Source organism: Bradyrhizobium sp. U87765 SZCCT0048, from assembly GCF_018131225.1.
GTDB lineage: Bacteria > Pseudomonadota > Alphaproteobacteria > Rhizobiales > Xanthobacteraceae > Bradyrhizobium_A.
In genome coordinates this window covers 55,997-165,650 of the sequence record NZ_JAFCMM010000007.1, presented here as the reverse complement: position 1 = coordinate 165,650, position 109,654 = coordinate 55,997, and the positions used below count along the sequence as shown (strand labels likewise).

General features: G+C 66.8%; 119 protein-coding genes and 2 tRNA genes (1 of these 121 only partly in view). 50 read left to right on the top strand and 71 right to left on the bottom strand.

The window, feature by feature from the left end; genetic code table 11:
- The 3 genes from JQ639_RS33205 to JQ639_RS33195 all read right to left on the bottom strand — a co-directional run.
- Positions 1 to 234 carry the 5' end (the start) of a dipeptidase gene (locus JQ639_RS33205; RefSeq protein ID WP_249122885.1) on the bottom strand. 951 nt of this gene lie to the left of the window's left edge, so only the first 234 of its 1,185 coding nucleotides appear in the window; its start codon is at positions 232 to 234; its stop codon lies off the left edge, out of view.
- Positions 235 to 463: 229 nt separating this feature from the next.
- Positions 464 to 847, bottom strand: a complete 384-nt coding sequence (locus JQ639_RS33200) for a hypothetical protein (RefSeq protein ID WP_211964440.1) — start codon at positions 845 to 847, stop codon at positions 464 to 466.
- 189 nt (positions 848 to 1,036) lie between these two features.
- A tRNA-Thr gene (locus JQ639_RS33195) sits at positions 1,037 to 1,111 on the bottom strand.
- A 193-nt stretch (positions 1,112 to 1,304) separates the two neighbouring features.
- Between JQ639_RS33195 and JQ639_RS33190 the strand changes: the two genes are divergently transcribed.
- Positions 1,305 to 1,538 (top strand): hypothetical protein, encoded by a 234-nt coding sequence (locus tag JQ639_RS33190; protein WP_211965134.1) that lies wholly within the window; start codon positions 1,305 to 1,307, stop codon positions 1,536 to 1,538.
- Positions 1,539 to 1,666: 128 nt separating this feature from the next.
- Here the strand turns inward: JQ639_RS33190 and JQ639_RS33185 are convergent, their stop codons facing one another.
- Positions 1,667 to 1,885 carry a hypothetical protein gene (locus JQ639_RS33185; RefSeq protein ID WP_211964438.1) on the bottom strand — a complete coding sequence of 73 codons (219 nt, stop codon included), beginning with the start codon at positions 1,883 to 1,885 and terminating at the stop codon, positions 1,667 to 1,669.
- Positions 1,886 to 2,177: 292 nt separating this feature from the next.
- On the opposite strand from JQ639_RS33185, the gene JQ639_RS33180 reads away from it, so the two are divergent.
- On the top strand, positions 2,178 to 3,368 hold the full coding sequence (locus JQ639_RS33180) for a serine hydrolase domain-containing protein (RefSeq protein ID WP_211964436.1): 1,191 nt from the start codon (positions 2,178 to 2,180) through the stop codon (positions 3,366 to 3,368).
- Positions 3,369 to 3,412: 44 nt separating this feature from the next.
- On the opposite strand, the gene JQ639_RS33175 is transcribed toward JQ639_RS33180, so the two are convergent.
- The 3 genes from JQ639_RS33175 to JQ639_RS33165 all read right to left on the bottom strand — a co-directional run bounded on the left by JQ639_RS33175 (position 3,413) and on the right by JQ639_RS33165 (position 5,128).
- Positions 3,413 to 3,886 carry a TspO/MBR family protein gene (locus tag JQ639_RS33175; protein ID WP_211964434.1) on the bottom strand — a complete coding sequence of 158 codons (474 nt, stop codon included), beginning with the start codon at positions 3,884 to 3,886 and terminating at the stop codon, positions 3,413 to 3,415.
- Positions 3,887 to 4,180: 294 nt separating this feature from the next.
- Positions 4,181 to 4,591 carry a hypothetical protein gene (locus JQ639_RS33170; RefSeq protein WP_249122884.1) on the bottom strand — a complete coding sequence of 137 codons (411 nt, stop codon included), beginning with the start codon at positions 4,589 to 4,591 and terminating at the stop codon, positions 4,181 to 4,183.
- Positions 4,592 to 4,774: 183 nt separating this feature from the next.
- Positions 4,775 to 5,128, bottom strand: coding sequence for a His-rich protein BRANT (locus JQ639_RS33165; protein WP_249122883.1), 354 nt, complete (start codon positions 5,126 to 5,128; stop codon positions 4,775 to 4,777).
- Between the two features lie 280 nt (positions 5,129 to 5,408).
- On the opposite strand from JQ639_RS33165, the gene JQ639_RS33160 reads away from it, so the two are divergent.
- On the top strand, positions 5,409 to 6,011 hold the full coding sequence (locus tag JQ639_RS33160; RefSeq protein ID WP_211964432.1) for a tetratricopeptide repeat protein: 603 nt from the start codon (positions 5,409 to 5,411) through the stop codon (positions 6,009 to 6,011).
- Positions 6,012 to 6,047: 36 nt separating this feature from the next.
- On the opposite strand, the gene cutA is transcribed toward JQ639_RS33160, so the two are convergent.
- Positions 6,048 to 6,377, bottom strand: coding sequence for a divalent-cation tolerance protein CutA (cutA, locus tag JQ639_RS33155; protein WP_211964430.1), 330 nt, complete (start codon positions 6,375 to 6,377; stop codon positions 6,048 to 6,050).
- A gap of 66 nt (positions 6,378 to 6,443) precedes the next feature.
- Here cutA and JQ639_RS33150 point away from each other — a divergent pair, with 66 nt between their 5' ends.
- The 3 genes from JQ639_RS33150 (at position 6,444) to JQ639_RS33140 (ending at position 8,657) form a co-directional block, all read left to right on the top strand.
- Positions 6,444 to 7,223 carry an NAD kinase gene (locus JQ639_RS33150; protein ID WP_211964429.1) on the top strand — a complete coding sequence of 260 codons (780 nt, stop codon included), beginning with the start codon at positions 6,444 to 6,446 and terminating at the stop codon, positions 7,221 to 7,223.
- A 288-nt stretch (positions 7,224 to 7,511) separates the two neighbouring features.
- A complete protein-coding gene (locus JQ639_RS33145) occupies positions 7,512 to 8,057 on the top strand; it encodes a response regulator (protein WP_211964427.1) in 546 nt (181 codons plus the stop codon).
- Positions 8,058 to 8,078: 21 nt separating this feature from the next.
- A complete protein-coding gene (locus tag JQ639_RS33140; RefSeq protein WP_211964425.1) occupies positions 8,079 to 8,657 on the top strand; it encodes an Hpt domain-containing protein in 579 nt (192 codons plus the stop codon).
- 367 nt (positions 8,658 to 9,024) lie between these two features.
- On the opposite strand, the gene JQ639_RS33135 is transcribed toward JQ639_RS33140, so the two are convergent.
- The 4 genes from JQ639_RS33135 to folE form a co-directional block, all read right to left on the bottom strand.
- Entirely contained in the window at positions 9,025 to 10,236 is a 1,212-nt protein-coding gene (locus JQ639_RS33135) for a DUF2336 domain-containing protein (protein ID WP_211964424.1), read from the bottom strand.
- A gap of 143 nt (positions 10,237 to 10,379) precedes the next feature.
- Positions 10,380 to 11,399, bottom strand: a complete 1,020-nt coding sequence (locus JQ639_RS33130; RefSeq protein WP_211964423.1) for a lytic transglycosylase domain-containing protein — start codon at positions 11,397 to 11,399, stop codon at positions 10,380 to 10,382.
- Between the two features lie 135 nt (positions 11,400 to 11,534).
- Entirely contained in the window at positions 11,535 to 11,984 is a 450-nt protein-coding gene (hisI, locus tag JQ639_RS33125; protein ID WP_211964422.1) for a phosphoribosyl-AMP cyclohydrolase, read from the bottom strand.
- A 133-nt stretch (positions 11,985 to 12,117) separates the two neighbouring features.
- Complete coding sequence (folE, locus tag JQ639_RS33120; RefSeq protein ID WP_211964421.1) at positions 12,118 to 12,780, bottom strand: GTP cyclohydrolase I FolE; 663 nt, start codon at positions 12,778 to 12,780, stop codon at positions 12,118 to 12,120.
- 283 nt (positions 12,781 to 13,063) lie between these two features.
- Here folE and JQ639_RS33115 point away from each other — a divergent pair, with 283 nt between their 5' ends.
- Positions 13,064 to 13,507: an iron-sulfur cluster assembly scaffold protein gene (locus JQ639_RS33115; protein WP_211964419.1), complete on the top strand. Its 444-nt coding sequence runs from the start codon at positions 13,064 to 13,066 to the stop codon at positions 13,505 to 13,507.
- 59 nt (positions 13,508 to 13,566) lie between these two features.
- Here the strand turns inward: JQ639_RS33115 and JQ639_RS33110 are convergent, their stop codons facing one another.
- Positions 13,567 to 14,514: a COG3904 family protein gene (locus JQ639_RS33110; protein ID WP_371745015.1), complete on the bottom strand. Its 948-nt coding sequence runs from the start codon at positions 14,512 to 14,514 to the stop codon at positions 13,567 to 13,569.
- A 269-nt stretch (positions 14,515 to 14,783) separates the two neighbouring features.
- Between JQ639_RS33110 and yidD the strand changes: the two genes are divergently transcribed.
- Entirely contained in the window at positions 14,784 to 15,140 is a 357-nt protein-coding gene (yidD, locus tag JQ639_RS33105; protein WP_211964417.1) for a membrane protein insertion efficiency factor YidD, read from the top strand.
- A 31-nt stretch (positions 15,141 to 15,171) separates the two neighbouring features.
- Here yidD and JQ639_RS33100 read toward each other — a convergent pair whose 3' ends face one another.
- Together JQ639_RS33100 and JQ639_RS33095 are read right to left on the bottom strand one after the other, a co-directional pair.
- The gene (locus tag JQ639_RS33100) at positions 15,172 to 15,585 is read right to left on the bottom strand and encodes a DUF3574 domain-containing protein (protein ID WP_211964415.1); all 414 of its coding nucleotides are present in this window, start codon (positions 15,583 to 15,585) and stop codon (positions 15,172 to 15,174) included.
- A 10-nt stretch (positions 15,586 to 15,595) separates the two neighbouring features.
- Positions 15,596 to 16,753 (bottom strand): MFS transporter, encoded by a 1,158-nt coding sequence (locus JQ639_RS33095; RefSeq protein WP_211964413.1) that lies wholly within the window; start codon positions 16,751 to 16,753, stop codon positions 15,596 to 15,598.
- 182 nt (positions 16,754 to 16,935) lie between these two features.
- Between JQ639_RS33095 and thrS the strand changes: the two genes are divergently transcribed.
- Complete coding sequence (thrS, locus tag JQ639_RS33090; RefSeq protein ID WP_211964411.1) at positions 16,936 to 18,966, top strand: threonine--tRNA ligase; 2,031 nt, start codon at positions 16,936 to 16,938, stop codon at positions 18,964 to 18,966.
- A gap of 178 nt (positions 18,967 to 19,144) precedes the next feature.
- Positions 19,145 to 19,723 (top strand): nitroreductase family protein, encoded by a 579-nt coding sequence (locus JQ639_RS33085; protein WP_371745014.1) that lies wholly within the window; start codon positions 19,145 to 19,147, stop codon positions 19,721 to 19,723.
- Positions 19,724 to 19,896: 173 nt separating this feature from the next.
- Here JQ639_RS33085 and JQ639_RS33080 read toward each other — a convergent pair whose 3' ends face one another.
- From JQ639_RS33080 to JQ639_RS33060, 5 genes are all read right to left on the bottom strand, one after another.
- The gene (locus tag JQ639_RS33080; protein WP_211965099.1) at positions 19,897 to 22,326 is read right to left on the bottom strand and encodes a putative bifunctional diguanylate cyclase/phosphodiesterase; all 2,430 of its coding nucleotides are present in this window, start codon (positions 22,324 to 22,326) and stop codon (positions 19,897 to 19,899) included.
- Between the two features lie 360 nt (positions 22,327 to 22,686).
- On the bottom strand, positions 22,687 to 23,421 hold the full coding sequence (locus JQ639_RS33075; protein ID WP_349644667.1) for a siderophore-interacting protein: 735 nt from the start codon (positions 23,419 to 23,421) through the stop codon (positions 22,687 to 22,689).
- A 43-nt stretch (positions 23,422 to 23,464) separates the two neighbouring features.
- The gene (locus JQ639_RS33070; protein WP_211964407.1) at positions 23,465 to 24,157 is read right to left on the bottom strand and encodes an O-methyltransferase; all 693 of its coding nucleotides are present in this window, start codon (positions 24,155 to 24,157) and stop codon (positions 23,465 to 23,467) included.
- Between the two features lie 139 nt (positions 24,158 to 24,296).
- Positions 24,297 to 25,118 (bottom strand): AraC family transcriptional regulator, encoded by an 822-nt coding sequence (locus tag JQ639_RS33065; RefSeq protein WP_211964399.1) that lies wholly within the window; start codon positions 25,116 to 25,118, stop codon positions 24,297 to 24,299.
- Between the two features lie 133 nt (positions 25,119 to 25,251).
- Positions 25,252 to 26,313 carry an RgsD C-terminal domain-containing protein gene (locus tag JQ639_RS33060; RefSeq protein ID WP_211964397.1) on the bottom strand — a complete coding sequence of 354 codons (1,062 nt, stop codon included), beginning with the start codon at positions 26,311 to 26,313 and terminating at the stop codon, positions 25,252 to 25,254.
- 277 nt (positions 26,314 to 26,590) lie between these two features.
- Between JQ639_RS33060 and JQ639_RS33055 the strand changes: the two genes are divergently transcribed.
- On the top strand, positions 26,591 to 27,616 hold the full coding sequence (locus JQ639_RS33055) for a patatin-like phospholipase family protein (RefSeq protein ID WP_211964395.1): 1,026 nt from the start codon (positions 26,591 to 26,593) through the stop codon (positions 27,614 to 27,616).
- A 72-nt stretch (positions 27,617 to 27,688) separates the two neighbouring features.
- On the opposite strand, the gene JQ639_RS33050 is transcribed toward JQ639_RS33055, so the two are convergent.
- A complete protein-coding gene (locus JQ639_RS33050; RefSeq protein WP_211964393.1) occupies positions 27,689 to 28,117 on the bottom strand; it encodes a CBS domain-containing protein in 429 nt (142 codons plus the stop codon).
- 151 nt (positions 28,118 to 28,268) lie between these two features.
- Positions 28,269 to 29,063, bottom strand: a complete 795-nt coding sequence (locus tag JQ639_RS33045) for a rhomboid family intramembrane serine protease (protein ID WP_371745024.1) — start codon at positions 29,061 to 29,063, stop codon at positions 28,269 to 28,271.
- Positions 29,064 to 29,587: 524 nt separating this feature from the next.
- On the opposite strand from JQ639_RS33045, the gene JQ639_RS33040 reads away from it, so the two are divergent.
- A complete protein-coding gene (locus JQ639_RS33040; protein WP_211964391.1) occupies positions 29,588 to 30,136 on the top strand; it encodes a PAS domain-containing protein in 549 nt (182 codons plus the stop codon).
- A 142-nt stretch (positions 30,137 to 30,278) separates the two neighbouring features.
- Positions 30,279 to 30,503: a hypothetical protein gene (locus JQ639_RS33035; RefSeq protein WP_211964387.1), complete on the top strand. Its 225-nt coding sequence runs from the start codon at positions 30,279 to 30,281 to the stop codon at positions 30,501 to 30,503.
- A gap of 107 nt (positions 30,504 to 30,610) precedes the next feature.
- Here JQ639_RS33035 and JQ639_RS33030 read toward each other — a convergent pair whose 3' ends face one another.
- On the bottom strand, positions 30,611 to 31,609 hold the full coding sequence (locus JQ639_RS33030) for an MBL fold metallo-hydrolase (RefSeq protein ID WP_349644666.1): 999 nt from the start codon (positions 31,607 to 31,609) through the stop codon (positions 30,611 to 30,613).
- 239 nt (positions 31,610 to 31,848) lie between these two features.
- On the opposite strand from JQ639_RS33030, the gene JQ639_RS33025 reads away from it, so the two are divergent.
- Both JQ639_RS33025 and JQ639_RS33020 read left to right on the top strand, forming a co-directional pair.
- Positions 31,849 to 32,463 carry a PilZ domain-containing protein gene (locus JQ639_RS33025; RefSeq protein WP_211964385.1) on the top strand — a complete coding sequence of 205 codons (615 nt, stop codon included), beginning with the start codon at positions 31,849 to 31,851 and terminating at the stop codon, positions 32,461 to 32,463.
- A 379-nt stretch (positions 32,464 to 32,842) separates the two neighbouring features.
- Positions 32,843 to 33,439, top strand: a complete 597-nt coding sequence (locus tag JQ639_RS33020; RefSeq protein ID WP_211965085.1) for a transglutaminase-like cysteine peptidase — start codon at positions 32,843 to 32,845, stop codon at positions 33,437 to 33,439.
- A gap of 121 nt (positions 33,440 to 33,560) precedes the next feature.
- Here the strand turns inward: JQ639_RS33020 and JQ639_RS33015 are convergent, their stop codons facing one another.
- The 4 genes from JQ639_RS33015 to JQ639_RS33000 form a co-directional block, all read right to left on the bottom strand.
- Positions 33,561 to 34,673, bottom strand: a complete 1,113-nt coding sequence (locus JQ639_RS33015; protein ID WP_211964383.1) for a COG3904 family protein — start codon at positions 34,671 to 34,673, stop codon at positions 33,561 to 33,563.
- 66 nt (positions 34,674 to 34,739) lie between these two features.
- Positions 34,740 to 35,162 (bottom strand): DOPA 4,5-dioxygenase family protein, encoded by a 423-nt coding sequence (locus JQ639_RS33010; protein WP_211964380.1) that lies wholly within the window; start codon positions 35,160 to 35,162, stop codon positions 34,740 to 34,742.
- 23 nt (positions 35,163 to 35,185) lie between these two features.
- Positions 35,186 to 35,716 carry a gamma carbonic anhydrase family protein gene (locus JQ639_RS33005; protein ID WP_211964379.1) on the bottom strand — a complete coding sequence of 177 codons (531 nt, stop codon included), beginning with the start codon at positions 35,714 to 35,716 and terminating at the stop codon, positions 35,186 to 35,188.
- A gap of 101 nt (positions 35,717 to 35,817) precedes the next feature.
- Positions 35,818 to 36,147, bottom strand: a complete 330-nt coding sequence (locus JQ639_RS33000; protein ID WP_211964377.1) for a DUF6949 family protein — start codon at positions 36,145 to 36,147, stop codon at positions 35,818 to 35,820.
- 216 nt (positions 36,148 to 36,363) lie between these two features.
- Here JQ639_RS33000 and JQ639_RS32995 point away from each other — a divergent pair, with 216 nt between their 5' ends.
- Positions 36,364 to 37,062, top strand: coding sequence for a hypothetical protein (locus tag JQ639_RS32995; RefSeq protein ID WP_211964375.1), 699 nt, complete (start codon positions 36,364 to 36,366; stop codon positions 37,060 to 37,062).
- A 96-nt stretch (positions 37,063 to 37,158) separates the two neighbouring features.
- Here JQ639_RS32995 and JQ639_RS32990 read toward each other — a convergent pair whose 3' ends face one another.
- The 4 genes from JQ639_RS32990 to JQ639_RS32975 form a co-directional block, all read right to left on the bottom strand.
- The gene (locus tag JQ639_RS32990) at positions 37,159 to 37,380 is read right to left on the bottom strand and encodes a DUF3126 family protein (protein ID WP_211964373.1); all 222 of its coding nucleotides are present in this window, start codon (positions 37,378 to 37,380) and stop codon (positions 37,159 to 37,161) included.
- Positions 37,381 to 37,592: 212 nt separating this feature from the next.
- Complete coding sequence (gene cysE / locus JQ639_RS32985) at positions 37,593 to 38,426, bottom strand: serine O-acetyltransferase (RefSeq protein ID WP_211964371.1); 834 nt, start codon at positions 38,424 to 38,426, stop codon at positions 37,593 to 37,595.
- Between the two features lie 225 nt (positions 38,427 to 38,651).
- Positions 38,652 to 39,404, bottom strand: a complete 753-nt coding sequence (locus JQ639_RS32980) for an alpha/beta fold hydrolase (RefSeq protein ID WP_211964369.1) — start codon at positions 39,402 to 39,404, stop codon at positions 38,652 to 38,654.
- Between the two features lie 47 nt (positions 39,405 to 39,451).
- Positions 39,452 to 40,567: a hypothetical protein gene (locus JQ639_RS32975; RefSeq protein ID WP_249122880.1), complete on the bottom strand. Its 1,116-nt coding sequence runs from the start codon at positions 40,565 to 40,567 to the stop codon at positions 39,452 to 39,454.
- A gap of 669 nt (positions 40,568 to 41,236) precedes the next feature.
- Between JQ639_RS32975 and JQ639_RS32970 the strand changes: the two genes are divergently transcribed.
- Together JQ639_RS32970 and JQ639_RS32965 are read left to right on the top strand one after the other, a co-directional pair.
- Complete coding sequence (locus JQ639_RS32970; RefSeq protein ID WP_211964367.1) at positions 41,237 to 41,482, top strand: zinc-finger domain-containing protein; 246 nt, start codon at positions 41,237 to 41,239, stop codon at positions 41,480 to 41,482.
- Positions 41,455 to 42,663 (top strand): FAD-dependent monooxygenase, encoded by a 1,209-nt coding sequence (locus tag JQ639_RS32965; RefSeq protein WP_349644665.1) that lies wholly within the window; start codon positions 41,455 to 41,457, stop codon positions 42,661 to 42,663. The genes JQ639_RS32970 and JQ639_RS32965 overlap by 28 nt, the downstream gene beginning before the upstream one ends.
- A gap of 15 nt (positions 42,664 to 42,678) precedes the next feature.
- Here the strand turns inward: JQ639_RS32965 and JQ639_RS32960 are convergent, their stop codons facing one another.
- On the bottom strand, positions 42,679 to 43,101 hold the full coding sequence (locus JQ639_RS32960; RefSeq protein ID WP_211964363.1) for a twin-arginine translocation pathway signal: 423 nt from the start codon (positions 43,099 to 43,101) through the stop codon (positions 42,679 to 42,681).
- Between the two features lie 574 nt (positions 43,102 to 43,675).
- Positions 43,676 to 44,572, bottom strand: a complete 897-nt coding sequence (locus JQ639_RS32955; RefSeq protein ID WP_211964362.1) for a LysR family transcriptional regulator — start codon at positions 44,570 to 44,572, stop codon at positions 43,676 to 43,678.
- A 107-nt stretch (positions 44,573 to 44,679) separates the two neighbouring features.
- Here JQ639_RS32955 and JQ639_RS32950 point away from each other — a divergent pair, with 107 nt between their 5' ends.
- Positions 44,680 to 45,669 carry an NAD-dependent epimerase/dehydratase family protein gene (locus tag JQ639_RS32950; protein ID WP_211964361.1) on the top strand — a complete coding sequence of 330 codons (990 nt, stop codon included), beginning with the start codon at positions 44,680 to 44,682 and terminating at the stop codon, positions 45,667 to 45,669.
- Positions 45,670 to 45,831: 162 nt separating this feature from the next.
- On the opposite strand, the gene JQ639_RS32945 is transcribed toward JQ639_RS32950, so the two are convergent.
- The 3 genes from JQ639_RS32945 to JQ639_RS32935 form a co-directional block, all read right to left on the bottom strand.
- Complete coding sequence (locus JQ639_RS32945) at positions 45,832 to 46,470, bottom strand: hypothetical protein (RefSeq protein ID WP_211964356.1); 639 nt, start codon at positions 46,468 to 46,470, stop codon at positions 45,832 to 45,834.
- Positions 46,446 to 47,258 (bottom strand): hypothetical protein, encoded by an 813-nt coding sequence (locus JQ639_RS32940; RefSeq protein ID WP_211964354.1) that lies wholly within the window; start codon positions 47,256 to 47,258, stop codon positions 46,446 to 46,448. Before JQ639_RS32940 ends, JQ639_RS32945 begins: the two co-directional genes overlap by 25 nt.
- A gap of 200 nt (positions 47,259 to 47,458) precedes the next feature.
- Positions 47,459 to 49,762, bottom strand: coding sequence for a TonB-dependent receptor (locus JQ639_RS32935; protein ID WP_211964352.1), 2,304 nt, complete (start codon positions 49,760 to 49,762; stop codon positions 47,459 to 47,461).
- A gap of 346 nt (positions 49,763 to 50,108) precedes the next feature.
- Between JQ639_RS32935 and JQ639_RS32930 the strand changes: the two genes are divergently transcribed.
- Positions 50,109 to 51,233: a hypothetical protein gene (locus JQ639_RS32930; RefSeq protein WP_211964350.1), complete on the top strand. Its 1,125-nt coding sequence runs from the start codon at positions 50,109 to 50,111 to the stop codon at positions 51,231 to 51,233.
- 24 nt (positions 51,234 to 51,257) lie between these two features.
- Here the strand turns inward: JQ639_RS32930 and JQ639_RS32925 are convergent.
- Positions 51,258 to 51,345 (bottom strand) — tRNA-Leu (locus tag JQ639_RS32925).
- A gap of 302 nt (positions 51,346 to 51,647) precedes the next feature.
- Here JQ639_RS32925 and JQ639_RS32920 point away from each other — a divergent pair.
- From JQ639_RS32920 to JQ639_RS32910, 4 genes are all read left to right on the top strand, one after another.
- Positions 51,648 to 51,833, top strand: a complete 186-nt coding sequence (locus JQ639_RS32920; RefSeq protein WP_211964348.1) for a type II toxin-antitoxin system HicA family toxin — start codon at positions 51,648 to 51,650, stop codon at positions 51,831 to 51,833.
- A 4-nt stretch (positions 51,834 to 51,837) separates the two neighbouring features.
- Positions 51,838 to 52,230: a type II toxin-antitoxin system HicB family antitoxin gene (locus JQ639_RS32915; RefSeq protein ID WP_211964346.1), complete on the top strand. Its 393-nt coding sequence runs from the start codon at positions 51,838 to 51,840 to the stop codon at positions 52,228 to 52,230.
- Complete coding sequence (locus JQ639_RS35745) at positions 52,176 to 52,358, top strand: DUF6429 family protein (protein WP_349644677.1); 183 nt, start codon at positions 52,176 to 52,178, stop codon at positions 52,356 to 52,358. The genes JQ639_RS32915 and JQ639_RS35745 overlap by 55 nt, the downstream gene beginning before the upstream one ends.
- A gap of 102 nt (positions 52,359 to 52,460) precedes the next feature.
- On the top strand, positions 52,461 to 53,138 hold the full coding sequence (locus JQ639_RS32910) for an isochorismatase family protein (protein WP_211964344.1): 678 nt from the start codon (positions 52,461 to 52,463) through the stop codon (positions 53,136 to 53,138).
- Between the two features lie 220 nt (positions 53,139 to 53,358).
- On the opposite strand, the gene JQ639_RS32905 is transcribed toward JQ639_RS32910, so the two are convergent.
- From JQ639_RS32905 to JQ639_RS32890, 4 genes are read right to left on the bottom strand one after another with little or no spacing between them, the layout of a single operon-like run.
- Positions 53,359 to 54,189 carry an ABC transporter permease gene (locus tag JQ639_RS32905; protein WP_211964342.1) on the bottom strand — a complete coding sequence of 277 codons (831 nt, stop codon included), beginning with the start codon at positions 54,187 to 54,189 and terminating at the stop codon, positions 53,359 to 53,361.
- Positions 54,182 to 54,955, bottom strand: coding sequence for an ABC transporter ATP-binding protein (locus JQ639_RS32900; protein ID WP_211964340.1), 774 nt, complete (start codon positions 54,953 to 54,955; stop codon positions 54,182 to 54,184). The genes JQ639_RS32905 and JQ639_RS32900 overlap by 8 nt, the downstream gene beginning before the upstream one ends.
- A 58-nt stretch (positions 54,956 to 55,013) precedes the next feature.
- Entirely contained in the window at positions 55,014 to 56,039 is a 1,026-nt protein-coding gene (locus JQ639_RS32895; RefSeq protein ID WP_211964338.1) for an ABC transporter substrate-binding protein, read from the bottom strand.
- A 21-nt stretch (positions 56,040 to 56,060) separates the two neighbouring features.
- Positions 56,061 to 57,425: an FAD-dependent oxidoreductase gene (locus JQ639_RS32890; RefSeq protein WP_211964336.1), complete on the bottom strand. Its 1,365-nt coding sequence runs from the start codon at positions 57,423 to 57,425 to the stop codon at positions 56,061 to 56,063.
- Between the two features lie 118 nt (positions 57,426 to 57,543).
- On the opposite strand from JQ639_RS32890, the gene JQ639_RS32885 reads away from it, so the two are divergent.
- The 3 genes from JQ639_RS32885 to JQ639_RS32875 all read left to right on the top strand — a co-directional run bounded on the left by JQ639_RS32885 (position 57,544) and on the right by JQ639_RS32875 (position 59,705).
- Positions 57,544 to 58,428, top strand: a complete 885-nt coding sequence (locus JQ639_RS32885) for a LysR family transcriptional regulator (protein ID WP_211964334.1) — start codon at positions 57,544 to 57,546, stop codon at positions 58,426 to 58,428.
- A 185-nt stretch (positions 58,429 to 58,613) separates the two neighbouring features.
- Positions 58,614 to 58,763: a hypothetical protein gene (locus JQ639_RS32880; RefSeq protein WP_211964332.1), complete on the top strand. Its 150-nt coding sequence runs from the start codon at positions 58,614 to 58,616 to the stop codon at positions 58,761 to 58,763.
- A 45-nt stretch (positions 58,764 to 58,808) separates the two neighbouring features.
- Positions 58,809 to 59,705: a crotonase/enoyl-CoA hydratase family protein gene (locus JQ639_RS32875; protein WP_211964330.1), complete on the top strand. Its 897-nt coding sequence runs from the start codon at positions 58,809 to 58,811 to the stop codon at positions 59,703 to 59,705.
- Positions 59,706 to 59,934: 229 nt separating this feature from the next.
- Here the strand turns inward: JQ639_RS32875 and JQ639_RS32870 are convergent, their stop codons facing one another.
- The 4 genes from JQ639_RS32870 to JQ639_RS32855 all read right to left on the bottom strand — a co-directional run bounded on the left by JQ639_RS32870 (position 59,935) and on the right by JQ639_RS32855 (position 64,875).
- Positions 59,935 to 61,176, bottom strand: coding sequence for a M48 family metallopeptidase (locus JQ639_RS32870; RefSeq protein WP_211964328.1), 1,242 nt, complete (start codon positions 61,174 to 61,176; stop codon positions 59,935 to 59,937).
- Positions 61,177 to 61,188: 12 nt separating this feature from the next.
- Positions 61,189 to 62,322 (bottom strand): DUF898 family protein, encoded by a 1,134-nt coding sequence (locus JQ639_RS32865; RefSeq protein WP_211964327.1) that lies wholly within the window; start codon positions 62,320 to 62,322, stop codon positions 61,189 to 61,191.
- 240 nt (positions 62,323 to 62,562) lie between these two features.
- A complete protein-coding gene (locus JQ639_RS32860; RefSeq protein WP_249123843.1) occupies positions 62,563 to 63,717 on the bottom strand; it encodes a DUF898 family protein in 1,155 nt (384 codons plus the stop codon).
- 171 nt (positions 63,718 to 63,888) lie between these two features.
- Positions 63,889 to 64,875 carry an NADPH:quinone oxidoreductase family protein gene (locus tag JQ639_RS32855; protein WP_211965080.1) on the bottom strand — a complete coding sequence of 329 codons (987 nt, stop codon included), beginning with the start codon at positions 64,873 to 64,875 and terminating at the stop codon, positions 63,889 to 63,891.
- A 122-nt stretch (positions 64,876 to 64,997) separates the two neighbouring features.
- On the opposite strand from JQ639_RS32855, the gene JQ639_RS32850 reads away from it, so the two are divergent.
- Positions 64,998 to 66,038: a methionine synthase gene (locus tag JQ639_RS32850; protein ID WP_211964325.1), complete on the top strand. Its 1,041-nt coding sequence runs from the start codon at positions 64,998 to 65,000 to the stop codon at positions 66,036 to 66,038.
- Positions 66,039 to 66,131: 93 nt separating this feature from the next.
- The gene (locus JQ639_RS32845; RefSeq protein WP_211964310.1) at positions 66,132 to 67,055 is read left to right on the top strand and encodes a YiiG family protein; all 924 of its coding nucleotides are present in this window, start codon (positions 66,132 to 66,134) and stop codon (positions 67,053 to 67,055) included.
- A gap of 244 nt (positions 67,056 to 67,299) precedes the next feature.
- Here JQ639_RS32845 and JQ639_RS32840 read toward each other — a convergent pair whose 3' ends face one another.
- The 3 genes from JQ639_RS32840 to JQ639_RS32830 all read right to left on the bottom strand — a co-directional run bounded on the left by JQ639_RS32840 (position 67,300) and on the right by JQ639_RS32830 (position 69,381).
- A complete protein-coding gene (locus JQ639_RS32840) occupies positions 67,300 to 67,926 on the bottom strand; it encodes a hypothetical protein (protein WP_211964304.1) in 627 nt (208 codons plus the stop codon).
- A gap of 170 nt (positions 67,927 to 68,096) precedes the next feature.
- Positions 68,097 to 68,615, bottom strand: coding sequence for a xanthine phosphoribosyltransferase (gene gpt, locus JQ639_RS32835; protein ID WP_211964302.1), 519 nt, complete (start codon positions 68,613 to 68,615; stop codon positions 68,097 to 68,099).
- A gap of 28 nt (positions 68,616 to 68,643) precedes the next feature.
- Positions 68,644 to 69,381: a competence/damage-inducible protein A gene (locus tag JQ639_RS32830; RefSeq protein WP_211964299.1), complete on the bottom strand. Its 738-nt coding sequence runs from the start codon at positions 69,379 to 69,381 to the stop codon at positions 68,644 to 68,646.
- A gap of 224 nt (positions 69,382 to 69,605) precedes the next feature.
- Between JQ639_RS32830 and JQ639_RS32825 the strand changes: the two genes are divergently transcribed.
- The 7 genes from JQ639_RS32825 (at position 69,606) to JQ639_RS32795 (ending at position 77,569) form a co-directional block, all read left to right on the top strand.
- Entirely contained in the window at positions 69,606 to 71,024 is a 1,419-nt protein-coding gene (locus JQ639_RS32825) for a circularly permuted type 2 ATP-grasp protein (protein ID WP_211964297.1), read from the top strand.
- 122 nt (positions 71,025 to 71,146) lie between these two features.
- Complete coding sequence (locus tag JQ639_RS32820; RefSeq protein WP_211964295.1) at positions 71,147 to 72,091, top strand: alpha-E domain-containing protein; 945 nt, start codon at positions 71,147 to 71,149, stop codon at positions 72,089 to 72,091.
- An 81-nt stretch (positions 72,092 to 72,172) separates the two neighbouring features.
- The gene (locus tag JQ639_RS32815; RefSeq protein WP_211964292.1) at positions 72,173 to 73,009 is read left to right on the top strand and encodes a transglutaminase family protein; all 837 of its coding nucleotides are present in this window, start codon (positions 72,173 to 72,175) and stop codon (positions 73,007 to 73,009) included.
- A 95-nt stretch (positions 73,010 to 73,104) separates the two neighbouring features.
- Positions 73,105 to 73,875 (top strand): proteasome-type protease, encoded by a 771-nt coding sequence (locus tag JQ639_RS32810; protein WP_211964287.1) that lies wholly within the window; start codon positions 73,105 to 73,107, stop codon positions 73,873 to 73,875.
- A gap of 4 nt (positions 73,876 to 73,879) precedes the next feature.
- Positions 73,880 to 74,626: an SDR family oxidoreductase gene (locus tag JQ639_RS32805; protein WP_211964280.1), complete on the top strand. Its 747-nt coding sequence runs from the start codon at positions 73,880 to 73,882 to the stop codon at positions 74,624 to 74,626.
- A gap of 133 nt (positions 74,627 to 74,759) precedes the next feature.
- Entirely contained in the window at positions 74,760 to 76,010 is a 1,251-nt protein-coding gene (locus tag JQ639_RS32800) for a NupC/NupG family nucleoside CNT transporter (RefSeq protein WP_211964279.1), read from the top strand.
- A 74-nt stretch (positions 76,011 to 76,084) separates the two neighbouring features.
- Positions 76,085 to 77,569: an NCS1 family nucleobase:cation symporter-1 gene (locus JQ639_RS32795; protein ID WP_211964278.1), complete on the top strand. Its 1,485-nt coding sequence runs from the start codon at positions 76,085 to 76,087 to the stop codon at positions 77,567 to 77,569.
- A 79-nt stretch (positions 77,570 to 77,648) separates the two neighbouring features.
- Here the strand turns inward: JQ639_RS32795 and JQ639_RS32790 are convergent, their stop codons facing one another.
- Together JQ639_RS32790 and JQ639_RS32785 are read right to left on the bottom strand one after the other, a co-directional pair.
- Positions 77,649 to 78,164 (bottom strand): cupin domain-containing protein, encoded by a 516-nt coding sequence (locus JQ639_RS32790; RefSeq protein ID WP_211965078.1) that lies wholly within the window; start codon positions 78,162 to 78,164, stop codon positions 77,649 to 77,651.
- Between the two features lie 268 nt (positions 78,165 to 78,432).
- Entirely contained in the window at positions 78,433 to 78,729 is a 297-nt protein-coding gene (locus JQ639_RS32785) for an usg protein (RefSeq protein ID WP_211964277.1), read from the bottom strand.
- Positions 78,730 to 79,062: 333 nt separating this feature from the next.
- Between JQ639_RS32785 and JQ639_RS32780 the strand changes: the two genes are divergently transcribed.
- On the top strand, positions 79,063 to 79,377 hold the full coding sequence (locus tag JQ639_RS32780) for a co-chaperone GroES (RefSeq protein ID WP_211964274.1): 315 nt from the start codon (positions 79,063 to 79,065) through the stop codon (positions 79,375 to 79,377).
- A 37-nt stretch (positions 79,378 to 79,414) separates the two neighbouring features.
- Positions 79,415 to 81,055: a chaperonin GroEL gene (groL, locus tag JQ639_RS32775; protein ID WP_211964273.1), complete on the top strand. Its 1,641-nt coding sequence runs from the start codon at positions 79,415 to 79,417 to the stop codon at positions 81,053 to 81,055.
- Between the two features lie 84 nt (positions 81,056 to 81,139).
- Here groL and JQ639_RS32770 read toward each other — a convergent pair whose 3' ends face one another.
- Positions 81,140 to 81,286, bottom strand: a complete 147-nt coding sequence (locus tag JQ639_RS32770) for a hypothetical protein (RefSeq protein WP_211964271.1) — start codon at positions 81,284 to 81,286, stop codon at positions 81,140 to 81,142.
- 345 nt (positions 81,287 to 81,631) lie between these two features.
- On the opposite strand from JQ639_RS32770, the gene JQ639_RS32765 reads away from it, so the two are divergent.
- Positions 81,632 to 81,961, top strand: a complete 330-nt coding sequence (locus tag JQ639_RS32765; RefSeq protein ID WP_211964269.1) for a hypothetical protein — start codon at positions 81,632 to 81,634, stop codon at positions 81,959 to 81,961.
- A 3-nt stretch (positions 81,962 to 81,964) separates the two neighbouring features.
- On the opposite strand, the gene JQ639_RS32760 is transcribed toward JQ639_RS32765, so the two are convergent.
- A complete protein-coding gene (locus JQ639_RS32760; protein WP_211964267.1) occupies positions 81,965 to 83,494 on the bottom strand; it encodes a glycosyltransferase family 39 protein in 1,530 nt (509 codons plus the stop codon).
- Positions 83,491 to 84,639: a glycosyltransferase family 2 protein gene (locus JQ639_RS32755; RefSeq protein WP_371745013.1), complete on the bottom strand. Its 1,149-nt coding sequence runs from the start codon at positions 84,637 to 84,639 to the stop codon at positions 83,491 to 83,493. The genes JQ639_RS32760 and JQ639_RS32755 overlap by 4 nt, the downstream gene beginning before the upstream one ends.
- A 311-nt stretch (positions 84,640 to 84,950) precedes the next feature.
- Between JQ639_RS32755 and JQ639_RS32750 the strand changes: the two genes are divergently transcribed.
- Together JQ639_RS32750 and JQ639_RS32745 are read left to right on the top strand one after the other, a co-directional pair.
- Entirely contained in the window at positions 84,951 to 85,757 is an 807-nt protein-coding gene (locus JQ639_RS32750; RefSeq protein ID WP_211964262.1) for a DUF72 domain-containing protein, read from the top strand.
- 17 nt (positions 85,758 to 85,774) lie between these two features.
- Entirely contained in the window at positions 85,775 to 86,239 is a 465-nt protein-coding gene (locus tag JQ639_RS32745; protein ID WP_211964261.1) for a DUF488 domain-containing protein, read from the top strand.
- A gap of 42 nt (positions 86,240 to 86,281) precedes the next feature.
- Here the strand turns inward: JQ639_RS32745 and JQ639_RS32740 are convergent, their stop codons facing one another.
- From JQ639_RS32740 to JQ639_RS32665, 16 genes are all read right to left on the bottom strand, one after another.
- Positions 86,282 to 86,869, bottom strand: coding sequence for a hypothetical protein (locus JQ639_RS32740; protein ID WP_211964259.1), 588 nt, complete (start codon positions 86,867 to 86,869; stop codon positions 86,282 to 86,284).
- 297 nt (positions 86,870 to 87,166) lie between these two features.
- On the bottom strand, positions 87,167 to 88,465 hold the full coding sequence (locus JQ639_RS32735) for an adenylate/guanylate cyclase domain-containing protein (RefSeq protein WP_211964258.1): 1,299 nt from the start codon (positions 88,463 to 88,465) through the stop codon (positions 87,167 to 87,169).
- Between the two features lie 24 nt (positions 88,466 to 88,489).
- Entirely contained in the window at positions 88,490 to 89,137 is a 648-nt protein-coding gene (locus JQ639_RS32730) for an RraA family protein (protein WP_211964256.1), read from the bottom strand.
- Between the two features lie 110 nt (positions 89,138 to 89,247).
- Positions 89,248 to 90,414, bottom strand: a complete 1,167-nt coding sequence (locus JQ639_RS32725; RefSeq protein WP_211964254.1) for an ABC transporter permease — start codon at positions 90,412 to 90,414, stop codon at positions 89,248 to 89,250.
- A complete protein-coding gene (locus JQ639_RS32720) occupies positions 90,411 to 91,361 on the bottom strand; it encodes an ABC transporter ATP-binding protein (protein WP_211964253.1) in 951 nt (316 codons plus the stop codon). The genes JQ639_RS32725 and JQ639_RS32720 overlap by 4 nt, the downstream gene beginning before the upstream one ends.
- A 7-nt stretch (positions 91,362 to 91,368) precedes the next feature.
- Positions 91,369 to 92,154, bottom strand: a complete 786-nt coding sequence (locus tag JQ639_RS32715; RefSeq protein WP_211964251.1) for an HlyD family secretion protein — start codon at positions 92,152 to 92,154, stop codon at positions 91,369 to 91,371.
- Entirely contained in the window at positions 92,151 to 92,834 is a 684-nt protein-coding gene (locus JQ639_RS32710) for a TetR/AcrR family transcriptional regulator (RefSeq protein ID WP_211964246.1), read from the bottom strand. Before JQ639_RS32710 ends, JQ639_RS32715 begins: the two co-directional genes overlap by 4 nt.
- A 389-nt stretch (positions 92,835 to 93,223) precedes the next feature.
- Entirely contained in the window at positions 93,224 to 93,610 is a 387-nt protein-coding gene (locus tag JQ639_RS32705; RefSeq protein ID WP_211965076.1) for a DUF4189 domain-containing protein, read from the bottom strand.
- 121 nt (positions 93,611 to 93,731) lie between these two features.
- Entirely contained in the window at positions 93,732 to 95,336 is a 1,605-nt protein-coding gene (locus tag JQ639_RS32700; RefSeq protein WP_211964244.1) for an NTP transferase domain-containing protein, read from the bottom strand.
- Positions 95,333 to 96,040 carry an XdhC family protein gene (locus JQ639_RS32695; protein WP_211964243.1) on the bottom strand — a complete coding sequence of 236 codons (708 nt, stop codon included), beginning with the start codon at positions 96,038 to 96,040 and terminating at the stop codon, positions 95,333 to 95,335. Before JQ639_RS32695 ends, JQ639_RS32700 begins: the two co-directional genes overlap by 4 nt.
- Positions 96,041 to 96,158: 118 nt before the next feature.
- Positions 96,159 to 96,482 carry an XdhC family protein gene (locus JQ639_RS32690; protein WP_211964241.1) on the bottom strand — a complete coding sequence of 108 codons (324 nt, stop codon included), beginning with the start codon at positions 96,480 to 96,482 and terminating at the stop codon, positions 96,159 to 96,161.
- A gap of 12 nt (positions 96,483 to 96,494) precedes the next feature.
- Positions 96,495 to 97,691 (bottom strand): vWA domain-containing protein, encoded by a 1,197-nt coding sequence (locus tag JQ639_RS32685; RefSeq protein WP_211964239.1) that lies wholly within the window; start codon positions 97,689 to 97,691, stop codon positions 96,495 to 96,497.
- Between the two features lie 20 nt (positions 97,692 to 97,711).
- Positions 97,712 to 98,626 carry an AAA family ATPase gene (locus JQ639_RS32680; RefSeq protein ID WP_211964237.1) on the bottom strand — a complete coding sequence of 305 codons (915 nt, stop codon included), beginning with the start codon at positions 98,624 to 98,626 and terminating at the stop codon, positions 97,712 to 97,714.
- A 42-nt stretch (positions 98,627 to 98,668) separates the two neighbouring features.
- Complete coding sequence (locus JQ639_RS32675; protein WP_211964235.1) at positions 98,669 to 99,472, bottom strand: FAD binding domain-containing protein; 804 nt, start codon at positions 99,470 to 99,472, stop codon at positions 98,669 to 98,671.
- A 62-nt stretch (positions 99,473 to 99,534) separates the two neighbouring features.
- Positions 99,535 to 100,014, bottom strand: a complete 480-nt coding sequence (locus JQ639_RS32670) for a (2Fe-2S)-binding protein (protein ID WP_211964233.1) — start codon at positions 100,012 to 100,014, stop codon at positions 99,535 to 99,537.
- A 200-nt stretch (positions 100,015 to 100,214) separates the two neighbouring features.
- Positions 100,215 to 100,667, bottom strand: a complete 453-nt coding sequence (locus JQ639_RS32665; RefSeq protein ID WP_211964231.1) for an SRPBCC family protein — start codon at positions 100,665 to 100,667, stop codon at positions 100,215 to 100,217.
- 175 nt (positions 100,668 to 100,842) lie between these two features.
- Here JQ639_RS32665 and JQ639_RS32660 point away from each other — a divergent pair, with 175 nt between their 5' ends.
- From JQ639_RS32660 to JQ639_RS32650, 3 genes are all read left to right on the top strand, one after another.
- Positions 100,843 to 102,195 carry a 3-carboxy-cis,cis-muconate cycloisomerase gene (locus JQ639_RS32660; RefSeq protein WP_211964230.1) on the top strand — a complete coding sequence of 451 codons (1,353 nt, stop codon included), beginning with the start codon at positions 100,843 to 100,845 and terminating at the stop codon, positions 102,193 to 102,195.
- 35 nt (positions 102,196 to 102,230) lie between these two features.
- Complete coding sequence (gene pcaD / locus JQ639_RS32655) at positions 102,231 to 103,013, top strand: 3-oxoadipate enol-lactonase (protein WP_211964229.1); 783 nt, start codon at positions 102,231 to 102,233, stop codon at positions 103,011 to 103,013.
- Positions 103,014 to 103,303: 290 nt separating this feature from the next.
- Entirely contained in the window at positions 103,304 to 103,696 is a 393-nt protein-coding gene (locus JQ639_RS32650; RefSeq protein ID WP_211964228.1) for a carboxymuconolactone decarboxylase family protein, read from the top strand.
- On the opposite strand, the gene JQ639_RS32645 is transcribed toward JQ639_RS32650, so the two are convergent.
- Positions 103,686 to 104,201, bottom strand: coding sequence for a hypothetical protein (locus tag JQ639_RS32645; protein ID WP_211964225.1), 516 nt, complete (start codon positions 104,199 to 104,201; stop codon positions 103,686 to 103,688). The genes JQ639_RS32650 and JQ639_RS32645 overlap by 11 nt on opposite strands.
- 253 nt (positions 104,202 to 104,454) lie before the next feature.
- Positions 104,455 to 104,613, bottom strand: a complete 159-nt coding sequence (locus JQ639_RS32640) for a hypothetical protein (protein ID WP_211964224.1) — start codon at positions 104,611 to 104,613, stop codon at positions 104,455 to 104,457.
- A 260-nt stretch (positions 104,614 to 104,873) separates the two neighbouring features.
- On the opposite strand from JQ639_RS32640, the gene JQ639_RS32635 reads away from it, so the two are divergent.
- The 6 genes from JQ639_RS32635 (at position 104,874) to JQ639_RS32610 (ending at position 109,617) form a co-directional block, all read left to right on the top strand.
- Entirely contained in the window at positions 104,874 to 105,788 is a 915-nt protein-coding gene (locus JQ639_RS32635) for an ABC transporter permease subunit (RefSeq protein WP_211964222.1), read from the top strand.
- Positions 105,788 to 107,122 carry a high-affinity branched-chain amino acid ABC transporter permease LivM gene (gene livM / locus JQ639_RS32630; RefSeq protein WP_211964214.1) on the top strand — a complete coding sequence of 445 codons (1,335 nt, stop codon included), beginning with the start codon at positions 105,788 to 105,790 and terminating at the stop codon, positions 107,120 to 107,122. Before JQ639_RS32635 ends, livM begins: the two co-directional genes overlap by 1 nt.
- Positions 107,119 to 107,952 (top strand): ABC transporter ATP-binding protein, encoded by an 834-nt coding sequence (locus JQ639_RS32625; protein WP_211964212.1) that lies wholly within the window; start codon positions 107,119 to 107,121, stop codon positions 107,950 to 107,952. Before livM ends, JQ639_RS32625 begins: the two co-directional genes overlap by 4 nt.
- A complete protein-coding gene (locus JQ639_RS32620) occupies positions 107,949 to 108,692 on the top strand; it encodes an ABC transporter ATP-binding protein (RefSeq protein ID WP_211964210.1) in 744 nt (247 codons plus the stop codon). The genes JQ639_RS32625 and JQ639_RS32620 overlap by 4 nt, the downstream gene beginning before the upstream one ends.
- 55 nt (positions 108,693 to 108,747) lie before the next feature.
- Positions 108,748 to 109,113 (top strand): DUF6867 family protein, encoded by a 366-nt coding sequence (locus JQ639_RS32615; RefSeq protein ID WP_211964208.1) that lies wholly within the window; start codon positions 108,748 to 108,750, stop codon positions 109,111 to 109,113.
- Between the two features lie 66 nt (positions 109,114 to 109,179).
- Entirely contained in the window at positions 109,180 to 109,617 is a 438-nt protein-coding gene (locus JQ639_RS32610) for a VOC family protein (RefSeq protein ID WP_211964206.1), read from the top strand.
- The last annotated feature ends 37 nt before the right edge of the window (positions 109,618 to 109,654 follow it).

Sequence of the window (109,654 nt, the reverse complement as noted above, 5' to 3'; positions counted from 1 at the left end):
CCTCTCCAGCAGATCGCGCTTCCACAACAGGCTGTCGGCATGCATGTCCGCGACATCGAGGGTCTGCTGCAGCTGCCGCGCCGCCGGCGTGATGTTGAGCGCCAGCGCAACCACCTTGTTCTGGGACTCCTCGATACGCCCGGGCGTGACCAGGAAAAATCTGACGGTCGCGGCCACGAGCGCGATCACGGCGAGCGCGCAACCGATTGCAATCCACTTACGAACGGACATCATTCAAACGCGACATCGGATCAGACGACCACGGCAAAAGCCGGCCCTGCACATCCGATGCTCCCTGCACTGAAAAATACAACGAACAACGCGATCAATACGGCGTCACTATGAGCGCAGCCGTGGCGTAGCGCCAGCAGACTTGGCGCGCTGATGCATGACATTTCGCGATGGTGTGACTGCGGGGACTCGCTCGCGCGAGCCTCGCAATGATTGCATTGCGCGTCGTCGTTCAGCGTGGTCGCAAGAATTCGGGTAACGGGCGATTGGGCGACAACCGCGGGCCTGGCGACCATCGACGTGCCAGATGGGCGTTGAACGCCTTCATCAACGGCTGGGGATCGACGGGGTTGATGAGAATGTAACGCACTCCCTTTCGGCAGGTGATTCTCACCACCTTCCCCCAGGCCAGCTTCCGCCGTACCGGAATGGGCGGCAGGACATCGAGGCCAAGCCTGTAGATGCGAATCTGCGACATTCGGTCGAGAATGAAACCTCCGACCTCAATGTTCTCGATGTTATCGAAAACGACAGTCCGCCAGATCATACCTACACGCCTGATCACCAGACGATCCCGCATCACAACAAAACGCGTGGTGCTTCCCAGCAGCAGCATCGCAGATGCCTGAACGAGCCCAATCCAGAAAAAAAAGCCCCATATGGACATTAGCGCCCCGGACAACGAAAGTTTCAGCGGCTTTCCTTGTCACGGGACACAATTGACCCCGCAAAGCCGCAGTCAGGAAATCGGCAACACCGGCAACGGTCTATGGCGCGTGTTCGGCAATTAAATATTTGATTTTGCTGGTGCCGGCTGAGGGGATTGAACCCCCGACCTTCGGTTTACAAAACCGCTGCTCTACCGCTGAGCTAAGCCGGCGCCGCGGCCCGAACTGCTAGCAGCGTCTCTGCCGAGGAACAAGAGCGGAGACAGTGAAATCCGGGCACGGCTCCGGCTTCATGCCATTGGCCAAGACGAATCCAGCCGCCGCCCGGCCAATTTCTAGAAGACTTCGTCTGCCGCTTCGCGGCAAGATAGGGGCCTAAAGTTGCCCCCTGGAAAGGAACCACCCATGGTCAGACCGACGCCGACGTCCCGCCTGCCGCTGGCCCTTGCGGTCCTCACCACCGCCGTGTTGTTCGCCGGCATGGCGCAGGCCGCCGGGACACCCGAACAGCGCCGCGCCTGCCGGGCGGACGCCATGCGCCTGTGCCGCGACTTCGTCCCCAATGTGTCCCGCATCACCGCCTGCATGGAGCGCAACAAGGCGAAGCTGAGCCCGGCGTGCCGCGCGCAGTTCAACTGAGCGCACCGTGACGGCAAGGTCCGGCCGCGCGCCGGACCGCAACGGCGCTCCCCAAAAAGCAAAGACTCCGGAAAATTCCGGAGCCTCTTCATCGACGTCATTCCTGCAGAGCGTGGAATCGCCGCGGCTCACGCCGCGGGTACGCGCCCCTCTTCCACCGCTTCGGAGATCAGTTCGCCGGCGTCGGTGACGCCTGCCGCCGCGCGCCTGACGATGCGCTCCGCCATCTTGGCCTTGGTCGCGGGCGTGCGATTCTCCTCGGAGATGCGCTTCACCGCTTCATCGAGCACGGCACGCAACGTCGCGACGAACTCCGAATCGAACTGATGTTGGGAACTTGAAGCCATGGATGCCCTCCTTATCGGTGGAGCGGGACAAGTGACCCAACAACGTGACCAATGTGAGTCCGGCAGATTAAATCCTGATGACCATTCGATGGGTTCTAAAATGGCGGCGCCGCATGTGTGATCGGGCGCACATTTCGCGCCATCACATCACTGCGATCACGGCATGCGCGTGCATCGCAACAGCGTGGCCGCGACATCACGACATCGTCGGAAAACAAACCGACATGCTTGCGCCGCATTCGCTGAATCACGGAAGATGAAAGCGATGAAGAACCTGCGAGAGGATGTGGATATGACGAGCGTACGTCTGATGGATGACTTTCCACCACCATCAGAACGTCTGGTCACGCTCGCCAACTGGCGTACGTTTCCCTACACGCAATGGAGCTTTCGCAACGTCCGGCAGTTGCTGCCGACGGCACCGATCGCGGCATCGGGCAACGCCACGCCACTGCCGGCCGACCCCCGCGATATCGGCGGCCTCGCCTTCGCCGCGCCGTCGGGCAGCGAGACCACGCTCGATGCCGCGCTGCGCCAGACCAGCACCGACGCGCTGCTGGTGATGCGGCGCGGCCAGTTGATGACCGAGTGGTACGCCAATGGCATGGACGCCGAGCGGCTGCACATCGTGTTCTCGGTGAGCAAGTCGATCTGCGGGTCGCTCGGCGGCATTCTGGTCGACCGCGGCATCATCGATCCGGACCGGCCGGTGATCGACATCGTACCCGAGCTCAAGAATGCATCGGCCTACGCGACCGCGACGCTGCGCCACGTGCTCGACATGACTGTCGGCATTTCCTTCGTCGAGGACTATCTCGACCCCGATGGCGACGTCGCACGCTATCGCCGCGCCATGGGCTGGGATCCGGTCCCGCCGGGGCAGCCGGTCACCGACCTGCGCAGCTTTCTCGCCGGACAGAAGGCCGACGGCAAGGCGCATGGCGAGGCTTTCCACTACGTCTCCACCAACACCGACGTGCTGGGATGGCTGTATGAGCGCGCCACCCGCCGCCCGCTCGCCGAACTGATCAGCGAGCATCTGTGGAAGCCGCTCGGCGCCGAGCGCGAGGCCTGTATCACTGTCGATGCCCATGGCGCGATGCGCGCCGCCGGCGGCATCTGCGCCGCGCCGCGCGATCTGCTGCGCTTTGCCGAGATGATGCACCGGCGCGGCGTCGCCGCCGGACGTCAGGTGGTGCCCGGCTGGTGGGTCGACGACATCAATACCAAAGGCGATCCGCAGGCATGGAATCGCGGCGACTTCGCGCCGATGTTTCCCGGCGGCCGCTACCGCAGCCAGTGGTACCAGCTCGACCATGCGCGCCGCACGCTGTGCGCCATCGGCATCCATGGCCAGTGGATCTACATCGATCCGCCGTCGGAGACGGTCATCGTACGCATGGCTTCGGAGGCAATCCCGCTCGATCCCGACAGCGCCGGGCTGTGGATGCGCGCCTTCGCTGCGATCGCACGCCTGCCCTGAAGCCGCCTGGCATTCGCGGTGCCCGCTTCACGCTCGGTTCGTGCTCAGTTCATGGCGACGATGCCGGCATTGAGCGCAGTGGCGTAGGACACCCAGACGAGATAGGGCAGCAGCAGCCACGCCGCCGCGCGGTCGACACGCGCGCTGGTGAAGATGGTGCCGATGATGGTCACGACCAGCGCGATGATGATCGCAAGGGCCGCGTGCAGATTGTGCCAGCCGAAGAACACCGGCGACCACAACGCGTTGAGCGCGAGCTGCACGAAGAAGAAAATCAGCGCCTCACGTCGCGCCGGCGACGGAATGGTGCGATCCCACAGCCGCCACAGCGACAGTGCCATCATCACATAGAGCACGGCCCAGGCAATCGGAAACAGATAGCGCGGCGGCGTCCAAGACGGCTTGGCGAGACCGATATACCAGCCCTCGATCTGCGGTTGTGTCACCCACCCGGCGAACGCACCAATGCCGGCACAGAGAACGAGACAGGCCAGCAGGCGCTCCAGCGATTTGAACATCAGGCGGAGATCCAGGAAATATCTTGAAACATCAGGCGCATCACCTCCGCGCGCGCAGCGGAATCCAACAAACTCGCATCGCCGCGATTTGTTCCAATTGATTGCAGCCTTTTTTGAGGCACCGCGCGCGATGCGTCACCTGGCCGCAAGTGCCCGTGGCGGCATGCCAGGGCGGCCGCGCGAACCAGGCCGGGGGAACGGGGACGCCTGCGATGAAAGCGCGAACGCGCTCCGGCTTTTCGGTCTGACGCGTTGTCTTCACACGAAGCGGCGCTCGCTTCGCTCGAAAACGCCTTAGCGCGTGAGCTTTTCCATCTCGGGAAACGGCGTGTAGCTCGCGCCGGCGCACAATTCGCGCGCCTTGTCGACCAGCCGCTCGAACTTGCCGTCGCGGTAGATCGCCGCGCGTTCGCCGCCCCCGGCGTCGCCACGCCCCATCGCGGTGTAGCGCACACAGGCGACATAACGCCGCTTGCCGCCGACGTCACGCTCGACGGGCTCGGCGACGACGGCGTCGCGTACGGCGCGCAGGTCGTTGATATAGGTACGCATGAAGGCGATGAGATCGCCGCGATAGTCGGTGGGATAGGGTTGTACCGCAAGGCCACTGTCCGCGATGTTGTAGCGCTCCTCGTTGCCGCCGAGGCCCGCGCATCCCGCCACTGCCAGACCGAGGCCGGCAGCGGCCACACTTCGCCAGATCATTCCCACCATGCCGTTCGCATCACCCAAGGAGTCGTTCGCGAGGGGCACAATAAGGGGTTTCGCCGGCGAGTTGAATCGGAAAACCCCGGAGCGTGGGCTCCGGGGTTTTCCTGCCCGGACGACATCGGCCGCGGACGGCGGGGCGGGCAACGTGCGACCGACGCAGTCCTGACCCGCGGAGCGTCAGCCCTTGATCTTGGCGCCGACCGGCTTGACCGACGAAACGCGCTTCAGTGCCGGCTTGGCATGCGCGATCTTGGCATGACCGACCTTGTGCACCTTCACCGCCGAGATGTGCTTGTGGGCCTTGTGGTGACGGACGTGGTGGCGGTGATGACGGCCCTTGTGCATGCTCGCCTTGGCATTCAGGACCTTGGCATTCAGCACCTTGGCGTCGGTGGTCTTGACGGTGGCCTTCGGCGCGACCTGCTCCGCCTTGATGACGGGCGCGGTGTCGGTCTTGGTGGTGCCGGCGGCCATGGCGGGCGCTGCGATGATCGAAGCGGCAATCAGGGCGGCGGAAATCGATTTGAACATGGTGGTCTCCTCTCGCTGGTGATCACTGCGGCAGGCCGGTCGGGCTCGATCGGCTGTGGTGATCGTCGGGTGTGACCTTAGGAGGACCGCGCTGAACTCATCCTGAGGCCGCCAGACAGCCTCCGTTCATCACCATGAAATGTTGGTCATGTTGGCGACCCGACCGTGGAACCCACCGCCGGAAAATCGCGTCCCGCCGCGGAATGTCCGCGGGCCAGGGGTGTTCACATTGGTGCAGCGGGGCCCTCAAGTCCCCGCCACCCTGCAGGAGACAGGCGCCATGACACGTGCGACCCCGACACTTGTGCCCCTTAAACTTGTGACCCCTCCCCTTGTGACTCGCATTCTGACGACGGCGACTTTCCTGGTCGCGCTGGTGGCGTCGCCGCTGCTGGCGAACGCCGCCGGAAACGAGACCCCCTCGTCGCCGCCGCCGTCGTCGGACAGCAAGTCCAACCCGCCGAAGAAATCCAAGAAGAGCGACAAGCAGTCGAGCATCGATTCCCCTGCGTTCCTGCAGGGCTACCGCACCGCCTATGCCACGATCTACGAGCACAACGACTACACAGCGGCGATCGCGCAGCTGAAGGCGCTCGGTCAGGACGACCGCGCCGACGTCGCCAATCTCATCGGCTATTCCTACCGCAAGCTCGGCGACTACCAGACCTCGCAGGCGTGGTACGAGCGCGCCCTCGCCGCCGACCCGACCCATGTCAAGACCTGGCAATATTACGGGCTGTGGCAGGTCGAACAGGGCCACCGCGACCAGGCCCGCGTCAATCTCGCCAAAATCGAGCAGCTGTGCGGCACCACCTGCCCTGAATATCGCTCGCTCGCCGACGCCATCGACGGCACCACGACGACCGCCCGCCTGGTCTACTGACGCCGGCCCGCAGCCGAACGGATCGCGCCGGCGCCCCTAACCGGGCGCCGGCAGCGTCGCGTCCATCAGCCAGTCGAAATAGCCGCGCTCGACGCTCTCCACCGGCAGCACCATGATCGCCGGCGTGGTGTAGGAATGGTGCTCGCGGACGGCGTCGCTGACCTGTCCGGCCAGCGTTTCACGGGTCTTGAAGATCGCCACGACCTCCTCCGCCCGCTCCACCTGCCCCTCCCAGCGATAGTGCGAGATCATGCCCGGCAGGATGTTGACGCAGGCTGCCAGCCGGCGGTCCACGATCACCCTGCCGACGGCTTCCGCCTCGACAAGGCTGGGGAACGTCGTATAGACCAGAACCGCGCGCGCCATCGACTAACTCCTTGAAACCATTGCCGCGGTCCACAGATCGAATTCAAGAGCTCGAGTTCAGGGAAGATGACCGTCTCCAAACAATACGGCCGGATCGCATTTGTTGCGAGCCCCAGCGAGGAAGCCCAGCAGGCCCTCGTCCAGCTCGAGACCATCTATGGCAACCATCCGCCGGATACCGCCGACGTCATTGTCGCGCTCGGCGGCGACGGCCTGATGCTGCAGACGCTGCATCGCTACATGCGCTCCGGCAAGCCGATCTACGGCATGCACCGCGGCACCGTCGGCTTCCTGATGAACGAGTTCAGCGTCGAGGGTCTGCGTGCCCGCCTCGAAGCCGCCAAGGTCACGGTGATCAACCCGCTGCTGATGCGCGCCACCGACGTCCACGGCCAGGTCCACATCCACCACGCCATCAACGAGGTCGCGCTGTTCCGCCAGACCCACCAGGCGGCGCGGCTGCGGATCCTGGTCGACGAGGCCGAGCGCATGCCCGAACTCGTCGCCGACGGCGTGCTGGTGGCGACGCCGGCCGGCTCGACCGCCTACAACCTCTCCGCCCAGGGACCGATCCTGCCGATCAACGCGGCCCTCCTGGCGCTGACGCCGATCAGCGCCTTCCGCCCCCGGCGCTGGCGCGGCGCACTCCTGCCCAACAGCGCGTTCGTCGTCATCGAGGTGCTGGAGAGCGACAAGCGGCCCGTCGCCGCGGTCGCCGACCACGACGAGGCCCGCGATGTCCTGCGGGTGGAAATTCTCACCGATCGCTCGATCGCCATTCGCATGCTGTTCGATCCCGGCCACAGCCTGGAAGAGCGCATCCTGCGCGAGCAGTTCAGCTACTGACGGACGCGGGCGGCTACACAACGCCAGCGACACCGCGCCGGCCACACCCACCGCGTCATTGCCGGGCTTGACCCGGCAATTCAGCTTTCTGAGTTGGATCACCGGGTCTCGACGCTTCGCGTCGGCCCGGTGATGACGCTGAAAATGCGGGGCGCTCCTTATCTCAGCTATTCGGCAGCCGTGGCATCGGCCCTGCGCCATCGCAACGTTTCATTAACGGCGCGGCACTTATAGTTAACGTCACGTGTATTTCCGTCCCGGGTGGCGGTTCCCGCCCCGAGCCGCGTCATGATTCGAATCGACTTCAACAAGCTGCGATTTCTGATCTGCGACGACAATCCGCACATGCGGCGCATCCTGCGCACGCTGCTGCATTCGTTCGGCGCGCGCGAAGTCTACGAGGCAGAAGACGGCGCCACCGCGCTCGAGATGTACAGCCACTCGGCGCCCGACATCGTGATCTGCGACTGGGCGATGCCGATCTTCGACGGCCTCGAACTGACCCAGATCATCCGTCAGCCCGACGCCATCGGCAATCCCTATGTGCCGATCATCATGCTGACGGGGCATTCGGAGAAGCGTCGCGTCATGGTGGCGCGGGACGCCGGCGTCACCGAATTCCTGGCGAAGCCGATCTCGGCGAAGGCGCTGTACCAGCGCATTCTCAGCGTTGTCGCCCATCCCCGTCCGTTCATCCGCACCAAGAACTATTTCGGCCCCGACCGCCGCCGCAACACCAACAGCGCCTATATCGGCCCCGAGCGCCGCAACGGCGGCAAGGCCGAGGTGATGCCGCAGCAGGCGCTGATCGACAAAGCGCGCATCACGAGCTGACGCCTCCGCGAGGGACCTGCCATGCCCGCCGACAAGCCCGCCTCCCTCAAGGTCGAGACCTTTCCCGACTACCAGGTCATCACCCAGCCCAATCCGCTGCGCGGCGCGATGCGCCGCGCCACCGAGGCCGATGCCGACGATCCGGTGGCGCGCGCCGAGCGCGCGCTGGAGGGGCTGTCGGGGGAATTCATCGACTGGATGGCGAGCGAATGCGACCGCCTCGCCCGGGCGCATGCCACCGTGCTGAAACAGGGCTTCACGCCCGCGGTGCGCGAGGAGTTCTTCCGCGCCGCGCACGACATCAAGGGCGACGCGGCGACCTTCGGCTATCCGCTGGCGGCGGCCGCCGCCGAAAGCCTGTGCCGGCTGATGGAGCATGCGCCTGATCTCGCCAAGGTGCCGCTCGACCTCGTCACCCATCATGTCACGTCGATCCAGGCGATGGTGCGCGAGCATGGCCGCATCGACCGCCTCGGCATGGCCGACGAGCTGAGCCGGCAGCTGCGCGGCCTCGCCGACAAGTTCCTGGTCGAGGCCAACCGCGACCGCCCCGAGCACCTCGAGGCGATCCTCGCGCCCAGCATCGTGCCGGGCCGCTGAGGCGCGGAGCTTCGAAGTCCAATCACGTCATCCGTCCCGTGAGGTGGCCCCAGGATGACGGGGAGAAAGTGTCACGCGATCTTTCGCGGCCTGCTTTGTGATCCGTCCCCCTGAGGTGGCCGCTTAGCGGCCCTCGAAGGGCGACGGCCCGGGCAGCAGCTCGGAGGCCGCTCATCCTTCGAGGCTCGCGGAGCCTGTCATCGGGCCGCGCTTCGCGCGGACCCGTTGGCTCGCACCTCAGGATGACGGAATTCGCTTCTGGCAGCGCCCTCAACCGGCGCAGCGCGCCGACGATCTCTCCGCAATGATAAAACCCGCGCCCTGATTGCTCCGGCGCGGGTGATGGCGTCACATCGCGATGGCCGCGTCAGGCGGCGATCAGCGCGTCGTCTTCGAACGGCTCGTAGGCGAGCGGCTTATGGTCAAGCGGCTCCGTCGCCGGGCTCGCGACCAGCTCATCGCAGAACAGGCGGGCTTCCTCGCGGGCCGATTCGGTGGAGAAGCGGCGCAGCAGGATCAGCAGCGGCTCGGTCGCCTCGGAGCTGTCGAGCTCGCAGCGCGTCAGCACGCGCTCGACCATGCGGCGGCGCAGCCGGACCATGCCCTCGATGCTGCCGACGAAGCCGACCTCGTGCAGCGCCTCGACCGCGGCGCGGAAAGCCCCGAAGGTGGAGGGCGGGAAGCCGGCGCGCGTCAGCAGCGCCGTCAGCCCCGCGCCGCCGCGGTCGTCGATCAGCGCCGTGACGCGGCTCTGCGGCAGGCCGGAGAGTTCGACCAGCGCGGCATCGAACAGCGCGAGATTGCCGGACAGCAGCGCGCGCAGGATCAGGCCGGCATTGAGCTGGCCGGTCGCCCGCAGATGGCCGACAAGGCCGCGCATGTCCTCGCCGCGCGAGCGCGCCGCGATGGTGACGGTCGAGCGCTCGGTGGCCTCCGCGGCCAGCCGCGTGGCGCGGTCGGCCGACAGCCAGTTGCGCGCGGTGACGAACTGCGCCAGCGTCTCCGACAGCTTGGCGACCAGCGCAAGCCGCGTTGCCGACGGCAAGTCGTCGCGAGCGAGCAGCGCTTCGCGCACCGCGGCGAGATGGCCATGGCGATCGGCGATGCGATGGAGCGAGAAGGTCGGCAGCGCCGCGTCGGCGTTCTCGATCAGCTCGAGGGTCGCTGCCGGCTGGCCGACCTCGGCGATGGCGGCACACAGCGACGCCGGCAGCGCGGCGCGGCGGGCGATCGCGCCCTGCACCTCGGCGCAGCCGGTGGCGACGAGATCAACGAGATCGGCATCGAGCAGCAGCGGGGAATGTTCGAGGATCGGCAGCGCCACCGTGGCCTGGTCGACCGACAGCGCCTGCACGATCGCCGGCGGCGCATCCGGACTGCGGGCGAAGATCTCCGCCATGGCACGGCGGACGAGCGGCGAGCCGTCATCCAGCAGCATCAACAAGGCGCCCTCGGCGGCGGCGCGGTCATCTTCCGAAAGGTCGGAGACCAGCCATGCGCGGGCCAGTGCCCGTGTCGCTTCCGCGCGCTCTCCGGGGAGAGCCGTCCTGACCCAACTGATGAACTGCCGAACGATCATGCTCTGCCGGCCTTACGCAACTTGACCAACACCGTCGTGGTGCCATTGACGCAAAATAAACCACGACGCTTAACAAAGCGTTCACCATAACCGACTGCGTTTATTGATGTTTTATTAACCGACCGGAATTCGTTGGAAAACGCTCAGCTGCTGAAGCGGCCGGCGCGGTCGCTAAACAGGTCGAGCGGCTGCGGCGCGTTCGCGGCCGCGCCCTGCCCCTGCCCTTGCCCCTGACCGGCGTCGACATTCGTGCCGGCGTTGTTGCCCCACAGCGCCTGCACCACCGTCGACACCGGCTCGGGGCGATCGCCGCCCTGATAGAGCGAACGGAAAGTCGGCCGCGGCATCGGCGGCTCCTGCGACGACGACGCAGCGCCGGTCGCCGCAGCGACATTCGTCGCGCCCTGCTGCGCCTGCGGAAAGCCGGACAGGAACAGCGCGTTGTCGGCCTGTGTGGTCGCAGCCGCCGTGCCTGCGGACGCACCGCCGCCGAGCGCGGCGAGCGCCGCCTGTGTCGACGGCGCATTGACCGCATTGGCGTAGCGCGTGGTCAGCACGGAGTAGACGTCGGCGACGCTGCGCGCGTTGCCGTTGCGATCGTAGAAGATCGGCCGGTTCGCAGCGGCGGCGCTCGGAAACATCTGCGTCGCGTCAGCGCCTGGCGAATCCTGCGCCGCGCTGATCAGCCTGGCGGCGCCGCCCGCTCCCATGAAATGGGCGATGTAGAGTTCGCCGTCGGTCGGGCGGCGGCCGAGCGTACCGGTGAGCTTGAAGCTGTTGGACTGGGTGAGCACGCCGGCCATCGCCGCATTCACCGCGGGATCGTCGCGCAGCTTGAGGATCTCGTTGCGTGTCGCCGGATCGCTGACCGAATAGGTGCCTGACGACGACTTGGTGATGGCGTCGGCATACTTGCCGTAGCCGAGCGAGGGGCCAGCCTCTTTCACCGTGCCGAGCCAGGTCTGCTCGATGAACTGGTAGAGCCCTTTCGCCGACGACGTCGCGGACGACGCGCCGGGGTCGAGGTTGGATTCCATCTTGGCGGCCGAGAGCAGGTATTCGAAGCTCGCACCTGTCGCGTCGGCGGCCTGCCGGATCGCGCTCGTGATCCGCGCCCGCACGGACTCGAAGCCCGCCGTGAGGCTGGTGGTGTCGATCGTCATGTCAGGAGCCCGCTCCCCCGGCACCCTCCGGCCTTCCCGGCCGTTTCGCACCATGCGCAAAACATGGTTAACGAAACGTTAATCGCCGCATCGAGGTACCGAACCCGGCACGATCGCACAGCGAACGACGCCGGCTCAGGTCGAGGACTTATAGACGTCCGCCGGATCGAACAGCCGCTCGGCCGAAACGAAGCTCAGCGCCGGCGCGCCGTCGGCGCCCTTGCCGACCGCACGGTAGAAGCAGGAATGACGGCCGGTGTGGCAGGCGGCGCCGCCGGCCTGCTCGACCCGGATCCAGACCGCGTCCTGATCGCAATCGACCCGCATCTCGACGACCCGCTGGACATGGCCGGAGCTCTCGCCCTTGCGCCACAATTTGCCGCGCGAGCGGCTGTAGTACCAGGCTTCGCCGCTGTCGACGGTGCGCCGCAGCGCCTCGTCGTTCATGAACGCGACCATCAGCACTTCACCGGTGGTCGCATCGGTGGTGACGCAGGTGACGAGGCCGGCGGCATCGAACTTCGGCCGCAGCGCGAGGCCTTCCTCGATCTCGTTGACGGTGCCTTGCGGTGACGGAGCGCTCACGGCGAAATCCTCATGGCACAGCCGGCGGTCCGCCGCGCGTGCAGGGAAAGAGAACGACAGGATGGCACGAAACGGCGCGGCGGACGACCGCCGGCGGCAAGATCGCTCGCAGAACCCGAGGGCAGCGCGGGAATCAGCGCTGGTTGCGCACGAGGCTCAGGAAGCGGCTCTGCTCGTCCGGATTGTTGCGGAACAGGCCGGTGAACCGCGTCGTGATGGTGCTGGCGCCTTCCTTGGCAATGCCGCGCACCGACATGCAGGTGTGCTCGGCTTCGACCAGCACGGCGACGCCGCGCGGCTTCAGCACGGTGTCGATCGCACCTGCGATCTGCGCGGTGAGATGCTCCTGAGTCTGCAGGCGATGGGCGAAGATGTCGACCAGCCGCGCCAGCTTGGAGAGCCCGATCACCCGCTCCACCGGCGTATAGGCGATGTGCGCCCGGCCGTAGAACGGCATCATGTGATGCTCGCAATGGGAATTGAAGTTGATGTCGCGCACCAGCACGAAGTCGTCGTAGCCGGCGGTCTCGCCGAAGGTACGGTTGAGCACCTCGGCCGGGCACAGGTGATAGCCCTGGAACAGCTCGTCATAGGCTTCGACGACACGGCGGGGCGTGTCGAGCAAGCCTTCGCGCGCGGGATTTTCGCCGATATAGGCGAGCAGCGTCTTGACCGCGGCCTCCGCCTCCTCGCGCGAGGGGCGCGGCAGATCGGCCCGGATGGCCGACCCCTGAAACTCCGACGCCGGAATTTCCGACGGCGGATTGGTGCGCAGCGGCTTGATGATCGCGTCCATTCAGCTCTCCGTTCGACCGGCCCTCGACGGGACCGGGGGTGTCACCGGGTCGCCGCAACGGCCTTTCGGCCACCGGACGCCACAAGTCCAAGTTGAAACAATTCAAAAGCCGGCGTCGGGCTGGCCCGCTGCCGTCGTCACCCATATCATCCCAAGCACCGGAAGAAATTCTCTTTTTCCGGCGGCTGGGGGAAGCGGACGGGTTTATTCCTGCGACCCGGTACATATATAGGATAGGCTATGGGGCCCGCCAAGGCCGGCCCCGCAGGGGTCTTATGCGGCCATGCTGAACGACGTCTATAATAAGAAGATCATCGAACTGGCGGGCAATATCCCGCGCCTCGGCCGCCTCGCAGCGCCGGACGCGAGCGCCACCGCCCACTCCAAGCTGTGCGGATCGACCGTCAAGGTCGACATCAAGATGGACGGGCCGGTGGTCACCGACTTTGCCCATGACGTGAAGGCCTGCGCACTCGGCCAGGCATCGTCGTCGATCATGGCGCGCCATGTGGTCGGGTCGAACGCCGACGAACTGCGCGAGCTGCGCGAGACCGTCCGCCGCATGCTGAAGGAGAACGGCGCGCCGCCGGACGGCAAGTGGGCCGATATCGCAGTGCTGGAACCGGTGCGCGATTACAAGGCGCGCCACGCCTCGACCCTGCTGACCTTCGACGCGGTGGTCGATGCCATCGGCCAGATCGAGGCCCGCGCCCCGGCCCACGACTGACCGGCATCGCCGGCGTTGATCATCATGGTATCGCCGTCGCGCGGTGACGCCTGTGGCGGTCAGCGCCGCGGCACCGCGACGCCCGTCGGAGCGCCCGCCTCGGCGGTCCTGGTCGACGGGCGGCCGGCAGGCGCGCCTGCACCATCGCCAGCACCCAGACCAGGTGCGGCGACGAAGCGGTCCTGAATCGGCTTGGCCCCGGCGGCGACGGAACGATCCCCCGCTGGCGCAAGACGCGCCATCGCCTGATCCGGGACGAGGCCGGTCTGCCGCAGTTCGTTCGCCGTGAGTTCGTGCAGCGGCTCCCATGGCGGCACGCCGAGCGCCAGCGCCAGCAGTTCGCCCGAGCCGCCCATCTCGAAGGTGAAGCTTGCAAGCCGGCCGATGTCGCGCTCGATGATCGAGACATCCTGCGCGGTGTAGCTCGCGGACCTGGCGTCTTCGGTGCGATCGCCCATCCAGATCTGGTGCACCCGGACATGTGCCTCGGCGGGCACATGCCGCACCGCGCCGGACAGCAGCAGGAACGCGCACATGGATTCGCAATAGGCCTCGGGGACGATGTTCGCCCGCGCGGTGTCTGCGCTGCGCATCTCGTTGACGATGCCGACGGTCGTGGCGACGCCGAGCGCGCGCCACTGCCGGCCGATCGCGATGGCGTCGAGCACCGATCCGCCGCTCGAATCGAGCACCATGGTGACGTCGCGCAGATCACGCCCTGCGGCGAAATCGGCAAAGGCCTGAGGCGTGTCGGCCGTGACGGTGCCGACGGCGGCGACGATCCCCTTGCAGCTTCCGCCGCAGGCGCGATCCGCGCCGTCGAGCGTGGCCCGGTCGTGCCAGACGAAGTGCATCGGCTGCTTGCGTTCCTCGAGCGTATCGCCGGCCGTCGCCGGAACTGCCAGCGCCCCGCCGAGCAGCACCATGACCGCGCCGAAGCGCCATCTCCTGCTGCCCGTCCAACGCCCGCCGCCGTCCAAGATCGGTTCCTTCCCGCCTAGTGTCATGCCGCCATCATCAAAAGCGTAGTCGCGGCCCGGATTCGCGTCCACGGAACTTTGGGTGCGGCGCAGCCAAAACCGTGCAATATTTCGGGAATATGACGCCCGTGCGCCGCAGCTCGGGTTCCTCGCCGCGGAACCGGGCAGATCGGCGCCACAGCTTTCACCATTCCGCCCAGGATTTCGCTCACCCCGTGCCGTCCGACGCTGCCGCCGGGAACGTTGCCAACAAACTCGCCAAAAAACCTGCCAGTAAACCTGCCAAGATCTTCGCCATGAACCGCGCGCCCCGATTGTCGCCCTCCTGCCCCCACTGCCTGCAGCGGGCGCAACGCCTGCCCCGCCAGGCGGGACGGCTGATGATCCTCGGCTACCGCTACACGCTGTCGCCGCTGATCGGGTTTCACTGCCGCCACCTGCCGACCTGTTCGGCCTATGGCGAGGAAGCGATCATGCGCTTCGGACTGTGGGCCGGCGGCTGGATGACACTGGCGCGGCTGCTGCGCTGCCAGCCATTCGGCACCTCCGGCATCGACAACGTGCCGATGATCGCGCCGCGCGGCGCGCGCTGGTTCCTGCCATGGCGCTACGCCCGCTGGCGCGGCGTCAACGATGGCGAGCAGGCCCGCTGAGGCGACGCCGGCCCCGGCTTCAGGCCGGGCGCTAGAAGGTCACACACGCCGAGCGCACCGTCGTCATCACCGACTGCTGGCGAAAGTCGCGCTTGTAGGCAGCGGCGATGGCGTCGAGTGCGGCGCGCTTGTCGGGATCGTCAGCGAATACGATCAGCACGATCTTGCTGGGCTCGCGCACCAGCGTGCCGCGCGCGCTGTCGCGCCACTGCCCGGTGGCATCGACGACGCTGAGCCCATCGGGAAAGCGCGGCGTGATCTCGCGCGCGGCGAAAGCCGCGAACGCCGCGTCACTGACGCCGAGACGGTCGCCGATGTTGCGACCGAACAGCATTTCCGCCGACACCATCGCTTGGCCCGGCGGCATGCAGGCCGGCGGCAGCGCCGCGCAGCCGGACAGCGCCAAGGCGGCAAAGGCGGCGCAGGCCGCCATCATCATCCGCATTCGTCACCTCTCACGCCACGGCGCGCGCCGGACGGGTGAGGAACGCAACCCCGATCGCCAGCAGCACGAACGTGATCCCCGCATAGCCGTGGGCGTGGAACAGCTGCTGCTCGAAGAACCTGCCCCCGATCGCCGACCCCGCCGCCTGTCCGACATACACCATCGAGGTGTTGAGCGCGACCGAGGCGCTGGCGAAGGCGGGCGCGGCGCCGACGAGGCGCGACTGCTGCATCGAGTTGATGGCGGCAAAGCCCAGGCCCCACAGCACGCTGGCGCCGAGCAACAGCGGCAGCGCCGCCGCGCCGACCCCGACCACCCACACCAGGCTGCCGCACAGCATGGCGCCGAGGAAGATCAGCGACGTCCAGAACGCTCCAATGCGGCCGACGATGCGCATCGCCACGAGATTGCCGACGAGGCCGCAGATGCCGAACAGGCTGAACGCAAGACCGACCGTCGCCGGGCTCGCCTCGGTGAGCCGCGCCAGCAGCGGCCCGAGATAGGTGAAGGTGCAGAACTGTCCGGTGATCTGCAGCGTGGTGATCAGCAGCAGCAGCAGGATGAGACGGTTGCGACCGATCATCGTCCAGGTGCGCAGCTCGACCGGCGCGCCGACGAGGCCGCGCGGCAGCGCCAGCACGATCAGCAGCGCCGCGATCGCCGCCATGATGCCGATGGCGAGCAGCGCCTCACGCCAGCCGAAATGCGCCGACATGTAGGTCACGAGCGGCAGGCCCGCGACGAGCGCGAGCGACCAGCCGAGGAAAACGTAGGCAATGCCGCTGGCGCGCTGCGCCTCGGGCACGATCATGCTGACGGTGCCGGCGGCGACGGGCGTGAACACCACGAGGAAGGCCAGCATGACAAGCCGCAGCGCCATCAGCGTGGCGTAGTCGGGCGCAGCGAGCACGGCGACATGGCACACCGCCACCCCGGCCATGCTGGTCGCCAGCAGGATGCGGCGGTCGAGACGGCTGGTGAGCCAGACCATCAGCGGCGAGCCGATGCACAGCAGCACCGCGCCGAAGGTGATGAGCAGGCCGGCCTGGGGAATCGATACGCCGAGCGCGCGGGCGAGATCGCCGAGCATGCCTGCCGGCGACATGACCGCGAGACCGGTGACGAAATTTCCCAGCATCAGGGCCGTGGGCGCCACAGACTTGTTCATGGGAGAACGATAGGCGAGTTCAATGCAGCTGCATATATCAGGATTTGCAACGGTGTTTTGCGCCTGCCGCCGGTGGCCCCCCCTCACCGCCCCGATGCCTTGCAACACCGGCACTGGCTGTTATACCCCTGTTTTCCGCTTACCTGCGTCCGTTCGCAGGAGTGAGCTTGAGGAGATGACATATGACGGAATCCAAGTTCGTTTTCGGCCTCGCCAACCTGCGCCCAGCAGAAGCCCAGACCGAGCCGGTCACTGTGACCTTCCCCGATGGCGCGCGGCGCCAGTTTCCCCGACACACCACCGGCCTTGACATCGCCAGGGGCATCTCGCCCTCGCTCGCCAAGCGCACCGTGGCAATGACCCTCGACGGCCAATTGACCGACCTCGCCGATCCGATCGAGCACGACGCGGCCATCGAGTTCGTCAACCGTGACGATCCCCGCGCGCTCGAGCTGATCCGGCACGACGCCGCCCACGTGCTCGCCGAGGCGGTGCAGGCGTTATGGCCGGGCACCCAGGTGACCATCGGCCCGGTGATCGAGAACGGATTCTATTACGACTTCTTCCGCAACGAGCCGTTCACCCCGGAAGACTTCGCCGCCATCGAGAAAAAGATGCGCGAGATCATCGCGCGCGACGCTCCCTTCACCAAGGAGATCTGGACGCGCGACGACACCAAGAAGGTGTTTCAGGACAAGGGCGAGCTGTTCAAGGTCGAGCTGGTCGACGCCATCCCCGAGGACCAGACCATCAAGATCTACAAGCAGGGCGAATGGTTCGACCTCTGCCGCGGTCCGCACATGACCTCGACGGGCAAGGTCGGCACCGCCTTCAAGCTGATGAAGGTGGCCGGCGCCTACTGGCGCGGCGATGCCAAGAACCCGATGCTGACCCGCATCTACGGCACCGCCTTCGCCAAGCAGGAACAGCTCGACGCCTACCTCAAGCAGCTCGAGGAAGCCGAGAAGCGCGACCACCGCAAGCTCGGCCGCGAACTCGACCTCTTCCACTTCCAGGAGGAAGGCCCCGGCGTCGTGTTCTGGCACGCCAAGGGCTGGAGCCTGTTCCAGTCGATCGTCGCCTACATGCGCCGCCGCCTCGCCGGCGACTACGACGAGGTCAACGCGCCTCAGATGCTCGACAAGTCGCTGTGGGAGACCTCGGGCCACTGGGACTGGTACCGCGAGAACATGTTCGCGGCGCAGTCGGCCGGCGAAGAGGCCGAGGACAAGCGCTGGTTCGCGATCAAGCCGATGAACTGCCCGGGTCACGTGCAGATCTTCAAGCATGGCCTCAAGAGCTACCGCGACCTGCCGCTGCGCCTCGCCGAATTCGGCGTGGTGCATCGCTATGAGCCATCGGGCGCGATGCATGGCCTGATGCGCGTGCGCGGCTTCACCCAGGACGACGCTCACGTGTTCTGCACCGAGCAGCAGCTCGCCGACGAGTGTCTCAAGATCAACGACCTGATCCTGTCGACCTATGACGACTTCGGCTTCGAGGGCGAGCTCACGGTCAAGCTGTCGACCCGTCCCGAGAAGCGCGTCGGCTCCGACGAGGCGTGGGATCACGCCGAGCGCGTCATGGCGACCGTGCTGAGCGAGATCCAGGCCCGCTCGGGCAACCGCATCAAGACCGCGATCAATCCGGGCGAAGGCGCGTTCTACGGGCCGAAGTTCGAGTACGTGCTGCGCGACGCCATCGGCCGCGACTGGCAGTGCGGCACCACGCAGGTCGACTTCAACCTGCCGGAGCGGTTCGGTGCGTTCTACATCGACGCCGACGGCGCCAAGAAGACGCCGGTGATGGTGCATCGCGCGATCTGCGGTTCGATGGAACGCTTCACCGGCATCCTGATCGAGCACTTCGCCGGTCACTTCCCGCTGTGGCTGGCGCCGACCCAGGCGATCGTCACCACGATCACCTCGGAAGGCGACGACTACGCCAGGCAGGTGCTGGCGGCGGTGCGCCGCGCGGGCCTGCGCGCCGACATCGACCTGCGCAACGAGAAGATCAACTACAAGGTGCGCGAGCACTCGCTGGCCAAGATCCCGGCGCTGCTGGTGGTCGGCAAGAAGGAAGCGGAGAACCGCACGGTGTCGATCCGCCGCCTCGGCAGCGACGGCCAGACGGTGGTGCCGCTCGACGAGGCGATCGCCGCGCTCGTCGACGAGGCGACGCCGCCCGACATCAAGCGCGCCCGCCTCGGCTGACACGCTCTTCGACAACCTCCGGCGGCCGCGTGCCGCCGGATCCATTTCAGGGGCCCGGAACCGGCCCGGAGCGCCCGCGCGGCTGCCCGACGAGAATCGCTTTAAAGGCCGCCGCGGCGTATCGCCGCTCACGGGGCCGCGTGGTATCAAGCCGCGATCCGACACCTGCATTCACGACATGAAGGGGACAAGCTTGTCCGACACGTTGCAGTTGCTGAAAACCCGCCGTTCCGCCAAGCCGCGCGAGATGAGCGGTCCCGGCCCCTCCCCGGCCGAGCTAGACACCATCCTGACCATCGGCGCACGCGTGCCGGACCACGGCAAGATCGCACCATGGCGCTTCATCGTGTTCGAGGGCGATGCGCGGCTGAAGGCCGGCGACGTCATCGCGCGTGTGTTCGCCGCGAAGAATCCCGACGCCTCCCGCGAGCAGATCGAGATCGAACGCCACCGCCTCGCCGAGGCGCCGCTGGTGATCGCCGTGATCTCCGCGCCCAGGGCGCATCCCAAGGTCCCGGCGTGGGAGCAGGAGCTGTCCGCCGGCGCCAGCGCCATGAACATCGTCACTGCCGCGAATGCGCTCGGCTACGTCGCCAACTGGCTGACCGGCTGGTTCTCGTTCGACCGCGACGTGCTGACCGCGCTCGGCCTGCGCGCCGACGAGAAGATGGCGGGCTTCATCCACATCGGCCGGATCGATCATCCCGTCGAGGACCGGCCGCGGCCGAACCTCGCTGAAATCGTCACGCGCTTTTGAGATTCATGTCCCCGGCGCGAACAGTCGCATCGCCGGGTGGCGGCAGATCCATCGCGCGATTCCCGCGCCGGCCTTGCCCCTCGTTCTGAGGAGCCCGCGCAGCGGGCGTCTCGAGCGATGAGGCCGGTTTGCCGCGCTCCTCCCCATGAGGAGATCAAATGCGCGCGCGCCTGTCACGCCGCCTGGGCGGCGTTCTTGCCGAAGCGCGCCAGCAATTCGCCGATCGACGACGCCGGCCGCGCCGGGCTGAACAGGAAGCCCTGCACCTCGGTGCAGCCTTCAGCACGCAGACGGTCGAGCTGCTCGCGCGTCTCGACCCCTTCCGCCGTCGTCGCGATGCTGAGGCTGCGCGCCAGCCCCGAGATCGCCCGCACGATGGCGATGCAGTCGGCGCGATCCGGCAGGTCGCGGATGAACGAGCGGTCGATCTTGATCTTGTCGAACGGGAAGCTGCGCAGGTAGCTCAGCGACGAGTAGCCCGTGCCGAAATCATCCATCGAGATGCGCACCCCGAGCCCGCGCAGCTGGTGCAGCGTCTGCAGGTTGGCGTCGGTTTCGGCGAGGAGTACCGACTCGGTGATCTCGAGCTCGAGGCGGTGCGCCGGCAGGCGCGAATGCGCCAGGGCCGCCACCACCGCCGCCACCAGGTTACGGCTCTTGAACTGCACCGGCGACAGGTTCACCGCCACCTTGATGTCGGTGGGCCACTGCGCCGCGTCGCTGCAGGCGGTGCGCAGCACCCATTCGCCGATCTGCACGATCAGGCCGATGTCTTCGGCGACCGGGATGAACTCCACCGGCGAGACCATGCCGCGCTCGGGATGGCGCCAGCGCAGCAACGCCTCGAACGAGGTGATGCGGTCGGCCGACAGGTTGACCAGCGGCTGGTAATGCAGCTCGAACTCCCCGCTCGCGAGCGCATGACGCAGGTCGGCTTCGAGCGCCCGCCGCGCCTGGGCCTGGCGATCCATTTCCGGTTCGAAGAAGTGATGGGCGCCGCCGCCGTCGGCCTTGGCGCGGTACAGCGCCATGTCGGCGGTGCGCAGCAGCGCCTCGGAGGTGTCGCCGTCGAGCGGCGCGATGGCGATGCCGATGCTGGCGCCGATGGTGATGTCGCGGCCGTCGATGTCGTAGGGCCGGCTGAGGTCGGCGATCAACTGGTTGGCGCGGTCGCCGGCTTCCGCAGGTCCGGAGATCTGGTCGAGGATCAGCGCGAACTCGTCGCCGCCGAGGCGGGCCGCGAGATCGCCGACGCCGAGCGCTCCCTTGAGGCGTTGCGCGACCTGTTGCAGCAGGCGGTCGCCGACCGGATGGCCAAAGGTGTCGTTGACGCCCTTGAACATGTCGAGGTCGAGGCATAGCACCGCGGCCTGGCGGTCGGCGCGGCTGCACTGCTCGACGGTGTGCTGCAGGCGCTGCTGCAGCATCACGCGGTTCGGCAGGTCCGTGAGCGCGTCATGATGCGCCATGTAGGAGATCTTGGCTTCGGCCTTGCGCCGCTCGGTGACGTCGATGATCGCCACCATGAAGGCGCTGCGGCCGCCGAAATTGACCCGGCGGCCATAGGTCAGCACCTCGATCTCGCTGCCGTCGGCGCGGAGATGGCGCCAGCTGCGGCGCGACTGGTAGCTGTCGTCGAGTTCGCGCAGCGTCTTGAGATGGATGTCGCGCTCGTCGGCCGGCCAGATGTCGCTGGTCTGCATGTGCAGGAACTGGTCGCGGCTGTAGCCGTAATGGGCGATGGCCGCATCGTTGACGCCGATGAAGGCGAACGTCTCGTCGTCGAACACCCACATCGGCATCGGGTTGCTTTCGAACAACAGGCGGAACGACTGTTCGCGACGCTTGAGATCGGTCACGTCGGTGACGGTCGCGGACAGCAGGTCGCCGATCGCGGCGACGCTGATGCGCAGATGCGTGCCTCGGGCGGTGGCGATTTCGAGCTGCTGCGGCTGGCTGCTCTCGATCACGGCGCTAAGCCGCCGCAGCACCTCGGGCGACGACAGGTCGTGCTCGCCCTCGCTGAGACGATGCCAGCGCAGCGTCTCGGCCGGCCGCTGCAGCAGGCGCGCAGCGCCTTCGTTGAGGTCGACGATCTGGAAATCGACCGTCGCCCGTCCGGCGTTGCGGCAGGCCGCGAGCGCGAGAAAGCCGTCGTCGGTGGCGCGGAAGATGGTGTCGACAAGGCTGTAACCGTCGCCACGCTCATGGACATACATCGAGATCAGCGGCGGGCCCCAGCGGCAGGCCATCGGCATGGCATAGATGTCGAAGGTGCGGACGATGCCGTTGGCGACATGATAGGCGGAGGTGGCGTATGGGCGCTGGCTGCCGAGCGCATTGGCGGCGACTTCCGACAGAACGCCGGCGTATTCAGGCGCGAGATCGGCGACGCGGGTGTCCCATGCGTCCTGTCCGAGCCACTGCCGCAATGCGCGGCCGGTGCGCATGATGGTCAGCGTGTCGCCGCTGCCTTGCAGCAGCGCCATGTGGTCGGCGAGCCGTCCCATGCTGCCGAGCACCACTTCCTCGTACGCGGGGAGCTGCTCGCCGGGACGCAGCGCGGCGAACCACTTGCGCCGCAGCGTCTCCATGTCGTTCATCGCTTCGCCGAGAACTTCGTCCTCGATCGTCTTCCTGACGGCACCCACGACTTCCCCTTCCCGCGCACGCAGCGAAAATCGCGGTTAATTCAACCTTGCCTGATTGACGAAGGGTAAAGAGTTCCCGGCAGTGTTTCATTATGACACTTTTAAGACGACCGATGGTTAGCATTGGGAAACCATTGGCGTCGCAATGCAATCTCGATCGCGAAACGACGCCATCAACATTGCGGAAAGATGCGTGAACAAGACGTTCGCATGCATCGGCGGATGCTCGGCAACGCCTGGCATTCGCACGCGACGATGATGCCGAGGCCGCCTCATGAGGCGCATCGAAGAGGCCTGGGGGGCGTTGGCGACCTAATCGAGTCCGGTCTTGCCCGGCGCCCAATAGGCTTTGGTCCTGATCCGCGTCGACCGGACGCCCGCGGCCTTCAGTGCCCGGCCGACGCGCTGGATCGACGGGGCCCTGCCCGTCAGCGCGACATCAGCGCCGCTCCCAATGCAGCGCAGCACCTCGTCTGCGGCCGCGACGAGATGGCCGTCGTCGGCGCGGCGTTCGATCAGCGTCGCCTGATCGATACCGATCGACGCCAGCACCGCGCGCGCCTCCGCGGCATCCGACACCTCGAACGTCTGAATGGCGCCGGCCGTCGGCGGGTCCTCGCGCAGCAGGGTTGCGAGGCCGAACGAGGTCTCGTCGCCGAACAGTGCGATTGGCGCAGCGAGCGCGGACAGGTCGAGCGAGCGGCGCGGGCCGAAGAACTGGCAGCGATCGCCTGCACGAAGGCTGCTCACCCATCGGCTGCCGAGACCGTCGCCATGGGCGAAGGCGAGCAACCGCGTCCGGCCGCGGCCGGCATCCCACATCACCGGCGTATAGGTTCGCGTGCTCAGGCCACCGCCGACCGACACCTGGATCTTCTGGCCCGCAGCCCACGTGACGTCCCGCAACGCCTCGCCCTCGATATCGACCAGGCGGAAGCGCGGCGACAGCGTCTCGACCGCGGCCACGCGCGCCGGTCGCATCAGCCATCGCACCAGCGCGCGCGTCACGGGCCCGTGCCGGGCCGCCTCATGAACGGGTTCGGTCACAACCCCGCTCCCCCGCGTCCATGAAGGGATCGCGCGCGGCCGATCATCGCGTCCGCACCGTGAGTTCGTTGCCGCGCCCAAGATCGAACGGCAGTGGCAGGGAGAGGTAGCCATTCTGCGGATTGCGCACATGGTCGAGATAGCCCGACGCCCGGGCAAACGCATTCTCTCCGACGATTAGCGCGCCGGGCCGCAGATGCGGCTCGAGCAGCTTCAGCACGGGAAGGTAGAGCGTGAAGGCGCCGTCGAGCATCACCATGTCGATGGTGCCGCCGACGCCGGCGGCGAGCGTGTCGCGGGCATCGCCGACACGCAGCTCGACGACATCGGCAAGCCCCGCCGCCGCGATGTTCGCCCGCGCACGCTCCGCCTTGCCGGGCTCGAGCTCGGTACCGGTCAGGCGGCCGCCGCCCATGTCGCGCAACGCCGCCGCCATGTAGATCGCCGAGACGCCCATGGACGAGCCGAATTCGACGATCCGCTGCGCCCGGCAGGCGCGCGCGCACATGTAGAGGAAGCGTCCGAACTGCGGCGAGACGTTGAGAAAGTTGTCGGCAAGGCCGGAATACACCTCCTGGAAGTCGCGCTTCTCGGCCGCGACGAACTCGTCGACCATGGCGTCGAGGCTTGCCGCCTTGCCCGCGCCGGATGGCGCCAGCGACGCGTCGGCTGCCTCCGCCTCCCGATGCAGGCGCGCGAGAATGTCCGCGACAAGGCCGCTGCTGAGTGAATCCACGTGTCCGGCTCCCTGAGATGATGTGTCGATGCGGACGCGACGATAAGACATCGCCGCCGCGATCACATTCCGTGGACAGGACAACGAATTGCGATATCTGGTCAGACGATGCCGCGAGGCCGGCGGCGCACGGCCGCGCTCATACGGCCGCGCCGCGCTCCGCCAGATAGCGTGCCGGCGGCTTGCCCAGCGCCTTGCGGAACATGGTGACGAACGCGCTGGCGCCTTCGTAGCCGAGATCGAGCGCGACGGCCTGCACCGACGCGCCGCCGGCGAGACGCTGCAAGGCGATGAGAATATGAAGCTGCTGGCGCCAGCGGCCGAAGCTCATGCCGGTCTCGCGCTGCAGCATGCGGGTCAGTGTGCGTGGCGCTATCGCCATGCGCTTGCCCCAGTCGGCGATGGTCGCGCGGTCGGAGGGCTCGGCCATCATCGCCGCGGCGATGTTGCGCAGCTTGGCGTTGGCCGGCATCGGAAAGTTCAGCATCTCGACCGACGCCCGCGCCAGCTGGTCGAGCAGCACCGTGGCGATGCGGCCGTCGGCGCCATCGATGTCGTACAGTACCGGGATCGTCGCGGCGTGCAGCAGCAGGCGCTCGAGCAGTGGCGAGACCGACAGCCCGCAGCATTGCCCGGGCAGTGTCGGCACCACTTCCGGCTCGATGAACACGCAGTAGACCTCGACATGTCCGGAGAAGGTCACGCTGTGCGGCCGATTGCCGGGAATCCACACGGCGCAGCGCGGCGGCACGATCCAGGCGCTGCGATCGGCCTCGCACCGGACGATGCCTCGCATGGTCAGGATGACCTCAGCCTTGCGATGGACGTGGAGGCCGAGCTCCATCCCCCGGGTCGAGATATCAGCGCCAAACGCAGTGATCGCCCGCGGCACGCCTTCGGGGTCGAAACCATCGGCGTCGTCGGGGCGAAGATCGTCTTCGTTAAGCCGGTAGAATGGCATGGTGGATGACGGCCGATCCAGGGGCAGCAGATGGACCGAACGATATCAGGGCGTGGTCGCGGCCTTCAATACGGCGGCATCGCTTGCGAAGGCGCCGACGGCCTTGATCGCGAACATTGGAATTCGAAAAGCTCTAGCGCGCGACGACCTCGACCTCGCCATCGACGCCGTTGACGACGTTGAACGAGCGCTCGAAAACCTTGCCCTCGTTCTTGGCGATGGCGCGGTACTCGCCCTCGGCGAGGATGACGCGCGGGAACGCGCCGATCGATTCCTTGACCACGTCGCCGCCCGGCGTGATCACCGACCACGAGGTGTTGGCCAGCGCCTCGCCGCCCTTCTCGCCGACGAGCTTGAGCGTGATCACCGCCGCGCGGTGGGTGACCGTGACGTCGGTGAGCTTGCCGGCCTGGATGCGGATGTCGGAGCGCACCACCGAGTTGGCGTCGCCATAGTTCGAAATGATGTAGTAGGTGCCTTCCGGCACCAGCAGCACCTCGCCGGCGGCGACGTTCTGCGCCAGCGGCGCACGGTCGCCGACCTCGAACTGGCTGCCCTTGTAGATGCTGAACGCGATCTGGTTCGGCGGGATCTTGCTGGAGCCGACCTTGCCCTCGATGCGCAGGCCGCCGGCCGGCAGGTCGAAGGTCTCGCGGGTGGTGTCCTGGCGGATGGTCACCGGGCGCACCGCGCTGACGAGGCCAAGGCCGACATGGACCACGTAGCTGCCCGGCGGCAGCACGATGTTGGGCGTCGGCGAGCGCTCCTCGCGCACCAGCTTGAAGGCTCCGGCCGCGTCGGGCTTGTCGGCATAGACCCGCCACACCAGACCGCTGTTCACCGTGGCGAGTTCCTTGCCGAACCGCGCCGACAGCGCCAGCACCGGCTGGCCGGGGGTCGCCACTGCGGCAGCGGCCGGTGGCGGCGCCAGCGGCGCGGCGGCTACGGGCGGTTGGGTGATCGGGCTCGGCAGCGCGGCCGGCCCCGCGGCGGCGCCGGACGGCGGCGCAAGGTTCATGGCTGGTCCGGCCGGCGATTCGGGAACCGCGCGGGGCGGGATCGGCGGCGGCCGGTCCGAAAACATCTGGGCCGACGCCCCATGGGGCGCCGCCAGAAGGCCCACCACCAGCAACAGCGACAGGGCGGCCGCAAACGGTCGCCCGGCGCGCCGGCAGTGGTGGCATTTCGGTATCATGACGTGGTTTTTCGACCGAAAACACGGCGAATTCAAGCCTGTGGCGGCCGAATTCATCGCTGGTTCACATGCCGGTGCGGCCCTGCGGTGCCGCCGGCGCCGCCTTGCATGCCCGCCCGGCGCATCGGCGGGTTGCCGTGCGCTCATGGCGAAAACGCCCCCCGGTTAAGGCGAAGGGCACAATTCCTGCCTATATGTGTTGCGAGTGCTGGGGCGGGACAGTGATTTGCGGGCCGGCGTCGGCCGCACCGCGAGAGATTCGCCTTGGGAGACTGCCGTGCTGGAGAGCTTGATTGGACGTAACCGGGACAAGGCGGGCCTCGGGCCGACGCGACGGCCCACCATCGGCCTTGCCCTCGGCGGCGGTGCCGCGCGCGGCTTTGCCCATATCGGCATCCTGCGAACCCTGATCGCCAACGGCATCCTGCCCGACATCGTGGTCGGCACCTCGATCGGCGCCGTGGTCGGCGGCAGCTACGCGGCCGGCCATCTCGACACGCTCGAGGACTGGGCGCGCAGCCTGCAACCCAAGAACATCTTCAGCTACCTCGATATCCGCCTCAACGGCTCCGGCCTGATTGGCGGCAACAAGCTCGCCGCGCAGCTCGAGGCCGCGATGGGGCGCACCCGCATCGACGAGCTGCCGCTGCGCTTCGCCGCCATCGCCACCGAAGTACAGACCGGCCACGAGATCTGGCTGACCCACGGCCGCGTGGTCGATGCCATGCGGGCATCGTACGCCCTGCCCGGGATCTTTTCGCCGGTGGCGATCGGCGACCGCTGGCTGATCGACGGCGCGCTGGTCAACCCGGTGCCGGTGTCGGCGGCGCGCGCGCTCGGCGCCGAAATCGTCATCGCCGCCAATGTCAGCACCGACGTGTTCGGCCACGGCACCATCATCTCCACCCATGGCGCGGCAGAAGAGACCACCGAGGACGAGACGATCGCGACGCCTCCCAGGCGCGGCATCGGCAAGTTCTTCTCGGCCGAGCGCACCGTGAAACGCGAGTTCTTCGGCAGCGGCGACCGCCCGGGCATCTCCACCGTGATGGTGGAGGCCTTCAACATCATGCAGGACCGCATCACCCGCGCCCGCCTCGCCGGCGATCCGCCGGACGTGCTGATCTCGCCGCGCGTCGGCAAGATCGGCTGGTTCGACTTCCATCGCGCCGACGAGACCATCGCCCACGGCGCGCGCGCCGCTGAACGCACCATCGAGTCGATCCAGGAAGCGATCGCGATCCTGTCGCCGACCTCCAGCAATACGCCGGGCATCGGCCAGAACCAGAACCTCGCGCCGTGACGTGGCGCGCGCCTGGCGCGCCGACGGCAATCGGGTCCTGCTGGACAGGCGGCCTTGATCAGGCTGCGGCGATCAGGCGGTCTTGATGTAGTCGTGCAGCGCCTGCTGTTCGCGCTCGTACTCCTCGACACGCGACTTCACGACGTCGCCGATCGAGACCAGGCCGATCAGCCGCTCGCCATCCATGACCGGCAGATGGCGGAACTTGCCCGCAGTCATGGTTTCCATGATATGGCCGACCGTGTCGGTTTCCTTGCAGGTGACGACCTTGCGCGTCATCACCGCGCTCACCGGCTCGTCGAGTACCGAGGCACCGCGCTCGCCGAGCACGCGAACGATATCGCGCTCGGACAGGATGCCTTCGAGGCGCTGGCCCTGCATCACCAGCACCGCGCCGATGCGGCGCTCCGACAGCAGCTTGATCGCCGCCGACAGCCTGGCGTCGGGATCGACGCCGAGCACGTGATGCCCCTTCGCATTGAGGATTGCCCGTACAATCATCGTCGCCTCCTGAGAAAAACAACCGCTTAGCCAGCGCCGCGGCTTTGTATTTTTTCAGTCGTCGACACCGCAGTGTCGAACCGGCTGCGATGATGATGGATGAAATCAGCGGGACTCGCAAGGCAGCGACGGCGGCGTCTGCGGCCGTCAGTCAGATGCGGCCATCCGGGAGATCGGCCGGAGGCGGCTCCGCCGGCGGCAGCGGACTTGGGTCCTCGCTGCGCCGCGACACGGGATCGAACAGCGAAAACAACAGCAGCCCGGCCAGAAAACCGCCGATATGCGCCTGCCAGGCGACGCTCTGCTCCGCGCTCCCCACCGCGATCGCGCCGATGCCGAACACGATATTGATGCCGAACCACACCGCGAGGAACGCGAGCACGCGCGGATTGCGCAGCGCCTGGAACAGCGACAGCGCCGGAACGCGCGCCGCGCGATCGGCATCGGCGGGGCGTGCGAACGACAGGAAGCTGCCATGGCCGAACGCGAACCGCATCGACGCCGCCATGGCGCCGGATACCGACGCGGATGCGCCGATCATCGGCACCACTTCATGCTGATGGGTCAGCAAATGCGCGAGCGAGCCGGCGACCGCCGTCACCGCGAGGAACAGGAAGAAGCGCGCTGCACCAAAGCGCCGGGCCAGAGCGCTGCCGAACGGCAGCATCCACAACGCATTGAAGATGATGTGGCTGGCGTCGGCGTGCAGCAGCGCATAAGTCAGGAATGTCCAGACGGCCGCCGCCTCGCCTCCGGGGAAACGCGGATCCGATAGCGCGAGGTCATAGCGCGCCGGCACGAAGCCGAACGCCCAGATCATCCATTCGCCGAGCTCGTAAGGCAGCATGATCCGGACGAGATGGATCACCGCGAGGAGCGCGAGCAGCGCCGTCATGGCGCCGGGAATGGTCAGGATCGGTTCGCGCGGAGACGACAACGGCTGCAGGTCCAGAGGCTTGGGTACCCTCCAGCGGTCGGCGACGCGGCGGGCGTTGCCTCCAGATAGGCGGCTTTGCCGGGCCGGCGCAAGCGCCCCCTTGCAATGCAGCAGGGCAAATTCCGGTGTGCCGTCAACCGCCGGGCGGCATCGCCCCACCCAAAAGCAAAAGGGAGGGCAAGAGCCCTCCCTTTTCCACGATCGCCGGGGTGCGATCTCAAGTGGTCTTGCCGCAGGATCCCCACCCCTCCCCGCGATGACCAGTCTGCTTGACGCCATCTGTTATCCGCCATGAGCAACCGGCCGTGGAGAACAACCGGCGCCGCGCTGGCGTGATCGGGATACTAGCGCGGTTCGGGAAAACCCCAACTCCATAGTTAATTTAACGTTAACGCCACAAAGGCGCCGCCGGCCCGCTCGGCGGCATGGACGCTGCAAAGTCTGTCCTGCACAAACGAACGACGCCCGAAAGTGACCGGTTCCGGAACACAAGTGTCCGTGCCGGCCCCTTTTCGGGCCAGGAATGCAGGCTGATGAAGCACCCTTCGAACCGGGCCTTTTTTGAATACTGGGACAGCAAGCGCGGCGACGCGCCGGCGCCCGACCGCAGCGAGTTCGATCCCGACGCGGTGCGCGAACTGCTGGGCGACATCTTCGTGCTGGCGTTCGAGGTCGCGGACGGGTTCCCGTTCCGCGTCGCGGGCACGCGCGTGTGCGCGCTGCTCGGCCGCGACGCCAAGGGCCACAGCTTCCCCGGCCTGTTCGCATCCGGCAGCCGGGCCGAGATCACCGATATCCTGACCATCGTCGGCGAGGAGAGCCAGCCTGCGATCGCCGGCATCACCGCACGGGCCGCCGACGGCACGCCGGCGCCGCTGGAGCTGCTGCTGCTGCCGTTCAGCGCCCGCAGCCACGCGCCGCTGAGCCTGACCGGCCTGCTCGCCCCGTTCGACAGCCCGGTCGGCCCGATGACCGATTTCACCCTGACGTCGTGGCGCTACCTCACGCCACGCCCCAAACCCCGCGCCGTCCGCCGCTGGTCGGCGGTGCGCGGCTTCATGGTGTACGAGGGCCTGCGCTGACGCATGACCGGACATCCGCGTTCGCGCAACGTTGGCTGACCGCGTATGATCTTGCCACCCCTTCCCCCTCGCCCTTTCATCGCAACGCCTTGCGTCCGCTCGCGAGCTGCGGAATGATCCGGCCGGGTCTGGGGAGATTCAAATGAAGCTTTTCGCTGGTTTGACCTTGGCTGCCTGCCTGTTCAGCGCCGCCGCTGCCGCCTTTGACGCGAACGGATCTGGCGCGATCTCCGATGGAGGTTGCGTCTGCAAGAGCAATTGCAACAAATTTGCCAGAGCGGGGCAGTACACGCCGCCGCAATTGGCTCAGTGCAAATCCTCTTGCGAGCAAAGGTTCTCGGGCTGCAACAAGGGCGCGCAGCGATAGGCGTCACTCTGCCGAACGGGCATTCGCCGTTCGAGCGAGAGCGACAGGATTTTTCGTTGCCCGCGCGATGCGTTGTCGCCGGCGAGGTCCGGTGCCTGCAGCTCGCGTCACTGCCCCGCCATCAGCGGCTTCAGCGCGGCGCCATCGGGCCCGAACGCCTCGACCTTGTCGCCGATCGCAAACGACATCAGGTCCGCACCGATCATGAACGGGCCCCTGTAGGTGCTCTCGGTGCGCGTGGTCAGCGCCTCCACCGGCACGTCCTGGATCGGCTTCACCCCGGCGAACACGATATGTGAATAGACGGCGAGCTTCGGGTTCGCGATCGAAAAGATCCGGCCCGCCTCCTCCGGCGAGGTGTGGTGGTCCGCGATGGCGCGGTACTCCGGCCGGGCCTGGATCAGCTCCGGCTCGATCACCGACACCTCGTGGATCAGCAGGTCCGCGCCCTTGGCGGCGTTGGCGACGCGCTCGTCGTACCTGGTGTCGCCGGACAGCACGACCTTGTGGCCGGCATATTCCACCATGTAGCCGTAGGCCGGGCGGATGTGCTCGCCGTGGTTGACCTCGAACGCCGTGACCTTGACGCCACCCTTGTCATAGACGGGGCCGGCGACGATGTCCGTGGCGTCGAAGGCGATGCCGGCGGCGGGGAAATGCTCGTCCTCGGTGCGGATGCGGATGTCCTCGGCGAACGCCCGGGTGAGATTTTCGGTCATCGCGACGGTGCCCCTGGGCCCGAACACCACCATCGGCGTCTTGCGCGAGCCCCATGGCGTGCCGATCCAGCCGGTCATCCACATGTCGGGCAGGCCGACGATATGGTCCGAATGCAGGTGGGTGATGAAGTGCGCGGTGACGGCGCCAAGCGGGATCTTCTTCTGGTAGAGGCGGATCGTCGAGCCGCGGCCGAGATCGAACACCAGCTTCTGGTCCCCTGCCTCGACCAGCGTGGACATGCTGAAGATGTCCGGCCGCGGGGTCGGCGTGCCGCTGCCCAGCAATGTCACGCGGATCGCGGGGGCATTGTCCGCCGCCTTGGCGGCCGTCCACGCCCCGGCGAGCATCGCCACGGCAGCAATCAGCTTCAGGGTCGTTCGGGCCACCGGCATCTCCTCGGTCTCTTTCTTGTGTCAGGCTCTATGGTGTCGGGTCGTCAGTCTGGCCCTGGCGGCGCACCGCCGCCAGTCCGCGCCCGCGAGACTAGGGATGGCCTTCCTGCCACGGGATCGGTCATTCGGTGGATGGCGGGAACCGGCTGCGGCCTTTCCGCCGCTAACGGGGTATTAACCCTGACAGCCGTAGGGTTTGCCCCTACCGACCCGCGGTTGAGTGGTACAAGCTTATGGTGTTGGCGCAGCGAAAATCGGCCTTGCCGGTCGCAGAAGAGCGACGGCGGTTTCAGCGCGTCAAGGTGCACCTGCTGGGACGGTACATGCTTCCCGACCGCCGCGAGTTTCCCTGCCAGGTGATCAACATGTCGCCCGGGGGTCTTGCGATGCTGGCGCCGGGCATCGGCAATGTTGGTGACCGCGTCATCGCCTATCTCGACCATGTCGGCCGCGTCGAGGGCAAGATCACCCGCATCATCGACAACGGCTTCGCCATGACGGTGAACGCGACGCCGCGCAAGCGCGACAAGATGGCTGCGCAGCTGACCTGGCTCGCCAACCGCCAGATCCTCAACCTGCCGGAGGATCGCCGCCACGACCGAATCGTGCCGCGCAACCCCACCGCCCGCATCCTGCTGGCCGACGGCCAGGAGATGCTGTGCCGCGTCATCGACATGTCGCTGTCGGGCGCTGCGATCTCGTCGCAGACGCGCCCGGAGATCGGCGCCAAGGTGACCATCGGGCGGGTGCAGGCCCAGGTGATCCGCCACCTCGAGGATGGCTTCGCGCTGGAGTTCGCTTTTCCGCAGCTGCCCGACACTCTCGAAGATAACGTCACCGCCAGGTAAACGCGGCAGCCGCCGTGACGACCGCCAAACCCCGCCCTTCGGCGGGGTTTTTCGTGTCCGCTCGCCGCGACGAGGTCGCGACAATGCCACCGGACACGGTTAATCGCGCCGCCGACCGAATGCGAAATCGCTGCGACGCCAGCTCGTTGCGCCTTAATGCATCAAATTTGAATCAAATGCCGATTGCTCGCATTTGAATCAATCTCGCATCAAAACAGCGGAAAATTCGCGCCAGTTTTGATGCGCATTCGCTTCGAATTGCGAGAAGCGATTTAGCGGCGCCGAAAATCGTCTGTGCGACACATGGTCCAACAAAAAAACGGGGGCCACAGTGTCGCGTAAAACAAAACAGGGCATCGGGCTGGCATGTGCCATCCTGATGGGGTTGACGGCACACGCCAGTGCAGGCGAGCGCCTGCAGCAAGCAAGTCTACCGCCGTCGTCGAACCTGCATGCATCGATCGGAGACACCACGCGTGCGCCGATCGGCTGGGTCGACTTCTGCGCCGATAATCCCAACGACTGCCGCAGCAGCGCAACGCAGCCGCGCGACATCGTGATGACGCAAACCGCATGGCGCGATCTGCTGCGCGTCAATCGCTGGGTGAACGAGAACATCAAGCCGATGACCGACCTCGATCACTGGGGCGTCGTCGAGAAGTGGTCCTATCCGACCGACGGCTACGGCGACTGCGAGGACTATGTCCTGCTCAAGCGCAAGATGCTGATCGACGCCGGATGGCCGCGCGAGGCACTGCTGATCACGGTGGTGCGCGACAAGAACGGCGATGGACACGCGGTGCTGACCGTGAAGTCGGACAAGGGCGAATTCATCCTCGACAACCAGAACGAGGAGGTCGTCGCCTGGACCGAGACCGGCTACCGCTTCGTCAAGCGCCAGAGCCAGAGCGACGCCAATGTGTGGGTATCGCTTGGAGACAACCGGCCCGCCGTCGCCACCGCGACTGCGCGCTGATCCGAAATCCACAAGCCACGAGACCCGCGGCCGGTCACATCCCCACCCCTCCCCGTCCCAGACCGGTTCGCGCGCGGCCAGCTCTCCCCCAAGAGCTGGCCGCACCCCTTTTGGGGGATGATCAGATGCAATTGCGGAAGGCGACGGACGTGGTCGAGGCAAGGCTCGTCAACGCCATGTAGGCCTGCAGGAAGCTGCGCGACGCCGACGGCGCGGTGTCGACGATGTCGATCGACAGCGTCTCCACGGTCTGCCGCCGCCAGTCGATGTCGGCCGGCAGCGCGACCCGCACCGCATAGCCCTTCGGCTTGATCTGCAGGCTCACGCCGTCCATCTTCACCTCCTTGCCGAACGCCGAGACGCCCGTCAGTGTGGCGAACAGCTGCTTGGCCTGGTCCGGCGGCGTGCCGTCCTCGCGCGTCACCAGAGCGAAGCGCTTGCTGCCGGCGTCGCAATACAGCGTCACCGTCGTCCGCTCGTCCGCCGATTTCGCGAAAGCAATGGCCCCCTTGCCGTAGGGCTCGAGCCGCCATCCCGACATCTTGTTCTCGTTCCAGGCGATCTTGAGATCGGTGAGTTCGGTGTCGGTCAAGATGCGAACGTCAGCCGCGCCGGCCGCAAGCGACACCAGGCGCGCATCGGCCCCCATGCGAATGCTGTAGTCGAGCACCGCCGCGAAACGCTGCAGGGACGCGGCCTCGCCCGACACAGGCGGTTTGTCGGACGGCATTACCGTGCCTGCGGTAGCGAAGGGCTGCACGCCGATGTCACCGGCCTTGGCGATACGCCCCGCCCCGCCGAGAAAAGCAAAGACGCACGCGCCGAAGCATTTGGCGCCCGGCAGATCCTCGTGTGGAAAGTTTTTCGAGGGATCGTCGAAGTTGACATTGGAGCGGCCGACGCTCACCTGGATGCGCGCCGCGCGCATCAACTCGCCGAGCTTCATTGCCGCGCCGATGTCGCCAACTGTCGAATTCAACGTCATCGACGGCTGCACACCGAGGTCGGAGTTCTTCTTCAGGAACGCGGCGAAATCGTCGGGCGTCTGCGCGGTGATGTCGCCATCCGCAGCGATCCATTCGCAACCGACGCAATTGCCGCCATTGCCGGCGACCGCAAAACGCATCGCCGCGGCATTCGCCGACGCCACCGTCAGCAGCACGGCTGCGCCTGCGGCAAGCCACATCAACGGCGCGCGCAACCACGCGTGCGCCCGATCTCCCATCCCTGTCATGAAAACGTCCCCGGCACTCTCTGGTGTTGAAATATGGACTTGCAGCAATCGTCGTTCTGAAATGGCCTACGCCGGCAGATGCGGCGTGGTGTTCGGCGCGAGCGGCTCTTCCGCCTCGTCGTGCTCCGGCAGCTTGTCGCCGTGGACGAGAAGCGGCTTGCCGATCCACAGGGGATCGACGAGATGATCGCGCCGCGGGTTGGTGGTGTTGGGATGGATCAGGATGCTGAGGCCGGCATGGTTGAGCATCAGCCACGGCACCAGCGTCGCGAACACGTCATTGGCGAACGCGACCTGGTACATCGCCTGATCATGCGGCCCGACCTTGACGTCATGCCAGTTACCGAGCCGCACCACGAAGCGTTCGCCGATCAGCGTGCGCAGCCGCTCGGCGGCCGCGCGCGAGGTGTTCGGATCGTAGTAGACATGGGCATGGTAGCTCGCGATCTCGGCGAGCGGCCGCGGCGCGGCTTGAGCTGATGACGTCATCGTCTCGTCTCCCTGTCCCCGCTTCAGCCGATCCGCTTGAGGCCGGCCTTGAAGCGCTTGCCGTTCTCGACATAGCGCGCCGCGCCGCCGAGCAGCGCCCTGGATTGCTCGGGGTCGAGGGTGCGGATCGCCTTCGCCGGCGCGCCGACGATCAGCGAGTGGTCGGGAAACACCTTGCCCTCGGTGACCACCGCGCCGGCACCAACCACGCAGCCCTTGCCGATGCGCGCGCCGTTCATGACGATCGCGCCCATGCCGATCAGCGCGCCGTCCTCGACGGTGCAGCCGTGCAGGATGACGTTGTGGCCAATGGTGCAGTTGCGGCCGATGGTCATCGGGAAGCCGGGGTCGGTATGGAAGGTGCAGTTGTCCTGGACGTTCGAGCCCTCGCCGATGTCGATCAGCTCGTTGTCGCCGCGCAGCACGCAGCCGAACCAGATGCTGGTATCGGCCGCGAGCCGGACGTTGCCGATCACCTCGGCGCTGTCGGCGATGAAGTAATGTCCGTCCGCAGGAAACTGGGGCGAGCGCCCGTCGAGTTCATAGATCGCCATACCGCGCCTTCGTTGAGAACAGCAGAAATTGACCGCGCGTCGTCCGCGTAGGCTTCAGACTGCCATGGAATACAAGGAGAAGGCGAGAGGCCTCGCGAGGGTCAGGCGAACATGCCCGCCATCTGCAGCACGCGCAGGAAGACGGTGCCGCACATCATGCTCCAGAAGCCGGCGAGAACGGTCGCCAGCATCACGAACTCGACGCGGCGGTTCTCGATGCGGCGGCCGCGCACGGTGTTGCGCATGATGATGAAGGGCGCAGCGAACACCAGGAAGGGCACGGCGGCGAAGGTGCTGGGGGCAACGCCCTGCGCCAGCAGGCCGAAGCCGGCGGGGCGGTCGGAAAGCACCTGGTAACCGCTGGTCAGGGCGCCGGCGAGCGCGAAGCCGATCAGGAGCGAGAACAGCGAATTGAACACGTCCGGCGACATCTGGCTTCCCCGTTATCCGCCTCGCACGCGGGCTGGACCGCCCGGCCCCTCTGCTTCGCAAAACCCGCCGGCCAGCGCCAGCTCATCCTTAAGAAAGGGTTAACGCGTCCGGCAGGAACCGCGGCGGCGGCATGGCTCGGGCCGCATGCCCGGCGCTATCGCGCGGGTGGCCGTGGCATACTCCCCCCGATTCGCCCCTCGATCGTTGCGGTTGTGATGACGTTGCTTTCAGTTCCCGGGCGCCGGCGCGGCGCGGGCCGTGGTCATGCCCTGCCGATGCTGGTGTCTGTCGCCATCGGCGGCGCGGCGATCGCGGCGGTGACCTATCTGCTGTGGCCGACCTGGACCTCGGGCGGCAGCGCGATCGATCCGTCGCGCCTGCCGATCAGCGTCGGCGGCACCATCTTCGACGTTCCGACCGACAGCGTGCGGATGAAGGTGCAGCGCCACACCGGACCGCAGGACCGCGTCGACCTCTCCTTCGCCTACCCCTCCCTCGCCCCGGGCGAGCAGCCGCGCCATGTCACCGCCGACACGGTCGAGAGTGCACCGCAGACCATCCAGGTGGTGTTCCTGTCGATCGCCGCACACAACGATGCGCTGGCGCCGGAGGAGCGCGAGCGCACCATCTATCCGCGCTACCTCGCCGCCGGCGCTGCGCGCGGCAGCGACGGCCTCAGCCTGCAGCCGTTCCGCGACAACTCGCCCTACGCCAACGAGGACCTCTATGTCGCCGCGACGCCCCGCCTCGTCGCGCGCTGCACCCGCGACGGCGAAACTCCGGGCATGTGCCTGAGCGAACGCCGCATCGGCGGCGCCGATCTCACCTTCCGCTTTCCGCGGAGCTGGCTCGACGACTGGCGCTCCGTGGCAACCGCGATGGACCGCCTGGTCACCCAGATCCACAAGGGCTGATCGCTCCCCTTGCAAAACAAACGCGCGCGGCCCGTGGGCGCGCGCGCGTGATGAAGGCAGACCCGCCGGAATGTCCGGCAGGCGCATGCGCCGGGTTCAGTCGGCGGCGTCTTCGAGATCGCTCTCGAGAATGGCGACCTGGAGCTGGAACGAACGATCATCGTCCTCGTCGTCGACGAACAGCACGCCGATGAACTCCTCGCCGATATAGACCTCGGCGGAATCGTCCTTCTTCGGCCGCGGCACCACGCGAATCTTGGGGTTGCCGAACAGACGCTTCAAATAGGCGTCGAGCTTCCTGACTTCCTTCACGTCCACGGGCATCTCCAACAGCTGAAAGGGATGCGCAGGGTTTAAGCCGAACCGCAGCCGACCGCCAGAGCCAAATCGTCCCGTTGTCCACGGCCGCGGCGAACGCTGCGCACTTGCAAACAGCAAATCGACACGCGCCGCCATGGTGGCGCGGAAACGACATGCGCGCGTCGCAAAGCAGACGCGCCGCCGTCAGAACCGGCCGTCAGATCCGGTCCTCAGATCGACGCGTCGAAGCCGGCGTTGAGCATCTGGTTCATGGTGCGCGACGGCTCGGAACAGCCAGCGGTGCCCACGACCTTGGCCGGCACGCCGGCAACCGTGACATTGTTGGGAACCGGCTTCACCACGACCGAGCCGGCGGCGATACGCGCGCAGTGGCCGACCTCGATGTTGCCGAGGATCTTGGCGCCGGCGCCGATCATCACGCCATAACGCACCTTGGGATGACGGTCCTCGTTCTCCTTGCCGGTGCCACCGAGGGTGACGCCATGCAGGATCGAGACATCGTCCTCGATCACCGCGGTCTCGCCGACGACCAGGCCGGTGGCATGATCGAGGAAGATGCCGCGGCCGATGCGCGCCGCCGGATTGATGTCGGTCTGGAACGCGGCCGAGGAGCGGCTCTGGACATAGTAGGCGAAATCCTTGCGCCCCTTGTTCAGCAGCCAGTGCGCCAGACGATGCGCCTGGATGGCATGGAAGCCCTTGAAGTACAGCAGCGGATCGATGAAGCGCGAGGTTGCCGGATCGCGGTCGAACACCGCGACGAGATCGGCGCGGAAGGCGTTGCCGAGATCGGGCTCGTCACGCAGCGCCTCGTCATAGGTCTGGCGGATGAGATCGCCTGACAGCGCGGCATGGTCGAGGCGCTCGGAAATGCGGTGCACCACCGCCTGCTCGAGACGCTCGTGATGCAGGATGTTGGCATAGATGAAGGTCGCGAGCTCGGGCTCGCGCCGGACGATATCTTCCGCCTCCGCGCGCACGCGTGTCCAGATCGGATCGACGGTGACAAGCGTCGGATGTGCGTCCAGCTGCGTTTTCGCCATTTTCATTTACCCGGAAGCCCTGTGGGAGAAGGAACCTATCACATAATCCGTCTCGGACAGACGACAATCCCGCAACTGTGGTTACGAGCATGCTGTTCCCGGGCCCACACCCGGGTTCCAGCCGGCGGACCATAACGACGGAAACCTTTCAGGAAATCATAGACTTCCGGATGATACGCAGCGCCACGCCTGCGCCAGCGTCATGTGGGCCATGCTGCGCCGCGCTCAGGGGCGCCGGGCGAGGAAATCGCGCACGCCGGCCTTGTAGACGCGATCGCCCACCGCGCGCATGTGATCGCGGTCCGGAATGTCCAGCACCTGCGCCTGGGTGATGACCTCGCCGAGGGCATGGGCGGAGCCGGCGACGTCATCGGTGGTGCCGACCGCGATCAGCGTCGGCACCGCAATCGCCGCCGCCTCCTCCCGCGACATCAGGCGACGTGAGCCGCGCAGGCACGCGGCGAGCGCGCGGCGATCGGACCGCGTCTGGTCGGCGAACGCACGGAAGGTGCGCCCCATCGGATCGGTGACATCGGCGAGATCGTCGGCCTCGAGCGCCTTCGCGACATTCTCGCCGGGACCGCCGCCGGCGATCAGGCCCATGCCGATGCCGCCGAGCACCGCCGAGCGCACGCGCTCCGGCACGCTGTAGGCGAGGTAGGCGGTGATGCGCCCGCCCATCGAGTAGCCCATGATGTCGGCACGCGCGATGCCGAGATGATCGAGCAGCGCGCGCGCGTCGGCGGCCATGGTGCCGATGTGATAGTCCTCGGCATCGTAGAGCTTGGTCGACTCGCCATGGCCACGGTTGTCGATGGCGATGACGCGGCGTCCGGCCTTGGTCAGCTCGGACGTCCACCCGGGATAGACCCAGTTGACGTTCTTGCTCGAGGCAAAGCCGTGAATGAGCAGGATCGGGTCCCCCTCGCCTTCGTCGAGATACGCGATTTCAACGTTGCCGTTGTGAAAGCTCGGCATCGAACCAATCCATTGTTGAGGGGAAGACGGCGACCGGCCTAGTCAATTTAGGCGGACGCGGCAAGGGCCGGAGGCGGCAGACCGGCCGGCGGGGAGAACATGGCAGCGGAGCCTGTCGTGGCGATGGCAGCCGCGCGACGCGCCCGGCGCGCCCTGGCGCGACGCAGCCACCACAACGTCGCCCGCTCGGTGCCCGACTTGATCGAGGCGACCATGCCGAACAGCATCATGACCGCACTGAACAGCCACAGCGCGAGATTGAACGCGCCGCTGGCGAGCAGCAGCGCGCCGCGCCCGAGCAGCTTGATGATCGCGCGGGTCTGGCTGCCCTTTTTTTCGGCAAGCCGCGCCGCACGCGCCATATCCCTGGGTCCGTCCGCAACGCGCAGCGCATCCAGCGCGCCATGCGTGCCGGCCTTCTCACCGATGCGGCCGACATCCTTGGCAACACGCAGCAACGATTCCGCCTTGTCGGCACGAAATGCCGCGCGCAGCGCCGCCGCGCTCTCGCCGGGACGGCTCACCGACGCGGTTTCGAGCGCCCGCTGCAGGCGCGGCGCATCCACCACCTCGCGCGCCGAACGCCCGGCCCAGCTGGCAAGGCCGGCGCCGAGCCGACCGGTCTTGCGGGCATCCTTGACGAGGGTCAGGCCGGCGCGCACCGGCGTCGCGCTGCCGACGGAGAGATACGTCGCCGCGGTCACCGCAAGGCCCGCGGCCGCAAGCCCGAGAATCAGGCGATCGGGCTCCTCGCCCACCGCAATGCGCTTGCCCTCACGCACCACATCGCGCACGTCGCCGAACACGAAGAGATCGCCGGCCACCGTGCCGGACAGACTGGCGAGATCGTTGGCCTCGCCGGTGACGAGACCGCTGGCGAAACGCCACGCGATGGCGCCTGTGGATTGCTCCGCCGCGACCGCATCGGCGACGCGCGTCGCGAGTTCATCCGGCACGGCGATGCGCCGGGCTTTCGCCAGGTCGACAAAACTCTGCGCCAGCTCGGCATCGTCGGCCGCGAGCGCCTCGTCGACCCGACGGACCACGGCCGCCGTATCCGGCAGCGCGGAAACCACGCCGATGTCGGCAAGCGCAACCGGATCGTCCTGGGCCCACAGCAGCGCTGCGGCGCCGCGCGCCTGTGGCCACAGCGCAGCCAGCATGGCCGCGCACATCACGCCGCCTGCAACGGCCGCCGTCACCGATGGGCGCGCAAACGGTCGTCCGGCGATCGTTCTTCCGGCGATTCGCATCTGCAGCTCTCTCCGCGTCCCCGCGCCGTTCATCTCAGGGGCTCCGACACCGCGCGCCGGCATGCCCCTGACTTAAGTCTAGTGCGCTCCACAAGCGCGCGCCTCCCGCCGCCTGCAACCGCCTCGCCCGGCGCTCCGCCATCGGCGCATGTATCCTGATTCCAATGCGGTTTTCGTCGCCTTGCCGCCGTCCTTGCGGCGACCGAGCGGTCAGGGAACATCATCCATTCGCTCCGCCTGGCCGACGAAAGGAGGGCTTCTCCAGAACGACAACATTGTGTCGAATTTCCATGGTGCAAGTCGCCGGGAAGCGCCGCCATGTCTGTCTCGCCAAGCAGCGTTCAATGTCCCGCGCCGCCCGGCGTGGACACCCTTCGGGCTTGCAGGACCGTGCGTCCTGCGCGGCCGTGGGAGAATTTCCGGATCATCGCACCACTGGTCTGGAAGTCGGGGAAATAGGTCAGTATGGTGCCGCGCGCCGCGTCGGCGCACCCGGCGAAACCGAGCAGTTTCGCGGGGTTCTCATCATCCCGCTCGATTGACTTTTTGACAGGCGCGGCCTGGACAGGTGGATAGGTTATGGCTGATCACGTCGTTCCTCACTTTCACAATGACGCCGGAGTGCCGGTCATTGAGATCGGTGCGAGGGAGTTCATGTGCGTGGGCGCCAATCCTCCGTTCGACCATCCGCACGTGTTTCTCGATCTCGGCAACGACAGCGAGATCATCTGCCCGTATTGCTCGACGCTGTATCGCTTCGCCGCCGATCTCGGTGCCGGCGAATCCCGTCCGCCGGAGTGCCGCCTGAAGGACAAGGCGGCCTGAGCATTCCCGTCATCGTCGCCGGCGCCGGCATCGGCGGGCTTACCGCCGCCCTCGCGCTGGCGTCGAAGGGATTTCGCGTCACCGTGCTGGAGCGCGCCGAGCGCCTCGCCGAGGTCGGCGCCGGCCTGCAGCTCTCGCCCAACGCCAGCCGCATCCTGATCGCGCTGGGGTTGCAGCACCATCTCGCCGGGCGCGTGATCACCCCCGGCGGAATCAGCGTCATGAGCGCCCGCGCTGGCCGCGAGATCGGCCGCATTCCGCTCGGCGCACCGGCGGCCCGGCGCTACGGCGCCCCCTACTGGATCGTCCATCGTGCCGACCTGCAGGCCGCCCTGCTCGCCCGCGTTCACGACACCCCTGCCATCACGCTGCGGCTCGGCGCCGCTTTCGCCGGCGTGCGCGACAGCACCGGTGGCGTCGTTGTCGATCACCATGACAACGGCGCGCTCCGCCAGGACGAAGGCGTCGCCCTGATCGGCGCGGACGGCGTGTGGTCCAGCGTGCGCGGCACCGTCGCGCCGGAGGCACAGGCGCGCTTCAGCGGCCGCATCGCCTGGCGCGGCACTGTCGAGACCGCGCACCTGCCGGCCGGCACCGGCCGCGACCGCGTGCAGCTCTGGCTCGGTCCCAACGCCCATCTCGTCGCCTACCCGATCTCCGGCGGCGAGCGCTTCAACGTGGTGGCGATCGCCAATGGCGACTGGCATGGCGAGGGCTGGGACGCCAACGCCGAGCGCAACGACATCGAGAACGAATTCCGCCTCGCGCGCTGGCCGGATGCCGCGCGCGCCCTGGTCGGCAGCGTCGAGAGCTGGCGGCGCTGGGCGCTGTTCGCGGTCGACGCGGACGGGCCGTGGACGCGCGGCCGCGTCGCGCTGCTCGGCGACGCCGCGCACGCCATGCTGCCGTTCGTGGCGCAGGGCGCGGGCATGGCGATCGAGGATGCAGCGGTGCTCGCGGCCTGTCTTGGCGACGGCGGCGACGTTGCCGCGGCACTGACGCGCTATGCGTCGCAGCGCCGGGCGCGGGTGGCGCGGGTGCAGCGCACCGCCTGGCAGACCGGCCGGATCTATCACCTGCGCGGGCTGATGGCGCAGGCGCGCGACGCCGCGATCGGCGTCATCGGCGGCGACCGCCTGCTGGCGCGGCAGGACTGGATCTATCGCTGGCAGGCCAACTAAGCGCGCTCGGCCATATCACTGATTGCCGGCGCGGCGCTTACCGAGCTTGTTGAGATCCCTGGCCGTCGCCGCCGCATCGGGCGCGTCCGGCGGCAGCGTCTCGCTGTCGCAGCGATGGCGCATCCAGACGTCGTCGGCGAGCTTGGCCTGCGCCTTGGTCGCCAGAAGGTCGTTGCCATAGGCGACTTCGGAAATCACCGGCCCGCCGGCGCCGGTCCTGGCCTTGGCCATCAGCATCTGCAGTTCGTCGATGCGTTTGGTGTTGGCCTGGCGCACGGCGCGGAGCTGGACGCAGCTGTAGAGATCGTACTTGGCCGGATCGACGAACGCGGTGGCGGCGTTGTCGGCGATGCTGGCGCAGCCGGCGGCAAAGGCGCAGGCGACCGCGACGGCGGCGATGCGGGCGAAGCGGTTAACGGTCGGCAGGCGGACGATCATGCGGCGGACTGTCTTGGCGGAGGCTCTGGGCAGGTGCGTAAAGCGCAGCCACGTGTCGGGAATGAGGCCGCAGCCTTCCCTTACACGGCTGTGCGACCGCCGCCAATGCCGCCCTTTGTCGCCGCGTTCCCGTGGCATTTCAAGGAGATGACAGCGGCTTCCGGTGAGCCCGGCGCATCCCTTCCGGTATCGTCGCAGGCGCGAATCGCGCGTATGCGGCGCCGGGAGTCCATCGGGAATCCGGCCCTCCCCACCCGGTCCCGAGTCGTGAATCGGAAGTAAACGAAGGCTGTGGACATGCGAAAATAAAGCTGCGGACTCCCCGGATGGAATCGCGCCATCCTCCCGGGCATGACGAAGATCCTTGCAACCGCAGTGACGGGCCTGCATCTGATCGTGCCGCTGGCGCTGACTGCCGCGGTGTCGTTCAACGCGTTCGTGATCTACGCCTGGCTGTAAGGCCGACAGCCGCGCACGGGCCGATTCCGCCTTCGCCATTCCTGCGCTCTTCGATCGTCCGCCATCCCTGTGCCTCGCTGCTTGCAGCGCTGACGCCGCCGCCTGGCGCCGCCGTTCACGGCTGCGATTGCGCCACATAGGCGGTGAGCTCCGCCGTGAGGTGATCCATCGCCAGGCGCAGGCGGTGGCTGGCGCGCAGATCCTCGTGCAGCACCAGCCAGACCTCCAGCGACATGCCGATCTCGCCGGCGAGCACCGACACCAGATTCGGATCACGCCGCGCGATGCCATGCTGGATGAAGCCGATGCCGAAGCCGGCACGTACCGCGGCGAGCTGCGCCAGATCGCTGTCGGTGCGCAGCGCGAAGTTGTCGCGCGTGATGCCGAGGCGCTCCTGCAGCTCGCGCAGGAACGGCGTCTCGCGATCGAAGCCGATGAGCGTGTGCGCGCTGAGCGCGGCCGCGCGCGTCGACGGCGCGCCGGCCGCGGCGATGTAGCTGCGATGGGCATAGAGGCCGAGGGCGACATTGCCGATCCGCCGCGCCACCAGCGCCTGCTGGCCGGGGCGCACCATGCGCACCGCGATGTCGGCCTCGCCGCGCAGCAGGTCCTCGACCCGGTTGGAGAGCGACAGCTCGATGCCGACCGCCGGATGGCGGCGGCGAAACGACGTCAGCATCGGCGGCAGCACCTCCGCGCCGACGATCTCGCTGGCGGTGATCCGCACGGTGCCTGCGGCATCCGAGGTGCCGCCCGACGCCGAACGCACCATGGCGCGCGAGGCCGCCGCCATCGCCTCGGCATGCGGGGCGATGTCCCTGGCCGCGTCGGTGGCCACGAGACCGCGCTGGGAGCGGATGAACAGCGCGGTGCCCAGCGCCTCCTCGAGCTCCGCGATCTGGCGGCCGAGGGTCGGCTGGGTCATGCCGAGAACCCGCGCAGCCCCCGACAGGCTGCCTTCCTGCAACACCGCGAGGAATGAACGGTAATGGCTCCAGCTGGGCTCTCTCATACATTTATGTATATCAAAACAAATTTATTAGGCAATTATCGAATATCGCCGAGGAGCGCATGGTCGCTTTCAGGATCGAACATCCGACAAGCACCTGGAGACACACCATGACCTCGCTCGACACCACCTCGGCTTCCCCCTCCCGCCCGCGCATCGCCCTTGTCATCGGCGCCACCGGCGGCATCGGCGGCGAGACCGCCGCGGCGCTGGTCCGCCACGGCTGGACCGTGCGCGGCCTCAGTCGGCGTCCGCAGCCCGCCCACCCCGACATCACCTGGGTGGTCGGCGATGCCATGGTCGCCGAGGACGTGCGCCGCGCCGCCGAAGGCGTGGCGCTGATCGTGCATGCCGCCAACCCGCCCGGCTATCGCGACTGGGACAGGGTGGTGCTGCCGATGATCGACAACACCATTGCCGCTGCGACCGCCGCCGGCGCGCGCATCGTGCTGCCGGGCACGATCTACAACTTCGGCCCCGACGCCTTCCCGTCGCTGCGCGAGCCCTCGCCGCAGCGACCCATGACGCGCAAGGGCGCGATCCGCGTCGCGCTGGAGCGGCGGCTCGCGGCCGCGGCGCAGGCCGGCACCGGCGTGCTGATCGTGCGCGCGGGCGACTATTTCGGCCCGAGCACGACCGACAACAGCATGTTCTCCGCGGCGATGATCCAGCGCGGCGCGCCGGTGCGCCGCATCCTCGAGGTCACCGCGCGCGGCACCAGCCACGCCTGGGCCTACCTGCCCGACGTCGCCGAAACCATCGCCATGCTGATGGACCGTGCGGAGACGCTGGCGCCCTTCGAGGTGTTTCACTTCGCCGGCTACCAGCTCGTCGCCGGCGAGATGGCGGCGTCGATCGCGCGTGCCGTCGGCGCGCCGCGGCCGCGGGTGTGGCCGTTCCCGTGGCCGCTGGTCGTGGCGCTGCAGCCGTTCGTCCGGCTGTTCCGAGAGATGTCCGAAATGCGCTATCTGTGGCGCACGTCGATCGCGCTCGACGACAGCAAGCTGCGCGGCGTTCTCGGCGCGGCGATGCCGCTGACGCCGCTCGATGAAGCGGTGCGCGCGTCGCTGAAGGGGCTGGGGTGTTTGCCGGCGCGGTGAAGGTCAACTACGCAACCAGCTGAATCCCGCAACTATGTAATGTCTTCGCCTTCCACGTGCGAAAGCTATCCATCCCATAACATCTGCCTGTGAGCCGTCATGGGTAATTGCCATCAACGCGCCTCTTCGCACCGAAGGCTCTTCCCAGCATCAACAGAGCAGTTAAGGAATATCCAATAGAGCCAAACTAATGCCAACCGACACAATGCAAAAAAATATACCGCTCCAAACCATTGTTCGGCGACTCTTCCACACGACAGCGACGCCACCCACGTTGTAGGCCGTATTTGCAAAAAGAATAATCGACACAATAGCCCCAGTGACTGCTGCCAACACTCTGTTTGCACCGACACCAGAAAAGCCAAGATGATAAGCCAGGTAGTCCAGAGGCAAGGTCCACTCAACAATCCACGCGAGCGCGACAAGACCACAACCCAGACTGATTGCGACAACAACAACGGAAACGAGTCTCCTCCAAATAACTATACGATTAGGAATTCCGGGATCCGCGAACAATGAGATCCCACCAATGAAAAGAACGTAGACAAGCAGAAGCGGGAATATGACTTGCGCTGCGGCCATATCTGTCGGCAGAGATCGCTCAAAACGAGACGCCAGTATCAAAAATATTGAAAAAGCCCCGGTCAAAATATTCGCTCCGCTGGGGAGCGGAGGCATATCCCAGAATGAAATACTGGTCTTAAAGACGGTCTGAAAATAAATGGAGGCATACTTCTGGATCGAATCCAACGCTCTGCCCAACCATGACATATTGATTAATCCAAGAATTTTAGCTGCCAATCCTGCGATTCAGGCAAGAAATTCGTACCGTGATTAACAATGCGAAGGTGCAAACCGCGCGCGTTGTTGGGAAATGAAGGAGTTACAGCCACACAGGTCATTTGAGGCTCGTAAACAAAATTCCTGATCCAAGATTTGACGAGAGTTCCATGAATTGTCGAATTCTCCACGGTGTCTGCCTTTGCGGAACCAACAAAAGACCACAGAGATGACAGCAAATCTGTGCTTTCCCTAGGAATCATGTCGTCGAACGCGAAGCTTCGCCGCAGCTCAGATGTAGCAAGTGTATCGGGATCCTGCTGATGAAAATGGAAGCGCAAACAAATATTGCTTGTGCTGTAGAGATGAAAATTATCGTATCCCTCAACTGAAACATTCGCGCATGCAGCACTGCTTTTTGCGAGTTGAACGGCCGTCCATCGATCGTTGTAGAGACCAACGAGAGACCTTCGGTTAGGTCTCGCCAATATCGTATAAACAAATTTCCAATTCAGGACGCTTTTTGCGCCTTCTTGACCAGGCAACGTGCGCGTGAAGTAAACTAGCTGGTCAACGTAGTGGGGCAGCGTGTCGTTTGGACTAACAGTCCTCCACTTCCTGTCGCCCCCTCGGTAAAGCAACTTGTCTTCGCTTACGAGACTCACAAACCCTTGCTTATAAAGCTCGCTGCACGCGGCCTTCTCTACCGCGCCCGCCAACACCCGCGAACCGCACAGCAAGGTCATGGCTCCAAAAGTCAGACCCAATATGATCGCTGAGCTGCATCGGAAAATCGTCACCGCAACCATGACGGCCGAGCTCCTTAAACGCTGCAGAGCACAATTTAAGAAATAGAAATTCGAAATTTTATGACATAAATGCTAGCAAGCACCAGCCGCCGGTGTCAATCGACGTACCAGCCACCTCACCTTTCGCGGAAACCGCACGAATAGCAGGCGCGTCGGAGAAAGGAGCCCGACGCGTCCCGCAGCGATTCACTGACCGGCGGTCAGAAGTCCACGGACATCGACAGCCACACCGTGCGCGCCATGCCGCTGATGACATAGCCGGTCGGGTTGGCGATCCAGTAGCGCTTGTCCATCAGGTTGGTGATGCTGGCGCGCAAGGTGGTCGGCCGGCCGGCAAACGTCGTGGCATAGCGCGCGCCGATGTCGAACGTGGTCCAGCTCGGCACCTGCTGCAGATTGTCGGCGCTGACATAGCTGCTGCTGGTATAGATCGCCCGCGCAGTCGCCGTCAGCCCTGGCAGGAACGGCGTATCCCATTCGACGCCGAGATTGCCCTGCAGCTCGGGCGCGCCGACGGCACGGTTGCCGTCGTTGACGTGGCCCGGTGTCCGGGTCAGCCGGGCGTCGAGGAAAGTGACGCCGCCGAGCACGCGCACGCCGGGCGCAACCTCGCCGAACGCGTTCAGCTCGATGCCGCGATGACGCTGCTCGCCGTCGACGCTGTAGATCTTGGTCACCGGGTCGAGAAGTCCACTCGGCACGGCGATCTGGAACGCGGCCAGCGTCGCGCCGAAGGTGCCGAGGTCGAGCTTGGCGCCGACCTCGACCTGCCTGGTCTGGTACGGCGCGAACACCTGGGTCGGGTTGGCCGCGAGCGAAGGCGGCGGTGACGCCGGCGTGAGCCCCTCGATATAGCTCCCGTAAAACGACAGCTGCTTGATCGGCCGCAGCACCAGTGCCACCGACGGCGAGGTCTTGCTCTGGTCGTAATGGTCGGTGGCGTCGCCCGTGGCCGACGAATAGCTGCTGGTGACCACCTGCTGCTGGCGCGCGCCGACGGTGAGCTGCACCATGCCGTCGATCATCGACAGCGTGTCGGCGACGCCGACGCTCTGCAGCCGCGTCATGTCGGCCCGTCCCGTCGGATAGAACGACACAGGCACGCCGGGGCTCGCCAGCAAGGTCGGGCGGTAGATGTTGGTGGCGTAATTGCCGTAGGTGGTCTGTCCCAGCCAATCCGTCAGTTGCATCGAGCTGCCGCTGACCACCACTTCATGACGAACCGGCCCGGTGTCGAAACGACTGCGCACGCCGGCTTCGCCCGACACGGTCTCCGATTTGCCGGTCTGGAATTTGGAGGTCGATTGCGCATCGCCCGCTGTGTTGAGAATGGTCGCCCCCGGCGCCTCCTGCTTGTCGAAGTTGAAGCGGTTGACGCCGATGGCGCCGAACAGCGTGAGGTTCGAGGTCAGGTCGTATTCGGCGCGCGTCAGTGCGGTGACGCTCTGCGCGTTCGAATAGTCGAACGGCTGCGCCAGATTGATTTTCGGATCGGGCGCGGCCGGCATGGCGATGCCCGGCACCGGGGTATAGCCACGCGCGGCCGCGCGCATCCAGTCGTTCTGGTAGATGATGTCCGCGGACACCCGCAGCCGCTCGCCACGGTAGTCGACGCCAAGGGAGGCCGAGCCATTACGGGCCGACTGGCGATCGATCGGGGTGTCGCCGCCCTCGATGGCGCCGTTGAAGCGCACGCCCAATTCCTTGTTGTCGCCGTAGCGGCGACCGATATCGATCGCGGTGCCGAACCGCGCATCGGACATGTAGCCCGCCGTCATGCGAGTCAGCGGATCGTCCGCCGCGCGCTTGGTGACGATGTTGACGCTGCCGCCGATGCTGCCCTGCGGCGCCATGCCGTTGAGGAAGGCGCCCGGCCCCTTCAGCAGCTCGATGCGCTCGATCGGCGCGGGATTGGTGCGGTAGTTGGGCACAAGACCATAGAGACCGTTCAGCGACGTCTCGCTGTTCTCCACCCGGAAGCCGCGGATGGTGAGCGCGTCATAACGGTTGCCGGCACCGATGGCGGCGCGCACCGACGGATCGGTGGTGGTCAGCACCTCGGCGACACTGGTCGCCTGCAGGTCGCGGATCGTCTTTTCGGTGTAGCTGGAGATGCTGTACGGCGTCGCCATGTAGTCCTTGTTGCCGAGCAATCCCACTTGCGCGCCGCGTGCGACCTGCCCGCCGGCAAAGCTCGCCGGCAGGCGCGCAGCTTCCGCTCCGACCGATGTGCTGGCCGGCACTGCAGCGTCGCGGCGCACGGCGGACCGCGACGCCGATGCGGCGGATGCCGTGGCAGGCTTGCGCCGCGGCGCCGCCGCCTGACGGCGTGGCTTCGACGAGTTCACGACCACCGCCGGCAGCGGCTGCTGCTTCGCGCCTGGCAATGCCTGTGCAGACGGGCCGGCCGGCGCCTGCTGCGCGGCGGCCGGCGTGACGATGGCGGATGTGGACAGCAATGCGAGTGAGAGTGCCGCAGCGCGCGGCAGGCAAAATTCGTTCAACGAAGCCCCCGGAGATTTTTCGATCCGCATCGTGATCGCAGCCAGTGCGAGACACGGATGGCAAAAATCGCTTAGGCAACGAGCAACGGTTTGACCAATAGAAGAGGTCTAAGAAGCGCGGGCCGACGCAGAGATGCACACATATGCGTCCGTCTGTCGCAGCAAGATTGGAGCTATTTTAATTCGGATCGCGCCTCGCGCGCGGCGTCGCCTGTGACGGCATCAGGACTGGAGAAAACGGGCGTCAGCGTCGTCATCGCGTGGCGTGCCTTGGACTGCCTCGTGTCAAGCATGGCCCATGGCGTCCGCATCTCCCGATGCCGGAGCCACCCGAGCGCGATGAACGATGACGAACGCAGGCGGTGACGGGATCGGCCCCGCCTTCGGCGTGCGTCGCGGCATTTGTGGAAAACGCCCCGTTCTGGAAGCCCAGGCGCTTGCTACAGCCCGGCGGCTGCTGGAGGATCGCGCCATACTTCACTTAATCTTTTTCGGGCGGGGCCATATGCGGTGGGGCATTATCATTGCGGCAGTCGCGCTGAGCGGCTGCTCGAACACGACGGAATTGGGGAATTCGTTTTCCCTCACGGTGACGGCTTTCAACAGCGGGATTGCATCGCAGGAGCAGCTCGAAGTCGACCTTCTCAAGGATGTCATCCGCAAATCGGAGCAGCTCGAATATATTTCCAAGGGCAGCTATTCATGCGGCGACCCGCGCGATCCGCAGATCATCGCTCTCGAGCGTCGAGCAAGAGCGAGCGCCCTCAAGGTTCGTGACAACGCCGTTCAGGCGCTCAGGGAAAAGAACGCCTACATCAATGCCGTACTGGGCTACGGCGAGACGATCGCCGCGTTCGTCAAGCAGCAGGCCGACAGGGACGAGCTTCTGCAGAAGTGGGCAACGACAATCGGCACGTTCAGCGGCCTCGTCGCCACGCCCGAAGCAAAGGCGTTCTCAGCCAGCGCCAATCTGATCATCGCCGACCTCAGGGTTATCGGCCAATACGCGACGCATGAGCAGATCAGGTCCTTTGCGGCCAGGATCGCGTCGCACCTGCGCGCCAATGTCGCGCACCTGAGGACGAAGCGCAGTCTGAGAGCCCTGACCGAGAACGAGGAGCGCGCCTACCAGCTGTGGAACGCCTGCGCGAGGGAGCGGCTCGACTTCATCCGCCAGTTCTTCCCTCCGACCTATGGCGCCGAGCGCAATCGCCCCTATCCTGCCGTAGCTCCGTCGCCCGCATGGGATTTCATGACCGCCTACGGCGCGTACATCAGCGAACGCGAGACGTTTCTTGGACGCAAGCCCGATTTCGCCGCCCTGCTGCAGGCCATCGTGGATGCCAACGACGCCATTGTCGAAGACAAGGTCGACCTCCTGACGGCTGCCAACGCCATGGGCGAAGCGGCAACGACGATCAAGAGTTCGGCCGACGGCATCAGAAAGGCGGCGGAATCGGTCGGGGGCTAGCGGCGTCGCAAATAAGAAAAAGGCTGGTGCGGGCGGCCGGACTCGAACCGGCACAGCGCTCACGCGCCGAGGGATTTTAAGTCCCTTGCGTCTACCATTTCGCCACGCCCGCGTGGGCTGATCTCTCTTGTGTTTTCGGCGCTCGGTCAACGGATGTTTTGCAACGCGTCACTCGCATGCTGCAAAGAACGACATTGATCAGGTGAGGAAATGCCGGAGCAGATCTTTCGTGTGCCGAGCAGCCGCGCGAGGATCGCCAGATCCGAAAACGCGAATGAGCGAGGTATCGCGTTGCCGTAAGCACGGGGAGACCTTAGGCCAAAGCCAAGGTGCCTCGCCGGGGCCACTCGGATTGGTGTGTAATAATGTGTATAATTCATTGATTCTAGACTTTCTTCGTGTGTATAAATCCACATGAATTCGCGAGACATCATCTCGGCCCTGAAGTCGGACGGGTGGGAGCAGGTCGCCCAGAAGGGCAGCCACATCCAGTTCAAGCATCCCAAACCGGGCCGCGTCACCGTCCCGCATCCGAACAAAGACATCCCGCTCGGCGCGCTGCGCATCATCGAAAAACAAGCCGGGCTGAAGCTGCGGTGAAGCCATGAGCCAATACATTGCCCTGATCCACAAGGACGCGAACAGCGACTACGGCGTGTCGTTTCCCGACCTGCCGGGATGCGTCACCGCCGGCGCCACGCTCGATGAAGCCCGCGACATGGCTGCGGAGGCGCTCGCCCTGCATCTGGAGGGGCTGCAGGACGATGGCGAGGCCATCCCGGAGCCGTCGTCGCTCGAGAGCATCATGAGCGATCCCGAAAACCGCGACGGCGTCGCCATCCTTGTCGCCGCGCCGGCGCCAGCAGCCCGAGCCGTGCGGATCAACATCACCCTGCCCGCGGATCTTCTGGACGAAGTCGATCGCTACGCGGAGCGTGAAGGATTTACGCGGTCGGGCTTTCTGGCCCAGGCGGCAAGGAAGGCGATCGCGGCATAGACTGTTGCCGCACATGGAAAGGCTTTGATTGGGACACCCTTGAGCGCCTGCACCAAAAAGGGCTTGATCGGAAATCCCGTCAACAAACAAAATCGGTGTTCCTGACAGACGAGGTTGCGACGCGCTAAGAAACAGTTCCGGGTATTGTTCACGCGACCGCCGCTTTGAGAGCGTGGCTCAGCCCTTCGATCTCATCGAAATACCACCGCACCATCCTCGGAGCCGTGCACTTGCACACCATCCAGATCCCCCAGGCCATCATCGACCGCCTGATCACCCGGCGCGGGCGGCGGCATGTGTTCGAGCGCATCGAGCCGGCGAAGACGGCGCTGGTGGTCGTGGACATGCAGGCCGGTTTTCTCCAGCCCGGTGCTGTCGGCGAAGTGCCGCTGGCGCGCGCGATCGTCCCCAACGTCCGCCGCCTCGCCGCGGAGACCCGCGCCGCGGGCGGCGCCGTGGTCTGGCTGCGGCACACCACGGGGCCCGAGGGCGACTGGAGCCTGTGGCTCGGCACCTTCATGCCGCCGGCTGTGCGCGACACCATGCGCGCGGCGTTCACGCCGGGGCATCCGGCCCATGCGGTCGACAGCGCGTTCGATGTGCAGCCCGGGGATCTGGTGGTCGACAAGACGCGCTACAGCGCCTTCGTCGGCGATGCCAGCGATCTCGATGCGCAACTGCGGGCGCGCGGCATCGATACGCTGATCGTCACGGGCACGCTGACCAATGTGTGCTGCGAATCGACCGCGCGCGACGCCATGATGCTGAACTATGCCGTTCACTTCGTCGCCGACGGCACCGCGACACGAACCGACGAAGAGCACAACGCCAGCCTCACCAACCTGATGGTGACGTTCGCCGATGTGCGCACCACCGATGAGGTGGTGGCGCTGCTGCGGGCGGGTTGAGGCGTAAGGGCGATATCAATCCCGTCACCCTGAGGTGGTCACGCGCAGCGGGACCCTTGAAGGGCGACGGCCCGGGCAGAGGCTGAGGGGCCGTCCATCCTTCGAGGCTCGCGCGGAGCCTGTCATCGGGCCGCGCTTTGCGCGGACCCGTTGGCTCGCACCTCAGGATGACGGACCAAGTCTGTCAGAGTTCAGATCGCCATACTCTGGCCCTCCCCGCTCAGCGCCAGTGCAGCAGGCGCGTTTCCAGCAGGTTGAGCAGCTTGCCGATGGTCAGGCCGAACAGCGACAGGATGACGACGCCGGCGAGCAGCTGATCGGTCTGCATCAGGTTGCCGGCCTGCAGCACGAACGCGCCGATGCCGTATTCGGCGCCGATCATTTCGGCGCTGACCACCAGCAGCAGCGCCACCGACGAGGTGATGCGGAAGCCGGCGAGGATCGCGGGCAGCGCGCCCGGCCAGATCACCTTGCGCACGATGGTCGCGAACGGAACGTTGAAGCTCTGCGCCATGCGAATGAGGTTGCGCGGCACGGAATCGACGCCGGAATAGACGGAGATCGAGGTCGAGAAGAACACGCCGAGCGCGATGGTGGCGATCTTCGGCTCCTCGCCGATGCCGAACCACAGGATCAGCAGCGGCAGCAGCGCGATCTTCGGGATCGGGAACAGCGCCGACACCACCGAGATGCCGATGCTGCGGGCGACGCCTGACAGGCCGATGGCGAAGCCGACGACGACGCCGGCGGCGCTGCCGATCAGCCAGCCAAGCCCGATGCGCATCGCCGAGTACGACAGGTGCTGCCACAGCGCGCCGCTGAGTGCGAGCTTGTAGATTGCTTTCGCGATCGCCACCGGGGTCGGCAGGAACAGCGGGTTGATCCAGCCGAAGCTGCCGGCGGCCTGCCAGATCGACAGCAGCACCGCGAAGGTGATCCAGCTGGCGCCGCGGCTGGCCTTGGGGGCGAAGCCGCCGCCGCGGAAGGCGACGTCGCGGATATCGGCGCCGTCCTGCGACGAGGCGTTCGTCGATGTCGCGCGGTCAAGCATGCTGCACCTCCCGCTCGGCGTCGATCGCCTCGTCCTTGATCAGCGACCACAGCCGGTCCTGGATCCCAAGCAGTTGCGCCCGCACATCGGCATGGCCGCGCTGCGCGCGCGGCACCGCGATGTCGACGATCTCGCGCACCCGGCCCGGGCGGCGCGACAGCACGACGACGCGATCGGCGAGCCGCACCGCCTCGTCGAGATTATGGGTGATGTAGACAGCCCCCATCTGGCCGTCGGCGAGCAGGCCGATGAAGTCTTCCATCAGCAGTTCGCGGGTCTGAGAATCCAGCGCCGACAGCGGCTCGTCCATCAGCAGGATCGCCGGCCGCACCGCAAGCGCCCGGGCGATACCGACACGCTGGCGCATGCCGCCGGAGAGCTGCTTGGGCAGCGCGTCGCCGAAATCGGCAAGCCCGGTGCGGCGCAGCGCGTCGGTGACGATCGCCTGCCGCTGCGCGGCGTCGATGCCGACATGGAGCAACGGGAACGCGACGTTGTCGCGCACCGTGCTCCAGGGCAGCAGCGCGAAGTCCTGGAACACGAAGGTCAGCGGGTTGAAGCTGCCCGCCGGCGCCGCGCCGCGGATGCGGGCGTGGCCGGAGGTCGGCTGCAGCAGGCCGCCCAGGATCGACAGCAGCGTGCTCTTGCCGCAGCCGGAGGGGCCGACCACCGCCACCACTTCGCCGGCGCGAACGGTGAAGGACACGTCCTCCAGCACGTCGAGGGCGCCGAAGCGGTGGCTGATGTCATTCACGATCAGGTCCATGGTGAAGTCCGTCGCTTGTCCGCTTGCTCGTGTCTGTCGAACTGACGATCAGTCGGCCTCAATCACCCCTGGCGAAGTCCCTGGCGATGATGTCGTCGACGGTGAAGCCCTTGTCGACGAAACCCTGCGCCTGCATCCAGCTGATCTGGTCGCCGACATTCTTGATGTCGAGCTTGCCGTCGCGATCGATGTAGGCGCAGTCCACCGCGATCCGCTCGGGCGGCAGGTTGGTGTACTTGGAGATGATCTGCAGCAACGGCGTGGTCTGTTCGTTGAGCGGCACCTGGCCGTCCTTCATCGCCTTGAGCAGGACGTCATGATACTCGCGGTCGGCGCGCACCAGCGCCGTCAGCAGCCGGGTCACCAGGTCTTTGTTGGCCAGCACCTTCGGCGTGGTGAACACCGCGCCGAGCTGCCAGGGCGTCTCGTCGCCGACCCAGCCGAGCAGCTTGGCGCCGTTGGCGTCGATCAGCGGCCGCGCCGTGGTCGCCGGCAGCAGCGCGCCGTCGATGGTCTCGCCCTTCAGCGCTGCGGCCGCGTTCGACAGCGACTGCAGCGGCACCACCTTCACGTCGCTCAGCTTGAAGCCGTACTTGTCGGCGAGCAGGCCCAACGAATAGTGGAAGGTCGAGCCGATCTGGGTGACGCCGACGCGCTTGCCGGCGAGGTCCTTCGGCGACTTCAGGCCGTTGGCATAGGCCGTATTGCCGGCGACATAGGCGATCAGCGGAAAGCCCGGCTGCTCGCGGCTCATGCCGCCGATCACCTTGAGCACGCCCTTGCCGGCGAGGTTGTACATGCCGCCGGTGAACGCGGTGACGCCGAAGTCGACGTCGCCGGAGGCGGTCGCCACCGCGATCGGCTGCGCGGCGTCGAAGAACTTCAGCTCGATGTCGAGGCCGGCATCACGGAAGTAGCCCTTCTCCACCGCCATGAACACCGGCGCGGAGGACGTCAGGCGCAGCACGCCAATTTTGGCCTTGAGCGGCGCCTCGGCGTGGGCCGCCGCCGCCCCAAAGCCGAGCGCGGCCACCGCGGCAGCCTGCACCACCCGCCTCAGGCGGGTCGCGATCGAATGGGTCATGTGTCTCCTCCCGTTTCTTGTTCAGGTCCTGTCGGCGGGGATATCGGCCCCCCGTCCCAGGAACGCACCCTGTCGCGTCAGTTCCGCCTGCAGCCGGTCGACCGCGATCTGGCGCGGCGGCACGTTGCCCGCCAGCGCCTGCGCGGCCGCCACCCCCGCCGCCTCGCCCATGGCGAAGCAGGCGCCGGAGACGCGGGCCGCGGACTGCCCCTCATGGGTCATCGACGCGCAGCGCCCCGCCACCAGCAGGTTGTCGACGCCCTTGGGCGTCAGCATCCTGTACGGCATTTCGTTGTAGCCGCGCGAGTCCGGAATCGGGGGGAATTTGAACTCGATGTCCCCGGCGACATGGGCCTCGATCGGCCAGCCGTTGACGCCGATGCTGTCGTCGAACGAGGCGCAGGTCAGCACATCCTCGCCGCTCATCATCACGTCGCCGATCACCCGGCGGGTCTCGCGGATGCCGAGCTGCGGCGGCAGGTCGACGATGTAGGAGTTCTCGAAGCCGGGCACGGTGCGCAGGAACTGGAACGCCTCGACCGCCTGGCGGCGGCCGTCGATCTCGCCGCGGGTCAGGTCGTCGGGCTCCAGGCCGTTGATGGCGCGACCATCAGCGCGGGCGAGCTGTGTAAAATTGACGCGCCATTCGATGGGATCGCGCTGCGGGCGCACGATCGCGGTCTTGCGCGGGAAGCTGGCGCCGTTCGCAATCGCCTCCGCCATCAGCGTCGGGATGGTCTGCCAGGCTTCGCCGGCGCGCTCCGGATCGATGCCGTTGAGGCGGAACATCATCGAGGGATAGAGCATGTTGCCGGCATTGTCGCCGACCTCATAGGGCGCGCCGGCCCAGGCGGCGAGATCGCCGTCTCCCGAGCAATCGATGAACAGGCGGCCGCGCACCGCCTGGCGGCCTGCCTTGGTCTCGACCAGCAGCGCATCGATGGTGCCCGCTTGCCCCATCACCACCCCGGCGGCGAGCGCATGGAACAGGATCTCGACCTTGTGGTGGGCGAGAATCTCGTCGGCCGCGATCTTGTAGGCCGCGGTGTCGTAGGCCTGGGCCATGATCTTGCCGAAGATCACATGCGGCGCGTTGAGGCCGCCAAGGTGATCGATGCGCTCCAGCAGCTCGGTGGCAAGGCCATGCACCACGCGCTGCATGGCGCCGTGAACGTTGGCGTGCAGGCCGCAGAAATTGGTGACGCCGGCGGCGGTGCCCATGCCGCCGAGGAAGCCGTAGCGCTCGATCAGCAGGGTGCGCTGGCCGGCGCGCCCGGCCGCGGCCGCCGCGGCGAGCCCGGCGGGACCGCCCCCGAGCACCACCACATCATACTCGCCAAGCACGGGCAGCCGGCGGGCCGGCTCTTCGATGGTCTTCGCTGGCACGGGCGCACTCCCAAGCGTTTGATCGGGCTTCTGATCGCGGGCGGGACTATGAATATGCCGTGACGGGAGTACAATCCCGCAAAACAGACGATCAGCTTTCACGAAACGCGAAAGATCGATGGACACGCTCGTCAACCTGCAGGCCTTCCTCGCCACCGCCGAATCGTCAGGCTTCTCGGCCGCGGGGCGCAAGCTGAACGTCTCGACCTCGGTGGTGGCCAAGCGCGTCACCCAGCTCGAGGAGCAGATCGGCACCACCCTGTTCCACCGCTCGACGCGGCAGATGCGGCTGACCAAGGCCGGCCAGCAGTACCTGCACCGCGCCCGCAGCGTGGTCGCCGACGTCAGCGACCTGCTGGCCCGCATGGGCGAGAAGGACCACGACCTCGCCGACCAGCTCCGCATCAAGGCGCCGACCTCGCTGACCATCTTCCGCCTCGCCGACGTGTTCAGCGCGTTCCAGGCCCAGAACCCGCAGGTGCGCCTCGATATCGTGCTGATCGACCGCCCGGTGGATCCGGTAACAGAAGGCTTCGACATCGCCATCGGCGCCTTTCCGCATGCGTTCGGCGGCGTCATCGACGAGCCGCTGTGCCCGATGCGGCGGCTGCTGTGCGCCGCGCCAGACTATCTCGCCAGGCATGGCGCGCCGGCGCATCCGCGTGACCTCGTCGACCACACGTGCCTGAGCTTCCTGCCGACCGGCCCGGAATGGCAGTTCGACGGCCCGCGCGGCCGCGTCACCGTGCAGGTGCAGCCGCGCATGAGCTCCAACGAAGGCTATGTGCTGGTGAAGAGCGCCATCGCCGGCAACGGCATCGCCTTCATCTCGCGCTATCTCGTCGAGGATGCGCTGCGCCAGGGCTCGCTGTGCCAGGTGCTGCCGGAGTATCCGATCCCTGATCTCTGGGTGAAGGCGACCGTGCCCGAGCGCCGCGCCAACGCCGCCGCGGTGCAGGCGATGCTCGCCGCGCTCAAGCAGGCGCTGACACCGACGCTGTAGAGCCGCCTGTCGAGGTCATCATGACTGATCGCGGCGATCGAATATGGCACGCACCGCCTGTTTTCTGCGTCATCACCGGGCCGACGCGAAGCGTCGTGACGCGGTGATCCAGCTTCGACGCCGTGGTCCATTGTCCAAGCTGGATTGCCGGGTCTTCGCCCGGCAATGACGCAGAGGTGAGACCGGTGAACAACAGCTCGTTCAGGAGCGACCGCAAACACATTCAGCGTGCAGTGACTGACGAAAGCCCGCGCACCTTCCGCATCGTGGAAAATGACGTGCGGCGCGCACATGCCATGCGGCGCGAACGCGTTTACGACGTGGCGCGGCCATGACACCATGACCGCAACCACAACACGGTGCGACACGAGGAAACGCAGATGGCCTACGAGCAGATCAAGTACGACGTCGAAGACAACATCCTGACCATCACGCTCAACCGGCCGGACAAGCTCAACGCCTACACCCACACCATGCAGACGGAGATGATCGACGCGTTCGACCGCGCCGATGCCGACGACAACGTCCGCGCTATCATCGTCACCGGCGCCGGCCGCGCGTTCTGCGCCGGTGCCGACCTCTCCTCTGGCGGCGACACCTTCGACCGCGCCGCGCGCGCCGATCGCAAGAGCGCGCCGCTGCGGCCGAACGGCGAAGTGGAATGGAGCGACGATGCGGTGCGCGACGGCGGCGGCCGGCTGACGCTGCGCATCTTCAAGTGCCTTAAGCCCGTGATCGCCGCGGTCAACGGCCCCGCCGTCGGTATCGGCCTCACCATGCAGCTCGCCATGGATATCCGCATCGCCGCCGACAATGCCCGTTTCGGCTTCGTGTTCGCGCGCCGCGGCATCGTGCCGGAGGCATGCTCGAGCTGGTTCCTGCCGCGCATCGTCGGCATCTCACAGGCGCTGGAGTGGACCTATTCGGGCCGCGTGTTCCAGGCGCGCGAAGCGCTGGCTGGCCGGCTCGTCAGCCGCGTGGTGCCGCCGGAGGAGCTGCTGCCGACCGCGCGCGACATCGCCCGCGACATCGCCGACAACTCGGCCCCCGTCTCCATCGCGCTGATCCGGCAGATGATGTGGCGTATGCTCGGCGCTGACGATCCGATGGAAGCGCACAAGATCGACAGCCGCGGCATCTATGCGCGCGGCGCCTCGAACGACGTGCGCGAGGGCGTCACGGCATTCCTGGAGAAGCGCCCGGCGGCCTTCACCGACAAGGTCTCCAGCGACATGCCGTCGTATTTCCCGTGGTGGCAGGACCGCGACTACAAGTAGGCCTGTCGTCTCGGTGTCCGACTGGAAAAGCGCTCGCCCTCGCAAAAGGGCAGCACGTTCCGTATTTCTCTGTCGCGGCCGGGCAGCGCGATCCGTCTTCAACGGATCGCCAGGACTAAGGTCTCCCGGCCACCTCGCTTAGGAGCGCAGTGCCCTCCTTGTCGGGGTCGCCGGCACGAGCCCGGCGACGACAAAATTAAGATCTGTGATCGCTGTTTCAGCCAGGCTCTCAGATCCTGGTTCCGGGCTTGTCGTCGGGCGATGGCTTGTCGCCCGACGGAGATTTTTCGCCTGGCGAAGGCTTGGAGTCTGAGGGCTTGGAGTCCGAAGGCTTTTTGTCCGACCCCTTGTTGTCTGAGGTCTTGCACACGCCCTTCAGCGCGGCCCACTCCTGATCCGTCAGGAGTGGCGGACCGCTCGGCGGCCGGTCCTCTTTGGTCATCCGCGCCAGCCGGTCCTCGGTGAAGGGATGGCTCGCGAGCACTGAAATGCCTTTGCCGCTCTCCTTGCCGGTGATGCGGAACAGCAGTTCGCCCATCGGCTTCGGCGAGCGGCCGAGACGGTGCATCGCCTCGATCGCCGCGGTGTCCGCGGCGGTCTCGGCCTCGCGCGAGTAGGAGGCGTCGACGATCGAGCGGCCGGCGAAGATCAGCGCGCTCGACCCGGTGATATCGCCGAACAGCAGGCCGATCAGGAACGACGTCCCGCCCTGGCTGATCATCTGCCGGGTATTGTCGCGGTGCTTGAGATGGCCGAGCTCGTGGGCCAATACGCCGGCGATCTCATCGGGGGTTTCGGCCTTGTCGAGCAGGCCCCGGAGCAGGAACACCTTGCCGCCGGGCAGCGCGAAGGCATTGGCGATCTTGCTCGACAGCACCAGGGATTCCGTATCAGTGGCAAGGTCGAGCGCACCGTGGAGCTGCGCCATCAGCCTGGCGAACGCGGCCTCGCCGGCGGCATCGCGGCACGGCTTGCCATCGAACACCGCCATCACCTGCCCTTCCGCCGCGTCGCCGAGCCGCCGCTCGAACGACTGCGGGATCAGCGGCGCGAGACGGTCGGCGGCGAACGGCACGCCATAAAGCACCATCCCCACGATCGAGGCCGCGGCCGCCAGCGACCAGCCGACGATGCGGCCGACATCGCGGGGGCCGGTGGCGGACGCATCGACGCGCGGGCAGCGCGCCAGCACCTGCGCGGCGAGGCCGGAATCGCGGATCTCCAGCCGGGCGAGTTGCGGCGCACGCAGGCATGCGAGGCGCACAAGGCCCCGCGAGGCATCCATGCGGCGGATATCGTCATAGGGCCACCGCGCCAGCGTCTCGCCGGCTTCGCGGATGACCAGCTTGTCGGCGAGCGTCAGCGTCACTTGCCGCCGCCGGCTGGTCGCGCCGTCGTAGAACACCGCGACCGGCCCGGCAGCGACCGGATCCTGCGGGGCGATCGGCGGCGGTTGGATGTCCTCTGTCATGGCGTCCCCTGCTCAGAACCCCGCAACGTCGAGGCCGTCGGCAAGCCCCTCGCCGAGAGCACTCGCCGCCTCGCCCGCCGCCATCACGTTGGCCGTGGCCTCGATGTTGAAGACCGACACCGACTCCGCCACCCGCACCCACAGGTCGCGCATCAGATAGACGCGGGCGACCACGCCCGCCGCGAGGACGTAGACGAGATAGCCGACGACGCCCAGCACGATCAGGGAGATGTTGCGCAGCAGCTCCGGCCCCGAGAACGCGTCCCCGACCGACTCTCCGCCCACGCTGGCCACAACCAGCCCACACAGGACGATATAGACAACCAGGGCGACAGACAGCAGCAAGCCCCAGCCGATCAACTTCCAGTACAACCCGATCAACGCATCGCGAGGCAGCGATGAAGTCAGCCGCACGTCACCGAAGCGAATGCCGGACAGCCACCACCGCCACTCCACAGCCTTGAACATGGCGTAGAAGAACGGCAGCAGCGGAAAGACTACGACGGCGATCGGCGACATCAGCCACAGCCACCAGCCCTGCTTGAAGAACTCCCAGCCGCGTCCCTCGAAGCTGCCCTGCAAATTGCCATAGTAGGAATGCCGCATCTTGTAGCGTTCGAGCGCCGCCTCGCGCCACGGCAACGCAAGGCCGAGCGTCAGGCCGGCAAGCGCGTTCCACAGCACCGCGCGCAGCGCGTAGACCCAGCCGGAGCCGTCCATCCAGAAGCGCACGCCACGCCACACTGTCCGCGTCAGGCGGTAGCGCCGCGCGCGATAGATCGCGAACTGGCCGAACACATAGAAGAATGCCACCAGCGGAAAGCTGGCGAAGGCGCGCAGGCGCTCCGCCTCCATCGTCAGCAGGAAAAAGACGAGATAGATCGGCACGATGATCGCAAGCGCGAACAGGAAGCCGATCAGCAGCTCCTTGCCTGTGCCGGTGTATTCGGGGGCGTCACCATCGATGTCGGTATGCGACCACAGGTGCCGGCGCATGTCGGTGGCCAGCCAGAAGCGGTAGAAGCCCAGCGTGATCAGCTCCAGCAGCGCGCCCCGCGTGACCAGACGACGGAAATCGCCGCGGTCGCCGGAAAACTCCACCCGCGCCGGCGGCTGTACCGGCGGCATTCTGCTGATCTGATCCATAGAAAACCTTTCCAACCACCGCGCAGCACCGCGGCATTCCAGAGCAAAAATAGCCACGCGCGCCATACGCAACGAAAGCGCGTTTGCCGCCGGTTCGACCACTAAAGGTTGATCGAGCCGACGTTGTCAATGTTACGGAGCATTTCCGGAAGAGAAGACGGGCGAAGCTGACAACCGTGTGACAGGCATCTGTCGCATGCCCTGGCTTGCCGGTTCATGACATGGCAGTAGATGTCGGGGTCAGAAACCGGAAACGTCCAGTCCGTCGGCCAGCCCTTCTCCGATTGCGCTCGCAGGCTCGCCTTCCACCCGCACGTCGGCTGCGGCGTCGATGCCGTAGACGGCGGTCGAGGCCGCGACACGAGCCCAGAGATCGCGAATGAGATAGAGGCGGTTCACGACACTCATCGCCAAGATCATGAACAGCCAGAAGATGAACGGCAACACGAACATCGGAATGCTGTCTTCCGAAACGTTGGCGCTGAAGAACTGCTCCAGCGACTGGCCCTTCAGGTTGGCCATCGACGCGAGACACAGGAAGCCAATGGCGGCCAAGACTACGGCGATCAGCACGAACCAGCCCATCACCTTGTAGTACAGGCCGATCAGATTGCTCGGACGGATATCAGAGGCGAAGCTGACACCGCCGAACCGCAGACCCGACATCCACCACCGCCACTCGACGGCCCTGAACGACGCATAGAGCACCGGCGAGACCAGCAGCACCAGGAACGTCAGTGGTCGAGCAACGAGAAACAAGCCCATCAGGACGACAGCCAGCAGCCAAATCCCCCAGCCGCGCTTGAAGAAGCTCCAGCCCGTGCCGTCGAAACCACCCTGCAGGTCGCCATAGTAGGAATGCCGCATCTTGTAACGCTCGAGCGCGGCTTCGCGCCACGGCCATGCCAATCCCAACGTGACGGCCACCAGCAGCATCCACAACGATGCGCGCAGCGCATATGCCCAGCCGGAGCCGTCCATCCAGAACCCCGCGCCGCGCCAGACCGTGCGCGTCAGACGATAACGTCGTGCGCGGTAGACCGCGAACTGCCCGAACACATACAGACAAGCGGTCAGCGCCACACCGCCGTAGGCCTGCACACGCTCGACCTCGATCGTGAGCAGGAAGTAGACGAGATAGACGGGCACGATGATCGCCAGCGCGAACAGGAAGCCGATTAACAGCTCGCGGGCGGTGCCGGTGTACTCGGGCGCGTCGCCGTCGACGATCGTATTCGACCAGAGGTGGCGACGCATGTCGGTGGTAAGCCAGAAGCGATAGAAGCCCAGCGTGACCAGCTCAAGGAAGATGCCGCGCGTCACGAGACGACCGAACGCGCCGCGGTCTCCGGAAAACGCCATATCGGTCGCCCAGCGCGGAGGCGGCGGCGGCATCCGCGGCACCGAACTCATTTCATTCATCGGTCAGCCCCAATCACTTTTTGAAAATCGGCAGCGCGTTGCGTCTGTCGGTATATTTCCAAATACATCAATGCACAACCAAAGGTTGATTGCGGGCGATCGGCCAGCCGACTGCAACGCGGCAGATGCCGCGCGAGCATCACATCAGGACGACGCCCCCATCTCCAGCACCACCCGGCCGATGGCGCGGCGTTCCAGAAGGAGCCGCATCGCCTCGGCGCAGCGCGCGAGCGGCAGGCGATGGGAGATGTGCGGGCGCAGACGGCCTTCGCCGGCAAGACGCCACAGCGCCGCCTGGCGCGCGGCGGCAAGCGCGGGATCGCGCCGCGCCGCCTCACCGGCGCGCACGCCGAGCACACTGGCGCCCTTGATCAGCACAAGGTTCGTTGCCGCCATGCCGACGCCGCCGGTGAAGCCGATGACCAGCAGCCGCGCGCCCCAGGCGATGCAGCGCAGGCTCTCCTCGAACGCCGCGCCACCGACCGGGTCAAACACCACGTCGGCGCCACGCCCGCCGGTCAGCCGCTTGACCGCATCACGCAGCGGCTCCGCGCCCGTGAGCAGCGTATGGTCGGCGCCACGGCTCGCGGCAACCGCGAGCTTCTCGGCACTGGACGCCACCGCGATCACGGTGGCGCCGAGCACCTTGCCGAGCTCGACCGCGGCGAGGCCGACGCCGCCGGCCGCACCATGCACCAGCAGCACCTCGCCCGCCCTGATCTGCGCGCGGTCGACCAGGGCATGATAGGCGGTGCCATGGGCGGCCAGGAAGGTCGCTCCTTCGGCGAAATCGAACGCCTCGGGCACCGGCGCGAGCTGCGCCGGCGTCGCCACCACCTCCTCGGCGAGGCAGCCATGGCGCAGCTTGACGATGACGCGGTCGCCGACCGCGACACCATCGACGCCGGCGCTGACCTCGGTCACCACGCCGGCGCCTTCCATCCCCGGCGTGAACGGCAGCTCGGGCTTGAGCTGGTACTTGCCCTCGATCATCAGCACGTCGGGAAAGTTGAGGCCGGCGGCACGCATTACGATGCGCACCTCGCCCGGCCGCAGCGGCGCGGACGGCAAGGTCTCCAGACGCAGGCGCTCGGGCGGCCCTAGCTCGCGACAAACGATCGCTTCATGCATGGTCTTGGGCATTGTTCTTTTTCCTTGTGACGGCAGGCGCTGTTCCCTGTCGTTCCCCTGGACGGAATGCGTTAAGCTCGCATCCTCCGCTCTTACAATAAAAATCCAGGAAGTGCCTTGCCATGCTGTTCCCCACCACGATCGCCGGATCGCTGCCCAAGCCCGAGTGGCTCGCCGAGCCGAACCGCCTGTGGGCGCCGTGGAAGCCGGCGGGCGACGAACTGGTGTCGGCCAAACGCGACGCCACGCTGCTGGCGCTCAAGCTGCAGGAGACCGCGGGGATCGACATCGTCACCGAAGGCGAGCAGGCCCGCCAGCACTTCGTGCACGGTTTTCTGGAAAACGTCGCGGGCATTGACTTCGCCCACAAGGTCGAGATGGGCATCCGCGCCGATCGCTACAAAGCCATGGTGCCGCAGGTCGTCGCGCCGCTGACGCTGAAGGACCGCGTCCACGCCTTCGAGGCACGTGCGGCTCGCGCCCACACCACGCACCAGCTCAAGTTCACGCTGCCCGGGCCGATGACCATCGTCGACACCGTCGCCGACAGTCACTACGGCGACCGCGTCAAGATGGCCTTCGCCTTCGCCGAGCTGCTCAACCAGGAAGCCCGCGCGCTCGAAGCCGACGGTGTCGACGTCATCCAGTTCGACGAGCCGGCGTTCAACGTCTACATGGGCGAGGTCAAGACCTGGGGCATCGAGGCGCTGCAGCGCGCCGCCGAGGGCCTGTCCTGCACCACCGCGGTGCACATCTGCTACGGTTACGGCATCAAGGCCAACACCGACTGGAAGGCGACGCTCGGCGGCGAGTGGCGCCAGTACGAGGACATCTTCCCGGCGATCGCGCAGAGCACGATCCAGCAGGTGGCGATCGAATGCCGCAACTCCCGCGTCCCCCTCGACCTGCTGGCGCTGCTGCCGGGCAAGACGGTGCAGGCCGGCGTCATCGATGTCGCCAGCGACATCGTCGAGACGCCCGAGGACGTCGCCGACACCATCGCCGCAGTGATGAAATTCGTGCCGCGCGACAGGATCATCGCCACCACCAACTGCGGCATGGCGCCGATGCGCCGCGACATCGCCGAGGCCAAGCTGAAGGCGCTCGGCGCCGGCGCCAAGCTCGCCCGCGATCGCTTCGACGATCCGGAGGCCCCCTGGTAATGCCGGTTTGAACCGGTCCGCCGCCGGCCGCGACGAACGGCGCAGACGGCGGCGACGCATCACGCACCGCCGCGCCGATCCGCGAGGCCTGCCGTGAAATTCTCCGCTCTCCTGCTCGCCGCCACCCTGATCCTGCCGGGCGCCGCGCTGGCGCAACAGCCGCAGGCCGCCCCCGACCTCGGGGTGCGCGACATCGCCGCCAAGGATCTCGACCGCTATGTCGCGAAGTCCAACGGCGTGGTCGGCCTGCTCAATGCTTCGCTGCGTGGCAAGGAGTCGTGGGCGCGCTATCTCAGCTGGGTCGATGTCCAGCGCGGCCCGACCGGCAAGGAGCGCATCATCTACGGGCTCTATTCCGTGGGCTCCTCCGCCCGGGATGCCATCGCCCGGGCGCGCACCAGCGCCGCCGACGAGCCGGCGATCCCCGCCCTCGACGGCGCCACCAAGCGCCTCGCCGACAGCTTCGAGGCGCTGATCCCGATTCTCAACGAGGCCGAGGCCTATTACGACCGCAAGGACTATCTCTCCGACGGCATGGCCGGCGGCAGGGCGCTGCATGCCCGCCTCGTGCCGGCGGCAACCGCCTTCCTCGAGGCGCGCGCCGCGACCGACGCCCTGCAGGATCAGTTCAAGGACCTGATCGACCGCCAGCAGCTCGCCAGGATCGAGACGGCGGAAGGCAAGAGCGTGCGCTGGCATGTGCGCAACACCATGATGCTGGCGAAGAAGGCCGTCGACCTGATGCCGTCGAGCCCCAGGCGCGGCGCCGACCTCAAGCCGTTCGATGCCGCACTCAGCGCCTATGGCGACGCGGTGCGCGACTTCGACAACGCGGTGCGCGAATCCGGCAAATCGACCGCGATCGATTCCTATCCCCGCGACATCCTCGGCAAGCTGCGCGAGATGCGTGACAACATCGCCAAGGGGCGCGCCGACGGCATGACCTTCTCGATGGACACCAACGGCGTCATCACCCGCTACAACACGATGGTGACCCTGTCGAACGCGTTCAGGTAGCGCCGCCTTCAGCACGTACCGTCAGCGCGTCGCCCGAGCGAGGCAGCGACACCCGTGATCGAACGCCGATCCGGCCCCGGATATCGCTTCGCTCATCCGGGCTACAGGGCTGACGCTCGCGCCGGATTTTTCCCTCATGGTGAGGAGGCGCAAAGCGCCGTCTCGAACCATGAGGCCGGGGCACCGCCGACGCAGACGCGACGCCGGCGGCCTCATCCTTCGAGACGCGGGCTTCGCCCGCTCCTCAGGATGAGGAGAGAGCCTTCGCGCTGGGATGCAGCACCGCCCTGTAGCCCGCGGCGAGGGCCCGCACGGTGGACGGCGGCGTCAGCAGTTGCGCGCCGTCGGACACGGCATCGACCGGACTGTAGCCGGCGAACGACCAGCGCAGCGGCCGGCCACCGGCGATCAGAAAACTGTCGCCGCCGGCCTGCACCATGGTGCCGTCAGGCAGAGACGCGACCGGCCCCGGCAACGGATGCAGCCGCCGCTTGCGGCCGTCGATCCGTTCGGCATGGAGCACCGCATCCATCTCGGGCGCCCGCGGCACGGCGGCCATGCCGGCCGCCCAGGCGGCGCGAAAGGCGGTCGCGTCCGCGCGGCGGCAGAAGAAGCAGGGGCGATGGCCGGCGGCGAACGCCGTCGCCTCGTCCAGAAAGAACAGCTCGGTCCAGCCGGGCGTTGCCATCACCGCGCGGCGGCGACCGCGGAATTCGCAGACGCAGACGATCCAGGCCGGCGTCGTCCAGCGCCGCCCGCGCAGGGTGCGCGTCGCCGGATCATGGATGCTGCCGCGATTGCCGACGAACAGGCCGCGATGCGGCGTGGCGACGATGTCGCCGAGCGGGGTGACGCGGTTCTGCAGCGGCATGGCTCATGGTCTCGCAAACGACCTTCCACACCAGGCGCAGATCCGGCCGCCGCTCCACCCGTTTTCCGGAGCCCCGTTTTGCGGAGCAACAATGGCCCGGAGCCGCATCTGCCAAACCATGTCATGGCTCCAGCAGCCGCTGCGACGAGACGAATGCGTCAGCGCAGACGCTACGCCCCGCCGTCGCGGATCGGGGGCTGGAAGGACAGGCCCGTGTCCCAGGGGAAGAAGATCCAGGTGTCCTGCGACACCTCGGTGATGAAGCTGTCGACCAGCGGGCGCCCCATCGGCTTGGCGTAGACGGTGGCAAAATGGGCCTGCGGCATCAGATCGCGCACCACGCGCGCGGTCTTGCCGGTGTCGACGAGGTCGTCGACGATCAGGATGCCCTTGCCGCCCCCGCCGCCGACATTGAGGACCTCGCCGGAGACATTCTTGAGGATGCGGATCTCGCCCTGGGACTGGTGATTGTAGCTGGCCACCCCGACCGTATCGACCACCCGCACCCCGAGCTCGCGCGCGACGATGGCGGCAGCGACGAGGCCGCCGCGGGTCACGGCGACAATCGCCTCGAACGGGCCGGCGCTGTTCAGCCGCCAGGCCAGCGCGCGCGAGTCACGGTGAAACTGGTCCCACGACACCGGGAACATTTTCTCCGGGCGAGGGGTATTCTCGTTGATCGGGGTCATGTCTCTACTCTTTAGCGTAACCGGCTCTTTAGCGCGTCAGGTTGAGCCCTGCCAGCATCTCCTGAACCGCAGCCATCGCCGCCTTCAGCTTGTCGGCGTCGCGCGAGCGCACCACGATGTTGGTGTTGGGCTTGCTGTTCTCGTCGAGGAAGGGGTAGCTGCCGATGCTGGTGTCCGGATGGGCGGCGGCGATCGCGCGCAGCGGGCTGCCGATGTCGCCCTCGCGGGCATTGGCGCGCACCGAATCCGACAGCATCCGCACCCCGGACTTCAGCTTGGGCGCGACGATGTCCATCATCGCCTGCATGATCGAGGGCACCCCGGCCATCACGATGACATTGTCGAGCTTGAAGCCCGGCGCCAGGATGGTGGCGCTCTGGATCAACTCGGCGCCGTCGGGGATGCGCGCCATGCGCAGCCGCGCCTCGTTGAGCTCGGCTTCCGAGAAACGCTGGCGGAACCGGGCCACCACCTCGGGGTGAAGATCGATGCCGACCCCGAACGCCTTGGCGACGCTGTCGGCGGTGATGTCATCATGGGTCGGGCCAATGCCGCCGGTGGTGAAGACGTAGGTGTAGCGCGACCTCAGCGCGTTCAGCGCCTCGATGATGGCGCCCTCGTCGTCGGCCACCACCCGGACTTCCTTCAGGTCGATGCCGATATTGGTCAGGTACTCGGCGATGTAGCCGATGTTCTTGTCCTTGGTCCGGCCGGACAGAATCTCGTCCCCGATCACCAGAATCCCGGCGGTGACGATCTCGCTCATGCAACGTACTCCTCAAGTCGTCCGAATCTTGCCCATCCCGGCGGTGCAGGCTAGCGGTCCCTGCCCGGCCGGTGAGCATTTCCCCGCCTCTTTTTGCGGCAGCGCATTCCGCGATTCCCGACGAATTGCCGTTTCGCAGTGCATATCGCGCTGGCCCGCCCCTTGCTACCCTCCATTCTTGTCATGCATTCTCGGGACAGAGCGCGAAGGGACGGTCAAGCTTCATGGCAGTTGCATTCGACGAGATGAACGGGCCGGACGGCTCGCTCAGGCCCGCCTACCAGGCCCTCTCCCACTGGCTGAAGGAGATGCCGCCCGACGCCCTCGAATATCGCCGCCAGGAAGCCGAGCTGCTGTTCCGCCGGATCGGCATCACCTTCGCCGTATACGGCCATGCCGACGCCCAGGAACGGCTGATCCCGTTCGACGTCGTGCCCCGCATCCTCTCCGGCAAGGAGTGGACCCTGCTGGAGCGCGGCCTCAAGCAGCGGGTCAAGGCCATCAACATGTTCCTGCGGGACATCTATCATGGCCGCGACATCCTGCGCGCCGGGCTGATCCCGGACGACCTGATCTTCCAGAACCCGGTGTTCCGGCCCGAAATGAACGGCCAGGACGTGCCGCACGACGTCTATGTCCACATCGCCGGCATCGACATCGTCCGCGACGGTCCCGACGACTTCTACGTGCTGGAAGACAATGCGCGCACCCCCTCCGGCGTGTCCTACATGCTGGAGAACCGCGAAATCATGATGCGGCTGTTCCCGGACCTGTTCGCCCGGCACCGCGTCGCTCCGGTGGAGAACTATCCGGACGAACTCCTCGCCGCATTGCGCTCGGTCGCGCCGCAGACCGCCGCGGCGGAGCCGACCGTCGCCCTGCTCACCCCCGGCGTCTACAATTCGGCCTATTACGAGCACTCGTTCCTCGCCGACAAGCTCGGCGTCGAGCTGGTCGAGGGCCGCGACCTCATCGTCAAGAACGACGAGGTGTTCATGCGCACCACCGAGGGCCTCAAACGGGTCGACGTCATCTATCGCCGGCTCGACGACGACTTCATCGATCCCCTGACCTTCCGCCCGGATTCCGTGCTCGGCGTGCCCGGCCTGATGTCGGCCTACAAGGCCGGCACGGTGACGCTGGCCAACGCGGTCGGCACCGGCATCTCCGACGACAAGGCGGTGTACAGCTACATGCCGGAGATCGTGCGCTTCTATCTCGGCGAGGAGCCGATCCTGAAGAACGTGCCGACCTGGCGCTGTCGCGAGAAGGACGACCTCGCCTATGTCCTCGACCGCCTCGAGGACCTCGTGGTCAAGGAGGTGCACGGCTCCGGCGGCTACGGCATGCTGATCGGCCCGGCGGCGACGAAGGAGCAGATCTCGGCCTTCCGCGCCAAGCTGGTGCAGTCGCCCGAAGGCTTCATCGCCCAGCCGACGCTGGCGCTGTCGACCTGTCCGACGGCGACCCAGTCGGGCCTCGCGCCGCGCCATGTCGACCTCCGCCCGTTCGTGCTGACCGGCCGCGACCACGTCACCGTCGTGCCCGGCGGACTGACCCGCGTCGCCCTCAAGGAGGGCTCGCTGGTCGTCAACTCCAGCCAGGGCGGCGGCACCAAGGACACCTGGATTCTCGACGAGTGATCGCAACGACAGCCCGCGGCCGGCGGCCGCGATGCTTGAGGAGAACGCCGCCCCATCATCCCCTGACGCCCGATCCGCCCGCCCCGCCCCGTTTCCTGTCACGGCACGAGCAAACCTGACCCATGCTGTCGCGCACCGCTGAAAACCTGTTCTGGCTGGCCCGCTACGTCGAGCGCGCCGAATACCTCGCCCGCACCATCGAGGCAACACTGCGCGCCACTTCGCTGCCCGCCGCCTATGTCGGCAAGACCAACGAATGGGAATCGGCGCTGCTGACCGCCGGCGTCGGCGACAGCTTCTACGAACAGCACGAGGAAGCGGACGAGCGCAGCGTCGTCGACTATCTCGCCTTCTCCGCCGACAATCCCTCCTCGATCCGCAACTGCATCGAGGCGGCGCGGCTCAACTCGCGCTCGGTGCGCACCGCGCTGACCGGCGAGATGTGGGACACCATCAACAGCGCCTGGATCGAACTGCAGCAGACCTGGCAGGGGGGCGTGCGCTCGCGCGAGGATCTCGCCCGCTTCCTGCGCTTCGTCCAGGAGACGTCGCTGCGCTTCGACGGCTCGGCCTACCGCACCATGTTGCGCAACGACGCCTACTGGTTCTCGCGGCTCGGCCTGCACCTGGAGCGCGCCGACAACACCGCGCGCATCCTCGACGTCAAGTACCACATGCTGCTCCCGGAAAAGGAGCATGTCGGCGGCCCGCTCGACTACTTCCAGTGGACCTCGATCCTGCGCTCGGTCTCGGCGGTCACCGCCTACCACTGGGTCTATCGCGAGACCATCAAGCCCTGGCTGATCGCGGACCTGCTGATCCTCAACGACACGCTGCCGCGCTCGCTGTCGAGCTGCTACGGCAACCTCGTGCGCAACCTCGACCAGATCGGCGTCGCCTACAGCCGCCAGGGACCGGCGCAGCGCCACGCCCGCGGCATCCGCAACCGCCTGGAGAATGCCGACATCGACAACATTTTCCAGCTCGGCCTGCACGAATTCATTCAGGAATTCATCACCGACAACAATCGCCTCGGCGACATCATCGGCAAGCAATATCTGCTATAGTGTCGTGCCCTGGCCACGCCGTCGCTCGCAAGGCGCCGCGCCTGCCAGAACCGGCATCCGAGAGAAAGCGGTCCGTCCGTCATGCGCCTGCGAATTGCCCACTCGACCACCTATCGCTACGAGCCGCCGGCGAGCAGCGTCATCCAGCTCATCCGGATGACCCCGCGCAGCCATGATGGCCAGTACGTGGTCAACTGGCAGGTGTTCGCCTCCACCGACACGCGGATGCAGATGCATCATGACGCGTTCGGCAACATCACCCATGTGCTGACCCACGGCCCGATCGGCGAACTAACCATCAATGTCGACGGCCTGGTCGAGACCCAGGATACCAGCGGCGTGCTGCGCGGCACCGACGAGCGATTCCCGCCGGGCCTGTTCCTGCGCCCGACGGACCTCACCGAGGTCGACGCCACGATGCGCGAGATGACCGACGACCTGCTGCCGGTGCGCGACGACGACGTCCTCGGCTTCCTGCATGCGCTGCTGGCGCAGATCCACGACCACATGACGTTCGACGTCGATCCGACCCATGCCGGCACCTCGGCCGCCGATGCCTTCACGCTGCGGCGCGGCGTCTGCCAGGACTACGCCCACATCTTCATCGCCTGCGCCCGCGCCGGCGGTGTGCCGGCGCGTTTCGTCTCCGGGCACTTCCTGCGCTCGGACGGCGTCGTGCAGCAGGATGCCGGCCACGCCTGGGCGGAGGCCTACGTGCCGCGGCTCGGCTGGGTCGGCTTCGATGCCGCCAACGGCATCTCCACCACCGACGCCCATGTCCGCGTCGCCGTCGGCCTCGACTATCTCGGCGCGGCACCCGTGCGCGGAACCCGCTATGGCGGCGGCGCCGAGCAGCTCGCCGTCGCCGTCCGCGTCAACCAGGCCGGACGCCAGAGCCAGTCGCAAAGCCAGTCCTGACGCCATCCCTGAGTGTGGGTTGCCGCGGCGAGGTTGCCGCACGCCCACGCAGCGCGTAAAACTCCGGCTCGCAAGTTGCTGCTGGGGATCGGGTGATGACGTACTGTTGTGGAATTCTCGTGCGTGACGGTCTTGTGATGATCGCGGACACGCGCACCAATGCCGGTCTCGACAACATCTCGACCTTCCGCAAGCTGCATGTCTTCAGCAATCCGGGCGAGCGCATCATGGCGGTGGCCAGCGCCGGCAATCTCGCCATCAGCCAGTCCGTGCTGTCCACCCTGACCGAGGGCATCGAGGACCCGGTCACCGGCGAAGTCGAGACGCTGATGAACGCGCCGAGCATGTTCAAGGCGGCGCAGCGCATCGGCCGTGCCATCCGCCACGTCCACCAGATGGAAGGCTCGGCGCTGCGCGCGGAAGACATCTCCTTCGACGTCTCCTTCCTGTTCGGCGGCCAGATCGCAGGCGCACGCATGCGCCTGTTCATGGTCTATTCGGCCGGCAACTTCATCGAGTGCACCACCGACACCCCCTATCTGCAGATCGGCGAGCACAAGTACGGCAAGCCGGTGCTCGACCGCGCCATCGCCTACGACGTCGACCTCTACGACGCGCTCAAGGTCGGCCTCGTGTCGATGGACTCGACCATGCGCTCCAATCTCGGCGTCGGCATGCCCATCGATATCCTGGCCGTGCGGCCCGACGCCTGCGACGCCGAACTCAACTACCGCATCGAGATCGGCGAGCCCTATTTCCACGACCTGCGGGCGCGCTGGTCGGCTGCGCTGCGTGCGGCCCATCAGAGCATCCCTCGCCCGCCCTATGGCGGCGCGACGACGTCAACACCAACCAGGACAGGATGAGGACATGACCAGGATCGCACTCGTCACCGGCGCCGGCTCGGGCGTCGGCCGCGCCACCTCGCTCGCGCTGATGAAGGCCGGCTACACCGTGGTGCTGACCGGCCGCCGCGCCGACAAGCTGGAGGAGACGGCCAAGCTCGGCGCAGGCGTCGGCAACAGCCTGCCCGTGCCCGCCGACATGGCCGATCCCGCCTCGATCGCCGCACTGTTCGCCAAAATCACCGACAGCTTCGGTCGCCTCGACCTGGTGTTCAACAACGCCGGCATCGGCGCGCCGGCCGTGCCGTTCGAGGATGTCAGCGTCGCGCAGTGGAAGGCCGTGGTCGACACCAACCTCACCGCGCCGTTCCTCTGCACCCAGCACGCCTTTCGCATCATGAAGGACCAGACGCCGCGCGGCGGGCGCATCATCAACAACGGCTCGATCTCGGCGCATGCGCCGCGGCCGTTCTCGGCCGCCTACACCGCGACCAAGCACGCCATCACCGGTCTCACCAAGTCGACCTCGCTCGACGGCCGCGCCTATGACATCGCCTGCGGCCAGATCGACATCGGCAACGCCGCCACCGACATGACCACCCGCATGGTCGATGGCGTGCTGCAGCCCGATGGCCGCAAGATCCCCGAACCGCGCATGGACGTCGAGGCGGTGGCCAATGCCGTGGTCTACATGGCCAGCCTGCCGCTCGACGCCAACGTGCTGTTCATGACCGTGATGGCGACCAAGATGCCGTTCGTCGGCCGTGGGTAACACAACTGGGCGGGCGCGAAGCTCTTTCCAAAGCGCCCGTCTGCTGCTCTCATGACCCGTTGGGTGGGCTGGCGGCTCTGACGCTCCGCGACATCGCGGAGCGGCGCCGGCGCAGATGGCGGGCCGGCGAGCAATGCCTCAGTTGCAATCCGCGTTCGGAATCGTGGTGCTGCTCCTCGTCGCCTTTGCGCTCGGGGAAAACCGCCGTTCGGTGAACTGGGCACAGGCGGCCATTGCCCTCGCGGTCACCATCGTCACCGCCCTCGCCCTGCTGCGCCTGCCCTTCCTTGCGGCGGCGTTCGCGGCCATCAACGATGCCGTCGGCGCCATCGCCGATGCCGCCCGCGCCGGGAGCGCGTTCGTGTTCGGCTATGTCGGTGGCAGCCCGCCGCCGTTCGATATTAAGACCCCGGGCGCCGACTTCATCCTCGCCTTCCAGGCGCTGCCCGTGGTGCTGGTGACCAGCGCCCTGACCACGCTGCTGTTCCACTGGCGCGTGCTGCCGCCGCTGGTGCGCGGCATGGCGGCCGTGCTGGAGCGCACGCTGGGCATCGGCGGCGCAGTAGGCCTGTCGACCGCCGCCAACATCTTCCTCGGCATGGTCGAGGCGCCGCTGTTCATCCGGCCCTACCTCGCCCAGCTCACCCGGAGCGAGCTGTTCCTGGTGATGACCGGCGGCATGGCCGGCATCGCCGGCACCGTGCTCGTACTCTACGCCACGCTGCTGGCGCCGCTGATCCCGGGCGCTGCGGCGCATTTCGTCATCGCCTCGGTGCTCGGCGCGCCGGCCGCGATCCTGGTCAGCCTGATCATGGTGCCGGAGACCGAGCCGCGCCGCACCGGCGGCGCGCTCGACGATCCCGGCGCGGTCGCCGCCAACACCATGGACGCCATCGTCAAGGGCACCGCCGCGGGCCTCGAACTGTTTCTCAACATCATCGCCATGCTGCTGGTGCTGGTGGCGCTGGTGCATCTCGCCAATGCCATCCTCGGCCTGCTGCCGCAGGTCGCCGGCAGCGCCGTGTCGCTGCAGCGCCTGCTCGGCCTGCTGATGGCGCCGGTGTGCTGGCTGATGGGCCTGCCCTGGGACCAGGCGCTGACCGGCGGACGGCTGATGGGGATCAAGACCATCCTCAACGAGCTCGTCGCCTACGTCGAATTCTCCCGGCTTGCCGACGGCACGCTCGATGCGCGTTCGCGCCTGATCATGCTGTACGCGCTGTGCGGCTTCGCCAATTTCGGCAGCCTCGGCATCATGGTCGGCGGCCTCGACATCATGGCGCCGGAACGGCGCGCCGACATCCATGCGCTGGGCCTGCGCTCGGTGGTGGCAGGCACCATCACCACCTGCGTGATCGGTGCCATCGTCGGCACGATGACCTGATCTGTCCCGACCGGCGCTGCGACCCTGGCCCGGGACTTGCTTCGAAAAACAGGCCGCAACAAGGGAGCGCATCCATGACCACCCACAGTCACGGCACGCCGCCGGTGCTCGATGTTCCCGGCGCCGACCCCCGCCTCATCAACGCCGATCTCGCGCCGACCGCGCCCGGCGGCCGCACCTGGGGCGCGTTCGACATCTTCTCGATGTGGATGTCCGACGTGCATTCGGTCGGTGGTTACACCTTCGCCGCAAGCCTGTTCTTCCTCGGCCTGACCGGCTGGCAAGTGCTTGTGGCGATGGTCGTCGGCATCGTCGCGGTGTACCTGCTGATGAACCTGATCGGACGGCCCTCGCTCAAATACGGCATTCCCTATCCAGTCGTGGCGCGCATGGCATTCGGCGTGATGGGCGCCAACCTCGCCGCGGTGATCCGCGGCGTCGTCGGCATCGTGTGGTACGGCGTGCAGACCTACTTCGCATCGAAAGCCGTGCAGGTGCTGGTGCTGAGCTTCGCGCCGTCGGCGGAAGCGCTGACCCACAACAGCATCCTCGGCCTGTCGACGCTCGGCTGGCTCAGCTTCCTGTTCATGTGGCTGTTCCAGCTGCTGATCTTCCTCAACGGCATGGAGACCATCCGCCGCTTCATCGATTTCTGCGGACCGGCGGTCTATGTCGTGATGGTCGCGCTGGCGATCTGGATCCTGTCGCAGTCCGGCCTGTCCAGCCTGTCGCTGCAGCTCGGCAAGCCGGCGGCGGGATCAAGCCTCGGTCACATGGCCAACGCCGCCATGCTGATCGTCGCCTACTTCGCGGCGCTGCTGCTCAACTTCGGCGACTTCGCGCGCTTCGCCCGCGACGAGCGCGCGATGACGCTCGGCAATTTCCTCGGCCTGCCGCTGAACTTCCTGGTGTTCGCGATCATCACGGTGATCGTCACCGCCGGCACGCTCAACGTGTTCGGCGAGGCCATCATGGACCCGGTGCACATCGTCGAGCGCATCGGCAACCCGTGGGTGGTGGCGCTGGGCTCGATCACCTTCATCGTCGCCACCATGGGCATCAACATCGTCGCTAACTTCGTGTCGCCGGCCTATGACATCGCCAACCTCAGGCCGGAGCGCATCAGCTTCCGGCTCGGCGGCCTGATCACATCGATCCTGTCGGTGTTGGTGTGCCCGTGGCTTTTCGTCGCCAGCCCCCAGGCGATCACCATCTTCGTCAGCATCTTCGGCGCGGTGCTCGGGCCGATGTTCGGCATCATGATCTGCGACTACTACCTCGTGAAGAAGCAGAACGTGGCGATCGAGGATCTCTACACCCTGTCGCCGCAGGGCGCGCTGTACTACCAGAGCGGCTGGAACAACCGCGCACTGGTGACCCTGGCGATCTCCGGCGTCGTCTCGATCGGCCTCGCGCTCAGCGGCGCCTACGGCCTTATCGCCAGTGTCGGCGACTGGGGCTGGCTGATCGGCGCCCTGCTCGGCGGCCTCGTTTACTATGCGCTCTCGGGCCGCGCGCCGCAGGCGGCACCGCTCGCCGGACGCACGCTGGCGCCGTGAGCATCAGACAGCCAGCCGAACGACAACGCAACGCCGGGCCGCCTGCGCGGTCCGGCGCGGCCTGCCGTCGGCGGTGACGTCAGGCGGTCAACTCCACCGTGTCGAATTGCGCGGGCAGAATGATCTCCAGCAGCTCGCAATCGTCGGAATAATCGAGGATCATGTGGCGGATGCGCGGCGGCTGGATCCAGCAGCTGCCCACCTGCATGGTGATCGCGCCCTCGCCGTCGAACTCGGCCTTCACCCAACCCTTGAGCACGTAGACCATCTGAAATTCGATGTCGTGGTAGTGCAGCTTCGACACCTCGGCGGGATCGCAGGGGCCGACAAGGCGGATGACATGCGCCTGGGCGAGCCCGTGGGTCGCCTCCGCGATGCCGAGGTCGCGGTAATGGGCATAGGATCGCAAGCCCGGGGCGAAGTCCTCGTCCCGATGATGGCTGACCACGAAACGCTGCGGCGGACGCGGGGCGCTCCGAACCGGTTTGCGGGCGACCTTGCCGGCCGCGCGCTTCGACGTCGCACGCCGCGCAGCGATCTTTTGAGCAGCTGTCTTCTGAACAGCAGCCTTCTTCTGAACAGCCGCCTTGCGCACGGCGGGCTTGCTCCCAGCGGTCTTGCGAACGGCAGCCTTGCGAACGGCATCCTTGGGTGCGGCGGATTTGCGAACCGCCGCCCTAGTCCGGGCGCTGCTGGTTTGGGCCCGTGTCGTCTTCTCTGCCGCCGCTTTTGTCCGCGCAGCTTTCGTTCTTGCCGCCTGCTTTTTTGCCGTACTCTTTTGGGTCATGGCACGCCCTCCCTTGAGCGTGCCGGCCAGCCTAGCGAGCACGGCGCACAGCGGCAACGCGGCCGCTCACGCGGCTTCAATGCAGGCGGAACACGCCGTCCACCGCCTTGATCTCGGCAGGCTTGATCAGGCGGGAGTGCGCGACGGTGACAGAAAACAGCGCCCCCTCGATTTTGTCCTGCCAGAACGCCAGGAAGCCGTTGAGCGCTGGAAAGTTCGGGAACAGGTCGTAATCCTGCCAGACATAGCTCTGGAGCAGCCATGTGTGGTCCGGCCGGCGGTACAGAATCTCGGCCGTGGTCAGGCCGTAGCCCGCGAGCTGCTTGGCAAAATCCTTCGCGACAGCCCCCTTCAAGGTCACATTCGACGTCATGCCAGTTCTCCCCATGTCGGGCGCGATCGGCGCCCTTGGAAAATCTGCTGGATTCACGCCTGTCATCACAAGCTCAATTTACGAATAAATTGTTTATTTTCAATGCATTAGCAGCAGCGCACGGAGATTGCTGACAAAACTGCCGAGGGATGTGTTAACGACGATCGCAGGACGGCTGGCAGTCGGTCTTTTCGAGTGCCAAATTTTTCCCCAAATCCACTTGATCCTGGCATGGCCGCCGACTATCTCGGGGCAAGCCTCGCTGGCACTCAGGCAGCGAGACTGCTAAAACAAGCGAAATTCCAAATTTTGTATAGACTTAGGAGAAACGCGATGAAATTCCGTCCGCTTCACGATCGTGTTGTGGTCAAGCGCATCGACGCCGACACCAAGACGGCCGGCGGCATCATCATCCCCGACAGCGCGAAGGAGAAGCCGTCCCAGGGTGAGATCGTCGCCGTGGGTCCGGGTGGCCGTGACGAGGCCGGCAAGCTGATCCCGATCGACCTCAAGGTCGGCGATGTCGTGCTGTTCGGCAAGTGGTCGGGCACCGAGGTGAAGATCGATGGCACCGACCTGCTGATCATGAAGGAAAGCGACATCCTCGGCGTGCTGGAAGGCCAGAGCGCCGGCAAGAAGGCCGCGTAAGCGCACTTTCGTCAATTCATCCTAAGGAAGCGAAACAATGGCTGCCAAAGAAGTCAAATTCTCCGCCGAGGCCCGCGAAAAGATGCTGCGCGGCGTCGACATCCTCGCCAATGCCGTGAAGGTCACGCTCGGCCCGAAGGGCCGCAACGTCGTCCTCGACAAGTCGTTCGGCGCACCGCGCATCACCAAGGACGGCGTCACCGTCGCCAAGGAGATCGAGCTCGAGGACAAGTTCGAGAACATGGGCGCCCAGATGGTGCGCGAAGTCGCCTCGAAGTCGGCCGACCTCGCCGGTGACGGCACCACCACCGCCACCGTGCTCGCCCAGGCGATCGTGCGTGAAGGTGCCAAGTCCGTCGCCGCCGGCATGAACCCGATGGATCTGAAGCGTGGCATCGACCTCGCGGTCGAGGCTGTCGTCGCCGATCTCGTCAAGAACTCCAAGAAGGTCACCTCCAACGAGGAGATCGCCCAGGTCGGCACCATCTCGGCCAACGGCGATGCCGAAATCGGCAAGTTCCTCGCCGACGCCATGAAGAAGGTCGGCAACGAGGGCGTCATCACCGTCGAGGAAGCGAAGTCGCTGGAGACCGAACTCGACGTCGTCGAGGGCATGCAGTTCGACCGCGGCTACATCTCGCCCTACTTCGTCACCAACGCCGACAAGATGCGCGTCGAGTTCGACGATGCCTACGTCCTGATCAACGAGAAGAAGCTCTCCTCGCTGAACGAGCTGCTGCCGCTGCTCGAGGCCGTGGTGCAGACCGGCAAGCCGCTGGTCATCGTCGCCGAGGACGTCGAGGGTGAAGCGCTGGCGACGCTGGTCGTCAACCGTCTGCGCGGCGGCCTCAAGGTCGCGGCCGTCAAGGCGCCGGGCTTCGGCGATCGCCGCAAGGCGATGCTGCAGGACATCGCCATCCTGACCGGCGGCACCGCCATCTCGGAAGACCTCGGCATCAAGCTCGAGAACGTCACGCTGCAGATGCTCGGCCGCGCCAAGAAGGTGATGATCGACAAGGAGAACACCACGATCGTCAACGGCGCCGGCAAGAAGGCCGACATCGACGCCCGCGTCGCCCAGATCAAGGCGCAGATCGAGGAGACCACCTCGGACTACGACCGTGAGAAGCTGCAGGAGCGTCTCGCCAAGCTCGCGGGCGGCGTCGCGGTGATCCGCGTCGGCGGCGCGACCGAGGTCGAGGTCAAGGAGAAGAAGGACCGCGTTGACGACGCGATGCACGCGACCCGTGCGGCTGTCGAGGAAGGCATCCTGCCGGGCGGCGGCGTCGCCCTGCTGCGCGCCTCCGAGCAGCTCAAGCGCATCCGCACCCAGAACGACGACCAGAAGACCGGCGTCGAGATCGTGCGCAAGGCGCTGTCGGCTCCGGCCCGCCAGATCGCCACGAACGCTGGCGAGGACGGTTCGGTCATCGTCGGCAAGGTCCTCGAGAAGGAGCAGTATTCGTACGGCTTCGACTCGCAGACCGGCGAGTACGTCAACATGGTCAGCAAGGGCATCATCGACCCGACCAAGGTCGTGCGTGCGGCGATCCAGAACGCGGCGTCGGTCGCGGGCCTCCTGATCACCACCGAGGCGATGGTTGCCGAGCTGCCGAAGAAGGCAGCGGCTGGCCCCGCGATGCCTCCGGGCGGCGGCATGGGCGGCATGGACTTCTAAGTCTACTCCCCCATCGAGACACGAAAAGCCCGGCAGCGATGCCGGGCTTTTTTTGTTGCGCCAAGCCCCGACAACAACGACGCCTCATCGGCGATCGCGGCGATCTCCATGCTGGAAATAGCCGCCGACACCGCGCCTCAACACCGGACTGGCGCGCATCAGGTCGGTGAGCGCGACGAGCGACGCCGCGACGAGGCAGAGTACGACCACGATCAGTTCGAAAGTCGCCATGGCATCTCCACGCATTGCCAACGCCATCACAGCATAGACCATCGGACGATGACGCGCGTTCACACCTGGTCAAACAGCATCGCTGTTCCCGGCACGTCGGCAAGCGCCACGACGCGCCACTCAACGCGCGCCACGTTCGCCGCAGAACCATTTAACACGTTAATTTAAGGCATATCCGCAAATACGCGTATTGCGTCGCCAGGTTCCGCGCGCCCAGCAAACGTGCAGTCGCCGACGTTTTGACAGTTGCCCAACGCGCGTCGAATCGGCTTAGATTCATTTCAAGTCAATAATGCTAGGGGGAATGCCATGATATCTGCACATAGCAGACCTCAAGTTATGGCTGTGGACGACAAGCGCAAGCGCAACGGCCGATCTATCGCAACAACATCGGACGATCTCAACAGCGCGGTCGACGAACTCAAGCGCTTTGCCGAACTCGTCAGCAGGCTGGCCCTGCAGCCGTGCGACTCGACAGCGTTGCGTGAGCTGCGGCTCGAGGCGCTGAGCGATCTCTGCCTCGCGGCGCGTCAGCTGTCCGACGACGACACCTTCCGCTCTCTGTTCGACATGGCGCTGCTGCACGCCAGCAATCGCCTGTACGAACACCGGCCCGATCAGGCGAAGATCACCACAACACCTGCCGTGGTTCTGCACGGCGGCATCGACGCCTGACACTCACGGCCCGCGCGCCAATGCGCGGGACGACTGCAACTCCGGCGGCGGCGAACGGTCGAGCACCGCGCCCCTCGCGCCGTCGAGCAAGTCGATCTCGTAGGTCTCGATCGTCAGCGGTCCGCGCGTGCGCGGCAACTCGACGACCTTTTCAAAATGCGTGTAAGCCGCCTTGAGCGCGGCCTGACCATTGGGACGCACCTCGTCGACGAACAGCAGTTTGCCCGCGAGCAGTGCCGGATCCGGCTCGGGAGCATTGACCCAGCGGATGCGCTGCGATGGCTGCACCACACAGCTGTCCTTCGGCAGATAGAACATCAGCCACGAGACCGTGCCGTAGTCCGGCGCCAGTACGCAGGCCGCACCGGTACGCTGGCGGACTGCTTCGATGCCGGCGGCGAGCTGCGGCCAGCCGACGCCTATGCTGCGCACCGAAGTGTCGCGCCGATAGCCCGTCAGCAGGCCGGTGTTGGCCTGCACCACCAGCGCCAGCAGCAGGACCACGCCGCCCGGCGCGGCCCAGCGCCGGCAGAACGCAACCACACGCTGCGTGCCGCCGCGCCAGCGCGGACTGTGAACGGCGGTGGCGGCGGCGACGGCGAACGGCGGATACACCGGCCCCAGCCAGTTGGCCTCGACGCGGGCGTGCAGCGAATGCCAGACGAAGTACAGCGTGATCGGCCAGAACAGCGCGCCGACCAGCCGCCGTGCCGGCGCGGCGCCGCCGTCGCGGCGCGCCAGCACGTACAGCCCCATGGCGCCAAGGATGAACACCGCGGGCGTGGCGAACACGAACTGGGTCGGGATCATCTCGCCGACGAAACGCAGCGTCAGGCCCTCGACGCGGGCGCGGCCGAGCTGCTTGATGAACGACACCCACTGGTGGTGCTGGTTCCACAGGATCACCGGCGCGAACACTGCGAACGCGACGATGCCGCCGAGATACGGCCAGGGCGACCACAGCCACTTGCGCAGCTTGGGTACGGCGAGCAGCCAGACGAGGATGCTGAGGCCGTAGAGCAGCGCGGTGTATTTCGACAGCAGCGCCGCGCCGACAGCAAGGCCGACCGCCAGCCACCAGCCCCCCTGCCCGGTGTCCAGCACCTTGGCGAGGGTGAACAGCACGAATGCCGCCGCCACCATCAGCGGCGCGTCCGGCGTCACGATCAGCGTGCCGACCGACACCATCAGCGTGACGTTGAGCAGGATCGTTGCGCTTGCCGCGACGCGGCTGCTGCCGGACAGAATCCGCGCCGCGCCGTACACCGCATAGCTCATCGGCAGGCCAAGCAGCACCGCCACGAGGCGCACGCCGAGCTCGGTGTCCCCGGCGATCAGGGTGCCGAGACGAATGATCACAGCGACCATCGGCGGGTGATCGTAATAGCCGCCGGCAAGATGCTTCGACCAGGTCCAGTAGTAGGCCTCGTCGAAGGTCAGCGGCGTCACTGCCGCCGCAACGAGACGCAGCAGCACCAGTGCGACGACGATCAGCGCGACGGCAGGAACCTCGCGCACACGCGCGCGGATCATCGCCTGCGCCAGACCAGCAGGCTCGACAGCGCGTAGTTCCAGACCGCGCCCATCAGTGCGCCGGCCGCGCCCGCCAGCCACCAGATCGGCCGCTGGTTGTAGATCGAGAACGCGACGCCGACATTGGCGAGCAGTCCGACGCTGCAGACGATGTAGAACACGACGAGGCCGCGCGCGATCGCAAGCCCCTTGAGGCGCTGGTCGCGGTAGGTCAGGACGTTGTTGAGAAGGAAGTTGCTGGTCATGGCGACGAATGCCGCGATGGTCTGCGCTTCGGCAAACGAGCCGTCGAGCACCAGCATCGCCAGGTCCAGCGTGACGAGATGCACCGCAAGGCCGATGGCGCCAACCAGCGCGAACATCAGGAAGCGCAGCGACACCAGATCGCGCGTCAGCTTCGCCAGCACGAGGCCGAAGAAATCGAGCGCGACCATGGAATCGAGTTTGCTCTCGCCATGCTGGCGCGAGCCGAACACGAACGGCACCTCGATGGTACGCAGCGTGCCGCGCGCGGTGGCGACGATGTCGAGCAGGATCTTGAAGCCCTGCACCGAGAGCGACGGCGCCAGTTCCTCGAAACGGTCGCGGCGGATCATGAAGAAGCCGCTCATGGGATCGGCGATCTTCACGCCGAGCAGGCGCCTGGCGACCATGGTGGCTGCGACGCTGATGCCGAGGCGGCTGCGGTCGAATGCATCGGCGCTGCCGCCCTCGATATAGCGGCTGCCGACCACGAGCTCGGCTTCGCCGCTCTGCAGCAGCGCCAGCATCCTGGGCAGCTGGGTCTCGTCGTGCTGCAGGTCGGCATCCATCACCGCGGTGAACGGGGCGCTGGCGGCGAGGATCCCCTCGATGCAGGCGCCGGACAGACCGCGACGACCGATGCGGCGGATACAACGTACGCGGGTATCGCGGGCGGCGAGATCGCGCACCGCCTGCCAGGTGCCATCCGGCGAATTGTCGTCCACGAAGATGACTTCCCAGTCGACGCCGGCGAGCGTGGCCTCGAGCCGGTGGTACAGCGTCACGACATTGTCACGTTCCTTGAACGTCGGAACGATCACCGACAACTGGCGGGTCACCGCCCAGGACGCGCCGGCCGGCGCATCCGCCCGGGCGGCCTGGGAACCGCGGCTATCGGCCACGGGCGGGGTTCTGGTCGGAATGGGGGCCGTGGTGGCGGATTCGGTCATGGCGGCAGCATATAGCCGCGCCCCGGCGAGGTGCCAAGGCGTAGTTCCGGCGTCCCGCGGCGGGGCCGACCATCGGAAAACGGGTGGTACGCGGCCGCCACAGGGGGCCAGAAACGACAACGACCACGAGCCATCGATCGCGCGTACATCCGGCGCAACCGCATCTCGTGGTCGTCCCGGCAATGGACGCCTGGGGAAGCATCGACATCGCCGTTGAAGTCCATATGGTAGGCAACTTTCGAAATACAAGGGCCCTTCGGAAAATGGCAGCCAAAAAGAGCGGAAACATCTATCTCGGCATCGGCGGCTGGACCTTCGAGCCATGGCGCGGCGTGTTCTATCCCGAGAAGCTGCCGCAATCGAAGGAACTGAGCTATGCGGCGAGCCAGCTGACCTCGATCGAGGTCAACGGAACCTATTACGGTTCGCAGAAGCCCGAGACCTTCCGCAAATGGGCCAGCGAGGTGCCCGACGGCTTCATCTTCTCGCTCAAGGCGTCGCGCTTCACCACCAACCGCAAGGTGCTCGCCGAGGCCGGCGACTCCATCAAGCGCTTCTATGACCAGGGCCTTACCGAGCTGCGCGACCGGCTCGGCCCGGTGCTGTGGCAGTTCGCGCCGACCAAGAAATTCGACGAGGCCGACTTCGGCAAGTTCCTGGAGCTGCTGCCGCAGGAGCAGGACGGGCTGAAGCTGCGCCATGTCGTCGAGGTCCGTCACGACAGCTTCCGCACGCCGGCGTTCATCGCGCTGCTGCGCCAGTTCGGCATCCCGGTGGTATTCTCGGAGCACAACACCTACCCGGCCATTGCCGACGTGGTCGGCGACTTCGTCTATGCCCGGCTGCAAAAGGGCGACGACGACATCAAGACCTGCTATCCGCCAAAGGCGCTGGACGCCTGGGCCGAGCGGCTGACGCTGTGGGCGGCCGGTGGCGAACCGAACGACCTGCCCAAGGTCGACGACAAGGCGCCGAAGAAGCAGCCGCGCGACGTGTTCGCCTATGTCATCCACGAAGGCAAGATCCGGGCGCCGGCCGGCGCCATGGAGCTGATCGCCCGGGTCAAGTGACCGCACGGAGGCCGAGCATGGCGAAGGGCAAGCGCACGCTGTTCACCATCGGCTACGAGCAGACGCCGGCGACGGCGGTGCTCGACGAGCTGCAGCATGCCGGCGTGAAACTGCTGGTCGACGTGCGCGCGATCGCTGCCTCGCGCCGGCCCGGCTTCTCCAAGACCCAGCTCGCCGCCGGCCTCGACGAGCGCGGCCTCGCGTATGTGCACCTGCGCGGGCTCGGCACGCCGAAGGAAGGCCGCCTCGCCGCCCGCGCCGGCGACGTCAGGACGCTGACCAGGATCTACAACGCCCATCTGAAGACGCCGCAGGCCAGGGAGGAGATGGACGAACTGGCGACGCTGGTGCGCACCGCGGGTCCGGTGTGCCTGCTGTGTTACGAGCGCGACCACACCAACTGCCATCGCCGTTTCATCGCCGAGATCATCGAAGAGCGCGAAGGCGTTGGCATCGAGAACCTCGCCGCGCCGCAGTTTTAGCGCGGCGGCGCGATCGGCCGCACTGGCGGCAACGCTCACGCCTCAGTCCACGACGCGACCGATCACACGGGTGCCGGCCGGCCAGGACCGATCGGCATCGGTCGCGCTGGCGCCGATTTCCCAACCCGCCCCGCCCCACACCGCATCGACCGCCCACAGCGCGCCGGCGGCATCCCGCATGAACAGCAGGTTCGGCGCGGCGCCCGTCGACAATGGGCCCGCCTCGCCGCGCGGCTGGCGGCGCAGCAGGCACCACAGCGCCGCCAGCGTCGTCTCCTGCCATACGCCGAGCTGCGTCGCGATGTCGTCGGCGCGCAGCGTCCGCTGCAGCGAGAACGCCCGCAGCCTTGCCGGCACGGCCGCCGTCTCGCTCAGCGGCACGAAACGGCGGCGAAACGTATCGCCGAGCCAGGCGATGCTCACCTCGGCGTCGGCGGCCGTGGTCTCGCGAAAATGCGTGTCGGCGCGGAATGGCCCCCGCGGCAGCGCCGCGGTGGTCGCAGGATCGGCCGCAGCCGTCGCCGGCAGCGTTGCGCAGGAGATCGCGCCGGCGGGCACCAGCGCCTCCTGCGCATCAACAGGCGAGGCGATGATCAGGATGAGCAGCAGCAGGACAGCGCGCAGCGCCATGGTCGAAAGCCCTTTCGAGTCGCGGGACAGGGCCAGACTAGGAAGCGCGCCGCTGCAGTAAATCGCTGCGTTAATCCTTGGTTAACCATAAAATATCGAGTCAAACTCAAATCGAATGTCGTTCAAATCCGGATCAAAATCGTCGAAAAATCAAACTCACGATCGCAATACCTGAAGGATATCCGCGACCTGCGAGACCGCTCGATCGCGCGTGCTCGCACGCAGCGCGCGAGAAGCGGGATGCGCGCCATCGCGACCTCAGCCGTTGTCCACAGGGCGCGTTAACCGGTGCAGCCGTCAGCCGAGCTGCCACACCGCGAGCGGCCGGTCATAGCCGCGAACGGCGACCTCCCCGAGCGGCCGCGCGTCGGCGAGCGCGGGGCCGAGCGCATCGTGAATGCCGGCCGATACCAGCACCTGCGAGCCGAACTGCTTGTTGAGCGCCTCCAGCCGCGCCGCGAGGTTCACGGTGTCGCCGATCACCGTGTACTCCTTGCGCCGCGGCGAGCCGACGGTGCCGGCGACCACCTCCCCGACATGCAGGCCGATGCCGATGCGCAGCGGCCAGTCGCTCGCCGCGTTGTCGCGCTCCATCGCCGCCAGCATCTCGCGCGCGGCATCGACCGCATGGCGCGCCGCATCCGGCGTCTCGAACGGCGCGCCGAAAAGAGCGAGGAAGCCGTCGCCGAGAAACTTGTTCACGATGCCGCCATGGCGATCGAGGATCTCCACCAGCACGGCGAAGGCGCCGTCGAGGCGCGCGACCACCTGCTGCGGCGTGCGCTGCCGCGCCTGCGCCGTGAAGCTGCGAAAATCCACGAACATGACGACGACGCGCCGAACATCGCTGTCGGTCCGCGTGCCTTCCGCGAGCAGGCGCTCGACGACCTGCGGCGAGACGTGCTGACCGAACAGGTTGGCGACACGGTCGCGCGCCGTCGCCGCGGCGATGCTGGCCTCGAACTGCCGGCGCAACTGCACGCCGACCGCACCGGCGAGCACGCCGCACAGCAGCAGGATCAGGCCGCGCGCGCCGTGATAGACGAGGTCTGGCGGACTGTCGGGATGGTACCATGCCGCCATGGCGAACAGCTCAGTCGCCGCGACCGCGCCGGTGAAGGTCGACAGCCAGAAGTCGAGCCGCAGCGTCGACAGGATGATGAAGATGAAATAGGCAAGCGGCGCGACGAAGCCGAGCGCCTGCACCGAGCCCATGTTGTCGATGTGCACCGCCAGCGCCACGGTCGGCAGGCTGGTTTCGATGAAGGCGCTGAAATAGCGCCGCACCACCGGCACGTCGCGGCCGAGCGCGATCCGCCGCCGGATCATGACATGCACCACCAGCTCGAAGGCGACGAACGGAGCGACGATGAAATAGAGGTAGGAGGGATCGAGATGGCCGCGCCACAGCCGCTCGAGATGGGCCGGCGCAAAGGTGTAGGCGCCCCACAGCGTCGCGGTCAGCACCGTGACGGTGGCGACCAGCGCCCTGATCCGGATCAGCTCAGTGCCGAGGATCTGACGGGTCAGCTCCTGGCGGAAGTCCGCCGAGATCGCCGGCTGCTCGCCCCCGTCACGGCTCCATGGCCATCGCATCACGAGCCTCTCAGCCTCCGCGTCTCAGAACTTGCCGTAGGCGAGATAGGCCTGCTGCGGATCCATGCCCGACAGGATCGCGGTGCGCACCTGGCTCTCGGTGGCGATCGCCTGCTCGGCCGCAGCCACGACGTCCTCGACCCGCGCCGCAGGCACGCGGATGAGACCGTCGCGATCGCCGATCATGTAGTCGCCCGGCGCCACGACGACATCGCCGATCCGCACGTCGACCTGTGTTGCGGCCGGCAGCCAGTAGCCGACAATGTCGCGAGGGGTGAAGCCGCGGCACCAGGTCTGGAAGCCGATCGCCAGCAGGAAGTTGACGTCGCGCACGAAGCCATCGGCGACGCAGCCGCGCACGCCCTTGTTCTTCAGCGTCTCGGCCGACAGTTCGCCCATATGGGCGACAACGCGATCGTTCGGCTGCGACACCCAGACCGACCCGGCCGGCGCCTGCGACAACAGCCCGGTCCACGCCAGCAGGGTCTCGTGCGGGTCGGCATTGGCATCGACCTTGCCGGCGATGGTGAAGGCCGGCCCGGCCATCGCCTTGTCGGGCAGGATCGGCCGCAGTTCCGTCGGCAGCGTGAAGTCGCGCAGGCCCATGCTGCGCATGACATCGTGCACGACGCCGGTGTAGCACGCCTCCAGCCGCTCGGTGATCGACGCCATCGCCCGGGCCTCCCTCGTGTCGTTCGACGTTTGCTCCCCGCGATTATGCCGGGCGGCAACAGCCTGTCCAGCCCGCCCGTCACACGGCAGCGACGGCCTGACCGGCGCCATCAGTCCAGCGTGCGGCGGAAGCGCGTCACCGCGATCGCCATCGCCACCAGCATCAACCCCGCGAGCGCGATCGCCTCGTATTGCAGGTTATGCAGCGTCGAGCCCTTGAGCATGATGGCACGCACGATCCTCACATAGTGGGTCAGCGGCAACGCTTCGCCGATCCACTGCGCCCACACCGGCATGCCGGCGAACGGGAACATGAAGCCCGACAGCAGGATGTTGGGCAGGAAGAACATCATCGACATCTGCATCGCCTGCAGCTGGTTCTGCGCGATGGTCGAGAAGGTGTAGCCGATCGACAGGTTGGCGGCGATGAACAGCGTGCTCAGCAGCGCGAGCAGCGTCAGGCTGCCGAAGATCGGCACGCCGAACAGCACGACGCCGATGCCGATGATCAGCGCCGCCTGCAGGAAGCCGACCAGCACATAAGGAATGATCTTGCCGAGCATGACCTCGACCGGGGTGATCGGCATCGACAGCAGGCTTTCCATGGTGCCGCGTTCGATCTCGCGCGTCACCGACAGCGCGGTGAAGATCAGCATGGTCATGGTGAGAATGGTGCCGACGAGCCCGGGCACGATGTTGAGGCGCGACGACGCTGCCGGATTGTAGCGGGCATGGGCGCGGAACTCGAACGGCGGATCGATGGGATCGCCGGAAACGCGATCATGCGCCAGCGCGGTCTGCCAGAGCACGCCAAGCGACGACAGCGCGGCGCTCGCCGCCACCGGATCGGTGGCGTCGGCGGCGACCAGCACCGCCGGCTTGTCGCCGCGCCGCACTGCGCGCTCGAAGTCGCGGGGGATCTCGACCCCGAACAGCACCTTGCCCGACAGCAGGAGGTCGTCGAACTCGGCGACGGTGCGCACCTCGTGAGTGAAGCGGAAATAGGCGGTGTTCTCCATCGCCTTGACCAGCGAGCGCGCGAGATCGCTGTCTTCCTGCAGCAGCACCGCGGTCGGCAGGTTGTGCGGCGTGGTATTGATGGCGTAGCCGAACAGCATCAGCTGCATCACCGGCAGCGCGATGATCATCGCGAACGACACGCGGTCGCGCTTGAGCTGGATGAACTCCTTGATCAGCATCGCCCATGTGCGCAGCAGCCAGCTGCCGGCCCTGCGGTCGGGATGACGCGGCGCGATGCCGTCCTGCGGTGCGCTCATCGGAAGTTGTCCTTCGACCGGCCCATCAGCTCGATGAACACGTCCTCGAGCGACGGCTCGGTCTTCTGCCAGTGCAGGCCGTCCTGTGACCGATAGGGCGCGATCGTCGCTTCCAGCGCCGCGGCGTCCCGCCCGGAGACGTGTAGGCTGGTGCCGAACGGCGCCACCATGTCGACGCCGTCCTTGCCGGTCAGCGCGCTCGACAGCCCGTTGAGATCGGCGCCGGTCACCGTGTAGGTGGTGAGCGCCGATTGCGCGATGACCTGCTCCACCGTGCCATGGGCGAGCAGCTTGCCGTAGGCGATATAGGCGATCTCATGACAGCGCTCGGCCTCGTCCATGTAGTGGGTCGACACCAGCACGGTGAGGCCCTCGGCGGCAAGCGCGTGGATCTCGTTCCAGAACTCGCGGCGCGCCTTGGGATCGACGCCGGCGGTCGGCTCGTCGAGCAGCAGCAGATCCGGCCCCGGCAGCGTGCAGGCGCCGAGCGCGAGACGCTGCTTCCAGCCGCCGGACAGTTCGCCCGCGAGTTGCTCCTCGCGACCGTTGAGGCCAAGGCGGCTGATCATGTCGCGCGCCGCCGCGCGCGGCTTCGCCATGCCATACAGCCGCGCCACGAATTCGAGGTTCTCGCGGACCGAGAGGTCCTGATACAGACTGAAGCGCTGGGTCATGTAGCCGACGCGCAGCTTGATCCTGTCGGCGTCGCGACGGATGTCGTAGCCAAGACAGGTGCCCTCGCCGCTGTCCGGTGTCAGCAGGCCGCACAGCATGCGAATGGTCGTGGTCTTGCCCGAGCCGTTGGGGCCGAGGAAGCCATAGATCGAACCGCGCCGAACCTGCATCGACAGGTTCTCGACCACGGTGCGGCCGCCGAACGACTTCGACAGGCCGGAAACGTCGATGGCGATGTCGGGCGACGGTGCGGAGGGATGCGGCTCGGCCATCAGAGCCTCACGGATTGGCGGCGACGGGCTTGCCGATCGGCACCACGGTGACGGGCTGGCCGACCCGCAGGCTGGTCGGCTTCTCGGGCCGCGCCTGGATGAGGTAGACGAGCTTGTTACGCTCGTCGAGGCTGTAGATCACCGGCGGGGTGTATTCCGCCGTGGTGGCGATGAAATAGATACGCGCGGTCAGGTCGGCCGCGCAGCCATCGCAGGTGACGCGGACCTGGTCGCCGAGGGCAAAGGTCGGCAGCGCCGGCTCGGGCACGAAGAAGCGCACCTTCATGTTGCCGGGCGGCAGGATCGACAGCACCGGCCGCTGCGCGCCGACCATCTCGCCCTCGCGGAAGTAGATCTGCTGGATCGCGCCGGCGACCGGCGCGAACGCGTTGCGGCGTGCGAGGCGCGTCTGCGAGGTGTTGACGCGTGCCTCCGCCACCCGCAGCGCCGACACCGCGCTGTCGAGATTGGCCTGGGTGCCCGAGCCGGTGCGGCTCAACGACTGCGCGCGGTCGAAGGTTTGCCTGGCGTTCTCCAGCGTCGCGTTGTTCTGGTTGAGATCGGCGCGCTGCAGGTCGTCGTCGAGCGAGAACAGCTGCTGGCCGACGGTGACCTCGTCGCCCTCGCGCACGGTCTGCTTGATCACGCGCCCGGCTTCGTCCGGACTGACGAAGATCAGGTCGGCCTCGACCCAGCCCTGATAGCCCGTGGTCTTCGGCTCGTTGCAGCCGGCGAGCAGCAGGCCGAACGTGACGACACCGCTCCACCGCACGATGTGTGAGGAGACGCTCATTCCGTCCTCCGCGGTCCGAAGACCAGATCGATGTGAACCTGCAGCATCGCGAGGATGTCGATCGGCGCGTAGGCGCCGAACAGCCCCTGCCAGATGACGCCGAGCATCGCCGGCGCGACGACGAGTTGCGGGAAGCGCGCCAGCGCTTCGTTGCGGATCTCGCCGCGCGAGATGCCGAGCGCGATCATCCGGCTCATCGCCTCGACGCCGCGCGCCACAACCTCGCGATAATAGAATTCCGACAATTGCGGGAAGCGCGTCCCTTCGGAGATGATCAGCCGCAGGATGTCGCCCCGCCGCGTGCCGGCAACCTCGCGCACGAAGGTGACGGCGAAGGTCTCGATCATGGCCCGCGCCGAACCGTCTCCCGCAGGGGGATGGCCGAGCCGGGCGATCAGCGGCCCAATGTTGGTACGCACCAATTCCTGGAACAGCGCTTCCTTGTCGGCGAAGTGCAGATACACCGTTCCCTTGGCGACCCCCGCCTGCGCCGCGATATCCTCGATCCGGGTGGCGGCAAAGCCGCGTTCGACAAAGGCGTCGAGCGCGGCGGCGAGGATCGCTTCGCGCCGCTCCAGCGCCCGCGTGGCCCGTGCCGAGGCGGGTGAGGAGGCAGCCCCCCCTGCTCCGCGACGGGGCGCAGCCGGACGGGCACGGTTCGAGGCATGGTCGTCGCTCATGGACTTATTATGACTGACTGGTCAGTCATAATCAAGGCTCGCGCAAGGCTCGCGATGGAACCGATTCGCACAGCTGATGCGAGCCGCTCAAACCCCCGTCATGATTGACTTATCCAGATTGGCCGCGACATGCTGGCGCTCGCCCGCAGGTTGAGCATGGCGGACGTTGCAGGTGCCCACATTCGCATGGGGGAGCGAGGCACCTAGGCGGTCTTTCCATCTGGCACTGGATCGTCTTTTTGGCGCTGCTGGCGACGCCGCTGCCGATCGCGCGGATTCTCAGGCGCGACGGCCTCAGCCCGTTCTGGGCCCTGCTCGACTTCGTTCCGGTCGTGAATGTGATCGTGCTGTGAGTATGGGGCTACTCGCGCCCGACCGACACCTGATGCTCAGCCGCGGGCGTCGCAGGCCCAGGCGCGGATCACGCATTCCTTGCCGCCGTACTGGTAGCAGTACTTGGTCGCAGCATTCAGTGCCGCGGAAATCCGCGGCGCGACCGCCTGGCCATAGGCGCCACACGGGTTGGTCATATCGATCGACAGCGCCGCACAGCCGCGGCGCATGGTGACGGTCGAGCACTCGCCCTTGCACTGCTTGCGCGCCGCCGCCACGGCGCCGGCGGCCGACGGATAGTCGTAGGCCTGACCGTAGGCGCCGCACTTGCCGATGGCGAGCGCTCCGGCCGCGCGCGCATCGCTTGGCGCCACCGCGCCGGCGATTGTCAGCAGCGTCAGGACGGCAGTGATCGCGCGGCGGCGTGACGCCCCCGCTTCCATGGCAAGCCGAAACACGAAATCCCCTCCCCCGAGGTGCAATGCGACCGCCAATCTAGCCGCGCGGTCGTTTCAACTTGGTGAACGGGAAGCAAACGAACAGGGTTAACCGCCCCCGGAGGCTTCAATCCCCCCTGGCGAGCGCCAGCGCGTCGGGGGTGTCGATGTCGAGAAACGCCCCGTTGCCCTCGACGACGACCTCGGCGACAGCCTCGCCATGGCGGGCGATGAGATGGCGCGCGCCGGTGTCGCCGTCGAGCGTCATCAGCTCCGGGAAGAAGCGCCGCGACCACAGCACCGGGTTGCCGCGGCGGCCGTCGCTGACCGGCACCGCGATCAGCGCGCCACGGTCGGGATCGAACGCCTCGATCAGGCGGTCGACCAGCGCGGTCTCGACCATCGGCATGTCGCCGAGACAGACCACCGCGCCGTCGGCGTCCGCCGGCACGGCCGCAATGCCGGCCTTCACCGAGGAGGCGATGCCGCCGGCGAAATCCGGATTGTGCACGAACGTGACGTCGAGGCCGGCAAGTGCGCCCTTGATCTCGTCCGCCTGATGGCCAGTGACGACGATCACCGACGCAGCCTTCGAGCGCCTCGCCTGTTCGGCGACGATCCGCACCAGCGGCCTGCCCGACAACTCGGCGAGCAGCTTGTTCGGCCCGCCCATCCGCGTCGAACGGCCGGCCGCCAGCACGATGGCGGCGACACGGCGGTTGCCGTCGGTGCCCGGCGGCACGCGCGGCTGCGGCCGGGTGACGATCTCCATCAGCAGGCCGCCGACGCCAAGGCTGGTGATGTCGGCGCGCGACACCTTGAGCCCGGCGAGCAGCCGCATCAGCACCCAGTCGAAGCCGTTCTCGGTCGGCGAGCGCGCGCAGCCCGGCGCGCCGAGCACCGGCACGTCCTGCGCACTGCCGATCAGCAGCAGGTTGCCGGGATCGACCGGCATGCCGAAGTGCTCGATGCGGCCGCCGACGGCCTCGATCGCGGCGGGAATGACGTCGCGGCGGTCGGCGATCGCCGAGGCGCCGAACACGATCACCAGCTCGGCGCCAAGCCCGAGCAACTCGCGGACCGCGCCCGCGAGCAATTCCTCGTCATGCGGCACCCGCCGCTCGGCGATGATCGCCGCTCCTGCCGGCGCAAGACGCTCGGCGGTGACACGCAGCGTCTTGTCGATCACCTTGGGCGCGAGGCCCGGCAGCACGGTCGAGACCACGCCGACCTTCTTCACCGCATAGGGCACGACCCGCAGCGTGTCCGGCGCGACCGCGGCGACAGCGGCATCGCGCAGCGCTCCGGCGATGCCGAATGGAATGAGCTTCACCGTGCCGATCATCTCACCGGCGACGACCGCCTTGAACGCGGGCAGCGTCGCCAGGGTGATGGCCTCGTCCACCTCGTTGATGCGATCGACCGCCGCGCGATTCACCACCAGCACACCGGCCTCGGCTGCGAACAGGTTGGCGCGCCCGGTCACCGCACGCTCGACGCTGACGCCGGGACCGGCGACCGCCCGGGCGATGCTCGCCGCCGCCGCGTCCTCGGAGATGTCGCCGTCTTCGAGACGCGCGACCACGATCTCGCGCACGCCGGCGCGGACCAGCGCCTCGACATCGGCGACGCCGACGGTGGTCCCTTTCTTGAGCACCAGCGCGCCCTTGCGGATGGTGTGGACGGTGACGCCGCCGACGGCGTCCGCCGGCGCGACGGGACCGAATCTCATGCCGCGTTCTCTCGGGCGACGGCCACCTTCGGCAGGCGCAGTTCGGCGGTGATCTCGGCCATGATCGACACCGCGATCTCCGCCGGAGAGATCGCACCGATGGCAAGCCCGATCGGCGCATGAATGCGCGCGAGACCGGCCTCGCTGGCGCCCTGCGCCTTCAGCCGCTCGAGCCGCTTGGCATGGGTTTTCCGAGAGCCGAGCGCGCCGATGTAAAAGCAGTCGCGCGCCAGCGCGTGCAGCAGCGCCGGATCGTCGATCTTGGGATCGTGGGTCAGAGCCACGAACGCGGTGTAGCGGTCGACATTGAGCGGCGGCAGCGCGGTGTCCGGCCACTCGGCGATCAGCGGCACGCCGGGAAAGCGCTCGGGCGAGGCGAACGCCGTGCGCGGGTCGACGATGGTGACATCATAATCGAGCGACGCGGCGAGCGGCGCCAGTGCCTGGCTGATGTGCACGGCCCCGGCGATGACAAGGCGCGCCACCGGCGCATGCACCGTGAGGAACAGCTTGCGGCCGTCGACCTCGATCATTGCGCTCTTGTTCATGCGCAGGTGCTTGTCGAGCTCCGCGTGCAGCGGATCGGCGGCGAAATCGGCGGCCTTGACGAGGCGCTGCTCGCCGCTCGCAACCTCGGTGATCACGATCGCCGGCCGCCGCGCGACGCGCTCGGCATTGAGTTCGGTGAGGATTGAAAGCTTCACAGCGGCGATCCAGCTTGTACCGTTCGCTGTCCGTTGCGCGCCTTCCGACAGCGAACGTCGGATCCGGAAGGCTGCGGTCTTCGTCGTCGCCGATCCGCGGCGCGGAACGGCGCCGCCGTCAGGCGACCTTCTCGACGAACACGCGGATGGTGCCGCCGCACGACAGCCCGACATTCCAGGCCGTCTCGTCGGCGACGCCGAATTCCAGCATCTTCGGCTGCCCGGAGGCAATGACGTCGAGCGCCTCGGTCACTACCGCCCCCTCGACGCAGCCGCCCGACACCGAGCCGAGGAAGGCGCCGTCGTCGTTGATGACGAGATGCGAGCCGGTCGGCCGCGGCGCCGAGCCCCAGGTTTCCATTACGGTCGCGAGCGCGACGCCGTGCCCGGCCTTCTGCCACTGTTCAGCGGTCTTGAGGATATCGTCGTCACGGTTGAGCATGGGGTGGTCTCCTCAGGCGGCGGCTTTGGGCGAGAACCGATGCCCTTTTTCGGCCGGCGCGGCGAGCGCGTCGATCAGGCCTTCGATCGACTTTAGATTGTGCACCGGCCGGAATTCGTCAACATGCGGCAGCATCATTTTGATGCCCTGGGCCTTGGCCCGGAAGCCGTCGAACCGCAGCAGCGGGTTGAGCCAGATCAGGCGGCGGCAGGAGCGGTGCAGGCGATCCATCTCGAAGGTCAGCCGCTCATCGACCTCGCGCTCAAGGCCGTCCGAGATCAGCAGCACGATGGCGCCCTGGGACAGCACCCGCCGGCCCCACAGCTTGTTGAAGGTGTGCAGCGAGGTGGCGATCCGCGTGCCCCCCGACCAGTCCTCGACCGATGCCGTGCACGCCGCCAGCGCCTCGTCCGGATCGCGGGCGCGCAGGCTGCGCGTGACATTGGTCAGGCGGGTGCCGAACAGGAACACCGAAACGCGCTTGCGGGCGTCGGTGATGGCGTGCAGGAACTGGAGGAACAGGCGGGTGTAGTCGCTCATTGAGCCGGAGATGTCGAGCAGCGCGACGATCGGCGCCGGCTTGTCGATGCGGCCGAGACGCCGCACGCTGACGATGTCTCCGCCGGTGCGCAGGCTGGCGCGCAGGGTGCGGCGCAGGTCGAGACGCGGCCCCCTGGCATCGGGCTGGAAGCGGCGGGTGCGCAGTTCGGCCTGCGGCAGCCGCATCCGGGCGATGGCACGGCTCACCTCGGCGATCTCCGCCGCGCTCATCTGGGCGAAGTCCTTCTTCTGCAGCACCTCCTGGTCGGAGACCGACAGCTGCATGTCCTGCTCGACGGTCTCCTTGGTCTCCGAGGTCTCGCGCTGGGCCAGCGCTTCCTGCACCCGCCGCGCGGCGGGCGGCGGCGGCTTCTTCGCCTGGTCGGGCAGCGGCACCGAATCCAGCATGTGCTGCCAGCCCTGATCGACGCGGAAGAACAGCGCGAACGCCTGGGCGAAGATCAGCATGTGCTCGTGGCGCGTGACGAACACCGACTGCAGCGTCGCGAACACGTCGGCGCGGTGGCCGATGTCGATCAGACACAGCGCATTGACCGCATCGATCACAGCGCCCGGACCGACCGGAATGCCGGCGGCACGCAGCGCGCGCGCAAAACCGACGATGTTGTCGGCGATCAGTCCGTTGGCGGGCGTCGTCGTCTCGGGCATCTTCGTCCCGGCAGCTTGGGTCAGGCCGGATCGCTGACCGCGGTCTTGATGGTCTTCTGCAGCGTGTCGCCCTGCATGCGGGCGATGTCGTCCTGGTACTTGAGCAGCGCGCCGAGAGTGTCGCCGACCACCTGGGGCGTCAGCGTGCGGGCGTCGAGCTGGGTCAGCGCGGTCGCCCAGTCGATCGTCTCGGCAACGCCCGGCACCTTGAACAGATCCTGGTCGCGCAGCGTCTGTACGAAACGCACCACCTGCTCGGACAGCTTCGCCGAGATGCCGGGCACGCGCGACTGGACGATGGCGAGCTCGCGCTCGGCGGAGGGATAGTCGACCCAGTGATAGAGGCAGCGCCGCTTCAGCGCATCGTGAATCTCGCGCGTGCGGTTCGAGGTCAGGATCACGATCGGCGGCTGCACGGCGCGCACCGTGCCGAACTCCGGAATGGTGACCTGGAAGTCACTGAGGATTTCCAGCAGATACGCCTCGAACGCTTCATCAGCGCGATCGAGTTCGTCGATCAGCAGCACCGGCGGACCGGCGGTATCGGGCTCGAGCGCCCGGAGCAGGGGCCGCTTGATCAGATACTGCTCGGCGAAGATATCGTGGGAGAGCTGTTCGCGATCGGTGTCGCCGGCGGCCTCCGCAAGACGGATCGCAATCATCTGCGCCGCGCTGTTCCACTCATAGACGGCGGAGGCGACGTCGAGCCCCTCATAGCACTGCAGGCGGATCAGCGAGCGGCCGAGCGCCGCCGACAGCGCCTTGGCGATCTCGGTCTTGCCGACGCCCGCCTCGCCTTCGAGGAACAACGGGCGCCCCATGCGCAGCGACAGATAGGTGACGGTCGCCAGCGCGCGCTCGGCGAGATAGCCCTGGCGGGTCAGAAGGTCGAGCGTCGCATCGACCGAGGTGGGCAGTGCCGACGGCGCGCTCATGACGACAATCCGATCCGCCGCGTTACCTGGCGTTGCTTGAAATTACTTGGCGTTCGCCGCGTCGACGGCGCGACGGGCGAGCACGCCGATGAGATGGGCGCGATATTCGGCGCTGCCGTGGATGTCGCTGTTGAGGCCGTCGGCCGGCACCTCGATTCCCTCCAGCGCCTTGGCCGCGAAACGCTTCTTGAGTGCTTCCTCGAACGCCGGAACGCGGAAGACACCATCCCCGCCCGCGCCGGTGACGGCGACGCGGACCTCCGACGGACGGCGGGCGACGAACACGCCGACCAGCGCGTAGCGCGACGCCTGGTTGCGGAACTTGATGTAGGCGGCCTTCTTGGGCAGCGGGAACTGGATGCGGACGATGATCTCGTCGGCCTCCAGCGCCGTGGTGAACAGGCCCTGGAAGAAGTCCTCGGCCTTGAGCTTGCGCTTGTTGGTGACGATGACGGCATCGAGCGCGAGGCACGCGGCGGGATAGTCCGCGGTCGGATCGTTGTTGGCGAGCGAGCCGCCGATGGTGCCGCGATGGCGCACGGCGGGATCGCCGATCTGGCTGGCGAGGCTCGCCAGCGCCGGAATGGCCTCGCCGACGACAGCCGAATTGGCAACCTCGGCGTGGGTGGTCATGGCGCCGATCGACAGCGCCCGGCCCTTCATCTCGATGCCAACGAGGTTCTCCACCTTCGACAGATCGACGAGATGGGCGGGGCTCGCGAGGCGCTGCTTCATCACCGGGATCAGGGTGTGTCCACCGGCGACGATCTTGGCGTCCTCGTTCTTGACAAGGAGATTGGCGGCCTGCCGCACGGTCGCCGGACGATGAAACTTGAATTCGTACATGGAAAATCCTCGGACAATCCTGCGCGCTGGCGCGCCGCGCCGTCAGGGAAAACGAAAGGCGCTCAGGCCGACTTCGCCATCGCCCTAGCGCCGGCGGCGATCGACTCGACGATGTTGTGGTAGCCGGTGCAACGGCACAGGTTGCCCTCGAGCTCCTCGCGAATGGTGTGGTGATCGAGGTCGTGGCCCTTGCGGTGCACCATGTCGACCGCGGTCATGATCATGCCGGGCGTGCAGAAGCCGCACTGCAGGCCATGATGCTCGCGGAACGCCTCCTGCATCGGATGCAGCGGTGCCCCTTCCGGAGCGAGGCCCTCGATGGTGGTGACGTTCTGGCCATCAACCATGACCGCCAGCGTGGTGCAGGACTTCACCGCCTTGCCGTCGACATGGACGACGCAGGCGCCGCATTGCGAGGTGTCGCAGCCGACATGGGTGCCGGTCAGGCGCAGGTTCTCGCGAAGAAACTGAACCAGCAGCGTGCGCGGGTCGACATTGCCCGTCACAGGATTGCCGTTCACGATGAGGGAAATCTTGGCCACCAGTCGCTCTCCTCTACGCCGCATTGCACGGCGCAACGCCTCCAGGGATCGCGTCCCTGAAGGGGGACTTCTCAAACGGTTCTAAAGCATCATAAGTGCCCGGGGCGGCCTCGGCAACCACGGCAAGGGCCTGAGAGCCATGCCGTTTTTGAATTTCTTGGCGCTATTTCCCGGTCGCGGAACGCCGTCACCGGCGGCACTCAGGCCGACGCCTTCACGGCCTCGGCGAACTTGGTGAAGAACTCATCGGCGAGCTTTTTGGCGCTGCCGTTGATCAGGCGCTGGCCGAGCTGGGCGAGCTTGCCGCCGATCTGGGCGTCGACATCGTAGGTCAGCAGCGTGCCGCCGTCCTTGTCCTGCAGGTGGACCGAAGCGCCGCCCTTGGCGAAGCCGGCGACGCCGCCCTCGCCCTCGCCCGAGATCTTGTAGCTGTTGGGCGGATCAAAATCGCTGAGAGTGACCCGGCCCTTGAAGCGCGCCGACACCGGGCCGACCTTCATCTTGGCGGTGGCGCGGAATTCATGCTCGGAGGTTTTCTCCAGCTCCTCGCAGCCGGGGATGCAGGCCTTGAGCACCTCGGCGTCGTTGAGCTTGGCCCACACCACCTCGCGGGAGGCCGGGAGCTGAACCTCCCCATTCATCGTCATAGCCATGCGGTCGACTCCGTTCGCCTGACGTCCTAGATAGCCACCTTCCGCCGCAATTGAAACACCGCTCACACGAAAAGTGAGCCCCTGACATCAGCCATGCACGCGCGCGCCCGCGCCCTCTTTTGCGATGCGGCGAGACGCTTTTGACCTGATGCTAAAATGCTTTAGGGTGCCCGCCATGAGCTCATCCCTTTCACCCCTGCTCGCGCCGATGCTGTCGAGCGCCGCAATGCGCGTGGTCTGCGACGACGCGACATACCTGCAATTCATGCTGGATTTCGAGAGCGCGCTGGCGCGTGCGCAGGCCCGCACCGGCGTCGTCCCGCAAGCCGCGGTGGCGCCGATCGGCGACGCCTGCAAGGCCGACCGATTCGATTTCGCCGGCCTTGCCAATGCCGCGAGCCGCGCTGGCAATCTCGCCATCCCGCTGGTCAAGGCACTGACCGCCGCCGTCGCCACCACCGACGCCGAGGCGTCGCGCTACGTGCACTGGGGCGCCACCAGCCAGGACGTCATCGATACCGCGACCATGCTGCAACTGCGCGCGGCGATCGACGCGCTGCTGCCCGACCTCGACCGCGCCGTCACCGGCTTCGCCGCGCTCGCCCGGCGTCATCGCGACACCGCCATGGTCGCGCGCACCTGGCTGCAGCATGCGCTGCCGATGCCGTTCGGCCTCAAGCTCGCCGAATACGCCGCAGCCCTGAACCGCAGCCGCCAGCGCCTGCGGCAGTTGCGCGCGAACGGCCTCGCGCTGCAGTTCGGCGGCGCCGCCGGCACGCTCGCGGCGCTCGGCGACAAGGGCCTTGCGGTGTCAGAGCAACTCGCCGCCGAATTGCAGTTGCCGCTGCCCGACGCGCCCTGGCATACCCACCGCGACCGCATCGCCGAGGCCGCGTCTGTGTTCGCCATTCTCACCGGCACCTGCGGCAAGATCGCGCGCGACGTCTCGCTGATGATGCAGACCGACGTGCAGGAAGCCTACGAGCCCGCCGGCGAAGGCCGCGGCGGCTCCTCGACCCTGCCGCACAAACGCAACCCGGTCGCCGCCGCCTCCGCGCTCGGCGCCGCCACCATGGCGCCGAACCTCGCCGCCACCATCTTCGCTGCCCAGGTCCAGGATCACGAGCGCAGCGCCGGCCCCTGGCACGCCGAATGGCCGACGCTGCCGACCCTGATGCTGGTGACGTCAGGGGCGCTCGCCGCCATCGTCGACATCGCCGAGGGGCTCGATGTCAATGTGGAGCGGATGCGCGCCAACCTCGACACCACCCACGGCCTGATCATGGCCGAGGCGGTGTCGATGGCGCTCGCCGACGCCATCGGCAAGAGCGAGGCCCATCACATCATCGAGGCGGCGAGCCGCGCCGCGATCGCGCAGAAGAAGCACCTGCGCGACGTGCTGGCCGCCGACAGCCGCGTCACCGCCCATCTCGACGCCGCGCGGCTCGACCGCCTGTTCGACCCCCTTGCCTACCAGGGCGGCTCGCAGGCGCTGATCGACCGCCTGCTGATCTCGCTCGGCGCCTGAGCACGAAACGACACGAACGACAAAAGGAGAACACCATGCCCACGGTCGATGCCGACGGTTGCCGGCTCAATGTCACGGTCGAGGGACGCGACGGCGGCCCGACGCTGATGCTGTCCAACTCGCTGGGGACCACGCTGCACATGTGGGAGCCGCAGATGGCAGCCCTCACCAAGGTGTTCCGTGTCATCCGCTACGACCGCCGCGGCCATGGCAAGTCCGATGTCGGCGCAACGCCCTACTCGCTCGAGCGCTTCGGCCGCGACGTGCTCGCCATCCTCGACGACCTCAACATCGAGAAGACCCACTGGTGCGGCCTGTCGATGGGCGGCATGGTCGGCCAGTGGCTCGGCGCCAACGCGCCGGAGCGCCTCGACCGCATCATCCTCGCCAACACCACGAGCTACTATCCGGATCCGACCAACTGGGACAACCGCGTCAAGCTGCTCAGGGAAAGCGGCTTCGAGGCGATCGCCGACGCCGTCATGACCGCATGGTTCACGAGCGACTTCCGCGAGCGCGAACCGCAGACGGTGGCGAAGATGCGGGCGATGCTCACCGCGACGCCGCTGGAGGGCTACATCGCCTGCTGCAAGGCGCTGCGCACCCTCGACCAGCGCGCGCTGCTGCCGACCATCTCCCGCCCGACGCTGGTGATCGCCGGCCGCCACGATCCGGCGACCAATCTTGCCGCCGGCGAGTTCATCCGCAGCCAGATTCCGCGCGCCAACCTGACCATCCTCGATGCCGCGCACATCTCGAACGTCGAGCAACCGCACGCCTTCACCGACGCCGTGGTCGGCTTCCTGACCCAGCGCTAGGGCAAAGCTCTATCATCCGCCCCTTCGAGACTTGCTCTATCTGCACCTCCGAGTCTGATTGCAACCTGAGAGCCTAATCTTTGTCGTCGCCGGGCTCGTCCCGGCGACCCCGATAAGGAAGGCACTGCGTCCCTAAGCGGGGTGGCCGGGACGAGCCCGGCCACGACAGAGTAAAGACAGAAAGCACTGTCATTTGACGATAGCTGTCGCCTTTTCCAGTTAGACACTCAGGATAACGGAGAACAGGTTCGAGCCGACCTCATCGCACTTCAATTTCCGGGAGCACGATCATGGACGACAACGAACGCCGCGCCGGTGGCGACAAGCAGCGCCGCAAGGTGCTGGGCAACGCCTGGGTCGACAAGTCGGCGGCGGGACGCAACAGCTTCAATGCCGACTTCCTCGACCTGATCACGCGCTACGCATGGGGCGAGATCTGGACCCGGCCGCATTTCGAGGAGCGCACGCGCCGCGTGCTGGTGATCGGCACCATGCTGGCGCTCGGCCAGTGGGACGAGTTCCGCATGCATGTGCGCGCGGCGCTGACCGAAGGCGGCTTCACTGCCGACGACATCAAGGAGATCCTGCTGCAGCAGGCGATCTATTGCGGCGTGCCGGCGGCCAACCACGCCACCAAGGAAGCTGCAGCCGTGCTCAAGGAGCTGGGGCTGCTCAGCGCGTAGACACGGCAGCATCGCCCGCCGGCGAGTGAGCGGCGGCAGCCGCCTTGCCGGCCGGCGCGTCCGTCTCCACCAGCATGACGATGCCGATCGACAGCAGCAGCAGCGACTCGGTCGCATGCAGCCGCAGCGCCGTGACGTCGCCGACCTGCGACGTCAACACCATGCTCGCGACGCTGACGAGGCTGCCGAGCAGCAGCGCGATCGCCAGCGGCTCGTCCGCCGCGGCGCGGCGCCCGGCACGCACCAGAGCGGCCAGGAACAGGATGAAGAACGCCACCACGGTAAGCTTGGCGAGCGCCAGCAGCCAGGCGAAGCGCACGGTGGCGACCGTGCCGAACTGCAGGATGTCGCTGACGAACATCGCCGGGCCGACATTGGCCCGTTCGTAGAACAGGCCGTGGACCGGCGAGATCACGATCTTGAGGGCCGGGATCGCCCAGGCCGGGATGAAATACGACGCCAGCAGCGCGCCGTTGAACGTGCTGATCTTCCAGTCCCTGTACATGCCGCGGCCCTGTCGATGACGCCGGACCGTTCTCCGCCTGAAGACGGGGGTCCGATCGGACATCGAGCTAACGCGCGACAATTGCGACCGGCAATGGAAACCCTTTGTTTACCTTAACGGCCGCCTCGCCGGCTGTGCACAACGCTGCGCGCCGTAGGTGCGCCTGGGTCGCACCAGGCTGCGCACGAACGGAAAAATCCCGCCTTTCGGCGGGATTCTCCTGTCACTCAAAGGCCTTAGCGAGTATCGGCCGTTAGCGCGCGGGCTTCTGATGATCGGAACCGTGCTGGCCTTGCTGGCCGCCCTGGCGCCCCGGGTCCTGCTGCTGCTGGTCCGGCTTGTGGCCGCCGCCCTGCTGCTGGCCGGGCTTCTGGGCGGGGTTCTGAGTCTGCTGGTTGTTCTGGTTCGACATCTGGACTTCTCCCTTGTGAACAGGGCATCAACGGCGCGCCACGGCGATGGTTTCAGTTCCAGCAAGGCGCCCGCAGGGCATTTTGACGGCAGCCCGCCGGCCGGCGGAACCTGGCCCCAGGACGGGGCGAAAGTCCGCCGTGGACAAAGGCTTATGACGCGTTGCCCGCGGCCGCTTGCCACTGTTAAAAACCAGCGGAAGATGCAACGTTTCGGGCTGCCGGAGCCACACGACGCATCACCACGGAACAGCGGCGGCCCATGGACTATTTCGCCCAACAGCTCATCAACGGCATTGCGCTGGGTTCCATCTACGGCTTGATCGCCATCGGCTACACGATGGTCTACGGCATCGTCGGCATGATCAATTTCGCCCATGGCGATATCTTCATGATCGGCGGCTTCATCGCCCTGATCTCCTTCCTGGTGCTGGTCTCGATCGGCCTCACCGCCGTGCCGGTGATCCTGCTGCTGGTGCTGGTCGTATCGATGGCCGTGACCGCGCTGTATGGCTGGACGGTCGAGCGCATCGCCTACCGGCCGCTGCGCCATTCCTTCCGCCTCGCGCCGATGCTGTCGGCGATCGGCATGTCGTTCGTGCTGTCGAACTACGCCCAGGTGTCGCAGGGCGCGCGCATCAAGTCGGTCGCCCCGATCATCACCGGCGGTTACACCCTGTCGGAGCACGACGGCTTCGCCGTGCAGGTCTCCAACATCCAGATCTTCATCGTGGCGTCGACGGTGGCGCTGCTGCTGGTGTTCTCGTGGCTGGTGGCGCGCACCCGCCTTGGCCGCGACATGCGTGCCTGCGAGCAGGACCAGACCATGGCCGCGCTGCTCGGCGTCGACGTCGACCGCACCATCTCCATGACCTTCGTGATCGGCGCCGCGCTCGCCGCGGTCGCCGGACTGATGTACCTGCTGTACTACGGCGTCGTCGATTTCTTCATGGGCTTCGTGGCCGGCATCAAGGCGTTCACCGCCGCCGTGCTCGGCGGCATCGGCTCGCTGCCCGGCGCCATGCTCGGCGGTCTCGCCATCGGCCTGATCGAGACGTTCTGGGGCGGCTATTTCTCGTCCGAGTACAAGGACGTCGCCGCATTCTCGATCCTGATCATCGTGCTGATCTTCATGCCGACCGGCCTGCTCGGCCGCCCGGAAATCGAGAAAGTCTGATGGCTCCCGGCGTGGCAGCTCCCGCATCCGATGCCGCCGCCGGACCCCAGCACGGGGCGGCCTTCATCCTGAAGAAGGCGCTGCTCAGCGCGCTTGTGGCGCTGGTGCTGTTCTCGCTGATGATCGGCGTGCGCACCGAGGCCGGCCCCGAAGGCAAGCTGATCTACTGGACGCGGTTCGGCGACCTCGCCACGCTGGTCGGCATCGTGTTTGCCGGCAGCATCGCCGTCGAGCTGATGCGGCGCTGGATCGGGCCGGTCAATTTCGCCGAGCGCATGCCCGCGGGCACCGACCGCGCACTCGCGCAGTTGCAGCGGGCGCTGGTGCCGGCCCTGCTGATCTTCACCGTGCTGATTCCGGTACTGTTCTACGACCAGCGCTACATCCTCGACCTCGGCATCCTGGTGCTGACCTATGTCATGCTCGGCTGGGGCCTGAACATCGTGGTCGGCCTCGCCGGGCTGCTCGACCTCGGCTATGTCGCGTTCTACGCCGTCGGCGCTTATTCCTACGCCCTGCTCGCCACCACCTTCGGGCTGTCGTTCTGGGTCTGCCTGCCGCTCGCCGGCATCCTCGCCTCGTTCTGGGGCATCCTGCTCGGCTTCCCGGTGCTGCGGCTCAAGGGCGACTACCTCGCCATCGTGACGCTGGCGTTCGGCGAGATCATCCGCCTCGTCCTGCTCAACTGGCAGGACGTGACCGGTGGCCCCAACGGCATCAGCGGCATCCCGCGCCCGAGCTTCTTCGGCATTCCGCTCACCGCCGGCGACGACGGCCTCGCGGCGCGGCTTGGCATCGAGTTCTCGCCGACCCACCGCGTCGTGTTCCTGTTCTATATCATCCTGGCGCTGGCGCTGCTGACCAACTGGGCGACCATCCGCCTGCGCCGGCTGCCGATCGGCCGTGCCTGGGAGGCGCTGCGCGAGGACGAGGTCGCCTGCCGCGCGCTCGGCATCAACACCACCACCACCAAGCTCACGGCGTTCGCGCTTGGCGCCATGTTCGGCGGCTTCGCCGGCGCTTTCTTCGCCACCCGCCAGGGCTTCATCAGCCCGGAATCGTTCTCGTTCCAGGAATCGGCACTGGTGCTCGCCATCGTCGTGCTCGGCGGCATGGGCTCCCAGCTCGGCGTCGCCCTCGCCGCGCTCGCCATGATCGGCGGCTTCGAGCTGTTCCGCGGCTTCGACCAGTACCGCATGCTGGTGTTCGGCCTCGCCATGGTGATGCTGATGATCTGGCGGCCGCGCGGCCTGATCGGCCATCGCGCGCCCTCGGTGTACCTCGAACGCCGCGCCGCGATCTCCGCCGAGTTCGTCAAGGAAGGCCACGGATGAGCGGCACCGACATCCTCGAGGTGACGCATCTGTCGATGCGCTTCGGCGGCATCCTCGCCATCAACGACCTGTCGTTTTCGGCCGGCCGCGGCCAGATCACCGCGCTGATCGGTCCCAACGGCGCCGGCAAGACCACGGTGTTCAACTGCATCACCGGCTTCTACAAGCCGACCACCGGCATGCTGCGCCTGACCCATGACGACGGCAGCGAATTCCTGCTCGAGCGCCTGTTCGACTTCCGCATCGCCAAGCTCGCCAGGGTGGCGCGCACCTTCCAGAACATCCGCCTGTTCGCCGGCATGACGCTGCTGGAGAACCTGATGGTGGCGCAGCACAATCCGTTGATGCGCGCATCGGGCTGGACCGTGCTCGGCCTGTTCGGCGCGCCGACCTACCGCGCCGCCGAGCGCGAGGCGATCGACCGCGCGCGCTACTGGCTCGATCGCATCGGCCTGCTCGGCCGCGCCGACGATGCCGCCGGCAACCTCGCCTATGGCGACCAGCGCCGGCTGGAGATCGCCCGCGCGATGTGCACCGAGCCGGCGCTGCTGTGCCTCGACGAGCCGGCCGCCGGCCTCAATGCCCGCGAAGGCGATGCCCTCAGCGAACTGCTGCTGGCGATCCGCAAGGATCACGGCACCTCGCTGCTGCTGATCGAGCACGACATGGGCGTGGTGATGGAGATCTCCGACCGCATCGTGGTGCTCGACCATGGCGTCAGGATCGCCGACGGCACGCCGCGGCAGATTCGCGACGACCCCAAGGTGATCGCCGCCTATCTCGGCACTGACGAGGACGCCGCCATCGCCGTCATGGAGAGCACGCCATGACCGCCGCGACGCCGCTGCTCGCGATCCGCGGCCTCACCGCCGCCTATGGCAAGATCGTCGCGCTCAAGGGCGTCGACATCGACGTCCATGCCGGCGAGATCGTGGCGCTGATCGGCGCCAACGGCGCCGGCAAGTCGACGCTGATGATGACGGTGTTCGGCCGCCCGCGCGCCCGCTCCGGCCAGATCGCGTTCGACGGCCGCGACATCACCCAGATGCCGACCCACCATCTCGCGCGGCTGCGCATCGCGCAGTCGCCCGAGGGCCGCCGCATCTTCCCGCGCATGACGGTCGCGGAGAATCTGCAGATGGGCGCCGACGCGGCGGACGCCGGCGAGACCGAGCGCGCCGCCGACCTCGACCGCGTGCTGACGCTGTTCCCGCGCCTCAAGGAGCGCCTGAGCCAGCGCGGCGGCACGCTGTCGGGCGGCGAGCAGCAGATGCTGGCGATCGGCCGCGCATTGATGATGCGGCCGCGCCTCTTGATGCTCGACGAGCCGTCGCTGGGGCTCGCGCCGCTGATTACCCGCCAGATCTTCGACGCCATCCGCACACTGAACCGCCAGGACGGCCTCACCGTGCTGATCGTCGAGCAGAATGCCAACCACGCGCTGCGCCTCGCCCACCGCGGCTATGTCATGGTCAACGGCGCCATCACGCTGAGCGGCGGCGGCGCCGAGCTGCTGCAGCGGCCGGAGATCCGCGCCGCCTACCTCGAAGGCGGACGGCACAGCGCATGAGCCGGATGACGAGCCTCGCGATGGCAGGGACGATTGTCGGCAGCGGAGAGCATCGATGAACGAGCTGTATTCCAGCACGTCGCTGCTGCACATCTTCTTCATCACCATCGTGTTCGGCTGCGGCTGCGCGTGGCTCGCCGGCCGCGCCATCGCGCTGACCTGGCGGCCGATCCCGATGGTGCTGGGCGCCGCGGTGCTGATGGGCCTCGCGGTGCGCTTCGTCCATTTCGCCCTGTTCGGCGAGGCTCTCAACGCGCCGCTGACGCTGGCGATCGAGACCGCGATCCTGTTCGCGGTCGCCCTGCTCGCCTACCGACGCACCCGTGCGCGGCAGATGGTGCAGCAGTACTACTGGCTTTATGAGGCGAGCGGCCCGCTGGGCTGGCGGCCCCGCCAGGACAAGCCTCAGGCGACCGTCTAGGAATCACCGGCCGGTTCGAGACGGTTCAGGGCTCACGCTCCAGACGACACATCGGGAGTTGGCGACATGGCGCTCAAGCGGATGGACAACGTCGGGATCGTCGTCGAAGACCTCGCAGGCGCGATCGCGTTCTTTCTCGAACTCGGCCTCGAACTCGAAGGGCGCGCCACGATCGAAGGGGAATGGGCCGGACGCATCACCGGCCTCGGCAACCAGCAGGTCGAAATCGCCATGATGCGCACACCGGACGGCCACGGCCGGCTCGAACTCTCCCGCTTCATCGCCCCGCCTGTGGTCGCGGACCACCGGAACGCCCCGGTCAATGCTCTCGGCTACCTTCGCGTCATGTTCGCCGTGGACGATCTCGACGAAACGCTCGCACGGCTCCGCACGGGCGGCGCGCAGCTCGTCGGCGACGTCGTCCAGTATCAGGACGCCTATCGGCTCTGCTACATCCGCGGGCCCGAAGGGCTTCTCATCGGCCTCGCCCAGGAACTCAATTGAACGCTCGATTGAACGCAAGACGCCGACGACCGGCGAA

Excerpts from the sequence above, each read along its gene's own strand:
- JQ639_RS33005 (WP_211964379.1), bottom strand. The coding sequence starts at position 35,716 with ATGGCGATCTATGAACTCGACGGGCGCTCGCCCCAGTTTCCTGCGGAC.
- JQ639_RS32735 (WP_211964258.1), bottom strand. The coding sequence starts at position 88,465 with ATGCGATGGCCATGGAGCCGTGACGGGGGCGAGCAGCCGGCGATCTCG.
- JQ639_RS33110 (WP_371745015.1), bottom strand. The coding sequence starts at position 14,514 with ATGACACTAGGCGGGAAGGAACCGATCTTGGACGGCGGCGGGCGTTGG.
- JQ639_RS33020 (WP_211965085.1), top strand. The coding sequence starts at position 32,843 with ATGGGGTTGACGGCACACGCCAGTGCAGGCGAGCGCCTGCAGCAAGCA.
- pcaD (WP_211964229.1), top strand. The coding sequence starts at position 102,231 with ATGCCCACGGTCGATGCCGACGGTTGCCGGCTCAATGTCACGGTCGAG.
- JQ639_RS32705 (WP_211965076.1), bottom strand. The coding sequence starts at position 93,610 with ATGGAAGCGGGGGCGTCACGCCGCCGCGCGATCACTGCCGTCCTGACG.
- JQ639_RS33165 (WP_249122883.1), bottom strand. The coding sequence starts at position 5,128 with ATGTTCAAATCGATTTCCGCCGCCCTGATTGCCGCTTCGATCATCGCA.
- JQ639_RS33065 (WP_211964399.1), bottom strand. The coding sequence starts at position 25,118 with ATGCCATTCTACCGGCTTAACGAAGACGATCTTCGCCCCGACGACGCC.
- JQ639_RS32610 (WP_211964206.1), top strand. The coding sequence starts at position 109,180 with ATGGCGCTCAAGCGGATGGACAACGTCGGGATCGTCGTCGAAGACCTC.
- JQ639_RS32830 (WP_211964299.1), bottom strand. The coding sequence starts at position 69,381 with ATGAGCGAGATCGTCACCGCCGGGATTCTGGTGATCGGGGACGAGATT.
- JQ639_RS32625 (WP_211964212.1), top strand. The coding sequence starts at position 107,119 with ATGAGCGGCACCGACATCCTCGAGGTGACGCATCTGTCGATGCGCTTC.
- JQ639_RS33085 (WP_371745014.1), top strand. The coding sequence starts at position 19,145 with ATGAAGGGGACAAGCTTGTCCGACACGTTGCAGTTGCTGAAAACCCGC.
- JQ639_RS32680 (WP_211964237.1), bottom strand. The coding sequence starts at position 98,626 with ATGAGCGCGCCGTCGGCACTGCCCACCTCGGTCGATGCGACGCTCGAC.
- gpt (WP_211964302.1), bottom strand. The coding sequence starts at position 68,615 with ATGACCCCGATCAACGAGAATACCCCTCGCCCGGAGAAAATGTTCCCG.
- JQ639_RS32870 (WP_211964328.1), bottom strand. The coding sequence starts at position 61,176 with ATGACAGAGGACATCCAACCGCCGCCGATCGCCCCGCAGGATCCGGTC.
- JQ639_RS32900 (WP_211964340.1), bottom strand. The coding sequence starts at position 54,955 with ATGGACCTGATCGTGAATGACATCAGCCACCGCTTCGGCGCCCTCGAC.
- JQ639_RS33180 (WP_211964436.1), top strand. The coding sequence starts at position 2,178 with ATGACGAGCGTACGTCTGATGGATGACTTTCCACCACCATCAGAACGT.
- JQ639_RS32915 (WP_211964346.1), top strand. The coding sequence starts at position 51,838 with ATGAGCCAATACATTGCCCTGATCCACAAGGACGCGAACAGCGACTAC.
- JQ639_RS32635 (WP_211964222.1), top strand. The coding sequence starts at position 104,874 with ATGGACTATTTCGCCCAACAGCTCATCAACGGCATTGCGCTGGGTTCC.
- JQ639_RS32995 (WP_211964375.1), top strand. The coding sequence starts at position 36,364 with ATGACGTTGCTTTCAGTTCCCGGGCGCCGGCGCGGCGCGGGCCGTGGT.
- JQ639_RS32850 (WP_211964325.1), top strand. The coding sequence starts at position 64,998 with ATGCTGTTCCCCACCACGATCGCCGGATCGCTGCCCAAGCCCGAGTGG.
- JQ639_RS33175 (WP_211964434.1), bottom strand. The coding sequence starts at position 3,886 with ATGTTCAAATCGCTGGAGCGCCTGCTGGCCTGTCTCGTTCTCTGTGCC.
- JQ639_RS33100 (WP_211964415.1), bottom strand. The coding sequence starts at position 15,585 with ATGCGGATGATGATGGCGGCCTGCGCCGCCTTTGCCGCCTTGGCGCTG.
- JQ639_RS33035 (WP_211964387.1), top strand. The coding sequence starts at position 30,279 with ATGAAGCTTTTCGCTGGTTTGACCTTGGCTGCCTGCCTGTTCAGCGCC.
- JQ639_RS32780 (WP_211964274.1), top strand. The coding sequence starts at position 79,063 with ATGAAATTCCGTCCGCTTCACGATCGTGTTGTGGTCAAGCGCATCGAC.
- JQ639_RS32825 (WP_211964297.1), top strand. The coding sequence starts at position 69,606 with ATGGCAGTTGCATTCGACGAGATGAACGGGCCGGACGGCTCGCTCAGG.
- JQ639_RS32950 (WP_211964361.1), top strand. The coding sequence starts at position 44,680 with ATGACCTCGCTCGACACCACCTCGGCTTCCCCCTCCCGCCCGCGCATC.
- JQ639_RS32970 (WP_211964367.1), top strand. The coding sequence starts at position 41,237 with ATGGCTGATCACGTCGTTCCTCACTTTCACAATGACGCCGGAGTGCCG.
- JQ639_RS32715 (WP_211964251.1), bottom strand. The coding sequence starts at position 92,154 with ATGAGCGTCTCCTCACACATCGTGCGGTGGAGCGGTGTCGTCACGTTC.
- JQ639_RS33200 (WP_211964440.1), bottom strand. The coding sequence starts at position 847 with ATGCTGCTGCTGGGAAGCACCACGCGTTTTGTTGTGATGCGGGATCGT.
- JQ639_RS33190 (WP_211965134.1), top strand. The coding sequence starts at position 1,305 with ATGGTCAGACCGACGCCGACGTCCCGCCTGCCGCTGGCCCTTGCGGTC.
- JQ639_RS33010 (WP_211964380.1), bottom strand. The coding sequence starts at position 35,162 with ATGACGTCATCAGCTCAAGCCGCGCCGCGGCCGCTCGCCGAGATCGCG.
- JQ639_RS32815 (WP_211964292.1), top strand. The coding sequence starts at position 72,173 with ATGCGCCTGCGAATTGCCCACTCGACCACCTATCGCTACGAGCCGCCG.
- JQ639_RS32720 (WP_211964253.1), bottom strand. The coding sequence starts at position 91,361 with ATGGCCGAGCCGCATCCCTCCGCACCGTCGCCCGACATCGCCATCGAC.
- JQ639_RS32930 (WP_211964350.1), top strand. The coding sequence starts at position 50,109 with ATGACGAACGCAGGCGGTGACGGGATCGGCCCCGCCTTCGGCGTGCGT.
- JQ639_RS32785 (WP_211964277.1), bottom strand. The coding sequence starts at position 78,729 with ATGACGTCGAATGTGACCTTGAAGGGGGCTGTCGCGAAGGATTTTGCC.
- JQ639_RS32820 (WP_211964295.1), top strand. The coding sequence starts at position 71,147 with ATGCTGTCGCGCACCGCTGAAAACCTGTTCTGGCTGGCCCGCTACGTC.
- JQ639_RS32940 (WP_211964354.1), bottom strand. The coding sequence starts at position 47,258 with ATGGTTGCGGTGACGATTTTCCGATGCAGCTCAGCGATCATATTGGGT.
- JQ639_RS32975 (WP_249122880.1), bottom strand. The coding sequence starts at position 40,567 with ATGCTGGCTGCGCTGTGGCCACAGGCGCGCGGCGCCGCAGCGCTGCTG.
- JQ639_RS32805 (WP_211964280.1), top strand. The coding sequence starts at position 73,880 with ATGACCAGGATCGCACTCGTCACCGGCGCCGGCTCGGGCGTCGGCCGC.
- JQ639_RS32960 (WP_211964363.1), bottom strand. The coding sequence starts at position 43,101 with ATGATCGTCCGCCTGCCGACCGTTAACCGCTTCGCCCGCATCGCCGCC.
- JQ639_RS32905 (WP_211964342.1), bottom strand. The coding sequence starts at position 54,189 with ATGCTTGACCGCGCGACATCGACGAACGCCTCGTCGCAGGACGGCGCC.
- JQ639_RS33000 (WP_211964377.1), bottom strand. The coding sequence starts at position 36,147 with ATGTCGCCGGACGTGTTCAATTCGCTGTTCTCGCTCCTGATCGGCTTC.
- JQ639_RS33040 (WP_211964391.1), top strand. The coding sequence starts at position 29,588 with ATGAAGCACCCTTCGAACCGGGCCTTTTTTGAATACTGGGACAGCAAG.
- JQ639_RS32690 (WP_211964241.1), bottom strand. The coding sequence starts at position 96,482 with ATGCTCAACCGTGACGACGATATCCTCAAGACCGCTGAACAGTGGCAG.
- cysE (WP_211964371.1), bottom strand. The coding sequence starts at position 38,426 with ATGGCGAAAACGCAGCTGGACGCACATCCGACGCTTGTCACCGTCGAT.
- JQ639_RS32685 (WP_211964239.1), bottom strand. The coding sequence starts at position 97,691 with ATGCCCGAGACGACGACGCCCGCCAACGGACTGATCGCCGACAACATC.
- JQ639_RS32885 (WP_211964334.1), top strand. The coding sequence starts at position 57,544 with ATGGACACGCTCGTCAACCTGCAGGCCTTCCTCGCCACCGCCGAATCG.
- JQ639_RS32710 (WP_211964246.1), bottom strand. The coding sequence starts at position 92,834 with ATGAGCGACGACCATGCCTCGAACCGTGCCCGTCCGGCTGCGCCCCGT.
- JQ639_RS32895 (WP_211964338.1), bottom strand. The coding sequence starts at position 56,039 with ATGACCCATTCGATCGCGACCCGCCTGAGGCGGGTGGTGCAGGCTGCC.
- JQ639_RS32615 (WP_211964208.1), top strand. The coding sequence starts at position 108,748 with ATGAACGAGCTGTATTCCAGCACGTCGCTGCTGCACATCTTCTTCATC.
- yidD (WP_211964417.1), top strand. The coding sequence starts at position 14,784 with ATGAACCGCGCGCCCCGATTGTCGCCCTCCTGCCCCCACTGCCTGCAG.
- JQ639_RS33130 (WP_211964423.1), bottom strand. The coding sequence starts at position 11,399 with ATGACGATCGACACCACCAGCCTCACGGCGGGCTTCGAGTCCGTGCGG.
- JQ639_RS32760 (WP_211964267.1), bottom strand. The coding sequence starts at position 83,494 with ATGATCCGCGCGCGTGTGCGCGAGGTTCCTGCCGTCGCGCTGATCGTC.
- JQ639_RS32665 (WP_211964231.1), bottom strand. The coding sequence starts at position 100,667 with ATGGCTATGACGATGAATGGGGAGGTTCAGCTCCCGGCCTCCCGCGAG.
- JQ639_RS32770 (WP_211964271.1), bottom strand. The coding sequence starts at position 81,286 with ATGGCGACTTTCGAACTGATCGTGGTCGTACTCTGCCTCGTCGCGGCG.
- JQ639_RS32700 (WP_211964244.1), bottom strand. The coding sequence starts at position 95,336 with ATGAGATTCGGTCCCGTCGCGCCGGCGGACGCCGTCGGCGGCGTCACC.
- JQ639_RS33025 (WP_211964385.1), top strand. The coding sequence starts at position 31,849 with ATGGTGTTGGCGCAGCGAAAATCGGCCTTGCCGGTCGCAGAAGAGCGA.
- JQ639_RS32740 (WP_211964259.1), bottom strand. The coding sequence starts at position 86,869 with ATGGCGCTGCGCGCTGTCCTGCTGCTGCTCATCCTGATCATCGCCTCG.
- JQ639_RS33150 (WP_211964429.1), top strand. The coding sequence starts at position 6,444 with ATGACCGTCTCCAAACAATACGGCCGGATCGCATTTGTTGCGAGCCCC.
- JQ639_RS32725 (WP_211964254.1), bottom strand. The coding sequence starts at position 90,414 with ATGAGCGCACCGCAGGACGGCATCGCGCCGCGTCATCCCGACCGCAGG.
- JQ639_RS33095 (WP_211964413.1), bottom strand. The coding sequence starts at position 16,753 with ATGAACAAGTCTGTGGCGCCCACGGCCCTGATGCTGGGAAATTTCGTC.
- JQ639_RS33015 (WP_211964383.1), bottom strand. The coding sequence starts at position 34,673 with ATGACAGGGATGGGAGATCGGGCGCACGCGTGGTTGCGCGCGCCGTTG.
- JQ639_RS32730 (WP_211964256.1), bottom strand. The coding sequence starts at position 89,137 with ATGGCGTCGATCACCGAGCGGCTGGAGGCGTGCTACACCGGCGTCGTG.
- JQ639_RS32750 (WP_211964262.1), top strand. The coding sequence starts at position 84,951 with ATGGCAGCCAAAAAGAGCGGAAACATCTATCTCGGCATCGGCGGCTGG.
- JQ639_RS32640 (WP_211964224.1), bottom strand. The coding sequence starts at position 104,613 with ATGTCGAACCAGAACAACCAGCAGACTCAGAACCCCGCCCAGAAGCCC.
- folE (WP_211964421.1), bottom strand. The coding sequence starts at position 12,780 with ATGGACGCGATCATCAAGCCGCTGCGCACCAATCCGCCGTCGGAAATT.
- JQ639_RS33160 (WP_211964432.1), top strand. The coding sequence starts at position 5,409 with ATGACACGTGCGACCCCGACACTTGTGCCCCTTAAACTTGTGACCCCT.
- JQ639_RS32650 (WP_211964228.1), top strand. The coding sequence starts at position 103,304 with ATGGACGACAACGAACGCCGCGCCGGTGGCGACAAGCAGCGCCGCAAG.
- JQ639_RS32855 (WP_211965080.1), bottom strand. The coding sequence starts at position 64,875 with ATGCATGAAGCGATCGTTTGTCGCGAGCTAGGGCCGCCCGAGCGCCTG.
- JQ639_RS32840 (WP_211964304.1), bottom strand. The coding sequence starts at position 67,926 with ATGCCGCTGCAGAACCGCGTCACCCCGCTCGGCGACATCGTCGCCACG.
- JQ639_RS32980 (WP_211964369.1), bottom strand. The coding sequence starts at position 39,404 with ATGCCGAGCTTTCACAACGGCAACGTTGAAATCGCGTATCTCGACGAA.
- JQ639_RS32620 (WP_211964210.1), top strand. The coding sequence starts at position 107,949 with ATGACCGCCGCGACGCCGCTGCTCGCGATCCGCGGCCTCACCGCCGCC.
- JQ639_RS32860 (WP_249123843.1), bottom strand. The coding sequence starts at position 63,717 with ATGCCGCCGCCGCCTCCGCGCTGGGCGACCGATATGGCGTTTTCCGGA.
- thrS (WP_211964411.1), top strand. The coding sequence starts at position 16,936 with ATGACGGAATCCAAGTTCGTTTTCGGCCTCGCCAACCTGCGCCCAGCA.
- JQ639_RS32875 (WP_211964330.1), top strand. The coding sequence starts at position 58,809 with ATGGCCTACGAGCAGATCAAGTACGACGTCGAAGACAACATCCTGACC.
- JQ639_RS32660 (WP_211964230.1), top strand. The coding sequence starts at position 100,843 with ATGAGCTCATCCCTTTCACCCCTGCTCGCGCCGATGCTGTCGAGCGCC.
- JQ639_RS33140 (WP_211964425.1), top strand. The coding sequence starts at position 8,079 with ATGCCCGCCGACAAGCCCGCCTCCCTCAAGGTCGAGACCTTTCCCGAC.
- JQ639_RS32955 (WP_211964362.1), bottom strand. The coding sequence starts at position 44,572 with ATGAGAGAGCCCAGCTGGAGCCATTACCGTTCATTCCTCGCGGTGTTG.
- JQ639_RS32810 (WP_211964287.1), top strand. The coding sequence starts at position 73,105 with ATGACGTACTGTTGTGGAATTCTCGTGCGTGACGGTCTTGTGATGATC.
- JQ639_RS33145 (WP_211964427.1), top strand. The coding sequence starts at position 7,512 with ATGATTCGAATCGACTTCAACAAGCTGCGATTTCTGATCTGCGACGAC.
- JQ639_RS32920 (WP_211964348.1), top strand. The coding sequence starts at position 51,648 with ATGAATTCGCGAGACATCATCTCGGCCCTGAAGTCGGACGGGTGGGAG.
- cutA (WP_211964430.1), bottom strand. The coding sequence starts at position 6,377 with ATGGCGCGCGCGGTTCTGGTCTATACGACGTTCCCCAGCCTTGTCGAG.
- JQ639_RS32675 (WP_211964235.1), bottom strand. The coding sequence starts at position 99,472 with ATGTACGAATTCAAGTTTCATCGTCCGGCGACCGTGCGGCAGGCCGCC.
- JQ639_RS32865 (WP_211964327.1), bottom strand. The coding sequence starts at position 62,322 with ATGGATCAGATCAGCAGAATGCCGCCGGTACAGCCGCCGGCGCGGGTG.
- JQ639_RS33115 (WP_211964419.1), top strand. The coding sequence starts at position 13,064 with ATGCTGAACGACGTCTATAATAAGAAGATCATCGAACTGGCGGGCAAT.
- groL (WP_211964273.1), top strand. The coding sequence starts at position 79,415 with ATGGCTGCCAAAGAAGTCAAATTCTCCGCCGAGGCCCGCGAAAAGATG.
- JQ639_RS33080 (WP_211965099.1), bottom strand. The coding sequence starts at position 22,326 with ATGAACGACATGGAGACGCTGCGGCGCAAGTGGTTCGCCGCGCTGCGT.
- JQ639_RS33170 (WP_249122884.1), bottom strand. The coding sequence starts at position 4,591 with ATGATCTGGCGAAGTGTGGCCGCTGCCGGCCTCGGTCTGGCAGTGGCG.
- JQ639_RS32800 (WP_211964279.1), top strand. The coding sequence starts at position 74,760 with ATGCCTCAGTTGCAATCCGCGTTCGGAATCGTGGTGCTGCTCCTCGTC.
- JQ639_RS33185 (WP_211964438.1), bottom strand. The coding sequence starts at position 1,885 with ATGGCTTCAAGTTCCCAACATCAGTTCGATTCGGAGTTCGTCGCGACG.
- JQ639_RS33060 (WP_211964397.1), bottom strand. The coding sequence starts at position 26,313 with ATGATACCGAAATGCCACCACTGCCGGCGCGCCGGGCGACCGTTTGCG.
- JQ639_RS33135 (WP_211964424.1), bottom strand. The coding sequence starts at position 10,236 with ATGATCGTTCGGCAGTTCATCAGTTGGGTCAGGACGGCTCTCCCCGGA.
- JQ639_RS33050 (WP_211964393.1), bottom strand. The coding sequence starts at position 28,117 with ATGATTGTACGGGCAATCCTCAATGCGAAGGGGCATCACGTGCTCGGC.
- JQ639_RS32795 (WP_211964278.1), top strand. The coding sequence starts at position 76,085 with ATGACCACCCACAGTCACGGCACGCCGCCGGTGCTCGATGTTCCCGGC.
- JQ639_RS32645 (WP_211964225.1), bottom strand. The coding sequence starts at position 104,201 with ATGTACAGGGACTGGAAGATCAGCACGTTCAACGGCGCGCTGCTGGCG.
- JQ639_RS32745 (WP_211964261.1), top strand. The coding sequence starts at position 85,775 with ATGGCGAAGGGCAAGCGCACGCTGTTCACCATCGGCTACGAGCAGACG.
- livM (WP_211964214.1), top strand. The coding sequence starts at position 105,788 with ATGGCTCCCGGCGTGGCAGCTCCCGCATCCGATGCCGCCGCCGGACCC.